The 109,335-nt window shown below is 67.8% G+C and carries 114 protein-coding genes, 2 tRNA genes and 1 pseudogene (2 of these 117 running past the window's edge); 32 read left to right on the top strand and 85 right to left on the bottom strand.

The genetic code is table 11. From position 1 onward, the window contains the following. A protein-coding gene (locus FB547_RS09770; RefSeq protein ID WP_145741683.1) for an N-acyl-D-amino-acid deacylase family protein crosses the window boundary here: on the top strand, positions 1–784 show its 3' portion. The gene continues 677 nt to the left of window position 1, outside the view; only the last 784 of its 1,461 coding nucleotides appear in the window; its start codon lies off the left edge, out of view; the stop codon is at positions 782–784. A 6-nt stretch (positions 785–790) separates the two neighbouring features. Here FB547_RS09770 and FB547_RS09765 read toward each other — a convergent pair whose 3' ends face one another. From FB547_RS09765 to FB547_RS09745, 5 genes are all read right to left on the bottom strand, one after another. Beyond that, positions 791–1,003: a hypothetical protein gene (locus FB547_RS09765; protein ID WP_145741681.1), complete on the bottom strand. Its 213-nt coding sequence runs from the start codon at positions 1,001–1,003 to the stop codon at positions 791–793. A gap of 139 nt (positions 1,004–1,142) precedes the next feature. After that, positions 1,143–2,021 (bottom strand): ZIP family metal transporter, encoded by an 879-nt coding sequence (locus FB547_RS09760; RefSeq protein WP_186454133.1) that lies wholly within the window; start codon positions 2,019–2,021, stop codon positions 1,143–1,145. Between the two features lie 105 nt (positions 2,022–2,126). Further along, positions 2,127–3,026, bottom strand: a complete 900-nt coding sequence (locus FB547_RS09755) for a dienelactone hydrolase family protein (protein WP_145741677.1) — start codon at positions 3,024–3,026, stop codon at positions 2,127–2,129. A gap of 109 nt (positions 3,027–3,135) precedes the next feature. Then, positions 3,136–3,873 carry an aspartate/glutamate racemase family protein gene (locus tag FB547_RS09750; RefSeq protein WP_145741675.1) on the bottom strand — a complete coding sequence of 246 codons (738 nt, stop codon included), beginning with the start codon at positions 3,871–3,873 and terminating at the stop codon, positions 3,136–3,138. A gap of 112 nt (positions 3,874–3,985) precedes the next feature. Further along, the gene (locus FB547_RS09745; RefSeq protein WP_145741672.1) at positions 3,986–4,873 is read right to left on the bottom strand and encodes a transporter substrate-binding domain-containing protein; all 888 of its coding nucleotides are present in this window, start codon (positions 4,871–4,873) and stop codon (positions 3,986–3,988) included. A gap of 251 nt (positions 4,874–5,124) precedes the next feature. Here FB547_RS09745 and FB547_RS09740 point away from each other — a divergent pair, with 251 nt between their 5' ends. Continuing rightward, the gene (locus FB547_RS09740) at positions 5,125–6,345 is read left to right on the top strand and encodes a D-amino acid dehydrogenase (protein WP_145741670.1); all 1,221 of its coding nucleotides are present in this window, start codon (positions 5,125–5,127) and stop codon (positions 6,343–6,345) included. Positions 6,346–6,363: 18 nt separating this feature from the next. On the opposite strand, the gene FB547_RS09735 is transcribed toward FB547_RS09740, so the two are convergent. Genes FB547_RS09735 through polA form a run of 3 tightly spaced genes read right to left on the bottom strand, consistent with a single transcriptional unit; the run spans position 6,364 to position 11,416 of the window. Next, entirely contained in the window at positions 6,364–7,266 is a 903-nt protein-coding gene (locus FB547_RS09735; RefSeq protein WP_145741668.1) for a LysR family transcriptional regulator, read from the bottom strand. Between the two features lie 7 nt (positions 7,267–7,273). Further along, positions 7,274–8,560, bottom strand: a complete 1,287-nt coding sequence (locus FB547_RS09730; protein ID WP_145741666.1) for a M20/M25/M40 family metallo-hydrolase — start codon at positions 8,558–8,560, stop codon at positions 7,274–7,276. A gap of 33 nt (positions 8,561–8,593) precedes the next feature. Next, positions 8,594–11,416, bottom strand: a complete 2,823-nt coding sequence (gene polA, locus FB547_RS09725; RefSeq protein ID WP_145741665.1) for a DNA polymerase I — start codon at positions 11,414–11,416, stop codon at positions 8,594–8,596. A 97-nt stretch (positions 11,417–11,513) separates the two neighbouring features. Between polA and FB547_RS09720 the strand changes: the two genes are divergently transcribed. The 3 genes from FB547_RS09720 to FB547_RS09710 are packed head-to-tail and all read left to right on the top strand — an operon-like array spanning position 11,514 to position 13,804. After that, positions 11,514–11,879, top strand: a complete 366-nt coding sequence (locus FB547_RS09720) for a hypothetical protein (protein ID WP_145741663.1) — start codon at positions 11,514–11,516, stop codon at positions 11,877–11,879. A 43-nt stretch (positions 11,880–11,922) separates the two neighbouring features. After that, on the top strand, positions 11,923–12,969 hold the full coding sequence (locus FB547_RS09715) for a homoserine kinase (RefSeq protein ID WP_145741661.1): 1,047 nt from the start codon (positions 11,923–11,925) through the stop codon (positions 12,967–12,969). A 10-nt stretch (positions 12,970–12,979) separates the two neighbouring features. Further along, positions 12,980–13,804, top strand: coding sequence for a BPSS1780 family membrane protein (locus FB547_RS09710; protein WP_145741659.1), 825 nt, complete (start codon positions 12,980–12,982; stop codon positions 13,802–13,804). Positions 13,805–13,827: 23 nt separating this feature from the next. Here FB547_RS09710 and FB547_RS09705 read toward each other — a convergent pair whose 3' ends face one another. Both FB547_RS09705 and azu read right to left on the bottom strand, forming a co-directional pair. Then, positions 13,828–16,257: a UvrD-helicase domain-containing protein gene (locus FB547_RS09705; RefSeq protein WP_145741657.1), complete on the bottom strand. Its 2,430-nt coding sequence runs from the start codon at positions 16,255–16,257 to the stop codon at positions 13,828–13,830. Between the two features lie 58 nt (positions 16,258–16,315). After that, positions 16,316–16,744, bottom strand: a complete 429-nt coding sequence (gene azu / locus FB547_RS09700; protein WP_186454144.1) for an azurin — start codon at positions 16,742–16,744, stop codon at positions 16,316–16,318. A 387-nt stretch (positions 16,745–17,131) separates the two neighbouring features. Here azu and FB547_RS09695 point away from each other — a divergent pair, with 387 nt between their 5' ends. Next, positions 17,132–18,109: a GMP reductase gene (locus FB547_RS09695; RefSeq protein ID WP_145741655.1), complete on the top strand. Its 978-nt coding sequence runs from the start codon at positions 17,132–17,134 to the stop codon at positions 18,107–18,109. 12 nt (positions 18,110–18,121) lie between these two features. Here FB547_RS09695 and FB547_RS09690 read toward each other — a convergent pair whose 3' ends face one another. Beyond that, positions 18,122–18,988: an alpha/beta hydrolase gene (locus FB547_RS09690; RefSeq protein WP_145741653.1), complete on the bottom strand. Its 867-nt coding sequence runs from the start codon at positions 18,986–18,988 to the stop codon at positions 18,122–18,124. Between the two features lie 94 nt (positions 18,989–19,082). On the opposite strand from FB547_RS09690, the gene FB547_RS09685 reads away from it, so the two are divergent. The 3 genes from FB547_RS09685 (at position 19,083) to FB547_RS09675 (ending at position 21,878) form a co-directional block, all read left to right on the top strand. Then, a tRNA-Ala gene (locus tag FB547_RS09685) sits at positions 19,083–19,158 on the top strand. A gap of 323 nt (positions 19,159–19,481) precedes the next feature. Then, positions 19,482–21,170: a sensor histidine kinase gene (locus tag FB547_RS09680; RefSeq protein ID WP_145741651.1), complete on the top strand. Its 1,689-nt coding sequence runs from the start codon at positions 19,482–19,484 to the stop codon at positions 21,168–21,170. Between the two features lie 18 nt (positions 21,171–21,188). Then, on the top strand, positions 21,189–21,878 hold the full coding sequence (locus FB547_RS09675; RefSeq protein ID WP_145741649.1) for a response regulator: 690 nt from the start codon (positions 21,189–21,191) through the stop codon (positions 21,876–21,878). A 30-nt stretch (positions 21,879–21,908) separates the two neighbouring features. On the opposite strand, the pseudogene FB547_RS09670 reads toward FB547_RS09675, so the two are convergent. From FB547_RS09670 to FB547_RS09590, 17 genes and pseudogenes are all read right to left on the bottom strand, one after another. Further along, positions 21,909–22,316: pseudogene (locus FB547_RS09670) on the bottom strand (type II secretion system F family protein); the annotation flags it as partial. A gap of 115 nt (positions 22,317–22,431) precedes the next feature. Continuing rightward, the gene (locus tag FB547_RS09660) at positions 22,432–23,340 is read right to left on the bottom strand and encodes a type II secretion system F family protein (protein WP_145741647.1); all 909 of its coding nucleotides are present in this window, start codon (positions 23,338–23,340) and stop codon (positions 22,432–22,434) included. A gap of 12 nt (positions 23,341–23,352) precedes the next feature. Beyond that, positions 23,353–24,345, bottom strand: a complete 993-nt coding sequence (locus FB547_RS09655) for a type II secretion system F family protein (RefSeq protein ID WP_145741645.1) — start codon at positions 24,343–24,345, stop codon at positions 23,353–23,355. Positions 24,346–24,354: 9 nt separating this feature from the next. Beyond that, on the bottom strand, positions 24,355–25,728 hold the full coding sequence (locus FB547_RS09650; RefSeq protein WP_145741643.1) for a CpaF family protein: 1,374 nt from the start codon (positions 25,726–25,728) through the stop codon (positions 24,355–24,357). A 54-nt stretch (positions 25,729–25,782) separates the two neighbouring features. Then, positions 25,783–26,934, bottom strand: coding sequence for a CpaE family protein (locus FB547_RS09645; RefSeq protein WP_145741641.1), 1,152 nt, complete (start codon positions 26,932–26,934; stop codon positions 25,783–25,785). Between the two features lie 19 nt (positions 26,935–26,953). Continuing rightward, positions 26,954–27,382, bottom strand: coding sequence for a TadE/TadG family type IV pilus assembly protein (locus tag FB547_RS09640; protein WP_145741639.1), 429 nt, complete (start codon positions 27,380–27,382; stop codon positions 26,954–26,956). Further along, on the bottom strand, positions 27,379–27,840 hold the full coding sequence (locus FB547_RS09635; RefSeq protein ID WP_145741637.1) for a TadE/TadG family type IV pilus assembly protein: 462 nt from the start codon (positions 27,838–27,840) through the stop codon (positions 27,379–27,381). The genes FB547_RS09640 and FB547_RS09635 overlap by 4 nt, the downstream gene beginning before the upstream one ends. A gap of 5 nt (positions 27,841–27,845) precedes the next feature. After that, positions 27,846–29,108 carry a TadE/TadG family type IV pilus assembly protein gene (locus FB547_RS09630; protein ID WP_145741635.1) on the bottom strand — a complete coding sequence of 421 codons (1,263 nt, stop codon included), beginning with the start codon at positions 29,106–29,108 and terminating at the stop codon, positions 27,846–27,848. Positions 29,109–29,154: 46 nt separating this feature from the next. Then, positions 29,155–29,331: a Flp family type IVb pilin gene (locus FB547_RS09625; protein ID WP_145741633.1), complete on the bottom strand. Its 177-nt coding sequence runs from the start codon at positions 29,329–29,331 to the stop codon at positions 29,155–29,157. Between the two features lie 90 nt (positions 29,332–29,421). Further along, complete coding sequence (locus tag FB547_RS09620; RefSeq protein ID WP_145741632.1) at positions 29,422–29,601, bottom strand: Flp family type IVb pilin; 180 nt, start codon at positions 29,599–29,601, stop codon at positions 29,422–29,424. A 79-nt stretch (positions 29,602–29,680) separates the two neighbouring features. Continuing rightward, positions 29,681–29,890: a Flp family type IVb pilin gene (locus FB547_RS09615; RefSeq protein ID WP_145741630.1), complete on the bottom strand. Its 210-nt coding sequence runs from the start codon at positions 29,888–29,890 to the stop codon at positions 29,681–29,683. Positions 29,891–30,020: 130 nt separating this feature from the next. Then, positions 30,021–30,302 (bottom strand): hypothetical protein, encoded by a 282-nt coding sequence (locus FB547_RS09610; protein WP_145741628.1) that lies wholly within the window; start codon positions 30,300–30,302, stop codon positions 30,021–30,023. Between the two features lie 20 nt (positions 30,303–30,322). Then, the gene (locus FB547_RS09605; RefSeq protein WP_145741626.1) at positions 30,323–31,828 is read right to left on the bottom strand and encodes a type II and III secretion system protein family protein; all 1,506 of its coding nucleotides are present in this window, start codon (positions 31,826–31,828) and stop codon (positions 30,323–30,325) included. 24 nt (positions 31,829–31,852) lie between these two features. Continuing rightward, a complete protein-coding gene (gene cpaB, locus FB547_RS09600; RefSeq protein WP_145741624.1) occupies positions 31,853–32,695 on the bottom strand; it encodes a Flp pilus assembly protein CpaB in 843 nt (280 codons plus the stop codon). A gap of 39 nt (positions 32,696–32,734) precedes the next feature. Beyond that, a complete protein-coding gene (locus FB547_RS09595; RefSeq protein ID WP_145741622.1) occupies positions 32,735–33,319 on the bottom strand; it encodes a prepilin peptidase in 585 nt (194 codons plus the stop codon). 13 nt (positions 33,320–33,332) lie between these two features. After that, positions 33,333–33,479 carry a hypothetical protein gene (locus FB547_RS33285; RefSeq protein WP_164547758.1) on the bottom strand — a complete coding sequence of 49 codons (147 nt, stop codon included), beginning with the start codon at positions 33,477–33,479 and terminating at the stop codon, positions 33,333–33,335. A 257-nt stretch (positions 33,480–33,736) separates the two neighbouring features. After that, the gene (locus FB547_RS09590; RefSeq protein WP_145741621.1) at positions 33,737–34,444 is read right to left on the bottom strand and encodes an SDR family NAD(P)-dependent oxidoreductase; all 708 of its coding nucleotides are present in this window, start codon (positions 34,442–34,444) and stop codon (positions 33,737–33,739) included. Between the two features lie 136 nt (positions 34,445–34,580). On the opposite strand from FB547_RS09590, the gene FB547_RS09585 reads away from it, so the two are divergent. Further along, a tRNA-Lys gene (locus tag FB547_RS09585) sits at positions 34,581–34,656 on the top strand. Positions 34,657–34,710: 54 nt separating this feature from the next. Here the strand turns inward: FB547_RS09585 and FB547_RS09580 are convergent. Together FB547_RS09580 and FB547_RS09575 are read right to left on the bottom strand one after the other, a co-directional pair. Then, positions 34,711–35,118 carry a hypothetical protein gene (locus FB547_RS09580; protein WP_145741620.1) on the bottom strand — a complete coding sequence of 136 codons (408 nt, stop codon included), beginning with the start codon at positions 35,116–35,118 and terminating at the stop codon, positions 34,711–34,713. 42 nt (positions 35,119–35,160) lie between these two features. Further along, complete coding sequence (locus tag FB547_RS09575) at positions 35,161–35,367, bottom strand: short-chain dehydrogenase (protein ID WP_145741618.1); 207 nt, start codon at positions 35,365–35,367, stop codon at positions 35,161–35,163. A gap of 495 nt (positions 35,368–35,862) precedes the next feature. Between FB547_RS09575 and FB547_RS09570 the strand changes: the two genes are divergently transcribed. Further along, positions 35,863–36,255, top strand: a complete 393-nt coding sequence (locus FB547_RS09570) for a hypothetical protein (protein WP_145741616.1) — start codon at positions 35,863–35,865, stop codon at positions 36,253–36,255. Between the two features lie 6 nt (positions 36,256–36,261). Here the strand turns inward: FB547_RS09570 and FB547_RS09565 are convergent, their stop codons facing one another. The 23 genes from FB547_RS09565 to FB547_RS09455 are packed head-to-tail and all read right to left on the bottom strand — an operon-like array spanning position 36,262 to position 61,619. After that, positions 36,262–36,720, bottom strand: a complete 459-nt coding sequence (locus tag FB547_RS09565) for an acyl-CoA thioesterase (RefSeq protein WP_145741614.1) — start codon at positions 36,718–36,720, stop codon at positions 36,262–36,264. Continuing rightward, the gene (locus tag FB547_RS09560; protein ID WP_145741612.1) at positions 36,720–37,247 is read right to left on the bottom strand and encodes a MarR family winged helix-turn-helix transcriptional regulator; all 528 of its coding nucleotides are present in this window, start codon (positions 37,245–37,247) and stop codon (positions 36,720–36,722) included. Before FB547_RS09560 ends, FB547_RS09565 begins: the two co-directional genes overlap by 1 nt. Then, positions 37,247–38,023 carry an SDR family NAD(P)-dependent oxidoreductase gene (locus FB547_RS09555; RefSeq protein ID WP_145741610.1) on the bottom strand — a complete coding sequence of 259 codons (777 nt, stop codon included), beginning with the start codon at positions 38,021–38,023 and terminating at the stop codon, positions 37,247–37,249. The genes FB547_RS09560 and FB547_RS09555 overlap by 1 nt, the downstream gene beginning before the upstream one ends. A 52-nt stretch (positions 38,024–38,075) precedes the next feature. After that, positions 38,076–38,837 (bottom strand): SDR family NAD(P)-dependent oxidoreductase, encoded by a 762-nt coding sequence (locus tag FB547_RS09550; protein ID WP_145741609.1) that lies wholly within the window; start codon positions 38,835–38,837, stop codon positions 38,076–38,078. After that, complete coding sequence (locus FB547_RS09545; RefSeq protein ID WP_145741607.1) at positions 38,834–40,438, bottom strand: ATP-dependent acyl-CoA ligase; 1,605 nt, start codon at positions 40,436–40,438, stop codon at positions 38,834–38,836. Before FB547_RS09545 ends, FB547_RS09550 begins: the two co-directional genes overlap by 4 nt. Continuing rightward, a complete protein-coding gene (locus FB547_RS09540) occupies positions 40,428–41,159 on the bottom strand; it encodes an ABC transporter ATP-binding protein (RefSeq protein ID WP_145741606.1) in 732 nt (243 codons plus the stop codon). Before FB547_RS09540 ends, FB547_RS09545 begins: the two co-directional genes overlap by 11 nt. Then, positions 41,156–42,943, bottom strand: coding sequence for an ABC transporter permease subunit (locus FB547_RS09535; protein ID WP_145741605.1), 1,788 nt, complete (start codon positions 42,941–42,943; stop codon positions 41,156–41,158). The genes FB547_RS09540 and FB547_RS09535 overlap by 4 nt, the downstream gene beginning before the upstream one ends. Beyond that, the gene (locus FB547_RS09530) at positions 42,940–43,995 is read right to left on the bottom strand and encodes a branched-chain amino acid ABC transporter permease (protein WP_145741603.1); all 1,056 of its coding nucleotides are present in this window, start codon (positions 43,993–43,995) and stop codon (positions 42,940–42,942) included. The genes FB547_RS09535 and FB547_RS09530 overlap by 4 nt, the downstream gene beginning before the upstream one ends. A 52-nt stretch (positions 43,996–44,047) precedes the next feature. Then, complete coding sequence (locus tag FB547_RS09525; RefSeq protein WP_145741601.1) at positions 44,048–45,211, bottom strand: ABC transporter substrate-binding protein; 1,164 nt, start codon at positions 45,209–45,211, stop codon at positions 44,048–44,050. Between the two features lie 51 nt (positions 45,212–45,262). Continuing rightward, positions 45,263–45,730 (bottom strand): aromatic-ring-hydroxylating dioxygenase subunit beta, encoded by a 468-nt coding sequence (locus tag FB547_RS09520; protein ID WP_145741599.1) that lies wholly within the window; start codon positions 45,728–45,730, stop codon positions 45,263–45,265. Then, positions 45,727–47,052, bottom strand: coding sequence for an aromatic ring-hydroxylating dioxygenase subunit alpha (locus FB547_RS09515; protein WP_145741597.1), 1,326 nt, complete (start codon positions 47,050–47,052; stop codon positions 45,727–45,729). Before FB547_RS09515 ends, FB547_RS09520 begins: the two co-directional genes overlap by 4 nt. 18 nt (positions 47,053–47,070) lie before the next feature. Continuing rightward, the gene (locus FB547_RS09510) at positions 47,071–48,216 is read right to left on the bottom strand and encodes an ABC transporter substrate-binding protein (RefSeq protein ID WP_145741595.1); all 1,146 of its coding nucleotides are present in this window, start codon (positions 48,214–48,216) and stop codon (positions 47,071–47,073) included. Between the two features lie 25 nt (positions 48,217–48,241). Next, a complete protein-coding gene (locus FB547_RS09505) occupies positions 48,242–49,408 on the bottom strand; it encodes an ABC transporter substrate-binding protein (protein ID WP_145741593.1) in 1,167 nt (388 codons plus the stop codon). A 52-nt stretch (positions 49,409–49,460) separates the two neighbouring features. After that, the gene (locus FB547_RS09500) at positions 49,461–50,192 is read right to left on the bottom strand and encodes an SDR family NAD(P)-dependent oxidoreductase (RefSeq protein WP_145741591.1); all 732 of its coding nucleotides are present in this window, start codon (positions 50,190–50,192) and stop codon (positions 49,461–49,463) included. Next, complete coding sequence (locus FB547_RS09495) at positions 50,189–51,001, bottom strand: cyclase family protein (RefSeq protein WP_145741589.1); 813 nt, start codon at positions 50,999–51,001, stop codon at positions 50,189–50,191. Before FB547_RS09495 ends, FB547_RS09500 begins: the two co-directional genes overlap by 4 nt. A 17-nt stretch (positions 51,002–51,018) precedes the next feature. Next, positions 51,019–52,272: an SDR family NAD(P)-dependent oxidoreductase gene (locus FB547_RS09490; RefSeq protein WP_145741588.1), complete on the bottom strand. Its 1,254-nt coding sequence runs from the start codon at positions 52,270–52,272 to the stop codon at positions 51,019–51,021. Next, on the bottom strand, positions 52,269–53,441 hold the full coding sequence (locus tag FB547_RS09485; protein WP_145741586.1) for a thiolase family protein: 1,173 nt from the start codon (positions 53,439–53,441) through the stop codon (positions 52,269–52,271). Before FB547_RS09485 ends, FB547_RS09490 begins: the two co-directional genes overlap by 4 nt. Next, positions 53,438–55,075, bottom strand: a complete 1,638-nt coding sequence (locus FB547_RS09480) for an AMP-binding protein (protein ID WP_145741585.1) — start codon at positions 55,073–55,075, stop codon at positions 53,438–53,440. Before FB547_RS09480 ends, FB547_RS09485 begins: the two co-directional genes overlap by 4 nt. 7 nt (positions 55,076–55,082) lie before the next feature. Beyond that, positions 55,083–55,571: an aromatic-ring-hydroxylating dioxygenase subunit beta gene (locus tag FB547_RS09475; RefSeq protein WP_145741583.1), complete on the bottom strand. Its 489-nt coding sequence runs from the start codon at positions 55,569–55,571 to the stop codon at positions 55,083–55,085. Then, complete coding sequence (locus tag FB547_RS09470; protein ID WP_145741582.1) at positions 55,571–56,884, bottom strand: aromatic ring-hydroxylating oxygenase subunit alpha; 1,314 nt, start codon at positions 56,882–56,884, stop codon at positions 55,571–55,573. Before FB547_RS09470 ends, FB547_RS09475 begins: the two co-directional genes overlap by 1 nt. Positions 56,885–56,900: 16 nt before the next feature. Beyond that, positions 56,901–57,893: a PDR/VanB family oxidoreductase gene (locus tag FB547_RS09465; protein ID WP_145741580.1), complete on the bottom strand. Its 993-nt coding sequence runs from the start codon at positions 57,891–57,893 to the stop codon at positions 56,901–56,903. A 20-nt stretch (positions 57,894–57,913) separates the two neighbouring features. Next, positions 57,914–59,422, bottom strand: coding sequence for an indolepyruvate oxidoreductase subunit beta family protein (locus FB547_RS09460; protein WP_145741578.1), 1,509 nt, complete (start codon positions 59,420–59,422; stop codon positions 57,914–57,916). Positions 59,423–59,426: 4 nt separating this feature from the next. Further along, on the bottom strand, positions 59,427–61,619 hold the full coding sequence (locus FB547_RS09455; protein WP_145741577.1) for an indolepyruvate ferredoxin oxidoreductase subunit alpha: 2,193 nt from the start codon (positions 61,617–61,619) through the stop codon (positions 59,427–59,429). Positions 61,620–61,778: 159 nt separating this feature from the next. On the opposite strand from FB547_RS09455, the gene FB547_RS09450 reads away from it, so the two are divergent. Beyond that, entirely contained in the window at positions 61,779–62,255 is a 477-nt protein-coding gene (locus FB547_RS09450; protein WP_025569755.1) for a MarR family winged helix-turn-helix transcriptional regulator, read from the top strand. On the opposite strand, the gene FB547_RS09445 is transcribed toward FB547_RS09450, so the two are convergent. The 6 genes from FB547_RS09445 to orn form a co-directional block, all read right to left on the bottom strand. Beyond that, positions 62,252–63,130 (bottom strand): zinc-binding alcohol dehydrogenase family protein, encoded by an 879-nt coding sequence (locus tag FB547_RS09445; RefSeq protein WP_145741575.1) that lies wholly within the window; start codon positions 63,128–63,130, stop codon positions 62,252–62,254. The genes FB547_RS09450 and FB547_RS09445 overlap by 4 nt on opposite strands. Further along, on the bottom strand, positions 63,127–63,930 hold the full coding sequence (locus FB547_RS09440) for an alpha/beta fold hydrolase (RefSeq protein ID WP_145741574.1): 804 nt from the start codon (positions 63,928–63,930) through the stop codon (positions 63,127–63,129). Before FB547_RS09440 ends, FB547_RS09445 begins: the two co-directional genes overlap by 4 nt. Beyond that, a complete protein-coding gene (locus FB547_RS09435; RefSeq protein ID WP_145741572.1) occupies positions 63,927–64,934 on the bottom strand; it encodes a 3-hydroxybutyryl-CoA dehydrogenase in 1,008 nt (335 codons plus the stop codon). Before FB547_RS09435 ends, FB547_RS09440 begins: the two co-directional genes overlap by 4 nt. Beyond that, positions 64,924–65,997, bottom strand: coding sequence for an NAD/NADP octopine/nopaline dehydrogenase family protein (locus tag FB547_RS09430; RefSeq protein WP_145741571.1), 1,074 nt, complete (start codon positions 65,995–65,997; stop codon positions 64,924–64,926). Before FB547_RS09430 ends, FB547_RS09435 begins: the two co-directional genes overlap by 11 nt. Before the next feature lie 214 nt (positions 65,998–66,211). Next, the gene (locus FB547_RS09425; RefSeq protein WP_186454132.1) at positions 66,212–68,125 is read right to left on the bottom strand and encodes a DEAD/DEAH box helicase; all 1,914 of its coding nucleotides are present in this window, start codon (positions 68,123–68,125) and stop codon (positions 66,212–66,214) included. Positions 68,126–68,358: 233 nt separating this feature from the next. Continuing rightward, on the bottom strand, positions 68,359–68,955 hold the full coding sequence (gene orn, locus FB547_RS09420) for an oligoribonuclease (RefSeq protein WP_012746626.1): 597 nt from the start codon (positions 68,953–68,955) through the stop codon (positions 68,359–68,361). 58 nt (positions 68,956–69,013) lie between these two features. Here orn and FB547_RS09415 point away from each other — a divergent pair, with 58 nt between their 5' ends. Genes FB547_RS09415 through rsgA form a run of 3 tightly spaced genes read left to right on the top strand, consistent with a single transcriptional unit; the run spans position 69,014 to position 71,630 of the window. Next, positions 69,014–70,279 (top strand): M48 family metallopeptidase, encoded by a 1,266-nt coding sequence (locus tag FB547_RS09415; RefSeq protein ID WP_145741567.1) that lies wholly within the window; start codon positions 69,014–69,016, stop codon positions 70,277–70,279. Positions 70,280–70,307: 28 nt separating this feature from the next. After that, positions 70,308–70,658, top strand: a complete 351-nt coding sequence (locus tag FB547_RS09410) for a 4a-hydroxytetrahydrobiopterin dehydratase (RefSeq protein ID WP_025569483.1) — start codon at positions 70,308–70,310, stop codon at positions 70,656–70,658. Positions 70,659–70,673: 15 nt separating this feature from the next. After that, positions 70,674–71,630: a ribosome small subunit-dependent GTPase A gene (gene rsgA, locus FB547_RS09405; protein WP_025569485.1), complete on the top strand. Its 957-nt coding sequence runs from the start codon at positions 70,674–70,676 to the stop codon at positions 71,628–71,630. Here rsgA and hisC read toward each other — a convergent pair. The 7 genes from hisC to rpsP form a co-directional block, all read right to left on the bottom strand. Further along, a complete protein-coding gene (hisC, locus tag FB547_RS09400; protein WP_145741565.1) occupies positions 71,624–72,712 on the bottom strand; it encodes a histidinol-phosphate transaminase in 1,089 nt (362 codons plus the stop codon). The two genes, rsgA and hisC, sit on opposite strands and share 7 nt — an antisense overlap. A gap of 20 nt (positions 72,713–72,732) precedes the next feature. Beyond that, a complete protein-coding gene (locus FB547_RS09395; protein ID WP_145741563.1) occupies positions 72,733–73,734 on the bottom strand; it encodes a CobD/CbiB family protein in 1,002 nt (333 codons plus the stop codon). A gap of 48 nt (positions 73,735–73,782) precedes the next feature. After that, on the bottom strand, positions 73,783–74,502 hold the full coding sequence (locus FB547_RS09390) for a CoA pyrophosphatase (RefSeq protein ID WP_145741562.1): 720 nt from the start codon (positions 74,500–74,502) through the stop codon (positions 73,783–73,785). 148 nt (positions 74,503–74,650) lie between these two features. Next, positions 74,651–75,034, bottom strand: coding sequence for a 50S ribosomal protein L19 (gene rplS / locus FB547_RS09385; protein WP_018903298.1), 384 nt, complete (start codon positions 75,032–75,034; stop codon positions 74,651–74,653). A 110-nt stretch (positions 75,035–75,144) separates the two neighbouring features. After that, a complete protein-coding gene (gene trmD / locus FB547_RS09380; RefSeq protein WP_145741561.1) occupies positions 75,145–75,891 on the bottom strand; it encodes a tRNA (guanosine(37)-N1)-methyltransferase TrmD in 747 nt (248 codons plus the stop codon). 16 nt (positions 75,892–75,907) lie between these two features. Next, positions 75,908–76,462 (bottom strand): ribosome maturation factor RimM, encoded by a 555-nt coding sequence (gene rimM, locus FB547_RS09375; RefSeq protein ID WP_145741560.1) that lies wholly within the window; start codon positions 76,460–76,462, stop codon positions 75,908–75,910. 16 nt (positions 76,463–76,478) lie between these two features. Continuing rightward, positions 76,479–76,742 (bottom strand): 30S ribosomal protein S16, encoded by a 264-nt coding sequence (gene rpsP / locus FB547_RS09370; RefSeq protein WP_007831311.1) that lies wholly within the window; start codon positions 76,740–76,742, stop codon positions 76,479–76,481. 183 nt (positions 76,743–76,925) lie between these two features. Here rpsP and FB547_RS09365 point away from each other — a divergent pair, with 183 nt between their 5' ends. Both FB547_RS09365 and FB547_RS09360 read left to right on the top strand, forming a co-directional pair. Beyond that, complete coding sequence (locus FB547_RS09365) at positions 76,926–77,450, top strand: GNAT family N-acetyltransferase (RefSeq protein WP_145741559.1); 525 nt, start codon at positions 76,926–76,928, stop codon at positions 77,448–77,450. Then, positions 77,447–77,893: an NINE protein gene (locus FB547_RS09360; RefSeq protein ID WP_145741557.1), complete on the top strand. Its 447-nt coding sequence runs from the start codon at positions 77,447–77,449 to the stop codon at positions 77,891–77,893. Before FB547_RS09365 ends, FB547_RS09360 begins: the two co-directional genes overlap by 4 nt. Positions 77,894–77,917: 24 nt before the next feature. On the opposite strand, the gene FB547_RS09355 is transcribed toward FB547_RS09360, so the two are convergent. The 5 genes from FB547_RS09355 to hda all read right to left on the bottom strand — a co-directional run bounded on the left by FB547_RS09355 (position 77,918) and on the right by hda (position 82,672). Continuing rightward, positions 77,918–78,928, bottom strand: a complete 1,011-nt coding sequence (locus FB547_RS09355) for an inorganic phosphate transporter (RefSeq protein ID WP_145741555.1) — start codon at positions 78,926–78,928, stop codon at positions 77,918–77,920. Between the two features lie 13 nt (positions 78,929–78,941). Further along, positions 78,942–79,586, bottom strand: coding sequence for a DUF47 domain-containing protein (locus FB547_RS09350; protein WP_021006205.1), 645 nt, complete (start codon positions 79,584–79,586; stop codon positions 78,942–78,944). A gap of 116 nt (positions 79,587–79,702) precedes the next feature. Next, positions 79,703–80,338 (bottom strand): 2-amino-4-hydroxy-6-hydroxymethyldihydropteridine diphosphokinase, encoded by a 636-nt coding sequence (gene folK / locus FB547_RS09345; protein ID WP_307697194.1) that lies wholly within the window; start codon positions 80,336–80,338, stop codon positions 79,703–79,705. After that, the gene (gene pcnB / locus FB547_RS09340; protein WP_145741553.1) at positions 80,335–81,966 is read right to left on the bottom strand and encodes a polynucleotide adenylyltransferase PcnB; all 1,632 of its coding nucleotides are present in this window, start codon (positions 81,964–81,966) and stop codon (positions 80,335–80,337) included. Before pcnB ends, folK begins: the two co-directional genes overlap by 4 nt. Positions 81,967–81,985: 19 nt before the next feature. Continuing rightward, a complete protein-coding gene (hda, locus tag FB547_RS09335) occupies positions 81,986–82,672 on the bottom strand; it encodes a DnaA regulatory inactivator Hda (protein ID WP_223262175.1) in 687 nt (228 codons plus the stop codon). A 119-nt stretch (positions 82,673–82,791) separates the two neighbouring features. On the opposite strand from hda, the gene purM reads away from it, so the two are divergent. From purM to FB547_RS09310, 5 genes are all read left to right on the top strand, one after another. Further along, positions 82,792–83,832: a phosphoribosylformylglycinamidine cyclo-ligase gene (purM, locus tag FB547_RS09330; RefSeq protein ID WP_145741550.1), complete on the top strand. Its 1,041-nt coding sequence runs from the start codon at positions 82,792–82,794 to the stop codon at positions 83,830–83,832. Between the two features lie 42 nt (positions 83,833–83,874). Continuing rightward, positions 83,875–84,939, top strand: coding sequence for an AI-2E family transporter (locus FB547_RS09325; RefSeq protein WP_145741549.1), 1,065 nt, complete (start codon positions 83,875–83,877; stop codon positions 84,937–84,939). A gap of 103 nt (positions 84,940–85,042) precedes the next feature. Next, on the top strand, positions 85,043–85,627 hold the full coding sequence (locus FB547_RS09320) for a cysteine hydrolase family protein (protein WP_145741547.1): 585 nt from the start codon (positions 85,043–85,045) through the stop codon (positions 85,625–85,627). After that, positions 85,624–86,247, top strand: coding sequence for a DJ-1/PfpI family protein (locus tag FB547_RS09315; protein WP_145741545.1), 624 nt, complete (start codon positions 85,624–85,626; stop codon positions 86,245–86,247). Before FB547_RS09320 ends, FB547_RS09315 begins: the two co-directional genes overlap by 4 nt. Continuing rightward, positions 86,214–87,206 carry a GlxA family transcriptional regulator gene (locus FB547_RS09310; RefSeq protein ID WP_145741543.1) on the top strand — a complete coding sequence of 331 codons (993 nt, stop codon included), beginning with the start codon at positions 86,214–86,216 and terminating at the stop codon, positions 87,204–87,206. The genes FB547_RS09315 and FB547_RS09310 overlap by 34 nt, the downstream gene beginning before the upstream one ends. A 24-nt stretch (positions 87,207–87,230) precedes the next feature. On the opposite strand, the gene FB547_RS09305 is transcribed toward FB547_RS09310, so the two are convergent. After that, on the bottom strand, positions 87,231–88,526 hold the full coding sequence (locus FB547_RS09305) for an RNA polymerase sigma factor (RefSeq protein ID WP_145741541.1): 1,296 nt from the start codon (positions 88,524–88,526) through the stop codon (positions 87,231–87,233). A gap of 44 nt (positions 88,527–88,570) precedes the next feature. Between FB547_RS09305 and FB547_RS09300 the strand changes: the two genes are divergently transcribed. Next, positions 88,571–89,545 carry a formylglycine-generating enzyme family protein gene (locus FB547_RS09300; protein WP_145741539.1) on the top strand — a complete coding sequence of 325 codons (975 nt, stop codon included), beginning with the start codon at positions 88,571–88,573 and terminating at the stop codon, positions 89,543–89,545. Positions 89,546–89,555: 10 nt separating this feature from the next. On the opposite strand, the gene FB547_RS09295 is transcribed toward FB547_RS09300, so the two are convergent. The 5 genes from FB547_RS09295 to murJ all read right to left on the bottom strand — a co-directional run bounded on the left by FB547_RS09295 (position 89,556) and on the right by murJ (position 93,485). Beyond that, positions 89,556–89,972 (bottom strand): YciI family protein, encoded by a 417-nt coding sequence (locus FB547_RS09295; RefSeq protein WP_145741538.1) that lies wholly within the window; start codon positions 89,970–89,972, stop codon positions 89,556–89,558. Between the two features lie 27 nt (positions 89,973–89,999). Then, a complete protein-coding gene (locus FB547_RS09290; RefSeq protein ID WP_145741536.1) occupies positions 90,000–90,422 on the bottom strand; it encodes a YciI family protein in 423 nt (140 codons plus the stop codon). 129 nt (positions 90,423–90,551) lie between these two features. Beyond that, positions 90,552–90,980, bottom strand: a complete 429-nt coding sequence (locus FB547_RS09285) for a bleomycin resistance protein (RefSeq protein WP_145741534.1) — start codon at positions 90,978–90,980, stop codon at positions 90,552–90,554. Then, the gene (locus tag FB547_RS09280; protein WP_124957143.1) at positions 90,980–91,831 is read right to left on the bottom strand and encodes a SirB1 family protein; all 852 of its coding nucleotides are present in this window, start codon (positions 91,829–91,831) and stop codon (positions 90,980–90,982) included. The genes FB547_RS09285 and FB547_RS09280 overlap by 1 nt, the downstream gene beginning before the upstream one ends. Before the next feature lie 100 nt (positions 91,832–91,931). Then, on the bottom strand, positions 91,932–93,485 hold the full coding sequence (gene murJ, locus FB547_RS09275; RefSeq protein WP_145741532.1) for a murein biosynthesis integral membrane protein MurJ: 1,554 nt from the start codon (positions 93,483–93,485) through the stop codon (positions 91,932–91,934). Positions 93,486–93,591: 106 nt separating this feature from the next. Between murJ and rpsT the strand changes: the two genes are divergently transcribed. Next, positions 93,592–93,906 carry a 30S ribosomal protein S20 gene (rpsT, locus tag FB547_RS09270; RefSeq protein WP_007831346.1) on the top strand — a complete coding sequence of 105 codons (315 nt, stop codon included), beginning with the start codon at positions 93,592–93,594 and terminating at the stop codon, positions 93,904–93,906. A 138-nt stretch (positions 93,907–94,044) separates the two neighbouring features. Here the strand turns inward: rpsT and FB547_RS09265 are convergent, their stop codons facing one another. Next, positions 94,045–94,365, bottom strand: coding sequence for a DUF3579 domain-containing protein (locus FB547_RS09265; protein ID WP_145741530.1), 321 nt, complete (start codon positions 94,363–94,365; stop codon positions 94,045–94,047). A gap of 160 nt (positions 94,366–94,525) precedes the next feature. Between FB547_RS09265 and FB547_RS09260 the strand changes: the two genes are divergently transcribed. The 7 genes from FB547_RS09260 to FB547_RS09230 all read left to right on the top strand — a co-directional run bounded on the left by FB547_RS09260 (position 94,526) and on the right by FB547_RS09230 (position 101,206). Then, complete coding sequence (locus tag FB547_RS09260) at positions 94,526–95,734, top strand: aspartate aminotransferase family protein (RefSeq protein WP_145741528.1); 1,209 nt, start codon at positions 94,526–94,528, stop codon at positions 95,732–95,734. Beyond that, on the top strand, positions 95,731–96,666 hold the full coding sequence (gene argF / locus FB547_RS09255; RefSeq protein WP_055799605.1) for an ornithine carbamoyltransferase: 936 nt from the start codon (positions 95,731–95,733) through the stop codon (positions 96,664–96,666). The genes FB547_RS09260 and argF overlap by 4 nt, the downstream gene beginning before the upstream one ends. A gap of 24 nt (positions 96,667–96,690) precedes the next feature. Continuing rightward, positions 96,691–96,999, top strand: a complete 309-nt coding sequence (locus FB547_RS09250) for a YkgJ family cysteine cluster protein (protein WP_145741526.1) — start codon at positions 96,691–96,693, stop codon at positions 96,997–96,999. 74 nt (positions 97,000–97,073) lie between these two features. Continuing rightward, positions 97,074–97,727 carry an arylformamidase gene (gene kynB, locus FB547_RS09245; RefSeq protein WP_145741524.1) on the top strand — a complete coding sequence of 218 codons (654 nt, stop codon included), beginning with the start codon at positions 97,074–97,076 and terminating at the stop codon, positions 97,725–97,727. Positions 97,728–97,738: 11 nt separating this feature from the next. Then, positions 97,739–99,025, top strand: coding sequence for a kynureninase (kynU, locus tag FB547_RS09240; RefSeq protein WP_145741522.1), 1,287 nt, complete (start codon positions 97,739–97,741; stop codon positions 99,023–99,025). After that, the gene (gene kynA / locus FB547_RS09235; RefSeq protein ID WP_145741520.1) at positions 99,022–99,882 is read left to right on the top strand and encodes a tryptophan 2,3-dioxygenase; all 861 of its coding nucleotides are present in this window, start codon (positions 99,022–99,024) and stop codon (positions 99,880–99,882) included. The genes kynU and kynA overlap by 4 nt, the downstream gene beginning before the upstream one ends. A 73-nt stretch (positions 99,883–99,955) precedes the next feature. Continuing rightward, a complete protein-coding gene (locus FB547_RS09230; RefSeq protein ID WP_145741518.1) occupies positions 99,956–101,206 on the top strand; it encodes an SMI1/KNR4 family protein in 1,251 nt (416 codons plus the stop codon). Positions 101,207–101,230: 24 nt separating this feature from the next. Here the strand turns inward: FB547_RS09230 and FB547_RS09225 are convergent, their stop codons facing one another. The 7 genes from FB547_RS09225 to FB547_RS09195 all read right to left on the bottom strand — a co-directional run bounded on the left by FB547_RS09225 (position 101,231) and on the right by FB547_RS09195 (position 109,003). Then, entirely contained in the window at positions 101,231–102,415 is a 1,185-nt protein-coding gene (locus FB547_RS09225) for an FAD-dependent monooxygenase (RefSeq protein ID WP_145741516.1), read from the bottom strand. A gap of 5 nt (positions 102,416–102,420) precedes the next feature. Then, positions 102,421–102,714, bottom strand: coding sequence for a DUF6587 family protein (locus FB547_RS09220; protein ID WP_145741514.1), 294 nt, complete (start codon positions 102,712–102,714; stop codon positions 102,421–102,423). Between the two features lie 63 nt (positions 102,715–102,777). Then, positions 102,778–104,673: a ferrous iron transporter B gene (locus FB547_RS09215; RefSeq protein ID WP_145741512.1), complete on the bottom strand. Its 1,896-nt coding sequence runs from the start codon at positions 104,671–104,673 to the stop codon at positions 102,778–102,780. Then, entirely contained in the window at positions 104,666–104,974 is a 309-nt protein-coding gene (locus tag FB547_RS09210; protein ID WP_026283843.1) for a ferrous iron transport protein A, read from the bottom strand. The genes FB547_RS09215 and FB547_RS09210 overlap by 8 nt, the downstream gene beginning before the upstream one ends. Positions 104,975–105,119: 145 nt before the next feature. Next, positions 105,120–105,572: a metallophosphoesterase family protein gene (locus FB547_RS09205; protein WP_145741511.1), complete on the bottom strand. Its 453-nt coding sequence runs from the start codon at positions 105,570–105,572 to the stop codon at positions 105,120–105,122. Next, a complete protein-coding gene (locus tag FB547_RS09200) occupies positions 105,569–108,436 on the bottom strand; it encodes an aconitate hydratase (RefSeq protein ID WP_145741510.1) in 2,868 nt (955 codons plus the stop codon). The genes FB547_RS09205 and FB547_RS09200 overlap by 4 nt, the downstream gene beginning before the upstream one ends. Before the next feature lie 153 nt (positions 108,437–108,589). Next, positions 108,590–109,003 (bottom strand): hypothetical protein, encoded by a 414-nt coding sequence (locus FB547_RS09195; protein WP_145741508.1) that lies wholly within the window; start codon positions 109,001–109,003, stop codon positions 108,590–108,592. Between the two features lie 132 nt (positions 109,004–109,135). Here FB547_RS09195 and FB547_RS09190 point away from each other — a divergent pair, with 132 nt between their 5' ends. Further along, a protein-coding gene (locus tag FB547_RS09190; RefSeq protein ID WP_145741506.1) for a helix-turn-helix domain-containing protein crosses the window boundary here: on the top strand, positions 109,136–109,335 show its beginning. 646 nt of this gene lie beyond the right edge of the window; only the first 200 of its 846 coding nucleotides appear in the window; its start codon is at positions 109,136–109,138; its stop codon lies off the right edge, out of view.

The following is a 109,335-nucleotide window of genomic DNA, read 5'->3' as shown; positions in this document are numbered from 1 at the left end:
GGACCGCGTGATGGAGTCGCTGGAGGAAACCTTCCACATCGGCCGCGCGCTCGGCATTCCGGTGGTGGTGTCGCACCACAAGGTGCAGAACGCGCAGAACTTCGGCAAGAGCAAGGTGACGCTGCCCTTCATCAAGGAAGCGATGCGCCACCAGTGCATTGGCCTCGACTGCTATCCCTACACCGCGGGTTCCACCATGATCCGCACCGACCGGGGCATGATGGACGGCCGGGTGCTGATCGCGTCGAGCGTGCCGCGCCCCGAGTGCGCGGGGCGCGACCTGAAGGACATCGCGGCCGAATGGGGCGTCTCCGGCGAAGAGGCGGCGAAGCGGCTGTCGCCCGGCAGCGCGATCTATTTCATGATGGACGAGGACGACGTGCAGCGCATCCTCGCCTTCGAGGACACCATGATCGGCTCCGACGGCATCCCGCTCGGCGAGAAGCCGCATCCGCGCCTCTGGGGCACCTTCCCGCGCGTGCTCGGCCACTACAGCCGCGACGTCGGCCTGTTTCCGCTGGAGACGGCGGTGTGGAAGATGACCGGGCTCACCGCGCGCAACTTCGGGCTGCACGAGCGCGGCACCTTGAAGCCGGGCCACCACGCCGACGTGGTGATCTTCAATGCGGCCACGGTACGCGACACCGCGAACTACGAGACGCCGACACGGGCGGCCGAAGGCATCGATGCAGTGATCGTGAATGGCGCCCTCACCTGGCAGCACGGCGCGCACAGCGGCGCGCGCAACGGGCAGGTGATCGTGCGGCGCGAAACGGCGGCCTGACGAGAATCAGTCGGGGGCGTTCATCACGCGGTCGAACTCCTCGTCGGCCGGAACGTTGTCGGCGTCGAGCTCGCTCGCATCCGTGAGATCGATGCCCGTTTCCTCCGACAGGTCGTCGGAGATTTCGCTGTCGGTTTCCTCGAAATCGTCGGCTGGCGTGTTGTCGTCGTCTTCGTCGGGCAACGAGGCGGAACGCGCGGTGGCGTCGACGTTGATCATGATCGGCTCCTCAGACTGAATACTGGACTGAACGAACCCCTATAGTGCGCCTGTTTCGGCCGTTCCGCTTCACCTGAGTCGCGGCGTCGGTGTCGGAAAGTTTCTCGCCCGGCGCCGCCTGACTTGCCGGGCCCCGCCTTCAGTCCTTGTGGACGTGGCCGTGTTCCCCATGGCCCTCGTCATGGCCGTGCTCGCCATGGCCATGCTCGCCGTGGGCCAGCCGGCTCACCAGCGAAACCAGCGCAATGCCCACCACCAGCCACACGATCTGCGCCGCGGTCTGCCGCGCGGGCAACCGCTTCTGCAGCTGGGGAATCAGGTCGGCCAGCGCCACGTAGACGAAGCTGCTGCTGGCCAGCACCAGGAAGTACGGCAGCCAGCCGTGCAACTGGTCGACCAGCCACCATCCCACGATGCCCCCGAGCATGGTCATGGTGCCGGCCAGCGACACCTTGACGAGCGCCGCGCGCTGGTTGGCCGAGCTCTGGCGCAGCACGACCAGGTCGCCGATGTGGTGCGGCACCTCGTGCGCGAGCACGGCCACGGCCGCCACCAGGCCCAGGCGGATGTCCGCGATGAAGGCCGACGCAATCAGGATGCCGTCGCCGAAGCAGTGCACACTGTCGCCGGTGAGCACCGCCCAGCCGCCGCCCATGCGGGGCGCGTGGGCATGCGCATGGCCGTGATCGTGGCCGTGATCGTGGGCATGGCCGTGATCGCCGTGATGGTGCTCGTGCCCGTGATGCCAGAGCTCGGCCTTGTCGAGCAGGAAGAAGAACACCAGGCCGAACAGCAGCACGCCGAACAGCAGCGCGGGCTCGATGCGGCTCTCGAAGGCTTCGGGCAACAGGTGCATGAATGCGGTGGCCAGCAGCGCGCCCGCGGCCAGGCTCAGCAGGTGCTGCGAATTCACGCCGCCCGAACCGTTGCGAACGCCCACGCGCAAGAGCAATGCGGCCAGCCACACGCTTCCGATGCCGGCAACCAGGGTCGCCACGATGATCACTATCAAATTCATAGCTGCTTGCGCAATGTCGATGGGCATTGATGCCCGATACCGTTCATAAAAAGAGAAAGGCCGTCACTCGGACGGCCTTCGGCGGTGGGTGGCTGCTGGCCGCCGTCAGGCGACGCCATTGGCTTTGAACCAGGCCGTGGCGCGCTGCCATCCGTCCTCGGCCGCGCTCTTCACGTAGCTCGGGCGGTAATCGGCATGGAACGCGTGGCCTGCTTCGGGATACACGACGAAGCTCGAAGCCTTGGCCGCCGGGGTTCCGGTGGCCAGGGCGGCTTTCATCTTATCAACCGTGTCAAGGGGGATGCCCTGGTCCTTGCCGCCGTAGAGGCCGAGCACCGGCGCCTGCAGGCTGGCCGCGATGTCGACCGGGTGCCTGGGCGTGAGTTCGCTCGGCTGGCCAACCAGCCGGCCGTACCAGGCCACGCCGGCCTTGACCTTGCCGGTGGCGGCGTAGAGCCACACGATGCGCCCGCCCCAGCAGAAGCCGGTGATGCCGGCCTTGGCCACGTTGCCGCCATTGGCCGATGCATACGAAAGTGCACCATCGAGGTCGGCCAGCACCTGCGCATCGGGCACCTTGCTCACGATGTCGGCCTGCAGTTTCGGGATGTCGGTATAGCCGCGCGGATTGCCCTGCCGCGCATAGAGTTCGGGCGCGATCGCCAGGTAGCCGAGCTGGGCGAAGCGGCGGCAGGTGTCGGCGATGTATTCGTGCACGCCGAAGATTTCCTGCACCACCAGGATCACGGGCAGGCCGGACTCGCCGGCCGGTGCGGCCGCATAGGCCGGCACCTCGAAGCCATTGACGGTGTACTTGACGGGGCCGGCCTTCAGGCCTTCGGCCGAGGTGCTGATGGCGGTCTGCGCCATGACCGGCATGACCGCGGCCGCGTAGCCCACGCCAATGGCGGCCTTGAGCGCGGTGCGCCGCGTGGCACCCTGCTCTGTGCTCTGGCCGGGGCGAAGCGAATCGAAATCGGAACGGCTGTCGTCGCGAAGGGACATGGGTAGGGCTCCAGTTGAATCGTCGGACAAGGAGGGCATGCGCGAAAAACGCACGCCGCAATGTAGGCGAAACCAGCCCGGCCCGTCTGCCGGCAGGGTTGCTGCCGGACTAGTCGCGGTAGGCGCGGCGCGCCAGTGCGGCGGCCAGCACCTGCGCCGGGTCGACCAGGTCCAGCCCGGCCACGGCGGCCGAGCCCTGGAGCCCGAGCGGCACCTCGGTGCAGCCCATGATGATGGTGACCGGCCCGTGGCGCTGCGCGAGCTGCAGCGCCACCTGCGAAAAGCAGGCCTCGGCGAGCTGCATGTTGCCGGCCTTGACCCCGTCGAAGATGCCGCGCGTGATGATGCGCCGCTCTTCGGCCAGCGGCACATGGCAGTCGAGCCCTGCCTCGGCCAGCGCCTGCTCGTAGAGCCGCACGCGGTAGGTGCCTTCGGTGGCCATCAGCGCCACGCTGCCCGTGCCCTGCGCGGCCAGATGCCGCGCCACCTCGCGCGCCATGTGCAGCAGCTCGATCTGCGGAAAGCGCTCCTGCAGGCGGTCATGCCAGGCATGCGCGGTGTTGCAGGCGATGGCCACGGCCTGGCTGCCCAGCGCGGCCAGGCGCCCGAGCGCCTGCAGCATCGGCTCGAGCGGCTGGTGTGCGCCGTTTTCGGCCGAGCCCAGCGCGTCGGTGCGGTCGGGCACCGGCACCTGCGCGAGCCAGTGTTCCGGAAAGGACTGGTCCCGCACCGGCTCCCCGCGCGCGCGCATCTGCTGCGCGCAGGCCTGCACGAACAGCCGGACGAAGTCGGCCCCCGCCGCGGGGCCCATGCCGCCCAGAATGCCAACTACGTTCGTGGAAGCCATGATCTTTCTCTGTTTCAGGAATACCGCGGAACCGGCTTTGCCGGGCCGCTGGTATTGCCCCCGGTAGGGGGTGGGCGAAGCGACACGAAGTGCGCGCAGCCTGGGGGCGAGCTCAAGTAGCTGGCTTGTCCGAAGGCGCCTTGATGTTGTCCTTGAGCTGCTGGCTCATGGGCAGGTTCAGCGGCACGTTCTTCGGCGGGATCGGCGACATGAACCACTTGGTGTAGAGCTTCTCGAACTCGCCGCTCTTCATCATGCCGATGAAGGTGTCGTCCACCAGCTTCTTGAAGGCCGGATCGTCCTTGGGCAGCATGCAGGCATAGGGCTCGACCTGCAGCGCCTCGCCCACCACCTCGTAGTCGGCCGGGTTCTTGGCGTTGGCGATCAGGCCGTACAGCAGGATGTCGTCCATGGCAAACGCCATGGCGCGGTCGCTTTCCACGAGCAGGAAGGCGTCGGCGTGGTCCTTGCCGAGCACGATGTCCATGTCGAGGTTCTTCTCGGTGTTGTACTTGCGCATGACCAGCGCATTGGTGGTGCCGGTGGTGCTGGCCACCGTCTTCTTGGCGAGGTCGGCGTAGTCCTTGATCTTCGAGGACTTTTTCACCAGCAGGCGCGTGCCCGTGTAGAAATGGTTGACGGCAAAGGCCACGTCCTTGCCGCGCGCGCTGTTGTTGGTGGTGGAGCCGCACTCCAGGTCGATGGTGCCGTTGGTGATGAGCGGAATGCGGTTCTGCGAGGTCACCGGCATCAGCTGCACCTGCAGGCTGGGCTTGTTGAGCTTCTTCTTCACCGCCTCGACCACGGCGTTGGAGAGTTCGACCGAGAAACCGATCGGCTTGTTGGGGCCGTCCAGGTAGCTGAAGGGCACCGACGACTCGCGGTAGGCGAGCGTGATCTTGCCGGTCTCGGCGATCTTGGCCAGCGTGTCGGCGGCCTGGACGCCGGTGGCGGTAAGCAGCACCACGGCAGCGGCGGCCATCAATGCGGAGAGTTTCATGCGAGCCTTCTTCAGGTTGGTTGAACAGAACGGCCAGTGTAAGAAGGAGTGACACAGCGCGACAATTCCAATTGAACCCTAGGCCATACCCAAAGGTTATGGGTAGGGCCTGTTAACGCCCCAGGAAAACGCAGTCGGCAAGGCATGCGCTTTGGCTATGGGCCACCACGCTTTTGGCATTTCCGGCCGGCGCGGCGTGCACCTACAGTCGATGCCGTCCCCTCTTCACTCCCTCCCGGAAAGTTGCCTTCATGCATGTGTGTGTGCTGGGCGCCGGCATCGTGGGCCTGGCCACCGCCTGGCAGCTCGAACGCCGGGGCCACCAAGTCACGGTCGTCGACCGCGCAGCCCCCGGTGCGGGCGCCAGCGGCGGCAACGGCGCGCAGCTCAGCTACTCGTACGTGCAGCCGCTGGCCGACCCGTCGATCTGGAAGCAGCTGCCCAAGCTGCTGCTCTCGCCCTCGTCGCCGCTCAAGCTGCGGCCCCAGCTCGATCCGCTGCAATGGCGCTGGGGGTTGGCGTTCATGGCTGCCTGCAATGCGCAGACCTCCCGCAGCACCACGGCCCAGCTGCTCGCGCTGGCCGCGCTGAGCCGCACCGGATTCGAGGCCATGCAGGCCGACGTGGCACCCGACTGCGACTTTTCCGCCACCGGCAAGCTGGTGCTGTACGCCAGCGCGGCCTCGCTCGACGGGGCGCGCGCGCAGCTCGAACTGCAGCGCACCATGGGCAGCGCGCAGCGCATCGTCTCGCCCGACGAGTGCGTGGCCATCGAGCCCGCACTCGCGGGCTACCGCGGCCAGATGGCGGGCGCGGTCTACACGCCGAGCGAATGCGCGGCCGACTGCCTCAAGGTCTGCGCCGAACTGCAGCGGGTGCTCGGCGCACGCGGCGTGCGCTTTCTGCTCGGCACCGACGTGCATGGATTCGCACGCAGCAAGGGCCGGGTGGCGGCAGTGAACACCAGTGCCGGCAGCATCGAGGCCGATGCCTTCGTCATGGCGCTGGGCTCGGCCTCTCACCGGCTCGGGCGCGCGCTGGGCGCCTACCTGCCGGTGTATCCGCTCAAGGGCTACAGCATCACGGTGGAGGTCGATCCTTCGCCGGGCGCCGCACCCACGGTGAACGTGACCGACAGCGCCCGCAAGGTGGTGTTCGCGCGCATCGGCTCGCGGCTGCGCGTGGCGGGCATGGCGGAACTGGTGGGGCACGATGCGAGCATTCCGGCCACGCGCATCGAGACGCTGGCCGCGGCCACGCGCGCCGTCTTCCCGCATGCAAGCCGGCTCGAGGAACTGCACCCGTGGACTGGCATGCGGCCGGCCACGCCCAAGGGGCTGCCGATCATCGGGCGGCTGGCGAGCGCGCCGGCCAACATGCTGTTCAACACCGGGCACGGCGCGCTGGGCTTCACGCTGGCCTTCGGCTCGGCGCAGCGGATTGCCGAGGCGCTGGAGTCCGCGGACTCCTGAGTTTCCCCGCTGCGGCCCTCAGGCCGCCTGTTCGATCGCCTCGCGCATGCAGCGCGTGATGCCACGCACCGCCACCGAATCGGGCTTGCCCGCAAAACGCAAGGCGCGCACCGGCACCGGGATGTGCGGCTCCAGCGCGAGCACGTCGACCTTGGCGGCGTCCGCCGAGCGCGCCGTGCAGCCGTCGACCAGCGCCACGCCGAGGCCGTGGTGCGCCATCGACAGCGCCGCGTGGTAGGTCTGCACCGTGACCACCGCCTGCTGGAAGCCGACGCCCGCCTGGCGGCAGGCCTGGCTCAGGCTGGTGCCCACCGGGTCACGGCTGTCCAGGCCGATCACCGGCCGGTCGACCAGGTCGTGCAGCGCCACCGAGCCGTTGCGCACCAGTGCGCGCGGCAGCATGCCCTTGGGCGCGATGCACACCATGCGCGTGTCGGCCAGCGTCTCCTGCGTGAGCGAGGGATGCACCGCGGGGCTGAAGACAAAGCCCACGTCGGCCTCCTGCAGCAGCAGCGCCGACATGATCTGCGGCGAATGCAGCGACTCGACGGTGATCGAATAGCCGGGGTGCTTCTCGCGGAAGGCCTTGAGCGCGCGCGGCAGCACCTCGTAGCTCAGCGCCAGCACGCTCAGGATGCGCAGCTCGCCGGTGTCGCTGCCCGCCCGCAGGTTGGCCGCGAGGCGCTGCACCTCGTCGAGCTGCGCGAACAGCCGCTCGATGTGCGGATAGAGCGTGAGCGCCTCGGTGGTCGGCGTGAGCCGGCCCTTGGCGCGCTGGAACAGCGGAAAGCCCAGTTGCAGCTCGGCATGCTGCAAGGTGCGGCTCACGGCCGGCTGCGTGATGTTGATGAGCCGCGCCGCCGCGCTCACGCTGCCCGTGAGCATGATCGCGTTGAAGACCTCGATGTGGCGCAGGCGCATGGCCGGCTCAGTTGCCTGCGACCTTGCTGCGCGAGAGGTCCATCACCATGCGGGTTGCAAGATAGAGCCTCGGCTCGATGGAGTCGACCAGCACGTACTCGGCATCGGCCGAATGCGCGCCGAAGCCCTGCAGGCCGAAGCGCTCGACCACCGGCGCCTTGGTCTTGAGCGCGGCAAAGGCGGCATCGGTGCCGCCGCCGGCCACCTTGTCGTCGGCGCCCAGCGGCCGGCCGAGCTCGTCCTTGTAGATCTGCTGCGCGTGCTTCGCAAGCGCCAGCGAGGCATCGGTGGCTTCGAGCGGCGGACGGCGGCGCTCGAACTTCATCACGACCTTGGCCTCCGGGATCAGCTGCTTCTTCACGCGCTCCTGCACCTGCTGCTCGATGCGGTCGTAGTCGCTCACCTTGAGCACGCGCACGTCGGCGCCCGCGGTGGCGCTGGCCGGAATCACGTTGCGGTTGCTGCCCGAGCGCGAGATGGTCCAGTTCATCTTGAGCCCGGTGGCGGGATCGGACAGGTCGCGCATCTGCAGGATCTGGTGCGACAGCTCGTAGAGCGCGTTCACGCCCAGCTCCGGCGCCGAACCCGCGTGCGAGGCCTTGCCCGTGACGTTCAGCGTGACCGAGGCGATGCCCGCGGTAGCCAGCGAGAGCTTGTCTTCCTTGACCGAGGCGCCCTCGAACGACAGCACCGCATCGTGCTCGCCGCCCAGCCGCGTGATGAGCGCGCGCGAACCCGGCGAGCTGATTTCCTCGTCGCCGTTGATCAGCACCGTGAGCGTGCCGTAGTCCTTGAACTTCAGCGCCTGCAGCATCGCCACCGTGTGCGTGATGACGGCCACGCCCTGCTTGTCGTCGGCAATGCCCAGGCCATAGGCCTTGTCGCCTTCGACGCGGAACGGCTGCTTGTCGAGCATGCCCACGGTGTAGACCGTGTCCATGTGCGCGATCAACATGAACTTCTTCTTGCCCGTGCCCTTGAAGGTGGCGCGCACCGCCCGGCCGATCTTCTCGGGCGTGTCTTCCATGCGGTAGGCCTCGGCGCTGGTGTCGACCAGCTCGACCTCGCCGCCCATGGCCTTGAACTTTGCGGCGATGAGCTCGGAGATCTTCTCGAGGCCTTCGAGGTCGCGGCTGCCGGATTCGATGGAGACCAGCTCCTTCAGCGTCTCGAGCAGCGCGGGCTTTTCCTTGGCGGCCAGCGAGGCGATGCGGGCATCGGGCGCGGCAAACGCGGTGCCAAGGCATGCGGCGCAAACGGCGGCGAGCAAGAATTTGCGGGGCTGGAATGTCATGTGCGTGCTTCTTCTTTCTTCAGTGGGTGGGGATCAGTGCGCCTTGTCCCAGTTGGGACCGATGCCGATCTCGGCCAGGAGCGGCACCTTGAGCTCGGCCACGCCGGCCATCAGGCGCGGGATTTCGGTGCGCACCCATTCGATCTCGGCTTCGGGCACCTCGAACACCAGTTCGTCGTGCACCTGCATGATCATGCGGGTGGCGCGCTTCTCCTCGTCAAGCACGTTCTGTACCTTGATCATGCTGAGCTTGATCAGGTCGGCCGCCGTGCCCTGCATCGGCGCGTTGATGGCGGCGCGCTCGGCACCGCCGCGGCGCGGGCCGTTGGGCGAATTGATCTCGGGCAGGTAGAGGCGCCGGCCGAACACGGTCTCCACATAGCCCTTCTCCTTGGCCAGCGCCTTGGTCTCGTCCATGTACGCCTTCACGCCCGGATAGCGCGCAAAGTAGCGGTCGATGTAGGAGGCCGCGGCCTTGGTCTCGATGCCCAGGTTGCGCGCCAGGCCGAAGCTGCTCATGCCGTAGATGAGCCCGAAGTTGATCACCTTGGCATAGCGGCGCTGCTCGCTCGACACCTGGTCGGGCGTGGCGCCGAACACCTCCGCCGCGGTGGCGCGGTGCACGTCGATGCCTTCCCTGAAGGCGCGCAGCAGCGACTCGTCGCCGCTGATGTGGGCCATGATGCGCAGCTCGATCTGCGAGTAGTCGGCGCTCGCGATCACGCTGCCGAGCGGCGCGATGAAGGCCTCGCGCACGCGGCGGCCTTCGGGCGTGCGGATCGGAATGTTCTGCAGGTTGGGATCGTTGCTCGACAGCCGCCCCGTGACCGCCACCGCCTGCGCATAGTGCGTGTGGACGCGGCCGGTGCGCGGGTTGGCGAGCTGGCCCAGCTTGTCGGTGTAGGTGCCCTTGAGCTTGGACAGGCCGCGGTGCTCGAGGATCTTGGCCGGCAGCGGATAGTCCTCGGCCAGCTTCTCGAGCACTTCCTCGTCGGTGCTGGGTGCGCCGCTCGGCGTCTTCTTGACCACCGGCAGGCCCAGCTTGGTGAAGAAGATCTCGCCGATCTGCTTGGGCGAGCCCAGGTTGAAGGGCTGGCCGGCGATCTCGTAAGCCTCCTGCTCGAGCGCCATGATGCGCGTGCCGAGTTCGTGGCTCTGCGCGGCCAGCGTGGGCGCATCGATCAGCACGCCGTTGCGTTCGACGCGGTAGAGCGCCTCGCTCGAATCCATCTCGAGCTGGTAGATGAAGCGCAGCTTCTCGTCGCGCTCGATCTGGGGCCACAGCGCCAGGTGCACGTCGAGCGTCTGGTCGCTGTCCTCGCACGAATATTCGGCGGCCTTGGCGATGTCAACCTGGCTGAACGGGATCTGGTGCGCGCCCTTGCCGCACAGGTCTTCGTACGAGATGCCGCTGCGGCCCAGGTGCCGTTCGGCCAGGCTCGCGAGCCCGTGCGGCCGGTGCGCCTCGAGCACGTAGCTCTGCAGCATGGTGTCGTGCGCATAGCCCTGCACCTCGATGCCGTGGTTGGCGAACACATGGCGGTCGTACTTGATGTGCTGGCCGAGCTTCTTCTTCGCGGGGTTTTCGAGCCAGGGCTTGAGCCTGGCGAGCACTTCGTCGATGGGCAGCTGCGCGGGCGCGTCGGGATAGTTGTGCGCGAGCGGAACGTAGGCCGCCGCGCCGGGCTCGATGCTGAAGCTCACGCCGACGATGCGCGCGACCATCTCGTCGAGCGAGGTGGTCTCGGTGTCGATGGCGGCCAGCTCGGCGGCCTCGAGCTTGGCGAGCCAGGCATCGAACTGCTCCCAGGTGGTGATCGTCTCGTACTTGAGGTTGCTCGCGGGCGCAGCGGCCTCCAGCGCGCCGAGCTCGGCCGATTCGTCGAACAGGCCGCCCTGGTCGGCGCTCGCGGCGGCGCCCCGGGCCAACTGCTTCTTGATGTTCTCTTCGATCAGCTCGGGCGGCACTTCCAGCGCCTCGAGGGACTTGACCAGGCTCTTGAAGCCGAACCTCTCGTAGAAGGGCTTGAGCTCCGCGGTCTGCGGTGCACCCACCGGCAGGCCTTCGAGCGAAGGCAGGCCGGCCACATGCGCGGCCAGGTCGCAATCGGTGCGGATGGTGACGAGCTGGCGGCTCAGCGGGAGCTTGTCCAGGGCCTTGCGCAGGTTTTCACCAGCCTGGCCTTTCACCTCGGCGGCGCGTTCGATCAGCGCGTCGAGCGAGCCGTATTCGAGCAGCCACTTGGCAGCAGTCTTGGGGCCGACCTTCTCGACGCCGGGCACATTGTCGACGGCATCGCCCACCAGCGTCTGGTAGTCGATCATCAAGGTGGGCGGCACGCCGAATTCGGCCGTGACCCCCGCCACGTCGCGCTTCTTGCCGTTCATCGTGTCGATGATCGTGATGTGCTCGTCCACCAGCTGGCTCAGGTCCTTGTCGCCGCTCGACACGATGACTTCGATGCCCTGCTGCGCCGCCGTCTTGGCGAGCGTGCCGATCACGTCGTCGGCCTCGATGTCGGGCACGCAGAGCACCGGCCAGCCCATCAGCTTGACCACCTGGTGGATAGGGTCGATCTGGCTGCGCAGGTCGTCGGGCATGGGAGAGCGGTTGGCCTTGTACTCGGGGTACAGGTCGTCGCGGAAAGTCTTGCCGGGCGCATCGAAGACGCAGGCCGCGTAGTCGGCGCGCACCTCGCGGCGCAGCGCCGTCATCATGTTGATCATTCCGCGGATGGCGCCGGTCGCCGGGCTCTTCGGGTCGCCGGGCACGGCCCGCAGGTCGGGCATGGCATGGAAGGCGCGGTAGAGATAGCTCGAGCCATCGACGAGCAGCAGCGTTTTCTTGTCGGTCATCGGGCCATTTTGCCGTGCCCGGACCGGCATCCCGAACCACGCCGGCAAGCGCCGCCGGCCGACACCCCGAAAGCGCCCCCGCGCCTACAATCCCTGCATGCCTAGCCCCACACTCCTGGTCGCCCGCCGCATCCTGCTGGCGCTGGCCTTTGCCGTCCCCGTTGCCGCCGTCCAGGCGCAGCCTGCGCCCGCCGCAACGCCTGCGCCGGCCGAGCCGCTACAAAATCAGGAGCAGGCCGACGGCCGCCGCAACCAGAAGGTCGAGCACATCCACACGGAAGACAGCGGCGCCTCGGTCGACGAGGTGCGCTACGGCGGCCGCACGCAGAGCATCAACGTGAAGCCCAAGGCCAACGTGCCGGGCTACGAGGTGCGGCCCAACGATCCAGGCGCCCGTGCGGGTTCGGGTGATGCCAACTCGAACGGCAACGGCGCCCGGGTCTGGAACGTGATGAAGTTCTGACCGTGCCGCGCCTTCCATCTGCAGCAAGACGCTGAGCATCGCCATGGCAGTTTTTACCGAAGTCGAGTTCGGCGAGGCGGACGCGCTCGTGCAGCGCCTGGGTCTCGGCCCGCTGCGCGAGCTGCGCGGCATCGAGGGCGGCATCGAGAACACCAACTACTTCGCGACCACCGAAAGCGGCGAGTTCGTGCTGACGCTGTTCGAGCGCCTCAGTGCCGAGCAGCTCCCCTACTACCTTTGTCTCATGAAGCACCTGGCGGGCCGCGGCCTGCCGGTGCCCGAGCCGGTGGCCGACCCGGCCATCCAGCCGCCGTCGGGCCATGCGCTCACCATTCCCGCGAACGCCCCGTGCGAACTGCTGCTCCAGGTGGCGGGCAAGCCGGCCGCGCTGGTGCAGCGGCTCTCGGGCCGCAGCGAACTGGCGCCGGGCACGGCCCATTGCGCCGAACTGGGCGCCCTGCTCGCGCGCATGCACCTGGCCGCGCGCGACTTTCCGCGCATCCAGCCGAACTTGCGCGGCCTCGCCTGGTGGAACGACACCGTGCCGGTGGTGCTGCCCTACGTCGACGAATCGCAGGCCGCGCTGCTGCGCGCCGAGCTCGCCTACCAGAACCACATCGCCGAATCCTCGGCCTATGCGGCGCTGCCGCGCGGCCCGGTGCATGCCGACATGTTCCGCGACAACGTGATGTTCGCCACCGGCGAGACGGCCGGCACGGCGCCGCGCCTCACCGGCGTGTTCGACTTCTATTTCGCGGGCACCGACACCTGGCTGTTCGACCTGGCCGTGTGCCTGAACGACTGGGCCGTCGATCTCCCGACCGGCCGGCACGACGCCGAACGCGCCGACGCGCTGCTTGCGGCCTACGAAAGCGTGCGCCCGCTGAATGCGGCAGAGCGCGCCCTGCTGCCCGCCATGCTGCGGGCCGCGGCGCTGCGCTTCTGGATTTCTCGGCTGTGGGACTTCCACCTGCCGCGCGAAGCCAGCATGCTCAAGCCGCACGACCCGGCGCACTTCGAGCGCGTGCTGCGCGAGCGCGCCAACCATCCGCATGCCATGGCGCAGTCGCTCGAGCCGCTGCCCGCCTGACCCTTCAAAAATGAAACTCCACATCGTGCCGGCGCGAACCGGCGCCGAATGGGTCCGCCTCGGGCTCAAGACCTTCTGGCGGCAGCCGCTCGCCTTCATCTCGCTGTTCTTCCTGCTGATGGCGCTGATTTCGACGGTGTCGCTGCTGCCGCTGGTGGGCAGCGTGCTGGCGCCGGTCCTGCTGCCCTTCATGACGCTGGGCCTGATGGTGGCCACTTCGGTGGCCTACACCGACAACGCAGAGGGCGTCGGCACCGCCGGCCACGCGCAGCGGCCCACCGGCTCCGCCATGTTCGTGGCGGTGGCCGGCGCCATGCGCACCGAGTGGCGCTCGCTGGTCAAGCTCGGCGTGATCTCGGCGGCGTATTTCGTGGTGGCCGTGCTGCTCACGAGCTTCATCGACGGCGGCCAGCTGGCACGCGCCTACCTGCTCGACGACATGCCGTCAGCCGAGACCATGGCCAGCAGCGACTTCCAGGTGGCGCGCATGTTCCTGATGTGCCTGAACCTGCCGCTCTCGCTGGCGATGTGGCACGCCCCGGCGCTCGTGCACTGGCACGGCGTGGAGCCGGTCAAGAGCATCTTCTTCAGCGTGGTGGCGCTGTTCCGCAACTTCGGCGCCTACGCCCTCTTCGTGCTGGCGTGGTTCGGCGTGTTCCTTCTCGCGGGCATCGGCATGGGGCTCATCGCCACCGTGCTGATCGGCGTGGGCGCGGCGGCCGGCGGCGCGGCCCTCATCGGCAACGTGCTGATCGTGGGATCGGCACTGGTGCTCGCGGCCATGTCGCTGAGCTCCACCTGGTTCACCTTCCGCGACAGCTTCGATCCGGGCTGATCGACCTCAGGGCCGGCGCCCGTTCACACCGGCGTGAGCTTGGCCACCGACAGCGCGAGCCACTTCACGCCGTGGCGCGCGAACTTGACCTGCGCGCGCGCGTCGTCGCCGGTGCCTTCGAGCGACAGCACCGTGCCTTCGCCGAACTTGTTGTGGAACACCTGCATACCCGAGCGCAGGCCGTGCGAGGGCGCGGCCTTCTGCGGCGGCACTGGCGGGCTCGCGAAAGTGTCCTTGCTGCCGCCGTAGCCGCCTCCGCTGCTGTAGCTGCCGCCGCCGCCGCGCGTGCTCGCATAGCCGCCGCCATAGCCGAAGGCCGAGGGCGTGAAGGCCTGGTTCTTCGGCGTGAGCCACTTGAGCGCGCCTTCGGGCAGCTCCTCGAAGAAGCGGCTCTTCACGTTGTAGCGCGTCTGGCCGTGCAGCATGCGCGTCTGCGAATGGCTCAGGTAGAGGCGCTTGCGCGCGCGCGTGATCGCCACGTACATCAGGCGGCGCTCTTCCTCGAGGCTCTCGAAATCGCTCATCGAGTTCTCGTGCGGGAACAGGCCCTCTTCCATGCCGGTGATGAACACGCAGTCGAACTCCAGGCCCTTGGCGGCGTGAACGGTCATGAGCTGCACCGCGTCCTGCCCGGCCTGCGCCTGGTTGTCGCCCGATTCGAGCGCCGCATGCGTGAGGAAGGCGGCCAGCGGGCTCAGCGTTTCGCCGGTTTCGGCATCGGGCGCGAGCGGCTCGTCGATGACGGGCCGGTTCGGATCGAGCCCCTGGCTCGCGGGCGACTGGCGCAGTTCGTCGATGGGCAGCGCCACCGCATCGCGGCCGAAGCCTTCCTGCGTGACGAAGCTCTCGGCCGCGTTCACCAGTTCTTCCAGGTTCTCGATGCGGTCGGCGCCTTCGCGGTCGGCCTTGTAGTGTTCGACGAGGCCGCTGTGGTCGAGCACCAGTTCGATGATCTCGCGCAGGCTGGCGCCCTGCGTCTGCTCGCGCAGCACGTCGATCTTGGCGACGAAGGCCGTGAGGTTCGAGCCCGCCTTGCCGCCGACGGCATGCACCGCGTCGTGCAGCGAGCGGCCCGCCGTGCGCGCCGCGTCCTGCAGCTGCTCGAGCGTGCGCGCGCCGATGCCGCGCGGCGGAAAGTTGACCACGCGCAGAAAGCTGGTGTCGTCGTCCTTGTTCTCGAGCAGGCGCAGGTAGGCGAGCGCGTGCTTGATTTCGGCGCGCTCGAAGAAGCGCAGGCCGCCGTACACGCGGTACGGCACCGAGGCGTTGAAGAGCGCCGTTTCGATCACCCGGCTCTGCGCATTGCTGCGGTAGAGCACGGCCATTTCCTTGCGGTCGAAGCCGTCGCGCACGAGCTGGCGCATTTCCTCGACCATCCACTGCGCCTCGGCCAGGTCGGTGGGCGACTCGTACACGCGTACCGGCTCGCCGGGCCCCTGGTCGGTGCGCAGGTTCTTGCCCAGGCGCTTCTTGTTGTGGCTGATGAGCTCGTTGGCCGAATCGAGGATGTTGCTGTAGCTGCGGTAGTTCTGCTCCAGCTTGATCTGGTGCTGCACGTCGAACTCGCGCACGAAGTCGGCCATGTTGCCCACGCGCGCGCCGCGGAAGGCGTAGATGCTCTGGTCGTCGTCGCCCACGGCGATCACGCTGTTGTTCTGGCCCGGCACGAACTGGCCTCCCGCCGCGGTGCTGCCCGAGATCATCTTGATCCACGCGTACTGCAGGCGGTTGGTGTCCTGGAACTCGTCGATCAGGATGTGGCGGAAGCGCCGCTGGTAGTGCTCGCGCACCGCGTCGTTGTCGCGCAGGAGTTCGTAGCTGCGCAGCATGAGTTCGCCGAAGTCGACCACGCCTTCGCGCTGGCACTGCTCTTCATAGAGCTGGTAGAGCTCGACCTTCTTGCGGTCGTCCTCGGTGCGGATCTCCACGTCCTTCGGGCGCAGGCCGTCTTCCTTGGCGCCGGCAATGAACCACTGGGTCTGCTTGGCCGGAAAGCGCTCGTCGTCGACGTTGAACTGCTTCATCAGCCGCTTGATGGCCGAGAGCTGGTCCTGCGTGTCGAGGATCTGGAAGGTGGAAGGGAGGTTGGCCAGCTTCCAGTGCGCGCGCAGGAAGCGGTTGCACAGGCCGTGGAAGGTGCCGATCCACATGCCGCGCACATTCACGGGCAGCATCGCCGTGAGCCGCGTCATCATTTCCTTGGCGGCCTTGTTGGTGAAGGTCACGGCCAGGATGCCGCCGGCGGAGACCTGGCCGGTCTGCAGCAGCCAGGCGATGCGGGTGGTCAGCACCCGCGTCTTGCCCGAGCCGGCGCCGGCAAGGATCAGGGCATTGCCCGCAGGCAGGGTGACCGCGGCGCGCTGCTCCGGGTTGAGGTTGGCGAGCAGGGGCGAATCGGCCGCTGGGGATGGGGGTGCGCCGGCAGTGGCGTCGTACGAGCCGAAAAGAGACATCCCGGCATTGTAGGAAGCCGGGGCGTCCCGACGCGGCGGCGGGGTTGCCCGCGCCCTCTTACTTCGCGAGTTTCAGCGTGCCCTTCATGATCGACGAATGGCCCGGAAAGGAGCAGAAGAAGGTGTAGCTGTCGGCCGCGCCCAGCTTGGCGACCGGAAAGCTCACGCTGTCGCTTTCGCCGCCGCCGATGATCTTGGTGTGCGCCACGACGCGCGCGTCGCCAGCCTTCACATAGTTCTGCGGCAGGCCGGCAGCGATGCCGTCGGCGGCGACCGCCTGCACGTCGGCCGTCCTGGCAAGCACCCAGTTGTGGCCCATGGCCTGCTTCGGCAGCTTGCCGACGTGCTTGAGCTTGACGGTGAATTCCTTGCAGCTCTTGCTCACCTCGATGGCAGGCTTGTTGAACTGCATCGCGTCGTTGCCTTCGATCTCCACGCTGCAGTCGGCAGCGAAGGCGGAGGAAGCGGCGAGAGAAGCGAGCGCCAGAACGGCGGTGGCGGCGAGGTGGCGGCGAGGTGGCGGCGAAGCATGGGAACGATCTCCAGAAGAAGAAATGAACGGGGCGCAGGACGTGCTGCGCCAGCGGCATTGTCGAGCGCGCCCGCCGCGCGGCACTGATCTGGATCAAATGGTACTGCCGCGGGCTGCGCATCGCCGCCGCGGCCCGGCCGGGCAGACCGGCCGGCGAATAAGGTCTATACGAAAGCGCGCAGGAAGGCGGAGCACCACCTCCCTATAATCAATCACCGGGCCCAAGTTTCTTGTCGCCCGGTTTTTTTGTGCCTGCATGGCGCCAATGACCGGGCCGGGACCAAGCGCCCACGCCGCCGAAATCGTTCGGCGGCGCACCCTTCACAGGAAGCTTGGTTTCTCATGCAAATCTTCGATTACGACAACATTCTTCTGCTGCCGCGCAAGTGCCGCGTGGAAAGCCGCTCGGAGTGCGACGCCAGCGTGACGCTCGGCGCACGCAGCTTCCGACTGCCGGTGGTGCCGGCCAACATGAAGACGGTGGTGGACGAGCCGATCTGCCTGTGGCTGGCGCAGAACGGCTACTTCTACGTGATGCACCGCTTCGACCTGGACAACGTGAAGTTCGTCAGGCAGATGCACGGCAAGGGCGTGTTCGCCTCGATCTCGCTGGGTGTGAAGAAGCCCGACTACGACACCGTCGACCAGTTGGCGGCCGAGGGCTTGGTGCCCGAATACGTCACCATCGACATCGCGCACGGCCATGCCGACAGCGTGAAGAACATGATCGGCTACCTCAAGCAGAAGCTGCCGGGCTCCTTCGTGATTGCCGGCAACATCGGCACGCCCGAAGCGGTGATCGACCTGGAGAACTGGGGCGCCGACGCCACCAAGGTCGGCATCGGCCCGGGCAAGGTCTGCATCACCAAGCTCAAGACCGGCTTCGGCACCGGCGGCTGGCAGCTCAGCGCGCTCAAGTGGTGCGCGCGCGTGGCCACCAAGCCGATCATCGCGGACGGCGGCATCCGCGACCACGGCGACATCGCCAAGAGCGTGCGCTTCGGCGCCTCGATGGTGATGATCGGCTCGCTGTTCGCGGGGCACGAGGAATCGCCGGGCCGCACCGTCGAGGTCGACGGCGCGCTCTTCAAGGAGTACTACGGCTCCGCCAGTGACTTCAACAAGGGCGAGTACAAGCACGTCGAGGGCAAGCGCATCCTCGAGCCCATCAAGGGCAAGCTGGCCGACACGCTGATCGAGATGGAGCAGGACGTGCAGAGCTCCATCAGCTACGCGGGCGGCCGCGCGCTGATGGACATCCGCAAGGTCAACTACGTCACGCTCGGCGGCGACAACGCAGGCGAGCACCTGCTGATGTAGGCCCTCGCCGGGTCAGGCCTCCAGCAGCTGCGCCGCGCCGCGATGCAGCCTGTGGGCCGGGTCCGCCAGCGCGTCGACGATGCTGAAGTGGTTCAGCCCCGGCAGCGATTCGCACACGGGCACGGCGTTGCGGCCCCACGCATCGCGGATCAGCGCGTTGTGGCGGATGAACTCCTCGCTTTCGTCGCCGCCCACCAGCGCGTGCAGCTGGCCGCGCGCTGGGGCCGGCCACAGCGCCGGGCTGGCGCGCAGGGCATCCGCATCGGAGAGCTTCAGGACGTTTTCCAGGAACGGCGTGCGCTGCAGCGGGCGAAGGTCGTAGAGGCCCGAGATCGACAGCGCATTGCGCACCAGCCGCACCGGCAGATCAGGCGAGACTGCCTTCCAATCGCAGGCCAGCAGCGCGGCCGCCATGTGGCCGCCGGCCGAGTGCCCGGCCACGGTGATGCGCGAGGGGTCGGCGCCGAAGCTCGCGGCATGGCGCCAGGTCCACTCGAGCGCGCGCACCATCTGCATGAGGATGCCCGGCACGGTCACGGGCGCTTCCGCCGTTCCGGGGCACAGCGCGTAGTTGGGCATCACCACGCACACGCCGCGGTCGTTGAACGCGGGCGCAATGAACGAATGGTCCCGCTTGTCCATCGCGCGCCAGTAGCCGCCGTGAATGAACACCAGCACCGGTGCGCCGGGCACGGGTGCCGGAAAGATGTCGAGCGTCTCGTTCACGCCCTGGCCGTAGGGCACGTCGATCCGGCCAGGCAGGGTTTCGCGCACGGCTTGCGAGTCGCGGCCCCAGCGGGCGAAGTACGCCGGGTGCTCCTTCACGCGCGCAAGATTGTTGTACATGCCTTCCAGCCAGGCGGGTTCGTACGAGGCCATGCGGGTTGTGCTTTCCTTCTTTTTTCGAAGCGCGCATCTTGGCATGCGGGCCATGCGTTCCCGGGCGGGTTCTGGTTAAAATCCGGCTTGCGTTGGGGGGGTAGCTCAGCTGGGAGAGCGCCGCGTTCGCAATGCGGAGGTCGGGAGTTCGATCCTCCTCCTCTCCACCATCCCATCAGAAGGGCTCGGATCTTTCCGAGCCCTTTTTCTTTGCCCGGCCGATGGGCACTCCCTTGGGCACCGATACATCTGCTGGCCGGTGGCCGCAATTTGCATCATTCGGTAACAAAAGTACACATTGCAAACGGGGTTAACCGAAAAGTATTGCTTTCGACTACAAAAGTAGTAATGTGAAATCCTCGCAGATATTAATTTTGGCGCAAAAGTGAACCAAGGTGTTACGTCACAGAGCTTCCTTCCCAGGGGCATGGGCGTTTTGTCGTGGTTGGCTGGCAGGGCATGAGCCGCTCTATGCACTTGAAAAAAAAGCGCCATGCAAGCCCATTCCATCGACCCCGATTACGGGACCGACTCCAGCCTCACCGCCGATGCGCTCATGGTGTCGCGGATGCGGCTGGTGCTGTCGGTGTCGGCGCTGCTGGCGGTTGCGGTTGACCTTCGCGATCCGCAACTGCGCGTAGGCAGCGCCGTCTGGCTCACGTTCTCCTGCTACGCGCTCTACAGCCTCGGCGTGTACATCTGCACGCGAAAGGGCCAGCCCTACTTCCAGGGCAAGGCCATCCATTGGTTCGACGTGCTGTGGTTCACGCTCATCGTCTTCGCGAGCGGCGGCAGTGGCAGCCTGTATTTCCTCTTCTATTTCTTTGCCATCCTCACCTCGTCCTTCAGGTGGGGATACGAGGAAGGCGCCCGGGTCACCATGGCCTCGGTCGCCTCTTTTGCCGTCTGCGGCCTGGGAACGAACCTCGCGAACGACACGCCGCAGCTGCTGATGCGCACCACCTTCCTGCTGGCGCTGGGCCACATGATCGGGCACTGGGGCGGCTCGAAGGTCGAACTGCGGCGGCGCCTGTCCCTCCTGAGCCAGGTGAGCCGGCTGTCGAACCCCCGCTTCGGCGTGGCCCGCACCATCGCCAGTACCCTGGAGAAGACGCTGGCCTTCTACAAGGCAAGCCACTGCGTGCTCCTGACGCGCGACACGGCCAATGGCTGCTGGGTCATGCGTACGCTCAGGCAAAGCCACGCGGGCGAGGCGGTCGACGTCGAGACCATCGACCAGGCTTTCGAATTGCCGCTGATGGCGCTGAACCCCGGCCACATCGTGCTGCGCAACCGCCTGCCGTGGCCGCTGAGCCGGCTGTGCGTGCAGGGCCATGCCTTCGACCTGCGCCTGCGCCGCTGGTACCCGCAAGACGAGCCGGGCCTTCGGCGCAGCGCTGCGGTTGCCGCCATGCTGGAGGCGCGCTCCTTCATCAGCGCACCGCTGCCGATGCGCCAGGGAGAGGGACGCATCTACGTGTCGACGAACGAAGGGCTGTTCCGCAAGTCCGATGCGCTGTTCCTTTCGCACATGATGAGCCAGGTCTTTCCGGTGATCGAGACGATCGGGGTGCTCGACCGGATGGCCTCGGAGGCCGCCTCGAAGGAGCGCCTGAAGATCTCGCTGGACCTGCACGACACGGCGATCCAGCCCTACATCGGCCTGAAGCTGGGACTGAGCGCGCTGCGCAAGAAGGCGGGCGCCGACAACCCGCTGGTCGAAGACCTGGACAAGCTCGCCAGCATGGCCGAGGGCGTGGTGGCCGACCTGCGCCACTATGCGGGCATCGTCAAGCATGGCGGAGAAAGCCACTGCGAGTTCATTCTTCCTCACCTGCACCGCCAGGCCGCGCGCATCAAGACGCTCTACGGCATCGACATGGAGATCCTGGTCGATGGCGACGTCCACCTGGACGACCGGATGACGGCCGAAGTGCTGCAGCTGGTGCGCGAAGGGCTGAACAACATCTGCAAGCACACCCACGCGCACCGCGGCTGCATCCGCATCGGCTGCACGGACGGCAAGCTGCAGATCAGGATCGAAAACGAGTCCTGCGGCATGGACTTCTCGGACTTCCGCCCACGTTCCATCAGCGAACGCGCAGCCGCCCTCGGCGGGCATGCGCAAGTCGGCCAAGGCGCGGGCGGCGCCACGGCCGTACTGATCGAAATACCCATCTAGGAAGGCGAAGGTGTCAACATGCAAGCCACAACAACGCACCCCATCGGCGTCATGCTCGTGGACGACCACCAGACCATGCTGTGGGGCCTGTCGAAGCTGATCGACGGCGAGCAGCCGCGCATGAAGGTTGTCGCCACCGCCAACTGCTTCGAGCAGGCGCTGGAACAGACCGAGCACGTGGTGCCCGACGTCATCCTGCTCGATCTGGACCTGGGGGGCCGATGCTCCCTCGACATTCTCCCCAAGCTGCTGTCGAACGACGTCTCGCGCGCGCTCATCCTCACGGCCGAGCGCAAGCAGCAGACGCTGGACCTTGCCGTGCTGCGCGGCGCCAGGGGCGTGCTGTGCAAGGACGCTTCGGCCGAAGAGGTGCTCGATGCGATCGCGCGCGTGCACAACGGCGAGCTGTGCATCGACGCGCAGGCCATGGGCCGCGTGTTCTCCGAACTGACCGCACCGAAGAAGCCGGTGAAGGCCGACCCCGAAGCGGCCAGGATCGCGAGCTTGACGCAGAAGGAGCGGCAGATCATCCGCGCCGTGGTGGAAGGCAGCGGCGCCGCGAACAAGACGCTCGCCTCGCGGCTGTTCGTGACCGAGCACACCTTCCGCAACCACCTCACGTCGATCTACCAGAAGCTCGACGTGGCGAACCGGCTGGAGCTCTACATCTACGCGGTCAAGCACCAGCTCGACGCCACGCCCCATTGAATGCGTCGAATGCGGGCGGCGCTCCAGGGCTCACAGCCCGCCGCTGAGCATCGGCGCGATGATGCGGATCACGCGGATGGCCGCCGGCGTCAGGATGACCATCGAGATGCATGGAAAGATGCACAGCACCAGCGGCAGCAGCATCTTGGTCGGCACCTTGGCGGCCAGTTCTTCCGCGCGAACCTGGCGCTTGTGGCGCAAGTCCTCAGAAAAAACGCGCAGCGATTCGCCGATGCTGGTGCCGAACCGGTCGGCCTGGGTCAGCATGGTGGCGAAGGTGCCGAGTTCCTCCACGCCGGTGCGCAGCGCAAGGTTGCGCAGCGACTTCTCGCGCGTGCCGCCTGCGCGCATCTCCAGATTGGTCCAGTGCAGCTCCAGCGCCAGGGCCTCGCTCTTGACGCGGATCTCTTCGGTGACCTTGACCAAGGCGGCATCGAGCATCACCTCACGTCGGTCTACCAGAAGCTCGACGTGGCGAACCGGCTCGAGTTGTATATCTACGCCATCAAGCACCAGCTCGACGCCGCGCTCAACTGAGCGCGGGCTCCCGGGCTCACTGCCCGCCGCCGAGCATCGGCCCGATGATGCGGACCATGCGGATGGCCGCCGGCGTGAGGATGACCATCGAGATACACGGAAAGATGCACAGCACCAGCGGCAGCAGCATCTTGGTCGGCACCTTGGCGGCAAGCTCTTCCGCGCGAACCTGGCGCTTGTGGCGCAGGTCGTCCGAAAACACGCGCAGCGATTCGCCGATGCTGGTGCCAAACCGGTCGGCCTGGGCCAGCATGGTGGCGAAGGTCCCGATTTCCTCCACGCCGGTGCGCAGCGCAAGGTTGTGCAGCGACTTCTCGCGTGTGCCGCCCGCGCGCATTTCGAGGTTGGTCCAATGCAGTTCCTGCGCCAGGGCCGTGCTCTTGACGCGGATTTCCTCGGTCACCTTGACCAGGGCGGCATCGAGCCCGAGGCCCGCCTCGACGCACACCAGCATCAGGTCGGCGGCATCGGGAAAATTCTCGAAGATCTCGCGTTGGCGCCCCTTGATCATCACGCGCAGCACGATGTTGGGCAGGTAGCAGCCGAACAACGCAGCCACCGCCAGCCAGAGCAGGGTCGTGAGCCCCTCGCCGGCCCCTGCCGCGCGTATGGTCACAAAGACCAGGCCGGCAAGGCCGAGGGGCAGCAGCGTCTTCAGGCCGAAGTAGAACAGGCTCGCATCCGGGTGGCGGATGCCCGCGTTCAGGAACCGCAGGCGCAGCGGCGAGGTCTCGCCTTCGCCCGTGGGCGAGGACAGCTGGGCGAAGGGGCCAACGACCTTGACGGCGGTTTCGGTCCAGGCCGACTTGCCCGATGAAGGCGCCACCGCCCGCAGGCGCTGCTCGGTGCGCGTGGGCAGCATCCAGACCGCGAATCCGCCAATGGCGAGGGACACGGTAACGAACACGAGGATGGGAAACAGCATGGCATTTCTCCTTCAGACACGAATCTTCACGATCTTGCGCAGGATCAGCACGCCGACCACCATCAGGCCCAGCATGTACTTGATGGCCGTGATGCCGATCGGATCGGTCCACAGCGGCGACATGAACTCTGGATTGAAGGCGTTCATGAGCGCCACCAGCGCAAAGGGCATCAGGCCGAGGATCCAGGCCGACAGGCGCCCTTCCGCCGACAGCACCCTTACCCGCGCCAGCAGCTTGAGCCGGTCGCGGATGAGCCGGCTCAAGTTGCCGAGCACCTCGGTCAGGTTGCCGCCGGAGTCGCGCTGGATCAGCACCGACACCACGAAGTAGCGCAGGTCGGTGAGCGGCACGCGTTCGCTCATGTTCGTGAGCGCCTGCTGCAGCGAGACCCCGAAGCCGACCTCGTCAGCCACCATGCGGAACTCGCCCGCAATGGGCTCGGACATCTCGTCGCCGATCATCTGCACGCTGCTGGCGAACGAATGGCCTGCGCGCAGTGCGCGTGTCACCAGGTCCAGCGCGTCCGGCAGTTGCCTTTCGAGATGGGCCAGGCGGCGGCTGCGCCGGTAATTCAGGTAGAGCAATGGCACCGCCGCGCCAGCGGCGCCCGCGAGCATGGCAATCCACGCGGGCTGGTTCGCAAGCGACACCATCGCGAAGAAAACAAGCATGCCGGACAGCGCGCAGGCGAGCAGCACGTGGGACACCGTCCACTCCAGCCCGGCCTGAAGAATGAAGCGATCCAGGCCGTGGGCTCGCGGAAGCTTCAGCAGAACGCGCTGCAGCCACGGCGCATCGCTGAGCACGCGGTCCTTCACGAGCCGTGCCTGCGCGATGCGGTCGGTGGCGGCCGACAGCGCCTGCAGGCGCTTGCCGATCTTCTGCGCCTCGGGGCCCCTGTAAGAACGCCACAGCATGTACAGCCCCTCGATCACCATCAGCACTGTCACGAAGACCAGCACGGACAGTGTGATGAGCGTGTCGCCAACCAGGTTGTCGAGCATGATGGCCTCCTATTCGTAGTGCTTGTCGGGATCGAACATGGCGTCGGGCAGCACAACGCCGAAAGAGTGCAGGCGCTCGACGAATTTCGGCCGCACGCCCGTGGCCTGGAAATACCCGCGCACCAGGCCGTCGGGGCCCATGCCGGTCTGGCGGAACGCGAAGATCTCCTGCATCGTGACCACCTCGCCTTCCATGCCGGTGATCTCCTGGATGCTGGTGACCTTGCGCCGGCCGTCGACCAGGCGCAGGACCTGGATCACGACGGTGATGGCCGACGCGATCTGCTGGCGCACGGAGTGATGCGGAAGGTTCAGGTTGGCCATGCTGATCATGTTCTCCAGCCGCGCCAGCGCGTCGCGCGGGGTGTTGGCGTGGATGGTCGTCAGCGAGCCTTCATGGCCGGTGTTCATCGCCTGCAGCATGTCGACCGCCTCGGCGCCACGCACCTCGCCGATCACGATGCGGTCGGGCCGCATGCGCAGCGCGTTGCGCACCAGCGCGCGCTGCGTGATCTCGCCCTTGCCCTCGATGTTCATCGGCCGGGTTTCCATCCGCGCGACGTGCGGCTGCTGGAGCTGGAGCTCGGCCGCATCCTCGATGGTGATGATGCGTTCGGTGGCGGGAATAAAGCCGGAGAGAATGTTCAGCAGCGTCGTCTTGCCGGCGCCGGTGCCGCCGGAGATGAGCATGTTGATCTTTGCGCCGGCCAGGCCTTCGAGCATCAGCGCCATCTGGGGCGTCAGCGTCTTCAGGTCATTCACCAGGTTTTCCATCCTCAGCGGGATCTTCGCGAAGCGGCGAATCGACATCATCGGGCCATCCAGCGCCACCGGCGCGATCACCGCATTGACGCGCGACCCGTCCGGCAGGCGGGCATCGACCATGGGGCTCGATTCGTCGATGCGCCGCCCCACCAGCGAGACGATCTTGTCGATGATGCGCAGCAGGTGCTTCTCGTCGGTGAAACTGACATCCGTCAGCTCCAGGCGGCCCTTGCGCTCCACATAGATCTGGTCATGCGAGTTGACCAGGATGTCGGACACCGTCGGGTCCGCCATGAGCAGCTCGATCGGCCCGAAGCCGAGCATTTCGTGCTGGATGTCGCGGATCAGCGTGCGCCGCTCGATGTCGTTCAGCGCCTCGGGCTCTTCCTGCAGCAGCCGCGTGACCATCGTGGAGATCTCGTGGCGCAGCACCTCGGGCTTCAGGGTTTCGAGCACCGCCAGGTCGAAGCGGTCCAGCAGTTTCAGGTGCATCCGCTCCTTCAGGAGCTTGTAGGTGTCCGAAGCGAAGGATGAAAGCGGCGCATCGGCCAGGGGCAGCGCCGGCGAGCGCACGACCGGCTCGGCTTCGATCGCATTGAGCTGTTCTCTGAATGACATGTGGACCTGCCTTGATGTTGGAAGAAGAAGATTCGTAAGAGTGCAACGCGGGAATCAGGCGCGGCGAAAGAGCCGGCCGATGAAGCCTGGTGCTTCCTTCGGGCGTGGACTGAGCGTGTGGGAGATCTCCTCGAGCCGCTTGCAGAGCGCGCTGCCCCGCGACATCTCCGCCAGGGGCACGCCGCGGTTGATCGAGGCGTCCACATCCTTGCCGCCGTCGGGCACGCTGACCAGCGTGGCCCCGCCCAGCGAGCGGCGCATGTCGGACAACCCGATCTCCCCGCCACCCGCACTGCGGTTGACCAGCAGTTCGACCTTGCCGGCCGCATAGCCCAGCGACTTGAACATCTGCATGAGGCGCGTCACGTTGCGGATGTGCGGCAGGCTCGGCTGGAGCACCGGGAAAATGCGGTCCGCGCGGTCCAGCACGCGGATGGTGAGCGGATCGATGCGCAGGCCCAGGTCGAACAGCACGAAGTCGTACTGGGCCGCGGCCACTTGAAGGATCGCATCGACGTGCTCGGCCTTGACCTCCAAGGCGCGTGTGAGATCCTCCGGTGCGGCAAGAATGCTGAATCCCGGCGCCACCTTCACCACGCTGGCAGCGAGCAGCGAGGCATCGAGCCGGCCGATGTCGCGGGCCACGTCCGCCACCGTGGAGGTGGGCCGCAGGTCGCTCACATAGGAAAGGGCGTCGCCGAACTGCAGATTCAGGTCGATCAGCAGCACCGAGCGCCGCATGGAGAGCTGATGTCCGATGTTGGTGGCGAGAAAGGTGGCGCCGCTGCCGCCCTTGCAGGGCATGAACGCGACTACCTGCCCCGGCTCGCGCGCCTGCGTGCCGGCCATCTTGAGCGCGATGCGCTCCACGGCCGCCTCGAGCGCCGCCGGCTCGGGCGGCGAAGGCAACACTTCGCGCACGCCCGAACGCATGGCGAGAATCAGGAACTCGGGCGTCTGCATTGCGCACATCAGCACCACGGCGATTGCCGGATGGCGCATCGTGAGCTGCTCCACCATCGCCAGTTCCTGAGTATCGCAGCACATGCCGTCCACCAGCAGCAGTTCGGGCGCCGACCGTTCGACGACCCATTGCATGCGGCTCTTGCCTCCTTCGAACAGCGAGACCACGTGGGAGCGGGCCTCCAGCACCTTGCGCATGTCCTGCAGGTGGCCGGGATTGGGGGAGATGATGGAGATCTTCATGGCGGGTTCCGTTTCGTCTCTACAAGCAGATGGTTGGGCTGTGGGGGTCCTTCCGCATGACTTCGCGCGGCAGGAAGGTGGAAAAACTCGGCATCGGGATCAGCGGCGCCGTTGCCTCGACGATGGGCGAGATCCATTGGTAGTTGAGACCGGTGATGCCGACCGTGACGCCCTCGCAGGTGGCAGCCGTGCAGCCCGACGGCGTCCAGGCCACGCTCACCGCCGTGATCTGCGGCAGCAATGCCTGCATGCGGGCCAGCACCAGCGCCTGCTGTCCCGTGTCGTCGCATACCACCGCGTAACGCGCGCCGGCGCGCGTTGCCTCGCTGGCCATGCTCCACGTGAACAGCATGCGCGCGAAGTCCAGGATGCCCAGCAGCAGCATGAGGAAGATGAGCAGGCCCAGCGCAAATTCCACGGTGGTCGCCCCGGATGTGCGGTGTCTCATGACGGAGCCCTCATGGTGGCGGTGATGTCGCTGAAGACGATGTTGCCGTTCGCATCGGCAAACACGACGCCCGTCACCGACGGAAAGAGCGAATGGAAGGTGTAGCTGCTGATGCGCACCGTCACGGTCGTGATGAGCGGGTTCGCCCCCGCCGTCTGCCAGGTGCAGCAGCTGCCCACAGGCACATTCGCGAGGCTCAGGCCACGCGCGAGCGGCGTGCCCGTGCCGGTGGTGTTGCCGTACACCATGAGGTTGCGCGCCTCGGCGATGTGCGTGCCCGGCGTCTGGACCGACAGGTAGCGAACCGCATCGCGCGTCGACTTGACGACCAGGTTGTATTCGTACATGGCGCGGCCGAACTCGGTCGTGATGAATGTGAGCAGCAGCAGGAGCGGCGTGACGAGTGCCAGTTCGACCAGCGCCGCGCCGCGCTGCCTGTGGTTCGATGTTCTTTTCATTTGCATCACCTCACCAGGACCGGAACCAGTGGGCCTGCCGCGCCGCCAGCGAGCCCGCTCGTGGTGCACGGGCTAAGGGGATCGCCCGCATTGCCGCGGAATTCCAGCCACGTATCGGTCATCGGAATGCTCAGCGGCTGCAGCATCAGCAGGCAGGCGTAGTCGATCACATGCCCGGCGCCGTCGATGATCGGCGCCGTGACGATGCGACGATCGAGCCCATATTGCTTGTGGCCGCCTGCGACGTTCCCGGGCGCTGCCAGCTTCTGAAAGCTGTTGAGCGAAAGCCCGGTGATCGACTCGCAGCTGTTCGCGCCGTTCACTTTCGTGCCGGTGTCGGCGCAGGACGCATAAGCCGCCCGCTTGATCAGGAAGTTCTGGGCGCTACCGCCACCGGGGCTGCCGTCGTAGGCATTGAACTGCGCGGGCCAATTGAGCGCGGTGTAGGCATAGCCGGTGTAGTCGGGCCGCTGGGTGCTCGGATCGCCGGTGTTCTTATAGATGCCGAAGCGCTGGTTCCAGACGTCGACGATGGAGGTTTGTACGCCGGGCGTACCGAGCGTGTCGCCCACCTTCGTTCCGCAGTGATTGTTCATCTCGGACTCGGTTTCCGAGGCGCTGTTGCTGCCATCGAGATTGGCCCAGCCGATTTCGCCACCGGCGGCCCCGCTCTGCGCCTGGATCAGCTTCACCCATTCGCCGACGGCGAAGCCATAGTTTGGCGCCCCGTTACCCGGCTTGGGTTTCATGCCGACCGGAATGGGGCACGTCGTTTGCGCGCTGGCGCGGGTTGCCACTGCGCTGGCCGCAACGCTGCCCGTCGCAGGATAGTCGGCCGCATTTCCGGAGAAGGCACCCATGGCCTTCATGAGCCAGATGACGATGTTGGGCTGGGTGTGCACGCACTGTGCATAGGTGGCCACGAGGGGATCGGTCGTGGGGGCATAGGAAGCATCGCGAAAAGTGATGTCGGCAAAGACCAGCTGGCCCTGCCCGCTCCAGGTGGCCGACTGCATATTGACGCTGTTCGCGTTGCCAGCCGTTTGACCAGCGCTGCGAGCTCGATCTATCGCCGTGCCCTGCTTGTCGAGTTCGCGCGCTGCACCCAGTGCGCAACTGTCCACGGCGGTCTGCAGCTCTGTCCTGACAACGAACAGGTGGCCGAAGTCCAGCGCGATGCCCATGAATCCGAGGAGGAACAGCAGCACTAGCGCGGCGGTGATGATCATCGCGCCGCGCTGACGGCGGCCGGGAGTGTGGACTTGCATGATCGGCTTCCTGTGCAGTGGTGGCGGTTCGAAAAAGCCTTGCGCTTCAGCCGCAGTCCACGCCGTCGAGGCAGGTGCGGACCAGATCGACGAGATCGCTGAGGCCGGTGTCCGTTACCAGTGGCCGCAGCGTGATGATCAGCAGGATCGAGACCACGGCAATGACCAGCGCGTACTCCACCACCTGAGCAGCGCTTTCATCCCGCAGGAATGAACTGAACATGATGAGTACCTCGCTTTTGTGCTGGGTGGCGTTTGGACGGCGGAGGGCGGGGAATGGACAAGCCGTCCCCGCGCCGAGCCCTCGAGCTTCTTACGGGCAGGCCCCTCCCGTGAGGCACCTGCCCACGGTAGCGATGAAGGTCGAGAAGCTGCCGCCGTTATCGGTGAGCGCTCTCAGCGCAACAACCAGCGCGATCGAGACGACGGCGATGATCAGCGCGTACTCGATGACCTGAGCGCCGCTCTCGTCCTGCAGAAATGACTTGAACATGGTGACTACCTCGTTTCTGTGTTGAAAAGGACAGCGGGGGGAAGCGGACAACGCCCTGCCCGCCCCGCCCTCGAGCTGCTTACGGGCAAGCCCCTCCCGTGAGGCACCTGGTCACGGTTGCGATGAAGGTCGAGAAGCCGCCACCGTTGGCAGTAAGCGCCTTCAGCGCAACGACCAGCGCGATCGAGACGACCGCGATGATCAGCGCGTACTCGATGACCTGGGCGCCATCGTCGTCGCGGAGGAAACCACGGGTGAATTGGCCGATGGCCTGGAAGAAGTTGTTCATGAGTCTTTCCTTTCAAGGTTCAAATAAACGAATGGATTTCGTGGTTCATCAAACAGGTTGGAGAAATCGGGTTGTTGCAGATCGTGGTGTTCTCCTTTCCGAACAGGGGGGTTGGGAATGCAGGCCGCGTTCACTTGGTGCCACCACCAATCGCTCCGCCGATGTTGATGACGTTCACTGCGGGCGGCGGCGTCTTGTAGGACTCGTGGTACTGCAGCATCGACTCGCGCGCCGAGCGGCCGTCCATGCCGACAACCGGGTCCCCGTCCTTGCCGGCATCCGGATTGATCGTCATCTTCCTTTTCGCGTCGCGCACCGCATCGCCAAAGCGCGCGTCGTAGTTGGGCGTGACGTGGGAGCAGCCGGTGGCCAGCAGCAGCGTCAGCGCGAGAGTGGTCGACTTGATGAACATGGTGGTGCTCCTCGCGGGTGTCATTGGGTTTGGCCGGCCGGTGCAACCGGTGCCGGGGTGGCGCTTTCGAGGCTGCCGTTCAGGTACACCTCCGCGCGGCTGGGAACGACGTGGTTGTCGGTCGGAACGCGCGGTGCCTCGGCCAGCGGACGAACCAGGCGCGGCGTGATCACGAACATCAGCTCGGTCTGGTCGTTCTGGAACTCGGTGCTGCGGAACAGCGCCCCCATCACCGGCACTTCGCCCAACCCGGGGTAGCGCTTGATGGATTCCGTGACATTGCTCTTGATGAGCCCCGCGATGACGAAGCTCTGGCCGTCGTTGAGCTGCACGGTGGTGTCTGCGCGGCGCACCGTGAGCGAGGGCAGCACGGCGGTCACACCAGTCACGGTGGTAAAGGGCGAGCCGGTCTGCGACAGGTCCGACACCTCCGAGACCATCTTGAGGTTGACGCGTCCGCCGTTGAGCACGGTCGGGGTGAACTTGACCCCGATGCCGAACTCCTTCTCTTCCAGCGTGATGTTCGTTCCCCCGCCGCCGGCGGCGCTCTGCGCGACCGGGATGAAGATCTTTCCGCCCGACAGGAAGCTTGCCTGCTGGCCGCTGATGGCCATGATGTTGGGCTCCGCGAGGATGCGCACCAGGCCGTCGTCCTTCTGGCCGTCGATGCCGATCGAGGTGCGGCCGATCCTTATCGCCTCGAGCAGGCCGCCGCCTCCGCTCAGGAAACTGGAGATCAGCGAGTAGCTGTCGCGGCCGCCGTTACCCGAGCGGCTCAGGCCGACGCGCGCACCGAGCCGGTCCAGCAGCGTCTTGCTGACCTCTGCGATCTTCACTTCGAGCATCACCTGCTGCGGCGCCGTCACGCGCAGCAGGTTCACCACCTTCTTGCCGTCGGCGCCATAGGCCATGGCCAGGCTCATCACGTCGTCGAGCTTGAGCGCATCGCTGATCTCGCCGGTGAGCACGATCGATTTTTCGGCGCTGCGTACGCGGATGTGGTTTTCCTCCGGCATCAGCTCGGCGAGCTTGGACTGCAGCGCGCCCGGATCGATGGTGACGATCACGTCCTTGATGTAGCAGGTGCCGTCGACGCTTTGCAGTACGACGTTCATCGAGCCCGCCTGGCGGCCGCGGAAGAACAGGTCGGTCGGGCTCAGCAGCGTGACGTCGACGTCGGCGATGCCGTCGCCCGCGTTCGCCGCCGTGGCGGCGGCCGGTGCCGGCTGCCCCGCGGCTGCGGGTGCGGCGGCCGGCGCGCGGCTCGGCGGCTGGCCGCTGACCACGATGCGCGCAACGCGTGCCTTCAGCGGAATGACCACCGACTTGCCCAGCACGGCGTAGGTCGGCTGGTCGTCCGGAATGATCGCGGTGCAGCGCCGGGTGGCGGGCGCTGCCGGTGCTGCAGCCGGGGTTGCAGCCACAGCAGCAGCCGCCGGGACCGCGTCCGCGGCCATCGCGGGTGCCGCCAGCGTCATGAGTGCCGCCAAGAGCCAGGCGGGTGAAGAAGAAGAGAGATGTTGCACTTGTGGTTCCTCCTGCGGGGGTGATCAGAAGCAGTTGAGCGTGCGGGCTGCGTGCTGGATCACTTCCACGCACTCCGATTGCCGCTGCGCCATGGGGGCGGTGCGCGGCACGCGCGCGGGGGCCGGCCGCGCTGCCACGGTGGTGGAGATCGGCAGGATTTCCTTCTCGCCGAACAACTGGCCCTTGGTGATGCCTGCGGTGGCGACCGTGGTCTTGTCCATCTGGTTGCGCAGCACCAGCGAGAGGGTTCCCACGCTGCGTGCCAGATCAAGCTTTTCGGAGTCCTCGAGCGAAAGCTCAAGCGTCACGGCGCTCACGACCTTCGGCTTGGTGTCGTCGCGGTTGGCTTCCTGCGCCACCGCCAGCACCAGCACTTTCTCGAGCACGGTCTTGCTGATCTGGCGGTTCTCCTCGCCACGGTTCTTGTCCTGCTGCGCGTTGACCATCACGTCGACGTAGTTGCCCGGCAGCGCGAAGCCCGCCACGCCGACCACGTCGTTGACCCGCACGGTCATGGCGCGCTTGCCGCTGGCAATGACCGCCGAGAGCCCGCCCTGGGTGCCGACGGGCGCGAGCTTGCCTTCCAGGATGGCCTCGCCGCGCAGCACGCCGACCTTGACCACGCGGTCCTCCAGCGACTTGGCGTCCTTGAAGGAACCGGGCGGCAGCGAGCCGCTCGGCCAGTCGACCAGCGACAGCATCTGGGGGTTGACCCGGCTGCCGAGCTCGATGTCGACGGCGGCCACCACCACCTTGTTGGATGCGATGCCGCCCTGTCGGGAGACCCAGCCCGCTGCGTAGACCGCGGCCGCCAGGCCGGTCAGGAGGGCCAGCAGAAGCAGCCCGAGCGCCTTGATGTTTTTCATGCGAATCTCCGCCGTGGATGAAATGAAGAACGGGACGGGCTAGACGAAGCCCAACTGATGCGCCAGGACCTGTGCGATCGTCCCCACGCAAATGCAGATGCCGTAAGGCAGCTTTCCAATGGATTGCCGCGTGTCGATCGTTCCGCTCGGCCGTATGCCCGCAATGCCCGAGACGACGATGCCCTGCGCAGCACCCTTGACGTTGGCCAGCATGTGGCCCAGGCGGCGGCGGTGGATGGCCACCGTCACGGCCGCAAAGCCGCCGACGATGCAGGTGAACAGGATGGCCTGCAGCGTCTGGTAGGGGCCGATGAAGGCGCCGACCATCGCCATCAGCTTGACGTCGCCCGCTCCCATGATCCCCAGCACATAGAACGGCAGCATGATCGCGAGGCCGGTGCCCAGGCCGCCCAGGGCGTTCTGCACCCCGGTCATCGGCGTGCGCGCCGCGAAGGTGCCGTAGATGATCGCGAACACCATGCCGCCGAAGGTCAGCCAGTTGGGAATGCGGTAGAAGCGCACGTCGCTCACCGCGGCCATCACCAGCAGCACGAAGAGCCCGCCCATGCGGAAGTCCGAGGCCAGCATGGCCAGCAGATCGAGGACAGCGTTGAATTCCTGCATGCTGCGGCCCCCTTCAGGCGCTGCGCCGTACGGCAAGCAGCAGGAGCAGGCACACAACCACCACCAGCGAACCGATGAGCGCGGCTTCCATGAACGACATGCCCGCGTCCTCGCGCAGCAGGGTCATGAAGCTTCTTGGCAGCAGGTTGAGCGTTTCCATGCGTGTTCCCCAGTGATGGTTGTCGACTGGCACCGCTTCATTCCCCTTGCCGGGCCGAAGCGTCTTGCCGTGGAGTCACTGTAGAAATCGCGCCGCCTGCGCACATGAGCAGTGCGCCCCTTTTCCAGGGAGACAAGTGCCCCGCCCTCTTGGCCCGCAACCATGACAAACCGCCTGCCTGGAAGCGGCGCGCGGCGGAACGAAAAAAAGGGCCCTGGCGTTGCCGCCAGGGCCCTTGCTGTTGCTCTTGCCTCAGCTCAGGTGTCGAGCGTCAGGTGCTGGCCATGCAGCGCCGCGGCCGCGGGCGACGCAAGAAAGCCGATGGTCTGCGCCGCGACGGCGGTCGACACCCAGTCGGAGGGATTGGTGTCCGGCATGGCCTGCCGATTGGCCGGCGTGTCGAGCACGCTGGGCGCCACGCTGTTGACGGCCACGCCATGCGGGGCGGCCTCGGCGGCCATGGCTTCGACCAGGCGCTGCAGCGCGCTCTTCGACGCGATGTATGCCGCCATGGCCGGCAGGCCGCGCGCCGCCACCTTGGCGGTCACCGCCACGATGCGGCCGGCGCCGTGTTCGATCATCGAAGGCAGCACCGCCTGCGTCACTGCCACGAAGGACCAGGCGTTGAGGTTCATCATCCGGTCCCAGCTTGCCCGCGTGAGCGCATGCGTGGCCTCGCCCATCTCGAAGCCGCCGGCAATATGGACCAGCGCGTCGATGCGGCCGAAGGCCTTGAGCGCCTGGCCCGCAAGCTCCGACATGTCGGCTGCCGAGGTCACGTCGCCCGCCAGCAGCAGGTGCTGCGAATTGTCCAGGCCCGGAAAGACCTCGGCCAGGCGGTCCGCTCGGTGGTCGACCAGCGCCAGGCGCGCGCCCTGCTCGAGAAAATGCTGGACTACCGCGCGGCCCAGCGCACCCGCGGCCCCGGTGATCACAACATGGGACATGGTGGTCGTGTCTGTCATGGAATATCTCCTGCTGGAGGGCCGCGGCCCGTCGATGATGACGAATGCTAACCCCGCCGCGCACAAAATCGTTGAGCCCCGGAATTTTTACGCTATACTTGCGGTCTTGCCAAAAAACGCAAAACGTTTTGTGCAAGGGCTCTTAGCTCAGTTGGTAGAGCAGCGGACTCTTAATCCGTAGGTCGAGTGTTCGAGTCACTCAGGGCCCACCAACCAACATCGCGGAAACGCTGAAAAGCCTGCTACTTCATCGGTAGCAGGCTTTTTTATTGGCTGTCCAGCCAGGCCTCCACAAACCGCGACAGCACTTCCCGCTTTTCCCTGAACTCTGCAAGCAGGTATTGGCGCGCATGCTCCTGTGCCAGTTCGTTCGACAAGAACCAGGCCTCGCGCGTCGGGTCTCCATGCGGGGGCGGCGCGCCCCATGCTGCGGCGCCGTTGCCTAGAAAAGCTTCCGTCACGGGCAGGCGCCCATCGGTGCGGCCCAGTTCCGACAGCGGATTGCGCGGGCCGCCGAGTTCGATGCGGGCGTGCACGATGTCCTCGTCCACCGCGATGGACGCCCCCAGGCCGCCTCGCTGCTGCACCTGCCAGAGCTGCGCGGCACCGGCATGGCGCACCCAGCTTTCCAATGCCCGCGCAAGGCTTTCGATGATGGCTTGCTTGTTGTCCATGCGGCACTCACTCCTTCATGTTCATGTCGACGCCTTGCAGCACTACCACTCGCCGACCTCGCGCACGCGCTGGTCGAGGTCGGGATATTCAAGGCTGCGGTCCGTCGGCGCAAGCGAAGGCGCCGGTGCGCCCCGCCCGGCCGCCATGCCGATGCCCAGGCGCTGCGCAAGCGCCCACGCCATGCGGCGGCGCGGCTGCGCCGGACGGACTGCGATCATGCGGATGGGGGTGTTGCTGCGCTTGCGCATGGGGGCTCCTTGGGTTGATGGCGCGGGTTTTTTCTCCATTTCGGTTGTGTCCTCGCGCGACGGGCAGCACCCTGGGGTGCTGCCCCGTACGACGTCGCCGCACAGGAACGGTCCACTTTCCTGCACATCCCGCCAGGCCGTCCACGCGGCTGGAAACTGGCGGTGTGGCGAAGGCACACCCGAAATGGCAAAACAAAAAGGCCCGGAACCTTGCGGTGTCCGGGCCTCTGGTGAAGAGAGCTTGGGAAGTGCGCTTTAAGCGCAACCTCCGCCCGGGGGCATCTGACCTTTGAGCGCTGCAACGCGCACGAGCGATCGGCCCGAAGCGGGTCGAATGCTGGTGAGGTTCAGTGCGGCGGAGGTCACGATGATTCCTGGTGAAGTTTTTTCTTTGTGCGGCCGGAACCGCGAATGAGCCGAACTGTAAATAGTGTTTACGGCAGCGTCAACAACCGGGACAATCTTTCGTTGTCTCGTTGTTGTTGTTTTCAAACAGTGCCCAATATCACCGTCGCGCGCCGCCGCAATGTTCTTGCGCTGCACCGCCGCTTTCTCGAAGGGGCCATTGCCGCCGGCCTGCCTGCCAAGGGACTGGACCAGGCCTTTGCCAGGAAGATCGAAATCTCGCCCAGCATGTGGAGCCAGATCAAGAGCTCCCGCCCCATCGGCGACAACCTGGCACGGCAGATCGAGCAGCATTGCGAGGTGGAGGCGGGCTGGCTCGACAAGGAAGACCGCCCCTCCGAAGTGCCCGATGCGGCCGAAGAGCGCTTCATCGCGGTCGCGCGCGAAGCTTGGCGGCACGCCAATGCCAAGGGAAAGAGGGAACTCAGCGGCTGGCTCAAGCAGCGCGCGGCGCGCGCGCCCGGCGACGAGCCGCCGCCCTGATGCGCTTCAGGCGAGCGAGGGCGCGCCACGCAGGATGGCCGTGCGCAGGTCTTGCGGAATTTCCACGGCGCGATGGCTCTCGAGCGATGTGGTCACGAGCACCTGCCTGAGCTGCATGCGCAGCTCGCCGCTGGCGGGGTCGAAGCAGCGCAGCGCGAGCGCCATGGAGCGCGAGCCCAGCCGCTCCACCGCCAGGCCCAGCATGACTTGATCGCCCATCCGGCTCACGGCACGGAAGTCGGCCTCGAGCCGCACCGTCGGCAGGCCGATGCGCCGCTCGCTGATGAGCGCGTGGTAGTCGACGCCGAGCCCTTCGCTCACCCAGTCTTCCACCAGGCCGTTGAGCATGACGAAGTACTGCGGATAGAAGACGATGCCCGCCGGGTCGCAATCGGAAAAGCGGATCATCCGCGCGCGCTGGAACTCTGCCTGGGGCGCCTCGGTTCCGCCTGTGCTCATCGCCATCAGCCCTCCTCGCCCGCAGGCTCGCTGCGCATCACGTGCACGCGCAGCTGGCCGAGCTGGGCATGCATCTGCCTGACGGTCTTCATGTCGAGGCCCGAGAACATCTCGAGGATCCATTGCTCGTGCTCCTTGGCCATGGTCTCGAAGCTCGCGCGGCCCTTGGGCGTGAGGCTCACGATCCACGAGCGGCGGTCGTCGGGGCTGTGGGCGCGCGCCACCAGGCCATCGCGCTCCAGCTCGTCGGTCAGGCCCGTGACGTTGCCGCCGGTCACCATCAGGTAGCGCGACAGCACGCGCATCTTGAGGCCATCTTCATAGCGGTAGAGCTGGGCCATGTAGTCGAAGCGCGCCAGCGAGATGCCGAAGCGCTCGCGCAGCCGGCGCCGGATCTCGGCCTCGATCTGCGTGGTGCTGGCGAGCATGCGCAGCCACAGCCTGAGCATGGCGTGGTCTTCGCGGCCGGCACGGGCTTCGTGGCCGAGCTCTTCGGCATCGCTGAGCGCGGCGTGCGAGGCATCGTTGCGCATCACATCACCTCTCCGCCCGACACCGAAACCGACTGCCCGGTGACGGATGCAGCGCCGCTGCCGCAGAGCCAGCGCACCGCGTCGGCCACCTCGGCGGGCTGCACGATGCGGCGCTGCGGATTGACGCTGGAGAACTCGGCCAGCGCATCGGCTTCGCTGCGCCCGGTCTTGCCCACCACGTTGGCAACGCTCGCGCGCAGGATGTCCGTGTCGGTGTAGCCGGGGCACACCGCGTTCACCGTGACGCCCTTGCGCGCCACTTCGAGCGCAAGCGAGCGCGTGAGCCCGACCACGCCATGCTTGGCGGCCGCATAGGCCGCGACGTAGGCATAGCCCTTCTGGCCCGCGGTGCTGGCGATGTTGACGATGCGGCCCCAGCCGGCTTCGAGCATGTCGGGCAGCGCGGCCTGAGTGCACAGGAAGGTGCCGGTGAGGTTCACCGACAGCATGCGCTGCCAGAGTTCGGCCGAGGTCTTGAGAAAAGGCGCGCTCTCGGCCGCGCCCGCGTTGTTGACGAGGATGGCGAGCGGCCCGCGCTCGGCGCGCGCCAGCGCGAAGGCCGATTGCACCGCCTGCGCGTCGGCCACGTCGGCCGCGGCAACGCCGTGGCCCTGGCCCGCGAGCGACGCGGCCACACGCTGGAGCGCATCAAGGTCGCGCCCGAGCAGCGTGAGCGTTGCGCCCTCGGCAGCCAGGGTGCGGGCGATCTCGGCCCCGATGCCGCGTGCGGCTCCGGTGACGAGGGCATGGCGGCCGTTCAAGGAATTTGCGTACATACCTGAATTGTTTAGTTCTGAACCATTTTACCGTGTGCGGCGCATCGCCTGTTCAGCGCATGAAGCGGCCGCCGTTGAGGTCCAGCGTGGCGCCCGTCATGAAGGCTGCCGCGGGCGACGCGAGGTAGACCACGGCGGCCGCCACCTCTTCGGGCCGGCCGAAGCGGGCCAGCGGAATCTGCGCCTTGAGCGCCTGCCGCCGAGCCGGGTCCAGTGCATCAATCGCGGGGCTGCGAACTGCCGCCGGCGCCAGTGCATTCACCGTGACGCCATGCGGTGCGAGTTCCTGCGCAAAGCTGCGTGTCAAGGCCAGCAGCGCCGCCTTGCTGGCTGCATAGTGCACGCCGGTTGCGGCGCTGGGCTGCTGGCCCGCCAACGACGCCAGGTTGACGATGCGGCCGGCTCCGCGCTCGCGCATGTGCCGCCCGGCAATGCGGCAGCCGAAGAAGCTGCCGCGCAGGTTGACGGCCAGCACGTCGTCCCACTCTTCGGGCGTGATGTCCCAGGGCGAGGTGAGCGGCGTGCGCGCGGCGTTGTTGACCAGCACGTCGACGGCGCCGAAATGGGCCACTGCCGCTTCGAAGCAGCGGGAGAACGCCGCCTCGCTGCGCACGTCGAGCTCCATCGCGATGCAGTCGGCACCCGCGGCGCGCAAGCCCGCGGCTGCGGATTCAGCGCCGTGGGCATCGATGTCCGCCAGCACCACGCGCGCACCCGCTTCGGCCAATCCGCGCACAATGGCGGCACCCAGGCCCTGCCCCGCGCCGGTCACGAACGCGGCCCGGCCAGCAAGCGGTGGCGGCGCGGAACTCATGCCGTCTTTGCAGGGGGACGCAGGCCGGGCCGCCCGTCCCAGGTCTGTTCGCTGACGCCGCGCTCGCGCAGCTTGAACTTCTGCACCTTGCCGTTCTCGGTGCGCGGCAGGTCCGGCAGCACGTCAATGTAGCGCGGCACCGCGAAGTACGGCAGGCGGCTCTCGCAGAAGCGCGCCAGTTCGGCCGGGTCGATGCGCTGGCCCTCGCGCGGCACCAGCGCGGCCATCACCTCGTCCTCGGCCAGTTCGGATTGCACCGGGTACACGGCGCAGGAGGCCACGCCAGGGTGGCTCAGCAGCACCTGCTCGACCTCGAACGACGAGATGTTCTCGCCGCGCCTGCGGATGGCGTCCTTGATGCGGTCGACAAAACGAAAGGCACCATCGGCATCCCGCACCACGCGGTCGCCGGTATGGAACCAGAGGTTGCGCCAGGCCTCGACCGTCTTCTCGGGCATGTTGAAGTAGCCGCTCGCAAAGGCATGAGGCTCGTCCGCGCGCAGCAGCAGTTCGCCGGCCTCGCCTGCCGGCAGTTCCGCATCGCCTTCATCGGCCACGCGCGCCTGGAAGCCGGGGCGCAGCCAGCCCATGACGCCGCCGCGCGGCGAATCCGGCGCGGTGGCGATCGCGAAGTTGGTCTCGGTCGATCCATAGCCCTCGAGCAGCGGCACGCCGGTTCGCGCCCTGAAGGCCTGCCCGGCCGCCGACGGCACGCCCGGCCCGAGCCCGATGCGCACGCGGTGATCGCGCTCGCCGTCGCCCTCGGGCTGGGCCAGCAGGATGGGCACCATCGCGCCCAGCAGGTAGACCACGGTCGCTCCGTTGGCGCGCATCGACGGCCAGAAGCCCGAGGCCGAGAAGCGCGATTCGAACACCACCTCGGCCCCGGTCAGCGCGGCCTGCGCGAAGGTGTTGAGCGCATTGATATGGAACAGCGGCAGCGTGGTGCACAGCACGTCGTCGCGGCCGACGCCGAGCACCTCGGCGCTGTTCACGCCCCACCAGAAATACTGCGCATGCGGGCAGACCACGCCCTTGGCCGGGCCGGTGGTACCGGAGGTGTAGAGGATGGCGAGCGGCTCGCCGGGCTGCACCGCGGCTGGCGCAATGGCTGGCCCGCCTTCGGGATAGCTCGAGACGCGAATGCCTGCAGGCGGCACCCATGAAGCAGCCGCCTCGCCGACGACCCAGAGCTCGCGCAGCGCCGTTCGGCCGAGCTCGGCGGTCTTCAGCCGCTCGAGAAAACCCGCCTCGATCACCAGCAGCTTCGCCTCGCTGTTGGCGAGGAAGTATTCGATCTGCGGCCCCATCGACGCGGTGTTGACCGGCACCACCGACGCGCCGAGCCAGCCCGCGCCGAGAAAGGTTTCGAGAAACTCGATGCGGTTGCCGCACATCACGGCGATGCGGTCGCCGCGCGCCACGCCGGCCTGCGCCAGCGCGCCGGCACGCACCGCAGCCGCCCCGGCCGCGTCGCCATGCGTCCATTGCCGCGCCGCCATTCGAAGCAGCGGGCGCCCGGCGAAGCGTTCCGACTGCCGCTGCAGTATCGCGGGCAGCGTGCGTTGGGACGGCGGCAGCGCGCGCGCCTCACTCGTCATCGTGCGTGCCTCCGCCGAGGTAGGTGGCCTGCACCCGCGGATCGCTCGCGAGTTCGCCCGATGCGCCTGACAGCGCAATCTCGCCGGTTTCCAGCACGTAGCCATGGTCCGAGCTTTCGAGCGCGGCACGCGCGTTCTGCTCCACCAGCAGGATCGAGACGCCGTCCTCGCGCAGCTTGCGCACGATGGAAAGAATGTCGCGCACGATCAGCGGCGCGAGGCCGAGGCTGGGCTCGTCGAGCATCAGCAGGCGCGGTGCGGACATCAGGGCGCGGCCCACCGCAAGCATCTGCCGCTCGCCGCCCGAGAGCGTGTCGGCGCGCTGCGAACGGCGCTCGGCGAGGCGCGGGAAGCGGTCGTACACCGACTGCAGCCGCTTCTTCATGGCGTCGCCGCGCAGCCGCTTGGCATAGGCGCCGAGCTGCAGGTTGTCGAGCACGGTGAGCTCGCCGAACAGCTCGCGCTTTTCGGGCACCAGGCACAGGCCGCGCTCCACGCGCGCCTCCACGTCGAGGCCCTGCAGGTCTTCGCCCTCGAAGCGCAGCGTGCCCTTGCAGGGCAGCAGTCCCATGGCGGCCGCCAGCAGCGTGGTCTTGCCCGCGCCATTGGGGCCGATCACCGAGATGATCTGCCCCGGCTGCAGGTTCAGCGACACGCCGCGCACCGCCTCGACCTGCCCATACGACACGTGCAGGTCGCCAATCTCCAGCATCGCCGTCATACGACACTCCCCAGGTAAGCCGCCTGCACGCGCTCGTCGGCGCGCACCGCCGACGGTACGCCCTCCACGAGCTTGGAGCCGAAGTTCATCACCACCAGACGGTCCACCAGTTTCATCACGAAGTCCATGTCGTGCTCGACGATGAGGATGGTCACGCCCTCCTCGCGCAGCTTGCGCAGCAGGTCGCCGAGCGCCATCTTTTCCTTGCGGCGCAGGCCCGCCGCGGGCTCGTCGAGCACCAGCAGCACCGGGTCGGCGGCCAGCGCACGTGCAATCTCCAGGATGCGCTGCGTGCCCAGCGGCAGGCTGCCCGCGAGTTCGTGCGCGCGGTCCCCCAGGCCGATGCGGTCGAGCTGGCGCTGCGCCTCCTGCAGGATCTGCATCTCTTCCCTGCGGTCGAGCCGCAGGCCTGCCTTCAGGATGCCCGAGCGGGTGCGCGAATGCGCGCCCAGCGCCACGTTGTCGAGCAGGCTCATGTGCGGCCTGAGCTTCACATGCTGGAAGGTGCGCGCCAGCCCCAGCCGCGCCACCTGCCGCTGCGGCATGCCGGCGATATCGCGGTCGAGAAAGCGCACCTGGCCCGAGGTCATCGGCAGCGTGCAGGTCAGCAGGTTGAACATGGTCGACTTGCCCGCGCCATTGGGCCCGATGAGCCCGACGATCTCGCCCGCATTCACCTCGAAGCTCACGTCGTTGACCGCCACCAGCCCGCCGAAGCGCTTGACCGCGCCGTTCACCGACAGCACCTGCGTGCCGCGCGCGGGCAGCTGCCGGTGCGGCAGCGGATCGACCGCGGGCGCTTCGTGGCGCGAGGCAGCTTGCGTGCCGGCGCGGCGGCGCGTCCAGCGCCGCAGCAGGCCCATGAGGCCGCCGCGCGCAAAGTGCAGCAGCAGGATGAAGAGCGTCGCAAAGGCAACGGCCTCCAGCTGGCCGGCGCGCTGCGTGAGCATCGGCAACACGTCCTGCAGGCCGTTCTTGAGCACCAGCACCAGCGCGGCACCCACCAGCGCGCCCGCCAGCTGCCCGAGCCCGCCGGCCACCGCCATCAGCAGGTATTCGATGCTGGCGCGCACGTCGAAGGGCGACGGGCTCACGAAGCGGTTCATGTGCGCATAGAGCCAGCCCGCCAGCCCTGCGAAGAGAGCCGCCGTGACGAACAGCGTGAGCCGCACGCGGTAGGCATCCGCCCCTACGCTCGCGAGCAGCGTGGCGCCGCCGCGCAGGCCGCGGATCGCGCGCCCCGGCCGCGACTGCAGCAGGTTCTGGCTGAACAGGCAGGCCAGCCCGACCACCACCCAGATCAGGTAGTACATGGAACGCGGATCGGCCAGCGACCAGCCCGCGATGCGCAGCGCCGGAATGTTCGACAGGCCCGTGTGGCGCCCGAGCGCATCGACGTTGCCGAACAGCATCGCGATCGACAGGCCCCATGCGATGGTGCTGAGCGGCAGGAAGTGCCCGCCCAGCCGCAGCGTGAGCATGCCGATGGCCAGTGCCGAGAGGCCCGTGAGCAGCAGCGCGAACAAGAGGCCGATCCATGGCGACATGCCTTGCGTGGTGGTGAGCCAGGCCGTGGCATAGGCCGCGATGCCTACGAAGGCCGCCTGCCCGAACGAGGTCGCTCCACCCACGCCGGTGAGCAGCACCAGCCCAAGCGCCACCAGCGCGCCGATGCCGATGTCGTTGAGCAGCGAGACCGTGAAGCTGCCCGCCACTGCCGGCACCAGGGCCAGCACGGCGACCACCGCGGCGATCCCCACCATGCGTTTGCGGTTGCCGTTCATTGCTCCACCTCGTCTTCTTCCTCTTCGGAGTGCGCGGCCATGAAGGACCGCAGCATGAGCACCGGTATCAGCAGGCTGAACACGATCACGTCCTTCAGCGCCCCGCTCCAGAACGAGGCGAAGCTTTCCACCACGCCGACCGCGAGCGCGCCCACGGCCGTCATCGGATAGCTCACGAGCCCGCCGATGATCGCGGCCACGAAGGCCTTCAGGCCGATGATGAAGCCCGAGTCGTAGTACATGGTGGTCACCGGCGCGATCAGCACGCCGATGAGCCCGGCCAGCAGCGAAGCGCAGCCATAGGCCAGCAGCGCGGTGCGCACCGGCCGGATGCCGACCAGCCGCGCGCCCACGCGGTTGACGGCCGTGGCGCGCAGCGCCTTGCCCGCCACCGTGCGCTCGAACACCAGAAAGAACAATCCGCTCAGCACGATGGCCGCACCCACCATCAGCACCACCTGGCCGCTGACCGTGAAGCCGTCGCCCAGCGTGAACACGGCACTCGTGAGCGGCGTGGTGCGCGAGCCTTCAGGCCCGAAGAACAGAAGGCCCAGGCCCGAGAGCAGGAAGTGCAGCGCCAGCGAGACGATCAGCAGCACCAGCACCGAGGCATCCGCGATCGGCTGGAACACCACCCGCGCGAGCAGCGGCGCAATGGGCACCACCAGCAGCACGGCCACGGCAATGTGCACCGCCACCGGCACGCCGGGCCGCGCGGCCAGCCACGCCAGCAGGCAGGGAATGGCGGGCAGCACGCCCCACATCAACACGGCTTTCGGAATGCGTGCGGCCTCCCTGCGCCGCAGCAGGCTGCCGATCTCCGTCGCCAGGGCGAGCGCCGCGAGCACGGCGACCATGCCGATGGTCGGCGGCACGCGGCCGGTTTCGAAGGCCGCGAGCGACAGCGCCGCGAAGGCCGCGATGTCGCCGAACGGCACGAACACCACCCGCGTGACGGAAAAGATCAATACCAGCCCGAGTCCGGCCAGCAGATAGACGGCACCGTTGGCCAAGCCATCGGTGACGAGGATCAGCGCCACGTCCCATGTCATGGAAAAGCCCTTGGCAATATCGTTGTCGTTGTTGTTGCTTGCATGGGGTGGTTCAAGGTGCGAGCTTCCACTGGCCGTTGTCGAGCTTGACGATCACGCGGGCGCGTTCGTCCACACCGTAGAGGCTGCCGGGCTTGAAGGTGTAGACGCCGTGCGTGCCCACCACTTCCCTGGTGCTGAAGATGGCATCGCGCAATGCCACGCGGAATTCGGCCGTGCCCGGCTCCGCCTTCTTCATGGCACGCGAAGCGGCATCGGCAAACACCAGCCAGCCGTCGAAGGAATAGGCCGAGAACGCGTCGCTGGTGGGCGCGTTGTTGACCTTCTGGAACACGGCGCGGAAATCGGTCGCGATCTTCTTGGTCGGATGGCTGTCGGGCAACTGCTCGGCCACGATCACCGGGCCGGTGGGCATCAGTGCGTTCTGCCCCGCGGCACCGACCACGCGCACGAAGTCGGGGTTGATCAGCCCGTGCTGGCCGTACACGCCGCCCTTGTAGCCGCGCTCCTGCAGCGCAAGGAAGGGCAGCGCGCCCGGCGTGCCGGCACCGCCCGTCATCACGGCATCGGGCCGCAGCGCCACGATCTTCAGCACCTGACCGGTCACCGAAGCGTCAGCGCGCGCATAGCGCTCGTTGCTCACCACCTTGATGCCGGCTTCGGGCGCGGCCTTCATCAGTGCGTTGTAGACCAGGTCGCCCCAGGCATCGGTGAAGCCGATGTAGCCCACGGTCTTGACGTTGTTGCGCTTCATGCGCTCGACCACCGCATCGATCATCAGCTGCGTGGGCTGCGCCACCGTCATGACCCAGGGGTTCTCGGCCGGGTCGAGCAGGATGGGCGTGAGGCCGATCATCGGCACCTTGGCTTCCTTGCCGACCTGCGCCATGGCAATGGCGGCAGGCACGCCCGAGGTGCCCATCAGCACATCGACCTTGTCCTCCTCGATCAGCTTGCGGGCATTGCGCCCGGCCGTGGTCGGGTCGGAGCCGTCGTCCAGCACGATGAGCTGCACCTTGCGGCCGTTGACTTCCGGCTTGTAGGCCAGCGCGGCCTGCATGCCCTTGGCATAGGGCACGCCCAGCGAGGAGTTGGGCCCCGACAGCGACACGCTCAGGCCGACCTTGAGGTCGGCCGCGAATGCGCTCGCAACACCACAGGCGGTCAGCGCCGCGGCGAGGGCACCGCGCGTCAAAGTCTGCATCAGGCTCTTCATGTCGTAGCTCCGGTGAGGATGGATGGGTGGATGGAAATGGACGGGGAAAACTCAGATGAACAACTGGATCGCCGGCAATGGGCGCGCGGCGTTGAGCAGGTCGATGCGCTTCTCGCGGATGGCCCATCCCTCGGGCGTGCGCACGAGGCGGTGGCGGGCGGTGCCGGTCAGCAGGATCTGCGATTCGCCGCGCGCTTCGATATAGAGGAACGGCGTGCGCAGGCGCACTGCATCGCTCGTCTCTTCCTCGATGCGCGAAGACTGCAGCACATGCTGGCTGTGGCTCGCGGGATGCTGCGAATGGGCACGCGGGTTCTTCAGGCGATCCACGCGCAGCTGCAGCAGCAGCCGGTCCTCATACGCCAGCGAGTTGTGCGAGAACGGATCGGCCTGCGCGGCGCCGAGCAGCGGAATCCAGTAATGGCCGTCTTCGGTGAAGAGCGCCAGCCAGTCGTCGAAGCGCCGCTCGTCGAGCAGTGCGGCCTCATGGGCAACGAAATCGCGCGGGTCGCCATTCATGCCGCGGCCTCCATGCCCGCCACCATCGACCTTGCCCAGGCGCGGAACTGGTTGCGCATGAGCAGCTCGTTCGTGCCATTGGTGGTGAGGGTCGGCTGCGCGAGTTCGGCCGCGTCGTAGTTGCGGTGCAGGCTCACCCATTCGTTGCCGCCGGCGCGCAGGCCCTGCTGGATGCTCTCGAACAGGTGCACGTCGTCGTGCGCAACCACCGACATCGGCGAGAACACGAGCCGGTTGTAGCTCATGGCCCGTTCGAAGAGCAGATCCGGCGCACCGGCTGCGCGGAAGCTCCAGGCCTCGACGAGCGTGCGGTCGGCGGCCAGCGGGCGGATCACGCGGATGGCCTGCGGCGAGCCCTTGACCGACAGACTCGGATAGAAGACCGAGTTCTGCGGCGAGCGCTGCAGGATCTCGGCCGCGCGCTCCTCGCCATGCGCGGCGCGCATCGCAGCCTCGTACTCGGGCAGCTGCGCATAGTTGGAATGGATGCTGAAGTTCACGCCCAGCACGCTGTGGCCATTGGCGAACACCCGCCCGCCCATCCTGTCGAAGAATTCGTAGCCCGAGCCGAAGGGCAGGATCTGCTCCATCGCCATCGGCTTGGGGGCGGTGGGCGCATGGCCTTCCCACAGCGCCTCGGCCGCCTTGGTGGCCGACTCGTGCGTCGACATCGGATGCACCGTGTCGTTGATGTTCTCGAGGTACATCTTCCAGTTGCAGTGGACGATGTTGCGCAGCACGCCGCCGCCGACCGTGAGCCGGCCCTCGGGCGAGCGGTCGACCATGTTGTCGATGGCGCCGAGCACCTCGCCGAAGTAGTCCTCGAACGAGGGGCCGGTGTCCGCGAGCCGCACGAAGACGAAGTCGCGGTAGACCTTCACGTGCTTCACCACCGAAAGCCCCCGACCCGACTCGCAGGCCTTGAGCTGCGTGCCTTCGTAGCCGTTCTTCAGCGGCACACCGAGCGGTGCGCCGTCGAGCTTGTAGGTCCAGGCGTGGTAAGGGCAGCGGAAGAAGCGGCCGGTGTTGCCGCATTCGTCGGTCACCAGCTGCGTGCCCTTGTGGGCGCAGCGGTTGTACATGACGTGCACCGCGCCGTCGGGCTGGCGCACCATGAGCAGCGGCCGGCCCGCAATGTCCTGCGCCACGAAGTCTCCCGGCTCCGGCACCTGGCTCGCGTGGCCGAGATAGACCCAGGTGTTCGCGAACAGGCGTTCCTGCTCGAGCGCGAAGATCTCCTCGCTCAGGTACAGGTCGCGGTGCACGCGGTCGTCCTGCACGAGCGCGGCGATGCGGTCCGGATGATGGCGGTAGCTGGTCATCGGCGGGCGCTCAGCTTCTCAGGGAACGAGCTTCCACTGGCCCTTGTTCATCTGCACGATCACCACGCCGCGCTGGTCGGAGCCGTAGCGGTCGTCCGGCTTGAAGGTGTAGATGCCGTGCGTGCCCACCAATTCCTTGGTGCTGGCGATGGCGTCGCGCAGCGCGCTGCGGTACTGCGGCGTGCCGGGCTCGCCCTTGGTGCGCGAGGCCGCATCGGCCAGCAGCAGGTAGGCGTCGTAGGTGTAGGACGAGAAGGCATCGGTCGGCACCGCGCCGTTCACCTTCTGGTAGGCGTTGCGAAAGCCCATCGACACCTTCTTGATCGGGTTGCTGTCGGGCAGCTGGTCGGCCACCAGCACGGGGCCGCTGGGCACCTGCAGGCCTTCGATGGCGGCACCACCCACGCGCACGAAGTCGGCGTTGATGAGGCCGTGCGTGCCGTAGATCTTTCCCTTGTAGCCGCGCTCGGCGAGCGCGAGGTAGGGCAGCGCGCCGGGCGTGCCCGAGTTGCCGGCAAACACGGCATCGGGCCGCTGCGCGACGATCTTGAGCACCTGCCCGGCCACCGAGGAATCGCTGCGCGCATAGCGCTCGTTCGCGACCACCTTGATGCCGGCCTTGTCGGCGCTCTTCACGAGCGAGTCGTAGGCCAGGTCGCCGAGTGCATCGGAAAAGCCGATGAAGGCCACCGTCTTCACGCCGGACTTCTGCATGCGCTCGACCACGCCCGCGACCATGAGCTGGAACGGCTGCGACACGGTCACGGTCCATGCGCCTTCGGGGCCGGGGATGGTGACGGGCGTGGGCGAGATCAGCGGGGTGTTGAGTTCGCGCGCCACCGACGCGATGGCCATCGCGCCCGGCACGCCCGAGGTGCCGATCAGCACGTCGACCTTGTCTTCCACCACGAGCTTGCGCGCGTTGCGCCCGGCGGTGGTGGGGTCGGACGCATCGTCGAGCACGATCAGCTGGACCTTGCGGCCGCCGATTTCCGGGTGTTCGGCAATGGCGGCGCGAATGCCCTTCTCGTACGGCACGCCCAAGGCAGCGACCGGGCCCGAGAGCGAGCTGATGAAGCCGATCTTGAGGTCGGCCGCCATGGCTGGTGCGGCCGCCAGTGCCACGGCGGTGAGGCCGAGGATCCGGGCCAGGTTCTTTTTCATTGAGGTTGCTCCAGCGTGTGTTGTTTCAGGGAACCAGCTTCCACTGGCCTTTTTCCAGCTTCACGACAACGCGCGACCGTTCGTCCGATCCATAGCGGTCCGTCGGCTTGAAGTTGTAGACCGAGTGCGTGCCCACCAGCTCCTTGGTACTCACGATGGCGTCGCGCAGCGCAAGGCGGAACTGCGGCGTGCCGGGCTCGGCCTTGGTGGCGAGCGCGCGCTGGGCCGCGTCGAGGTACAGCAGCCAGGCATCGAAGGTGTAGGCCGAGAAGGCATCGGTCGGCGGCGCGCCGTTGGCCTTCTGGTAGGCCGCGCGGAAATCCATCGACACCTTGCGGATCGGGTTTTCGCTCGGCAACTGCTCGGCCACGATCACCGGGCCGGTGGGTGCCAGCAGGCCTTCGACCGAAGCGCCGCCCACGCGCACGAAGTCCGGGTTGATCAGCGCATGCATGCCGTAGATCTGGCCCTTGTAGCCACGCTCTGCAAGTGCCAGGTAGGGCAGCGCGCCCGGCGTGCCCGAGGTGCCGGTGATCACCGCATCGGGACGCAGCGCCACGATCTTCAGCACCTGTCCGGTCACCGACGAATCGGCGCGCGCATAGCGCTCGTTCGACACGATCTTGATGCCGGCCGGCTCCGCGCTCTTTTGCAGCGCGTCGTACACCAGGTCGCCCCAGGCGTCGGAAAAACCGATGTAGCCGACCGTCTTCACGCCCGACTTCTTCATGCGCTCGACCACCGCGCTCACCATCAGCGGCGCAGGCTGCGGCAGCGTGACCATCCATGCGCCCTCTTCGCCCGGCAGGTTGGCGTTGGCGATCGAGATCAGCGGCGTCTTCGTTTCGCGCGCCACGCCGGCAATGGCCAGCGCGCCGGGCGAACCTGCGGTGCCGATGATGACGTCGACCTTGTCCTCGTCGATCATCTTGCGGGCATTGCGCGCAGCCGTGGATGGATCGGAGGCGTCGTCGAGCTGCACCAGCTGGATCTTGCGGCCGCCGATGTCGGCCTTGTAGGCGATCGCGGCCTTCATGCCCTTCTCATAGGGAATGCCGAGCGACGACACCGGACCCGACAGCGACGTGATGAAGCCGACCTTGAGATCGGCCGCCCAAGCGCCCGCGGCGCTCAGGGCGCCGAAGGCCGCGGCAATGCCCGCGATGGCACGGAATCGGTTCAGGACTTTCATGGCGATGCTCCAGGGTGATGTTTTTGAATGGAACGGATGAACGCGGAAAAAACTAGAGGGCGAGGCTGCCGACGCTGGTGCCGCCGCAGACGTAAAGCACCTGCCCGGTGACGAAGCTGCTGTCGGGGTCCGCAAAGAAACGCACGGCGCGTGCCACGTCGGCCGCTTCGCCGAGCCGCTTGACAGGCACGGAGGCGGCGAGCGCGCGTTCCTTCTCGCTGCCGGCCTCGACCACGTCGTAGAACATGTCGGTGCGGATCGGGCCGGGCGCCACGACATTCACCGTGATGCCGTCCGCGGCCAGCTCGAGCGCCCAGGTGCGCGCCATGCCCAGCATGCCGGCCTTGGTGGCCGAATAGCTGGTGCGTGTGGCCAGGCCCAGCGCGGCGCGCGACGACAGCAGCACCACGCGGCCGAAGCGCTGCGCGCGCATCGCGGGCAATGCGCCCTGCACCAGCTGGATGGCACAGCCCAGGTGCAGGTCGACCAGCGCATCGAGATCGACGAGCTTCACGTCAGGCAGCAGGGCCGCGCGGATGACGCCAGCGTTGTGCACGATGGTGGTCGGCGAAAAGCGCTCGACCAGTTCGCGCACCGCTTCGCCCGTGGCGGCGCGGTCGCTCAGGTCGACCTCGATGCTGTGCAGCTTCGGGTGGCCGATCCCGGCCTTGCGGCGCGCGAGCGACACCACCTCGTAGCCCTGCGCGAGCAGGTCTTCGCAAATCGCCTTGCCGATGCCGGCGCTGCCGCCGGTGACGGCCGCGACCTTGGGCGCCGTGCTCATGTTGAAGCTCCCACCAGCGCGAGCACCCGCAACGGACTGCCGCTGCCCTTCTCGATCTTGAGCGGCGGGCAGATCAGCACCGCGCCCGAGGGTGGCAGCAGGTCGAGGTTGCTCAGGCATTGCAGCCCGTAGCGCCCCGCGCCGTGCATGTAGTAGTGGCACGGATACGGCGGCCGCAGGTGGTAGCCCTGCCCCGCGTCGGTGCCGATGGCCTCCGAGCCGAAGCCCAGCACCTCGCGCTGCTCGACCAGGAAGCGCACGGCCTCGGTGCTCGGGCCGGGCGTGTGCTGTCCGGTCTCGTCGAAGTTCTGGTAGGCCTCGGGGTCGCTGCGCTTGGACCAGTCGGTGCGCATCAGGACCCATGCGCCCTTCGGGATGCGGCCGTGTGCCGCTTCGTAGCGCTCGATGTCGGCCACGCTCAGCAGGTAGTCGTCGTTCGCCTGCACGTCGGCCGAGCAGTCGATCACGCAGGCCGGCGCCACGAAGTGCTGCACGGGAATGGTGTCGACCGAGTTGTTCGGCAGGTCGCGGCCCGAGATCCAGTGGATGGGCGCGTCGAAGTGCGTTCCGGTGTGCTCGCCGCAGGAAAAATTGTTCCAGTACCAGCCCGGGCCGCGCTCGTCGTACTTCGACACTTCCTCGATGCGGAAGGGCCAGCACTGCCCCATCTCGGGCGGCAGCGCGATCTGCGGGAACTCGGGCGTGAGCGTCTGCGTAAGGTCGATCACGCGGATGCGGCCGCTGGCCATCGCGGTCACGAGGCCGCCGAGGATTTCTGCGGCGGACATCAGTTCGGTCGTCGTGGTCATTCGTTTTGGCTCCTGTCTCAGCCGCCCGCCGCGAGTTCGCGTTCGAGCACCTTCGGGTTGTCTCGCCAGCGTTCCAGCCATTCCTGCGCCACGTCGCCGGGATACACGTCCTCGACGCCGTCGCGCAGCGCCTTCACGATGGCATTGGCCAGCGCAGATGGAGCCAGCTTGGGCGGCGGTGTGTGCTGGTTCCATTCGTCGTCGATGGGACCCGGGAACACATTGATCACGCGGATGCCGGCCGGCCGCATCTCGGCGCGCAGGCACTGCGCGAGCGAGTGCGCCGCCGCCTTCGAGGCGCTGAAGGTGCCGTGCGGCGGGAAGTTGCTGAGCGCGTAGATCGACAGCAGGTTGACCCAGGCCGTGGCACCCGTCGCGCCGTCGGCCGAGCGGCCCTTCAGCGCGGGGCCGAACTCCTGCGCGAGGCGCAGCAGACCGAAGTAGTTGATGTCCATCTCGGCCTTGGCCACGTCGGTGCCGCGGCGCGCGCCGATGCCGAAAGTGCGGTGCACCTCCGCGTTGTTGATCACGATGTCGACCTTGCCGCCGATGGAGCCTGCGAGCTCGGTCACCTGCCGGCCGTTGGTGAGGTCCAGCGGCACCAGCGTGACTTGCGGCAGCGCCGAAATGTCGTCAAGCCCGTCGCCCATCTTCTTCCACGGCTCGGCATGGCCGACCCAGACGATGTCTGCGCCGGCCTTGATCAGCGCACGCACGATGGCCTGGCCGGTCTCGGTCTTCCCGTCGGTCACCAGCACCTTGCGGAACTTCGGGTCGCTGGTCATTTCACGCAGCATCTTGTCGTCGGCCATGTGGGGACTCCCTTCAATCGGAAAACCAATGAGAACGGCCTGGCCCGCGCGGTCGAGCCGGGCGCCGACACGCACACGCTCGGGCGCATCACCGACCTCGCCGTGCAGGTGGACCATGAGCGTCGGGCCGGCATCGAGGTGCACCAGGCCCAGCCGCCAGGGCAGCCGTTCGCGGAAGAACAGGTCGTTGCTGTGGTGCAGCGTGGTGCTGCCGAGCAGCTCGCCCTCGCCGCTTTGCTGCCGCCAGCGCAGTGCGGCCGAAAGGCACTTGCGGCAGACCTCGCGCGGCGGGTACTGCACCGTGCCGCAGTCTTCGCAGGTCTGCAGTTCGAAGCGGCCTTCGGCGGCGGCGGCCGTGAGGCCGAGCGCCACGCGGCCGCGCGCGCCGGGCGGCAGGTTCATCTGCCGGGTGCGCAGCACCGGGTTCTTGCGCGGGGGGCGCATCAGGGGCATCGTCATGCCGATCTCCCGAGAATGACGGCGCCTGTGCACAGGCAGCGGTCGTAAGTGACCATGCCGAAGCCGGCGACGAGGCCCAGTCGGGCGTTCGGCACTGCGCGTTGTCCGGCTTGGTCCGTGAGCTGCCGGATCGCCTCGACCATGCCGAGGAAGCCGCCCGCCGCACCGGCCTGCCCGGCCGAGAGCTGCCCCCCGCTCGTGTTGTTCGGAAAGCTGCCGTCGAAGGTCAGGGTGTGCGATTGCACGAAGGCCGGGCCCTCGCCCTTCTCGCAGAAGCCCAGGTCCTCGAACTGCATCATCACGATGACGGGGTAGTCGTCGTAGGTCTGCACGAAGTCGAGTTCCGCGGGCTGGATGCCGGCCTGCGCGTAGAGGTCGTCGCGGTCCATGCGCCAGCCGCCCTGCACCATCACCGGGTCTTCGGCATAGGCGTTGTGGCGTTCGATGGCGCCGCGGATCACCACGTGCGCAAGACCGAGGTCTCGCGCGCGCTCCTCGCTCATCACGAGGAAGGCGTCGGCACCCGCGCAGGGCATCACGCAGTCGAAAAGATGGATCGGGTCCGAGATCGGCCGCGCGGCCATGTACTCGTCGAGCGTGAGGCCCTTCTTGAACATCGCGTTCGGGTTGCCGAGCGCATTGGTCCGCTGGTCGACGCAGATGCGGCCGAAGTCCTCGCGCTTCGCGCCGTAGGTGCGCATGTAGTTGGCCGTGATGAAGGCGAAGATCGAGTTGGGCCCGCCCGAACCGTAGGGATAGCTCGCATCGCGCGCGAAGTTGCTGAAGCTGCCCAGCGTCTGGCGGAAGGAGTCGACATGATTGGTGTCGGCCCCCACGCAGGCCACGATGTCGGCATCACCCGCCTGCACGGCGCGCGCGGCGCGGCGCAGGCACATCACGCCCGAGGCGCCACCGGTCGGCACATGGTCGAGCCAGCGCGGCGACAGGCCCAGGTGCTGCGTGACGCCCACGGCGGTGTCGGGCGCAAGCGAGAAGCTGCTGAGGCAGAGGCCATCGATCTGCTCCTTGGCCACGCCGCTGGCTTCGACCAGCGCCTCGATGGCCTGCCCGATGAACCAGTGCGCGGTGCGCGTGGAGTAGCGCACATAAGGCACCGTGACCGGCACGGCCACCGCGACGCCTTCGTAGGAGAGCCGCTGCTTCGTCATGCCTGCCTCTTTTTCATCGCGCGCGTGTCGATGCAATGGCTCTGCCCCGGCAGCGACTGCGCCATCTCGCGCAGCTGCCCGCGCTGGATCTTCTGCGACGGCGTGAGCGGCAGCGCATCGACGAAGGCCACGTAGCCCGGCGCCTTGTAGTAGGCCAGCTGCGCGAGCGCATGCTCGACGATGCTGGCGGCGAGCTGCTCGCGCTGCGATGCATCGGCGCCTTCGCGCACCACGATGCAGGCCAGCACCTCGTCTCCGCGCACCGCGTCGGGCGTGGCGGCCACGGCCGAAGCCTTCACCGCCGGGTGCTGGTTGAGCACGCTCTCCACTTCGACGGCCGAGATGTTCTCGCCGCTGCGGCGGATCACGTTCTTCTTGCGGTCGACGAAGAAGAAGTTGCCTTCGGCATCGCGGCGCACCAGGTCGCCGGTGTGGAACCAGCCGCCGGCCCAGGCTTCGCGCGTGGCGTCGTCGTCCTTCAGATAGCCCGAGAAGAAATAGCGCTTCGGGTCGCTGCCGGCCGAACGCACCAGCAACTCGCCGGGCGCATCGACGCCGACTTCATCGCCGTCTTCACCCACCAGGCGGATCTCGACAAAGTCCTCCTGCCGGCCGAAGCAGCTGGTGCCCACGAGCCGCGGCTCGCGATTGGCCATGATGCAGGCGGCCGCGCCGGTCTCGGTCATGGCCCAGGCCTCGACCAACGGGAAGCCGAAGCGTTCTTCGAAGGGCGCGTGGTTCTTGCGGTCGACGCCGGCACCGAAGCCCCAGCGGATCGCATGGTCGCGGTCGGCCGCCGATGCCGGAGCGGAAAGCAGCATCGCGGGCATCACGCCCAGGTAGTGCGCAATGGTCGCGCCGCTTTCGCGTGCGCTCGCGAGCCAGGTCTTCGGATGGAAGCGGTCGAGCTGCACCAGGCAGCCGCCCGCGACCAGCACCACCATCGTGGAGAAGGCCATCGCGTTCATGTGGTTGAGCGGCAGCGGCGTGATGACGCGCTCGGCATCGCTCCGGATGCTGCAGACGCCGTCGAGCGCCGCATACCACTCGCCGGCGCGCAGGAAGTAGGCGTTGCTCAGGATGCAGCCCTTGGGGCGGCCGGTGGTGCCCGAGGTGTAGAGCAGGCCGCATTCGGTGTCGGCGCCGATGGGCTCGCGGGCGCGCGGCGCGCTGGTCCTCGCACGCGGCACCTCGTCGTCGGGGCCCATCGTCTCGAAGGCCACGCCGGCCTGTGCAGCCGCCGCGCGCAGGTCTCCGGCGCGCTCCGGCAGCGTCACTGCCAGGCCGATTTCGCTGTGGCCGATCAGGTAGACCAGTTCGGCCGAGCGCATCTCCGCGTTGATCGGCACCACGCTCGCACCCAGTGCGTTGAGTGCGAACCAGTGGAAAAGGAATGCGGGCCGGTTCTCCAGCAACAGGCCGACGCGGTGGCCATGGCCGTAGCCCGCTTGCGCGTAGGCCGCGCGAAGGCGCTCGACCTCGGCGGCAGCCTCGCCCCAGCGAATGGCGCCTGCCGTAATGCCGTAGGCGGCTGCGGTCACCGATTCGGTGAACAGGAACTCGGCCTGTGGCGCGCGGGCCGCGGTGGCTGCGAAGACCTGGTGGACGGTGGCCCGGACTGTGGCGTCTTGCATTGCGTCCCTAGATGAAGAGCTGCACGGCCGGCAGCGCCGCGTCGCAGTTGAGCAGGTTGACGCGCTTGAGCGTCATGCGCAGCGCGCCGTCCTGCACCGTGAGGTGATGGAAGAAGGTGCCGACGTAGAACTGCAGTTCGTCGCCCTGCGATTCGGTGTAGTGGAATTCGGTGCGCACCACGAAGCGGTTGGCTTCGGCATCGAACTGCTCGACCACCGGCATCTGCAGCAGATGGTGGCAGCGGCTCGGCGGCTGCTGCGAAAAGGCACGCGGACTCTTGAGACGCTCGATGCGCAGGTCGCGCAGCAGCTTGTCCTCGTAGAGATGCGAGGTGTGGTTGAGGCCGTCTTCCTGGTCGGGAACCAGCGGCACCCAGTAGAAGGCATCGTCGGTAAAGAGCGCGTTCCACTCCTCGTAGCGGCGCGTGTCGAGCAGGTGCGCTTCGTTCACGACGAAATCGATCAGGACCTGGCGGGTGACTTCGATGCCGGCCATCACATGGTCTCCGTCATGCGCTGGACCCATGCGCGGTACTGGTTGCGCATCGGCAGCTCGTTGGTGCCGCCCGTGGTGATCTCTCCGCCCTTCAGCTCCGACGGGTCATAGTTGCGATGCAGGCTCACCCACTCGTTGCCGCTCGCGTGCAGGCCGGCCTGCATGCCGCGGTAGGCCTGCAGGTCGTCATGCCCCACCACCGAGAACGGCGAGTTGATGAGCCGGTTGTACATGGTGGTGCGCTGCAGCAGCTCGGGCGGCGCGCCCTTGAGGCGGAAGGTCCAGCTCTCGATCAGGGTCCTGTCGGCCGAGATCGGCTTGACCACGCGGATCGCCTGAATCGCGCCCTTGATCGTGAGGTTCGGGTAGTACACCGTGTTGTGGCGCGCCATGCCGAGGATCTGCGCGGTTTTTTCCTCGCCGTAGCGCGCCTTCATGGCGTCGTCATAGGCCGGGATGGCCTTGTACTTGCTGTGGATGCTGAAGTGCACGCCCGTGAAGCTGTGGCCGTTGTCGTAGGTGCGGATGCCCATGTCCTCGAAGAACTTGTAGTCGGACATGAAGGGCACGAACTGCTCGACCGCCATGGGCTTGGGCTCGTCGACGGGCTTGTCGGCCCACATGCGCTTGGCAGTGCCGGCCGAGGACTCGTGCGCCACCATGGGGTGCATGGTGTCGTTGAGGTTCTCGACGAACATCTTCCAGTTGCACTGGTGCATGAAGCGCAGGCAGCCGCCCGCGATCTCGAGTTCGCCCTCGGGCGAACGGTCGGCCATGTTGTCGATGGAGCTCAGCGAATCGCCGAAGTAGTCGTCGAAGTCCGGCCCCGCATCATTGATCTTCACGAAGATGAAGCCGCGGTGGCTGCGCACATGGCTGAGCGTGGTCAGTCCCTTGGCCGATTCGCACGCGTGCAGCTCGGTGTTCTCGTAGCCGGTCTTCAGCGGAATGGCGAGCAGCGCACCGTCGGTTTTGAAGGTCCAGGCGTGGTACGGGCAGCGGAAGAACTTGCCGGTGTTGCCGCAAGGTCCGTTCACCAGCCGCGACCCCTTGTGCGCGCAGCGGTTCATCATCGCGCGCACGCTGCCGTCGGCGTGGCGAACGACGATCAGCGGACGACCGGCGATCTCGTTGCTGATCCAGTCGCCGGGCTTCGGCAGCTGGCTCTCGTGGCCGACGTAGTTCCAGGTGTTGGCAAAGAAGTGCTCCTGCTCCAGCTCGAACAGTTCCTGGCTGGTGTACAGGTCGCGATGCACGCGGTCGTTCTGCACCAGCGCGCGGATGGCATCGGGGTTGTCTCTGTACGAGGTCATGGTTCTCGTGGCTCCTTCAGATATCGAGCACCAGGCGCGCACCTTTGGCACGCGAGATGCAGATCTGCATGACAGTGCCCTCCGCCTTTTCGCGGGCGGTCAGCACGTAGTCGCGGTGGTCGATCTCGCCTTCGAGCACGGGCGTGGCGCACACGCCGCATTCGCCGCGCTTGCAGTCGAACATCGGGTCGCAGCCGTGCTCGATCAGGCAGTCGAGGATGCTCTGGTCGGCCCGCACGGTGAAGCGCTGGCCCGATTGCGCGAGTTCCACCTCGAAGGGCTGGTCGCCCTCTTCCGCGACCGGCTCGGTGAAGAGCTCGAAGTGCACGCGGTCGTGCTCCCAGCCGCGCGCCTGGGTGCGGGCCAGCATGGCGTCGAGCATGAGCTTGGGACCGCAGACGTAGAGGCGGTCGCCGGCGGGCACGCCGTCGAGCAACGCGTCGATGTCCAGCGGTGCGCCGGCTTCGGCATCGGCATGCACGCGCAGGTCGTCGCCGAGCAGCGCCTGCAGTTCAGGCAAAAAGGCCATCAACTCGCGGCTGCGGCCGGCATAGTGCATGCGCACCGGGGCGCCCTCGGCGCGGCGGCGCGCGGCCATGGTGGCGAGCGGCGTGACGCCGATGCCACCCGCCACCAGCACCGAGCCGCCGGGGCCGGTGTGCAGCGGAAAGTCGTTCTTCGGCGCCTCGATGGCGAGGGTGTCGCCCTCTTTCAGCTGCTCGTGCATGAAGCGCGAGCCGCCACGGCCCTCGGCCTCCTTGCGCACGGCGATCACGTATTCCGTCGGCGCGTTGGTGGCGTTGCGCGCCGTTGCAAAGTTGATCAGCGAATAGTGGCGCCAGTCGGTCTTGCCGTCGGGCAACGAGACCTGCACGCGGATGTGGGCGCCCGCCGCAAAGCCAGGCAGCGCGCGGCCATCCTCGGCGTGCAGCCGCAGCATGCGGATCAGCGGATTGAGCTGGCGCGCTTCGGCAACGCGAAGCTGGAGCGTGGCGGTGGGAGCGGTCATCGTGCGTCCGTTGTGTCTCTTCAGGCCAATGCGTGCTGCGCCAGCGCAGCCTGCAGCTTGTGGCCGTGTTCGTCGGCCAGCGCCGCATCGCGCAGCTCGCGCAGCGTGGCCGGGGCCAGCGCCGCACCGGCGCGCTCGACCGCGCGCATCACGGTGTCGTAGTTGCGGATGCCGCGTTCGTGCGTGTCGCTGTAGCCCTTGACCAGGCGCTGGCACTGCGCGAGCTCGACGGCCAGTTCGGGGTTGCACTGCGCGGTGGCGGCAATGCGCTGCAGCCATTCCTCGATGCGGCGGTTCTCCTCCGCATAGCGCATGGTCGAGCGGCGCCAGCGCTTCATGGCGGCCACGGTGCGCAGCATCAGGTAGCCGCGCAGCGAGCTGGTCTGGATCACGCGGCCGCGCTGCGTGAAGCGCTCGACGATCTTCTTCGGCAGCGTGGAATTCATGAGCCAGCGGCCCAGGCCGCCCGGCAGTGTCTCGCAGATTTCCTGCAGGCGCGGATGCATGTACTCGTTGATGGCGAGCACCTGGCCGGGCTGCACTCGCGCCTCGCCGCGCACGCGCTCGAAGCGGGTGGCGCGGGTCTTGAGCGCGGCCACACGGGCCGTGTCTTCGTACGACATCCAGAGCGCGAGATGGCGCGCGGTTTCGCGCAGCAGCCGATGCTCGCCATGGCCCGGCAGCGCTGCGACGGCGGCCATGCGGTCGAGATACAGGCTGGCGTAGGCCGTGTCCTGGTAGTCGATCAGGCGGCGCACGCCTTCGAGCAGCAAGTCGTGGGCTGCACCGGGAAACTCGCGCTGCACGCGCTCGACCAATGCGCGCACGGCCGGATGGCGCGGCTGCGGCGTTGGCACGGCAGCCACCGGTTCCGGCGGCGCCTCGCCGTCGTCGCCGCCCTGCGCACGCGCAAACGCCGCACCAAAGGCCTTGAGGCTGGGCTTCACGCCCACACCACCGCGCTCGATGGTGGCCTCGAACTGCGCGCGGCTGAACGGCAGCACGCCCGAGCCGGCCAGCGCGCCGAACAGCACGGCGCTGATCACGCTGCCCGCAGCTTCGGCGGCTTGCGCCATGTCGAAGCGGATGAAGCGCTTGGCGGCCCGCGCGGTGTGCGCGAGCAGCTGCGCGCTGTCGACGCGGCCGTCGCCGAGCGCGCTCTTCTCGGCGATCGAGAACACGCGGTGCGTGGAGGCGATCAACGTGGTGCGGTCGCTCGTGACGAGTCCGCGCTGCACCGCACGCCCCGCCTCCATGAGCTCCGAGGCCAGCACCACGTCGACGTCGCCCGGCAGCGGCATCAGCGCGAGCACGGGACGGCCGCCATCCGCCTCGGCCTGCGCATTGGGATACAGCTCGACGTAGTAGATGGTCGCGCCGGTGCGCTGCGCGACGCCGGGCACCGAGGTGGTCTGCGCGACGTAGCCATTGGCCTCGCCCATGTCGACGATCCAGTCGGCCAGCACGCCGCCTCCTTCCCCGCCCATGGCAAGGATCGCGATTTTTATCGGTTGCGCCTTGTTCGTCATCGCGTCAGAGGGCATAGGTTTCGCGGCGGCGCGCTTCGCCGCGCTGCAGCCAGCCGATGATCGTGGCGCGCAGGCGCTCGCGCAGCAGGTCCCAGCGGCTCGGGTTGCTCACGATCTGCGCCTTGTAGAACGAGGGGCACAGCACCGCGGCATGCGAGACCTCGCCGCAGACGCCGCAGCCCACGCAGCTGTCGAGCACCGTGGCCACCGGATCGGTGCGCAGCGGATCGGGGTTGGGCTTGATCGACAGCGAGGGGCAGCCCGACAGGCGGATGCACGAGTGGTCGCCAGTGCAGGTGTCTGAATCGACGCCGAACTTCTCGCGCACCATGCGCTTGCCGTCGGCGATGGCCTTGCGCACCAGCGGCTTCTCGCGGCGCTGCTTGTTGAGCATGCATTCCGATTGCGCGATCAGGACCTTGGGGCCCTTCTTCGTCGTGGTCAGCGCTTCTTTCAGCGCGTCGCGCATGCCGGCGACGTCGTAGGTGCGGCGCATCGTCTTCACCCACTCGACGCCCACGCCGCGCACGGCGCGCTCGATCTCGTGGCCGGTGCTGCGCGTCCTGTTGACGGCGTTCGACGAGAGGATGTCCTGGCCGCCCGTGGCCGAGGTGTAGTTGTTGTCGACGACGATGGTGAGGTTGTCGCTCTTGTTGAAGACGGAATTCGCCACGCCGCTGGTCAGGCCGTTGTGCCAGAAGCCGCCGTCGCCCATCATCGAGATCGCGCGCTTGCCTGCCGGCGCATTGAGCGCCGAGGCGCCGGCGCCGCCGAGCCCGTAGCCCATGGTCGTGTTGCCGATGTTGAAGGGCGGCAGGATCGAGAACAGATGGCAGCCGATGTCGGCGCTCACGTGGTGCGCACCGAGCTCGCGCTCGACCAGCTTCATCGCGCTGAAGATCGGCCGCTCGGGGCAGCCGGTGCAAAAGCCCGGCGGGCGCGCATGCACGACCTCGGCAAGCGAGGAGGACGGCATGGCCGGCTCAGGTGCGGCATCGACGCCGATGGCGGCCACCTCCTTCAGCGGGATCACCTTGCGCACCGGCACGGGCACCGGCAGCGGCGCCAGGCGTTCGTAGCGCTCGCAGAAGCTGCGCGCGCCCTTCAGCAGTTCGGATGCGGTGTACTCGCCGGCCACGGGCAGCATGTCCTTGCCATGCAGCGCGGTGGTGGAGCCGGCCTGGCGCAGGATGGTCGCGAGGTTCTGCTCGACGAAGTTGGGCTGGCCCTCTTCCACGACCAGCACCGCACGCTTGCCTTCGCAGAAGCGGATCACCTCGCTCTCGATGACGGGGTAGGCCACGTTCATCACGTAGAGCGGCACCTGGGTGTTGCCGTACACGTCGGCCAGGCCGAGCCGCTCGAGTGCGCGCAGCAGCGTGTTGTAGCTGCCGCCCTGCACGATGATGCCGATGTCGTCGGCGTCCTCGGAGAAGAATTCGTTGAGCTTGCGCTCCTCGATGAAGCGCACGGCCGCGGGCCAGCGGTCCCGCACCTTCTCCTGCTCGTGCACGAAGCTCGCGGGCGGCAGCACGATGCGGCCGACGTCGCGCCGCGGATTCTCGAGCGCGTCCTTGAGCGTGAACTTCGCGCGCTTGTTGTCGCCGGCAATGAAGTGGCCGTGCACGTGGCAGGCGCGGATGCGCAGCTGCAGCATCACGGGCGTATGGCTCGCTTCCGAAAGGTCGAAGCCCTGCTTCACCGCATCGACGATGCTCGGCAGGTTGGGCCGCGGATCGAGCAGCCAGATCTGCGACTTCATCGCGAAGGCATGGCTGCGCTCCTGCATGATCGAGGAGCCCTCGCCGTAGTCCTCGCCCACGATGATCAGCGCGCCGCCGGTCACGCCGCCCGAGGCCAGGTTGGCCAGCGCGTCCGAGGCCACGTTGGTACCCACGGTAGCCTTGAAGGTGACGGCGCCGCGCAATGGATAGTTGACGGAAGCGGCCAGCGTGGCGGCCGCGGTGGCCTCGCTCGCGCTGTTCTCGAAGCGGATGCCCTGCTCGGCCAGGATGTCCTGCGCATCGGCCAGCACGTCCATCAGGTGCGAGATGGGTGCCCCCTGGTACCCCGCCACATAGGAAACTCCCGATTCGAGCAAGGCCTTGGTGACCGCCAGAATGCCTTCACCGCGAAACACATCTCCGCCAGAAAGCCGCAGCTTCTTGACTTCTTCGACGAACGAACGCTCAGCCATGTCGGTCCTTGTTCTCTCTCGTGGGACGGTGCGTGCAAGCTGCCGCACCGTGCTTTCTATAATGTTGACAAATGAATGTATCCACAATCATGAATTACCCTAGACATGCAAACAGCGTGCCCGCGGCCGGTTTGAGGCGCTTGGCCGTGAGGTGCCTTCATGGCCGAGCCCTCTCCTGAAACGCATCGCTTCGTCGACGACTACCTGCCGGCACTGCTGGCGCAGGCCAGCCAGCTGATCTCCTCGGAGTTCCACGAGGTGGCGCGGCAGCAGGGCTTCTCCGTGTCCGAGTGGCGCGTGATGGCCTCGCTCGCGGGCAGCGAGCCGATCAGCATCGGCCAGCTCGCGCAGGTGACGGTGACCAAGCAGCCGACCGTCACGCGGCTGCTCGACCGCATGGAGGCACGCGGACAGGTCGAGCGGCTGCCCCATGAAAGTGATCGCCGCATCACGCTGGTGCGCATCACGCGCAAGGGCTTGAAGGCGGTGGAGCACCTGATGGAACTCGCGCGCGACCACGAGCGGCGCGTGCTCGAACCCTTCGGCCTGCGACGCGCCGAAGAACTGAAGCAGACCCTGCGGCAGATGATCGACCTGCACGTGCATGTGCCGGTCGAGGAGCCGGAGGAAGACTAGGGCACCAGCACTGCGCGGCCGCGATGGCCGCGCTGCGCGATCCATTCGAGCGCCATGGCGGCATCGGCCAGGGCGAAGCTGCGCACCTCCAGGTGCAGGCGGCCGTCGGCCAGCCGCGCGAGCAGCTCGGGCGCCGCGGCTCGGCCGGCGGCTTCGCGCCTGAACATGTTGAGCGGCAGCAGCGACACGTCGCGCTGCAGGAAGTGCGCAATGTCCAGCTGCAGCGTGGGGCCTGCGGTGTAGCCGATGAGCACGGCACGCCCGCCAGGCCGCACGGCAGGCAAGGCCGCCGAAAGAACGCTGCCACCGACCGTGTCGATCAACAGGTCCGCACTCGCGGGCGGCGGGGCTTCGGCGTCCGGATCGACCGCCCTCACGGTGCAGCCAAGCTCGCGCACCAGCTGCACGGCGAGCGAGCCCACCGCACCGCTCGCCCCCGTGACCAGCACCTGCTCGCCGCCCTGCAGCTTCGCGACTTCATGCAGCGCCACCCAGGCCGACGTGGTGGGCGAGAAGAACGCGGCGCCGACCGTCATCGGCAGTGCGTCGGGCAGCAGGCCGAGCGCTTCGTCGGGTGCATCGATCTGCTCGCACCAGGTGCCGTCGAACAGCGTGCCCAGGCCGCTGCCGCGCAGCCACACGCGCTGCCCGGCGGCAAAACGCCCGCTGGCGATGACGACGCCTGCGGCTTCCACGCCGGGCGTGTAGGGCAGCGGCGGATGGCGCAGGAAGCTGCCGCGCCACACGGTGCGGTCGATATGGCCGACGGTGGCGGCCTGCATGCGCACGATGGTGCGGCCGGGCCGCGGCGCCGGGTCGGGCAGATCTTCGAGCACGGGCACCGCGTCGAAGCCGTGGATGCGGATGGCTTTCATGAGGGCAGCGTCGAAAGAAAGTCGAGCACCGCCTGCGCGAAGGCTTCAGGCATCTGGTCCGGCAAGGGGACCATGCCGCCTTCGATGTCGACGATGCGTGCCTGCGGCAGGTGGTGGAGCAGCTCCTCTGCATGCGGGGCGGCAAACGGATCGGCGGTGGCGCGGACGATGAGCACGGGCTGCGTCACGCGGCCGATGCGCTCTTCCATACGGTAGGACGCGACGGCGCGGTGCCCCTGCTCCACGCGATGGCCGACCTTCAATGCATCGCGCACGAAGGCCTCGAGCAGGTCGGGGCGCCCTTCGGGATAAAAGCCCTGGCGCTTTTGCCAGAGTGCGGCGAGATGGCTTCCGTCTTCGCTTGGGGCGACCTCGTCGATAGGCGGCCTCTCGGCCCTTGCGATGCGAAAGGCTTCGCCGGTGTACGGCGTGGACGACAGCACGAGGCTGCGCACGCGGTCCGGAAACGCCGCCGCGAGTTCGACCGCGATGACGCCGCCCGTGTGGTGCCCCACCACGTCGGCCCGCGCAATGCCGAGTGAATCGAGCAGCTCGCAGGCCACGCGCGCCCACTGCGCGATGCCCGCGGGCACGCCGCCGTCCGCCGAATCGCCGAAGCCCGCGGTGTCCATGGCAATGGCGCGGTACCGCGCGCCGAGCAGCGGAAGCACCGCGCGGTATTCGGCCCAGCTGCGCGGCGACTGGTGCAGCAGCAGCACGGCCGTCGCACTCGCATCGCCGCATGCCGCGTAGTGCACCTGCCCCACCGACAGGTCGGCAAAGGCGCGGCGGATGGTCACGGCAGCGTCTCGCTGGCCGGCGCGCGCCACAGGCCCGCGTGCTTCAACTCGCCGAGCGTGCGCGACAGCACGTCGCGCCGGTAGGCCGCGATGTCGCGGCCCTGGTAGTCGTAGAAGCCGCTGCCGCTCTTCAGGCCGAGCCGCCCTTCCTCGACCATGCGATCAACGATGGCCGGCGCGGTGTAGCGGCCCTTGTCGATCGAGGCCGACATCTCGCGGCTCGCGTGGTGCAGGATGTCGCAGCCGCCGAAGTCGATGAACTCGACCACACCGAGCGCGGCAAAGCGCAGGCCGAGGCCGTAGCGCGTGGCCTTGTCGATTTCCTCGGCGGTGGCGGCGCCCTCCTCGATCATGCGGGCCGCCTCGTTCATCACCAGCGCCTGCAGGCGCGGCACGATGTACCCGGGCGACGCGCCGCAGACCACGGGCAGCTTGCCGATGGCTTCCATCAGCGCCTTGGTGCGCGCGAGCACGGCGGCATCGGTGCCCGGGTGGCAGCTGAGCTCCACCACCGGAATCACATAGGCCGGATTGAGCCAGTGCATGTTCAGGAAGCGCCCGGGCAGCCGCACCAGCGCCGCCAGCTGCGTCACGAGGATGCTGCTGGTGGTGGAGGTGAGGATGGCGTCGTCGCGGCAGTGGCGGTTGAGCTGCTCGAAGGCCTCGCGCTTGGCCTCCATGGTTTCGGGCACGCCCTCGAACACCAGCTCGGCGGCGGCCAGTGCCTGCGGCGCTTCGGCGGCGCTGACGAAGTCCACGCGCGCGGCGATCGACCGCACCTGTGCCGCGTCGATTACGCCGAGCTGCGCCAGGCCTGCGAGGCTGGCTTCGATCTCGGCCTGCGCTTCGTCCTGCAACCGCTGCCAGGCTGCATCGCTGCGCTGGCGCAGGTCGACCAGCGAGATGCGGTGGCCCGCGTAGGCGAAGGCGATCGCGATGCCGCGCCCCATGCGGCCCGCGCCAACCGCCGCGAAGCGGGGCAACGACATGCGCTCATTCACCATCGTGCAGCCTCTGCGCGAGCTGCGCCGCGCTCAGGTCGGCCAGGCCCAGGCTCTCGAAAGTGCGCGGACCGTAGCGCAGGTCGCGGCCGAGAAAGCCGCCGACGATCGCCAGCAGGCCGTGCGCGATGGGCGCGTCCACCCCCGCATGGCGCGCGGCCGAGGCCAGGAAGGCGAGGCCGAGCTCGGTGTCCTCGGTGATGTAGCGGTGCGTGTGCAGGTCGATGTTCTCGCGCCAGTCGCCCGACTTGACGAGCTGCTTGTGCGCGTCGCCGTACATCCACTGGTCGTTGTTGTAGTGGTCGGCCAGCGGATAGTGCGGCGCGCGCTGCCCGAAGGCTTCGCGCACGGCCATGCGCTCCTGGTCGAGCCGGTCGGTCACGTCGCGCACGGCGCGCTGCGTGCCTTCGTTGTGGATGTCCCAGCGCTCGAAGTGCTGCAGCGGCGCGGCGTTCATCACCATCAGCGGCGGGTGGATGACGGGGCCGGCGTTCATGAGCGCGCCCGAGAGCGCATTGCCGCAGCCATGCACCGCCGGGTAGGCGCGGCGGATCAGCTCGATGGCCTCGGCCTCCTTGCGCGCCGGGTAGACGCCGGTCGGCAGGCGGATGGCGCGGATCGTGACGTTCACCTCGCGCTCGCCGTGCTTGCGCGCGAGGTACGGCAGGGTGCCGGTCTCGGCCCAGGCCACGTCGGCGCGGCTGCCGGCCTGCTTCACTGTCCTTGCCATCACATAGCTGCCGAAGGTGCCCGGCGGCAGGAAAACGACCTGGCCGTCGGCCAGGTGCGGCGCCATGGCCAGCGCGATGTCGTGCTGGGCGATGGCGGGCGTGGGAATGACGATCAGCTCGGCGCCCTGGAGCGCCGCGGCGATGTCGGCAGTGGCCAGCGCCAGCGGCACCTCGCGCGCGCCGCCGGCGTCTTTCAGCGTGATGGCGCCGGCCTGCACCACCGGCTGGAGCGCGGCCGCATCGCGGCGCCACAGGCGCACCTCATGGCCGGCTTCGGACAGGTCCGCAGCGGCCGCATAGGCGCCGTGGCCACCACCAAGAATCGCAATTTTCATGTTCGAACTTTGAAAGGCAGACGTCGATGAACCGGCAGCCGCGGTGCGGAGCGGGGAAGCAATGCCTCAATACATTACTTTTCATCGATTCATGTGTCAATCAAGTTTCGCGCCCATATTCCCCGCGGAAACCCGCAATGAAAAAAGCCCGCGCTTCTTGCGAAGCGCGGGCTTTCCTTTGGGGCGAGCGGCCGGCTGGCCGCCCTGCAATGGATCAGCGCGTGGGCTTGAACGCACGCTTTTGGGCGTCGCGCGGCACGAACACCTTGCCCGGGCCGCCATGGCCTGCGCCATTGCCGCGCGGTGCGAAACCTTCGCGCGGAGCAAAGCCTTCACGGGGCGCGAAGCCGCCGTCGCCGCGGCCACCGCCGTGGTGACCCTGGCCGTGGCCGCCGCGCGGGGCGCTGTCGCCCCAGCCCGGCTTGCGGCCGTAGCCACCGCCATTGCCGCCATCGTCACGGCCGCCGCCGAAGCCGGCGTTGTTGCCGCCCTGGAAGCCGCGCGGACCCGGTGCGGCCGGACCGCGTGCGTTGCGGTCGTTGAAGCCGCTGGCACCGGCGTAGCCGCCGCTGTTGCCGCCGCGGTAACCACCGCCGCCGCCATTGCCGAACTTGCGGTCGCGCGACTGGTTGTCGCCGCGGCCGCCGCGGTACTCGCCCATCGGCGGACGCGATTGCGGCATGCGCTGCTGCGGCTCGAGGCCGGCCACCACTTCGGCCTTGAACTGCTGGCGGCTGTATTGCTCGATGTCCATGATCTTGCGGCGATCGCGGAACTCGGCAAAGGTGATGGCCAGGCCGTCGCGGCCTGCACGGCCGGTGCGGCCGATGCGGTGGGTGTAGTCCTCGGCCTTCATCGGCAGGCCGAAGTTGAAGACGTGGGTGATGGTGGGCACGTCGATGCCGCGGGCGGCCACGTCGGTGGCCACCAGGATCTGCACCTGGCCCTGGCGCAGCGCCATCAGGCGGCGGTTGCGCAGGCCCTGGCTCAGGGCGCCGTGCAGCGCGACGGCACTGAAGCCTTCTTGCTGCAGGTCATTGGCGAGACCGTCGCACTCGACCTGCGTGCTCGCGAACACGATGGCCTGGTTGATGCTGGTGTCGCGCAGCCAGTGGTCGAGCAGCTTGCGCTTGTGCTGGCTGTTGTCGGCCCAGTACAGCGACTGCTTGATGTTGGCGTGCTTCTCCTGCGGGCTGTCGATGGTGATGCGCTGCGGCTCGCGCATCACGCGCTGGGCCAGCTGCTGGATGCGCGGCGCGAAGGTGGCGCTGAACATCATGGTCTGCTGGCGCTCGATGGTGAGCTGGTTGACTTCGGCCAGGTCGTCGGCAAAGCCGAGGTCGAGCATGCGGTCAGCCTCGTCGACCACCAGGAACTTGACCTGGTCGAGCTTGAGTTGCTGCGAGCGCTGCAGGTCGAGCAGGCGGCCGGGCGTCGCCACCACGAGGTCGGCGTTCTGCAGCTTGGCGATCTGCAGCTGGTAGGGCATGCCGCCCACCACGTTGGCCACGCGCAGGCCGCGGCAATGGCGAACCAGCTCGATGGCATCGTGCGCCACCTGCTGCGCGAGTTCGCGCGTCGGGCAGAGGATCAGGGCGCCGGGTGTGGCGGCCTTGAAATGGCGCGCGTTGGTCGGGTCCTTGCGCTTGGGCTTCTTCGGCACGGCTTCGCCGCGGGCAGCGGCTTCGGCCGCCAGGCGCTGGAATTCGGCCTTGGCTTCGGCTTCCGCCTCGGCCTGGCGCTTGAGCAGCGTGTGCAGCACGGGCAGCAGGAAGGCGGCGGTCTTGCCCGAGCCGGTCTGGCTCGAGACCATCAGGTCGACGAAGCGGGCCTTGCCGTCCTGGCCGGCTTCAGCGCCCATCGCGAGCGGGATCACCTTGTCCTGCACGGTGGTGGGCTGGGTGAAGCCAAGGTCGGCCACGGCGGCGATCAGTTCGGGTGCGAGGCCGAGCTTGATGAAGCCATTGGGCACGCGGGCTTCTTCGGCCACGGCTGCTTCAGGCGCTGCGGCGTCGAGCGCCTCGAGGATCGGCGCTTCGGACACGGTGTCCGGGGCGGCGATGAATTCGTTGTTGTTGGTGGATTGCACAGGCGCGAACTCGCCCTGCGCTTCAAAAGCGTCGGTCATGTAGATATCAATCTCAAACGCGAGCGCTGCCGTGGGCGGCGCCCCGTTGGTGGTTAAAAACATCAACCATCCAACGACATTCAACTTCTGGCTTCCGCCGGAGGCTGCGGCCCTTTTTGATCAGCGGATGCGATCGGGCGCGGTGTGCAAGATAGGGAGATGCAAGAGACGCTGACCGGAAAATCCCCCAGATCAGCGAAGCCGTCGATTATGGCACGACTCGGGGTTTTTACCTAATCCGTCAATTTCAAAAAGGTTTCCCTGTAGTGCGCGAGCTCCTCGATGGACTCGTGCACGTCGGCCAGCGCGGTGTGCGCCTGCTGCTTCTTGAAGGCACTGTAGGCGGAGGGCTTCCAGCGCTTGGCCAGCTCCTTCAAGGTGCTGACATCGAGGTTGCGGTAGTGGAAGTACGCCTCCAGCTTGGGCATGAACTTGACCAGGAAGCGCCGGTCCTGCCCGATGGTGTTGCCGCACATGGGCGAGCCGCTCCTGGGAACATAGCGGGCCACGAATTCCAGCAGCTGCTGCTCGGCGGCGGCTTCGTCCAGCGTGGAGGCCTTCACCTTGTCGATCAGGCCGCTGCGCCCGTGCGTGCCCTTGTTCCAGGCGTCCATGGCGTCGAGCACCGCGTCGCTCTGGTGGATGACCAGCACGGGGCCGTCGATGCGGGGGGTGAGGTCGGGGCCGGTGACGACCACGGCGATCTCGAGCAGGCGCTCTTTTTCGGGGTCGAGGCCGCTCATTTCGCAGTCGAGCCAGACCAGGTTCTGGTCGCTTTTCTTGAGGACAGGGAGGGTTGCGACGGTCGTGGGGTCAAGGGATTCGGACATGGCTGGATTGTCGTCGAAGGCCTGCGCCGGCCGGACCCGAGGGCTAAACTCGCCAGTCATGTCCTATTCGCTCATCTTCACCACTGCCTTCGCCGTTGCACTGGTCGCGGGCCTGCTCGTGAAGTTCTGGCTCGCCTCGCGGCAGGTGCGCCACGTGGCGCGGCACCGCGGCGCGGTGCCGGCGGCTTTCGAACACACCATCAGCCTTGCCGCCCACCAGAAGGCGGCCGACTACACCATTGCCAAGGCGCGCTTCGGCCTCGTCGAAATGGCGTGGAGCACCGCGCTGCTGCTGGGCTGGACGCTGCTGGGCGGGCTCGACGCGCTCAACCGGCTGCTGCTGGCCTGGCTCGGCGGCGGCATGGTGCAGCAGTTGGCGCTGCTGGCAGCCTTTGCGGCCATCGGCGGCCTGCTCGAACTGCCCTTCACGCTCTGGCAGACCTTCAGGCTCGAGGAGCGCTTCGGCTTCAACAAGATGACATTGCGCCTCTGGCTGGCCGACACGCTCAAGTCGACGGCGCTCGGCGCCGCGATCGGGCTGCCGATTGCGGCGCTGATCCTGTGGCTCATGGGCGCGGCCGGCACCACCTGGTGGCTCTGGGCCTGGGCCGTGTGGATGGGCTTCAACCTGCTGGGGATGCTGGTGTATCCCACCTTCATTGCGCCGCTGTTCAACAAGTTCAAGCCGCTCGACGACCCCACGCTCAAGGAACGCGTGACGGCGCTCATGAAGCGCTGCGGCTTTGCCGCCAAGGGCCTGTTCGTGATGGACGGCAGCACCCGCAGTGCCCACGCCAATGCGTACTTCACCGGCTTTGGGGCCAGCAAGCGCGTGGTGTTCTACGACACGCTGCTGCGCCAGCTCGACGCGGCCGAAGTCGAGGCCGTGCTCGCGCACGAACTCGGCCACTTCAAGCACCGCCACATCGTGAAGCGCCTCGTTGCGATGTTCGCGCTGAGCCTGGCGGGCTTCGCACTGCTGGGCTGGGTGTCGACCCAGGCCTGGTTCTACACGGGGCTCGGCGTGCAGCCCAACATGGCGGCAACGGCGCCCAACGATGCACTCGCGCTGCTGCTCTTCATGCTCGCGGTGCCGGTGTTCGGCTTCTTCGTCGCGCCGCTGCCCGCACGCCTGTCGCGCAAGCACGAGTTCGAGGCCGATGCCTATGCGGTGGCGCAAACCAGCGGTGCCGATCTGTCGGCCGCCTTGCTCAAGCTCTACCAGGACAACGCGTCGACGCTCACGCCCGACCCGGTGTTCGTCAAGTTCTACTATTCCCACCCCCCGGCCTCCGAGCGCCTCGCGCGCATGACGGCGGCCTGAAGAAGACATTTGCCGGAAAGCCCAGACCATGAGCAGCATGTTCAAGCCCAAAGACTGGAAAAACATCCCCCGCAAGGCACTGAGCGCCACCGAGATCGTCTCCGGCCTCGCCAAGCTCGATGGCTGGAAGCTCGACGGCGACGGTGCCAATGTGGCAATCGAGAAGACCTTCAGCTTCGCCGACTACTTCGAGACCATCGCGTTCGTGAACGCGCTGGCCTTCATTGCCCACACGCAGGACCATCATCCGGACCTGTCGGTGCACTACAACCGCTGCGTGGTGCGCTTCAACACGCACGACGTGGGCGGGCTTTCGAGCACCGACTTCGAATGCGCGCGCCAGGCCAATGCGCTGGTCGCTGCCAGTCCGGCACCGTGATGAGGAAACCCGCCGTTGGCTAAGCCGGGCCGCACTCCCGCCAAGGGGGCCGGCACCTCCGCGCGCATTCTTCACGACGGCCTGGTGATCGCGAGCCACGGCCGCCATTGCCTCGTCGAAACGCCCGCAGGCGAGCGGCTGATCTGCCATCCGCGTGGCAAGAAGAGCCAGGCCGTGGTCGGCGACCGCGTGCGCTGGCAGGCCAGCGAAGACGAAGGCACCATCGAGGAAGTCGTGCCGAGGCGCAACCTCTTCTATCGGCAGGACGAAATCCGCACCAAGTCGTTCGCGGCCAATCTCGACCATGTGCTGATCCTGATCGCGGCGGAGCCGGAGTTCTCGGAGCATCAACTCGCGCGCGCGCTCATTGCCGCCGAGGCCGAACGCATCACGCCGATCATCGCGCTCAACAAGAGCGACCTGGCCGAGCCCTTCGAGCGCGCATGGAACAAGCTCGCGCCCTACCGCCGCATGCACCATGGCGTGCTGCCGCTCTCGCTCAAGGCGTCGGGCGAGGCCGACTACGCATCGCTCATGAAGCTGCTCGCGGGCAAGAGTACGCTGGTGCTGGGGCCCTCGGGCGCCGGCAAGAGCACGCTCATCAACCTGCTGGTGCCCGGTGCCACTGCGTTGACCGGTGAAATCTCGCAGGCGCTGAATTCGGGCAAGCACACCACCACCAGCACCACCTGGTACTGGGTGGACGAGGCGCGCACCACCAGCCTGATCGATTCGCCGGGCTTCCAGGAATTCGGCCTCAATCACATCGCGCCGATGCAGCTCGCGGGCCTGATGCCCGACATTGCCGCGCATGCGAACGACTGCAAGTTCTACAACTGCACCCACCTGCACGAGCCGGGCTGCGGCGTGATCGCGAACGTGGACGCACCCGGCAAGCCGGGGCCGATCAGCGCCACGCGCTACAAAATCTATGGCGAACTCTTCGCCGAGCTCAGTCAGTCGCGCTACTGAACGCCCAGGATCGATTCGAGCGCCTGCACCAGTGCCCCGCACTGCTCCCGCGTGCCGATGCTGATGCGCAGGTACTGCGCGATGCGCGGCTGCCTGAAGTGCCGCACCAGCACCGCGCGCTCGCGCAGCAGCGCCGCCAGCTCGGCGGCGTCGCGCTCCGGATGGCGCGCGAACACGAAGTTGGCTTGCGAAGGCAGCACTTCGAAGCCCAGGTCTTCGAGCTGCAGGCTGAGGCCTTCGCGGGTATCGACGACCTTGTCGCGCGTGGTCTGGAACCAGGCCTCGTCTTCGAGCGCGGCCACCGCACCGGCCGTGGCAAGCCGGTCGAGCGGATAGGAGTTGAAGCTGTCCTTGACGCGCACCAGTGCCTCGATCAAGTGCGCCTGCCCGCAGGCAAAACCGACCCGCAGGCCGGCCAGCGAGCGCGACTTGGACAAGGTCTGCACCACCAGCAGGTTCGGATATTTGCCGACGAGCGGCAGCGCGCTCTCGCCGCCGAAATCGACGTACGCCTCGTCGACCAGCACCACGCGCTCGGGGCAGGCCGCGAGCAGCTGCTCGATGCGCGCGAGCGGCAGCCCGATGCCCGTGGGCGCATTCGGGTTGGCGATCACCAGGCCTGCGCAGCCGCTGCGGGCGCGGGCTGCCATGGCATCGACGTCGATGCGCAGGCCTTCGTCGACCGGCAGCAGCTCGCAGCCGATGCCGTAGAGCTGCGCATAGACCCGGTAGAAGCTGTAGCTCACATCGGGCATCAGCAGCGGCCCGGCCTGCTGGAAGAAGGCGAAGAAGGCGTGCGCCAGCACCTCGTCCGAGCCGTTGCCCGCAAAGACCTGGCCATCCAGCAGGCCGGCCTGCCGCGCCACCGCTTCGCGCAGCGCGAGCGAGGCGGGGTCCGGATAGCGCTCCAGGCCATTCGCTGCGGCCTGCTGGATGGCGTCGATGGCCCGCGGCGACGGCGGGTACGGGTTCTCGTTGGTGTTGAGCTTGACGAGGTTGGCGATGCGCGGCTGCTCGCCGGGCACATAGGGTTCGAGCGCGGCGATGCGCGGGCTCCAGAAGGCCGGTGCGGGGGTGGTCATGATTTCTGGGGGACCGCCGCTCAGCCGAGCAGGCGGGCCAGCGTGAGCAGGGCCAGCAGCACCATCCACATCACCACCGAGCGCCACACCAGGCCCACCACGCTGCGCAGGTGGCCGGGCTCGGGCTCGCGGCCCGGCGTGCTGCCGCTGTCGAGGCGGCGGCCATCGGCCATCGAATCGCCGGCCTGCGCGCGCGGCAGCGGATCGGTGACCGGGATCGGACTCAGCGCGCCGCCGCCCAGGCGCACATTGACGGCGCCAGAGGTCGCCGCGAGGATTACGCCGTCGTTCTCGCTCGGAAAGCGCCGCGCGTCGTTGCGCCAGCAGTCGATCGCCTCTTCGAAGCTGCCGACCACGGCAAAGCCCAGTGCGGTGATGCGCGCGGGCAGCCAGTCGATCGCGTGCCACGCGCGCTCCGCGGCCCGCTGCACCGAGACGCTCGAGGGCTGCACCGCCGCGCCATTCTTGTGGAGCCAGTAGCGCGAGACGAATTCACTCATGCGATAGAACACCGCACCGGCCGGCCCCAAGCCGAGCGCGGCCAGCACCGAGAACCAGGCCAGCACGCCGAATACATGGCGGTGCGCCGCAATCACCGAATGCTCGATCACGTGGCGCACGATTTCGCTGCGCGGCAGCTCGGCCGCATCGACGCCCTGCCAGTGCGCCAGCAGCGAGCGCGCGAGCGGCTCGTCGCCTTCGTCGAGCGCATCGCGGATGTCCGTGAAATGGTGGCTGAACTGCCGGAAGCCGAGCGTGACGTAGAGCACCGCAATGCTCCAGAGCACCGCGAACGGCAACCCCAGCGTGAACACCAGCAGCAGGTGGATGCCCAGCGTCATCAGCGTGGGCATGAGCACCGCAAGGCCCCATGCAACCCATCCGTGGTGCGGCTTGCCTGCGTCGAAATTGCGGCTGGTCCAGCGCGTCCAGGCCAGCACGCCGCCGTACACCGGGTTGTGGGAGGCGAGCGGCCTCACCTGCTCGATCAGCAACGCACACAGGATGGCAAAGAAGCTCATCCTTCGATGATAGCGAGGGCGCCTGCCGCGACTCGCCCCGGGGCGAAGTCAGGCGCTGAGGAAGCGATAGAGATTGCGCAGCATGCCCGCGGTGGCGCCCCAGACGAAGCGCTCTTCGGTGCCGTCCTGGTAGGGCATCGAATACCACTCGCGGCGGGTGCCGTCGGGCGCGGGCACGGTATGGCGGCGATGGTTGGCCGGGTCCATGAGCCAGGCCAGCGGCACCTCGAAGGCCAGCGCCACTTCGTAGGGGTTGATGGTGAGCTCGAATTCGGGCTTCACCAGCGCGACCACGGGCGTCACGATGAACGAGGTGATGGTGGTGTAGGTCGGAAGGCTGCCAAGCACTTCGATGTACTGGGCCGAGAGTCCCACTTCTTCCCAGGCCTCGCGCAGTGCGGCCGCCGCGATGTTGGCGTCCTCGGGGTCGACGCGCCCGCCCGGAAACGCCACCTGCCCCGAATGATTGGACAAATGCGCCGTGCGTTCGGTCAGCAGCACGGTAGCGCCTTGCGGGCGCTGCACGATGGGCACCAGCACGGCCGCCTGCGCCGGGACACGGTCGGTCAGGCGCGGCTCGCGCCGCAATTCGGGCGTCCACTCGGGCGGCGCGGCAAAGCGCCTGCGCAGGGCCTCGGTGGTCAACTGCGCGGTGGCCACGGCCGGCAGGCCGTCGGGGCCGTCGACCACAGGCGCCTCGCGCGGGTCGAACGGCAGCAGCGTGGGCGGCACCACGGCATTGACGGGTTCGACGGGAGCGAATTGCATGGGGGCGGTGGAGTGGGTCAAGTGAGAGAGTTTCAGTGAAAGAGTAGAGCGTAAAAGGGCCGCGCTGTCTTTTTGCAAGAAGCGTGCACGGCGCACAACGCAAAAAGCCGCCAGAGCGGCGGCTTTTTGCACGGCAGGAAAAGGCAGCTTACTTGGCGGCCGATGCTGCTTGCGACTTGCCCGGCAGCTTTTCCTTGATGCGTGCCGAACGGCCGCTGCGCTCGCGCAGGTAGTACAGCTTGGCGCGGCGGACATCGCCGCGGCGCTTGACTTCGATGCCGGCGATCAGCGGGCTGTAGGTCTGGAACGTACGCTCCACGCCTTCGCCGCTGGAGATCTTGCGCACCGTGAAGCCGCTGTTGAGGCCGCGATTGCGCTTGGCGATCACGACGCCTTCGTAGGCCTGCACGCGCTTGCGGGTGCCTTCGACGACGCTCACGCTGACGATGACCGTGTCACCGGGCATGAAATCGGGGATCTTCTTGCCGAGGCGGGCGATTTCTTCCTGCTCGAGGGTTTCGATGAGGTTCATGATTTCCTGATATTCGATCGTGCTCGCGCTACACAAAAGGCGCCTTCGGATCTATTGCTGAACGCAATAAAAGCCAGGCGCGGCCGGGCAGAGGATCGGGGAACCGAAGATTATAGCTTTTTTTTCAGGACCGCCTCATCGGCCTTGCTCAGGCGACCGGCGGCGCGTGCGGCGGCAATCAGGTCGGGCCGCCGGGCGGCGGTGATGGCCAGGCGCTGGTCGCGGCGCCAGCGCTCGATCTGCACGTGGTGCCCCGACAGCAGCGGGGCCGGCACGCCCTGCCCGTTCCATTGCTCCGGCCGGGTGTAGTGCGGGCAGTCGAGCAGGCCGTCGAGCGAAGGATTGAAGCTGTCCTGCACGTGGCTGGCCTCGTCGCCCAGCACGCCGGGCTGCAACCGCGCCACGGCATCGAGCAGGGCCATGGCCGCGATCTCGCCGCCCGAGAGAACGAAGTCGCCGAGGCTGATCTGGTGCGTCACGCGCGTGTCGATGAAGCGCTGGTCGATGCCTTCGTAGCGGCCGCAGACCAGCACCGCGCCTTCGCTGGCCGACCAGCGCTCGACCGCTTCGTGGCGCAAGGTTTGGCCGATCGGGGAGAACAGCACGACCGGCGCCTGGGAACCGCGCGCGGCCAGCGCCGCGTCAAGGCAGGCCGACAGCGGCTCAGCCATCATCACCATGCCGGGGCCACCGCCAAAGGGCCGGTCATCGACGCGCTTGTAGTTGCCCTGCGCGAAGTCGCGCGGGTTCCAGAGCACGACCTCGACCTGCTTCGACTCGTAGGCGCGGCGCGTCACGCCACTGGCCATGAAGGGCGCGAACAGCTCGGGAAACAGCGTGAGGACGTCGAAGCGCATGCGCGCAAGCCCCAGATCAGAAATCGGGTTGCCAGTCGACCGTGATAAGGCGGCCGGCCAGGTCGACCTTGTCGACGAAGACCGAGACGAAGGGCACCATGCGTTCGATGGCCTTGCCGTCTTCCTCGGCCGCGAGCACCAGCGTGGTCTGCGGACCGGTGGCGAGCAGTTCGCGCACCGTGCCGAGCGCCACGCCTTCGCGGTTGACCACCGACAGGCCGATCAGGTCGACCCAGTAGTACTCGTCGTCGCCGGCCGTCGGAAAGCTCGAGCGCGGCACGAACACGCGCGCGCCGCGAAGCGCCTCGGCCGCATTGCGGTCGGGCACGTCCTCGGACGAGGCGACGATGCAGTCGGAATGTTCCTTGGCTTCGCGGATCGCGAGCCGGAAAGCTGCGGTTGCCGAGGCTCCGGGAGCCTGCAGGAACCAGCGCTTGGAAGAAAAAAGCGCCTCGGGCTGGGCGCTGTGGGGCAGGACCTTGAACCAGCCCTTGATGCCCCATGCATCGGCGATGCGCCCTACCTCGACCGCATCCGCCGGCAATTCGGCGGCTTCGAGTGCGGGCAGCATTGGCGTGCCGGACGGCTTAAGCCGCCGCCTTGGGAGCCGCTGCAGCGGCTTGCTTGATCAGGCGCAGGACCGTGGGCGAAGCTTGTGCGCCGACGCTCTTCCAGTAGGCCAGGCGGTCCTGGGCAATACGGATGCTTTCTTCGTTTTCCTTGGCGGTCGGGTTGTAGAAACCCAGGCGCTCGATGAAACGGCCATCGCGGCGAACGCGCTTGTCCGACACGACGATGTTGAAGAACGGACGGCCTTTGGAGCCGCCGCGGGAAAGTCGAATGACGACCATGATTTATCCTTGGGTGGTGCAGCAAGCCCGTTTTTTGACAAGAGGCCCGCTCACAGTGTTCTTTCAACGTCGAGACACGCGACATGGCCACCCGGCCAGCGACACGCTGAAAAGCCTGCGATTATAGCCCGACCTGCGTTTTCTCCGAATTTCCGCGCTTGCCGCATCCCGTTTGCCACCTGCATGACCCTCACCATCCGCTCCAGCCGCGACGAAGACATCGCGGCCGTCACGGCCATCTACGCCCACCACGTGCTCAACGGCACCGGCACCTTCGAGACCGAGCCTCCCTCGGCCGAGGACATGGCCGCGCGGCGTGCCGACGTTCTTGGCAAGAGCCTGCCCTACCTCGTGGCCGAAGAAAACGGCGAGGTGTTGGGTTTTGCCTACTGCAACTGGTTCAAGCCCCGCCCGGCCTACCGCTTTTCGGCCGAAGACTCGATCTACATCTCCGAAGCCGCACGCGGCAAGGGCCTGGGCGCCCGGCTGCTGGCCGCCCTCTCGCAGGCCGCCGAAGCGGCGGGCGTGCGCAAGCTGATCGCCGTCATCGGCGATTCGGCCAATGCCGGCTCGGTCGGCGTGCACCGCAGCCAGGGCTTCACGCACGTGGGCGTGCTCAAGGACTGCGGCTGGAAGTTCGGCCAATGGCGCGACGTGGTCCTGATGGAAAAAGTGCTGGGCGAAGGCAGCACCACCCAACCCGAATGAAAAACAAGACCATTGCCGCCTGGCTCTCCTTCCTGGGCGGCCCGCTGGGCCTGCACCGCTTCTACCTTCGCGGCATGGGCGACTGGCTCGGCTGGCTGCTGCCCATTCCCACGGCGCTGGGCCTGTACGGCATCGAGCGCGCGCGCATGTACGGCCTGGACGACGGCTGGAGCTGGGTGCTGATTCCGCTGCTGGGCTTCACCATCGCGGGATGCGCGCTGACGGCCATCGTCTACGGCCTCATGACGCCCGAGAAGTGGAATGCCCGATTCAACGGCAGCGCGCCTTCGGACGCCGCGCCGGGCCGCACGAACTGGGCCACGATCGGCGCCGTGGTGCTGGCGCTCCTGTTCGGCACCACGGTGCTGATGGCCAGCATCGTGTTCAGCTTCCAGCGCTACTTCGAACACCAGGTCGAGGAAGGCCGGAAGATTTCGCAGTAGCTGGCCGCTGCGCGCGCCGGAAGCTCAGAAAAGCTGCAGGCTGAGCCAGTAGGCGATGGCGGCCACGAAAGCCGACGCCGGGATCGTGAAGATCCAGGCCCAGACGATGTTGCCCGCCACGCCCCAGCGCACCGCGCTTGCGCGCTGCGCCGAGCCCACGCCGACGATGGCACCGGTGATGGTGTGAGTGGTCGACACGGGAATGCCCAGCGCGGTGGCCAGGAACAGCGTGAGCGCACCGCCGGTCTCGGCGCAGAAGCCGCCCACAGGCTTGAGCTTGGTGATCTTCTGGCCCATGGTCTTCACGATGCGCCAGCCGCCGAACATGGTGCCCAGCGCAATCGCGGCGTAGCAGCTCACGATGGTCCAGGTCGGCGGGCTCGAGTCCGTGGCCGAGGCATAGCCGGTGGCGATCAGCAGCATCCAGATGATGCCGATGGTCTTCTGCGCGTCGTTGCCGCCATGGCCCAGGCTGTAGGCGCCGGCGGACACCAGCTGCAGCCGCCGGAACCAGCGGTCGATGCGCGACGGCGTGGCGCGCCGGAAGCCCCAGGCCACCAGCACCATCATCATCGAGCCCAGCACGAAACCGAGGAAGGGCGAAACGAAGATGAAGGCCACGGTCTTCCAGATGCCCGACGCCACGAGGCCGCCGGTGCCGGTCTTGGCGATCACGGCGCCCACGATGCCGCCGATCAGCGCGTGCGACGAACTGCTCGGGATGCCGTAGTACCAGGTCACGAGGTTCCAGCTGATGGCACCCACGAGCGCACCGAAGACCACGTGCACATCGACCACGCCCGGCTGGGCAATGCCCTTGCCGACCGTCGCCGCCACGCTCAGGTGGAAGATGAAGATCGCGATCAGGTTGAAGAAAGCCGCGAACAGCACGGCATGGCCCGGCTTGAGCACGCCGGTGGACACCACGGTGGCGATAGAGTTCGCCGCATCGTGGAAGCCGTTCATGAAGTCGAACAGGATCGCGAGCGCGACCAGCACCATCACCACCCAGAGGGCGACCTGAACCGTTGCCATCGATGGTTACCGCTCAGGAATTCTCGAGGACGATGCCCTCGATGACGTTGGCCACGTCCTCGCACTTGTCGGTGATCGTCTCGAGCAATTCGTAGATTGCCTTGAGCTTGATCACCTCGCGCACGTCGGGCTCCTCGCGGAACAGCTTGCTCATGGCGCTGCGCATCACGCGGTCGGCATCCGACTCGAGGCGGTCGATCTCCTCGCAGGTCTTGAGCGTGGCCTCGGCCACCGCCGGATCGGCGATCTTGCCGAGGAACTTGACGGCGTCCTTCAGGCGGTCGCAGCACTTCACGCTCAGGGCGGTGAGGCGCACGATCTCGTCGGTCATGTGGCGCACGTCGTACAGCGCCATGGTCTCGGCCGAGTCCTGGATCAGGTCGGCCACGTCGTCCATGGTGTTGATGAGCTTGTGGATCTGCTCGCGGTCGATCGGCGTGATGAAGGTCTTGTGGATCAGCCGGTTGACGTCGTGCGTGACGCGGTCGGCCGCACGCTCGGCATTGTCGACGTCGCGGTTGTACTGCTCGCGCAGATGCACGTCGTTGTAGTTGGCCACGAGTTGCTCGAACGCCCGCGCCGCTTCGACGATGCGCTCGGCGTGCTGGTTGAACATCTCGAAAAAATTCCCCTCGCGGGGCAGCAGCTTGCCGAACATGGCGCTCTCCTGGGTTCGCGGCTGCCACAAATGCGTGACAACGTCATGAAAAACCGCGCAAGTGTAATGGGCGCAGCAAAGCCGGCCGAGCAACAGGGGTCACCGCCCCCGGCCGCTCAGTCGCGAATCCGCTCGATCACCTGCGAGGAAACGCGGGCAAGCGCCGCGCGCGGCACCTTGTCGGGCGCGATCTCGGCGAGCGGCTTCAGCACGAAGGCGCGGTCGCGCATGCGCGGGTGCGGCAAGGCCAGCGCAGGCGTGTCCTTGATCGCGTTGCCGTGCATCAGCAGGTCGAGGTCGAGCGTGCGCGGGGCATTGGGAAAGGGCCGTTCGCGGCCGGCCTGCGCCTCGAGCAGGTGCAGCTCGGCCAGGAAAGCCTCGGCCGTGAGCCCGGTCCGCACAGCCACCACGGCATTGATGAAATCGGGCCCGGCCGCATCGACCGGCGCGCTGCGGTAGAGCGACGAGCGCGCCGTCACCACGGTGCGCTCGATGGTGCCGATGGCGTCCATGGCCGCCTTCACGGCAGCCTGGGCGTCGCCCAGGTTGGCGCCGATGGCGACGAAGGCCTGCACGGTCGGATAGTCCTCGCGCGTGCGGCGGGCGGGCGCACCGGCAGGCCCGGCCCTGCCCGCGCGCCGCGCGGGCGCCGGCCCGCTGCTCTTCGGCTTCGGCGAAGGGCCGCCACGCGATGGCGGCCGGCCCTGGCCGCCGCCGCTCTTGCCGTCCTTCGGCCGGTTCGGTGCGCTCATTCGGCTGCGGCGCTCCCGCCGCCCTCGCCGCCACCACCTCCGGTGCGCGGCTTGCGGCGACGGCGGCGCTTGCGCGGCGCGGCCGGCTCGCCGTCGGGCGGCACGGCGCCGGCTTCGACTTCGACTTCCTCGGCCTCGTCGCCCTGACGCGTGTCGGCATCGGGCTGGCGCTGGCGCGGCGCCGGTTCGCCGCGGGAGGGCTTGGGAGCGACCGGGTCGCGCGTTCGCACGCGCTGGCGGGTCTTCTGCTCGTCGCGCACCTGCTCCAGCAGGTCTTGCTGGCGCACGTCGTCGGCGATGCTGAACTCCTGCCACCACTCGGCAATGGCCTCGCTGACCTCGCCCACGTCGGCGCGCAGCCGCATGAAGTCGAAGGCGGCGCGGAAGCGCGCCTGGTCGACCAGGCTGTAGGGGGTGGAGCCGGTGCGCTTGTCGAAGCGCGGCTGCATCATCCAGATCTCGCGCATGTCGGCAGCGAGCTTGCCGCGGCCCGAGACATCGCCGATGCGGGCGTTGAACACGTCGTCGATCGCGTCCTGGAGCGCCGGGAACGGCGGCTGCGGGCGCTGGCCATGCCGGCCCTCGACACGCTGCGCCCAGCCGTCGCGCACGTCGGCCCACAGCACGCAGGCCAGCAAGAAGCTCGGCGCCACGGGCTTGCCTTCGCCGACGCGGCGGTCGGTGTCCTGCAGCGCCGCCTTCACGAAGGGCTGGTCGGCCCGCTCCACCACCACGTCGAGCAGCGGATAGATGCCCTTGGCGAGCCCCAGCTTGCGCAGCTGCTCGACGGTGGCAATGGCATGGCCGGTCTGCAGCAGCTTGAGCATTTCGTCGAACAGGCGGCTTTGGGGCACGTCGGCCAGCAGCTTGCTCGATTCGACCAGCGGCGCGGCCGTCTTGGCTTCCATCTTGAAGCCGAGCGCCGCGAGCTTGGCCGAGAAGCGGATCGCGCGGATGATGCGCACCGGGTCCTCGCGGTAGCGCGTGGCCGGGTCGCCGATCATGCGCAGCGTGAGCTTCTGGGCATCGCGGATGCCGTTGTGGTAGTCGACCACGACCTGGTTGGCCGGGTCGTAGTACATGGCGTTCACGGTGAAGTCGCGGCGCGCCGCGTCTTCTTCCTGCGGGCCCCAGACGTTGTCGCGCAGCACGCGGCCGCTGGCGTCCACCGCATGCTTCATGCTCGCGAGTTCGCCCTTGCTGGTGCGCTCGTTGCCGGCTACCTGCTCGGCGGCGGCGTTGTCCATGTAGGCGCGGAAGGTCGAGACCTCGATCACTTCGTGCTCGCGGCCGCGGCCGTACACCACGTGCACGATGCGAAAGCGCCGCCCGATGATGAAGGCGCGCCGGAAGAGCGACTTGACCTGCTCGGGCGTGGCGTTGGTGGCCACGTCGAAGTCCTTGGGGCGCAGCCCCAGCAGCAGGTCGCGCACTGCGCCGCCCACCACGTAGGCCTCGTAGCCCGCCTGCTGGAGCGTGGTGACGACGTTCCTGGCACGTTCGTCGACCAGGGCTGGATCGATCTTGTGAACCTCTGCCGGCACCTCCTGGCGCTTGCCGAAGCGGCTCTTGCCCTGTGCGCCGCCGGCCGATTTGCCGAGCAGCTTGTCGATGAATTTCTTGATCATTGTTGGTTGAAGCTCTTCTCTATTCGTTTTCGAGCATGGATCGGATCAGCGGGATCGTGATCGCGCGCTGTGTCTGAAGGGCGTAGCCGTCGAGCTGCGTGAGCAGCTCCATCAGGCTGCCCAAGTCGCGGCTGAAGCGGTGCAGCATGTAGTCGAGCACCTCGTCCGACAGCATGACGCCGCGCGTGTCGGCGGCCTGGCGCAGCACCGCGCGGCGTTCGCTTTCGCTCAGCACCTGCAGGTGGAACACATGGCCCCAGCCCAGCCGGGTGCGGAGGTCTTCGCGCAGCGGCAGGTCGGCCGGCGGCAGCGCGCCCGCGGCCACCACGCCGCGCTGCAGGGTCTGCGCATTGACGAACCAGTTGAAGGCCGCGTGCTGCTGCACGGCGGTGTAGAGGTGCACGTCGTCGAGCAGCACGGCACCCCAGCGCTCGTCGAATTCGGGCGGCTCCAGCAGGCCGGCATGCAGCCAGCCCACGCTCGCGCCCTGCTCGCGCAGCGCGACACGCACCGATTCGAGCAGATGGGTCTTGCCGCTGCCGCCTTCGCCCCAAAGATAGGTGGGCACGGGAGAGTGGGGCACGGCGCTGCCGGCGCCGCCCACCCACAGTTGCAGGTGCCGCAGCGCCGCCTCGTTCGGGCCGGCAAAAAAAGCGTCGAAGCTGGGGCCCGTCGCAATGCCGATATCGAGCGCGAGCTGTTTCATCCCGGGAAGGTTCATGGAGGGGGCCCGGAGGGCCCTTAAAATCGTGAGGAATTCTATCGGCCCGGCCGCTTCGGTCGCCGGCGCCTCCACCTTCCCGCCCTTCTCGACACCGTCCGACCATGACTTCCCCCACGCCCACCCCGCTCAGCTACAAGGATGCAGGTGTCGATATCGATGCCGGCGACGCACTGGTCGACCGCATCAAGCCGCTGGCCAAGAAGACCCTGCGCGAAGGCGTGCTGGCCGGCATCGGCGGCTTCGGCGCGCTGTTCGAGGTGCCCAAGCGCTACAAGGAGCCGGTGCTGGTGAGCGGCACCGACGGCGTGGGCACCAAGCTCAAGCTGGCCTTCGAATGGAACATGCACGACACGGTCGGCATCGACCTGGTGGCCATGAGCGTCAACGACGTGCTGGTGCAGGGCGCCGAGCCCCTGTTCTTCCTCGACTATTTCGCCTGCGGCAAGCTCGACGTGGACACGGCCGCGGCCGTGATCGGCGGCATCGCCCGCGGCTGCGAGATCTCCGGCTGCGCGCTGATCGGCGGCGAAACCGCCGAAATGCCCGGCATGTACCCGGCCGGCGAGTACGACCTGGCGGGCTTCGCGGTCGGCGCGGTCGAAAAGTCGAAGATCCTCACGGGCCAGAACGTGAAGCCCGGCGACGTGGTGCTGGGCCTGGCCTCGGCCGGCGTGCATTCCAACGGCTTCAGCCTGGTGCGCAAGGTGATCGAACGCGCGGGCGCCGATCTGCCCGCCACGCTCGACGGCAAGCCGTTCCGCGAAGCCGTGATGGAGCCCACCCACCTTTACGTGAAGCCGGTGCTCGAGGCGCTGGCCAGGCACCCGATCAAGGCGCTGGCCCACATCACGGGCGGCGGCCTGCTCGAGAACATTCCGCGCGTGCTGCCCGAAGGCACGGCCGCCCACCTCAGGAAGGGCAGCTGGCCGCAGACCGAGCTCTTCGCCTGGCTGCAGAAGGTGGCCGGCATCGACGACCTCGAGATGAACCGCACCTTCAACAACGGCATCGGCATGGTGGTGGTGATCGATGCGGCCGAAGCGGCCGCCTGCGCCGCCACGCTGCGCGCGGCCGGCGAGTCGGTGTTCGAGATCGGCACCATCGCCGAACGCGGCGCGGGCGCCGCCGTCGTGGTTGGCTGATCTCCCCGCTGCCAGGCTCGCAAGCGCAGCACCCGGAACCTGATGGCCAAACCCTCCCTCGCCACCTTCGAGACCAAGCCCCAGGCCGCCTCGCGCAACGTGGTGCTGGCCAGCTACCTGCTGATGCCGGCCGCCCTGCTGCTGGTGATGTGGCAGCACCTGCTGCCCGGCCTGCTGTGCGTGTGCATCGGCTTCCTGGCCACCCGCTGGTTCGCGCGGCTGATCGGCGCCGGCCTGGCGCGGCTGAAGCTGCCGTCCGGGCGTGCCGACGTGCTGGCCCGGGTGCTGGCGGTCACGCTGGTGCTGCTGGCGCCCATTGCGCTGATCTCGCTGGGCCTGTCGCAGGCGCGCGAGTACATCCTCGACGCGCCCGACCAGTACCGCGAACTGCTCGACTACACGGCGCGCACGGTGCTCGAACTGCGGCTCAAGCTCCCGCCCGAGATTGCGGTCTACCTGCCCGAAGGCGCGGCCGAGGTGCAGCGCGTGGTCGCCAACTACCTGCGTGCCCAGGCCGGATCGCTGGCGCTGGCCGGACGGGCGTGGCTCGGCGGCCTGCTGTTTGCCTACGTGGGGCTCATCGTCGGCGGGCTGGCGGCCATCGCACCCTCGCCGCTGCAGCGCCGGCCGCTCGCCGCGCAGCTGCACCGCCGCATCGCCATCTTCGGCGAGGCCTTCGGCCAGATCGTGGCCGCGCAGTTCTGGATCGCCGCCTTCAACACGCTGCTGACCGCCATCTTCCTGCTGTTCCTGATGCCGCTCTGGGGCCGCCACCTGCCCTACACGCCGGCGCTGATCACGCTGACCTTCGTGGCGGGCCTGGTGCCCATCGTCGGCAACCTGGTCTGCAACTCGGTGATCACGCTGGTGGCGCTGTCGGTGTCGCCCGTGACGGCGCTGGCTTGCCTGGCGTTCCTGATCATCATCCACAAGGCCGAATACGTGATCAACGCCAAGGTGGTCGGCAGCCGCACGCAGATGCGGGTGTGGGAGCTGCTGGCGGTGATGTTCGTGGCCGAGGCGGTGTTCGGCCCGGCTGGACTGGTGGCGGCGCCGCTCTTCTACGCGTACCTCAAGAAAGAGCTGCAGGCCGCGGGGCTTGTCTAGATGTCCTGATTTGATCGGTTCTGGTCCGCTTCGGCGCGGACCGTGCCCTGGCGGCGCAGAAGAATAGGCGGCATCATCCACTTCGCCGTTTCGAGCCAACGCCATGAAATCCTGTCTGATTGTGATCGACGCGCAGGAATCGTTTCGCCAGCGCGCGTACTGGTCCGAGCGCGTTGCGCAGCCCTATTTCGCTGCCCAGAACGCGCTGATCGAGGGCTGCCTGGCCGCCGGTCTTCCGATCGTGCGCGTCTTCCACGTCGACGGTCCCGCTGCCGCAAGCCATCCCTTCGCGGTCGAGTCGGGCTTCGTGCGGCCGATCGACGGCCTGGCGCCATTTGAGGCAGCGGCCACCTTCACCAAGAACCGCCACAGCGCGCTGGTCAACAGCGGGCTCGACATCTGGCTCACGCAGCAGGGCATCGGCCGGCTGATCGTGAGCGGCATCCGCACCGAGCAATGCTGCGAAACCACGGCGCGCCACGGCTCGGACCTGGGCTGGGAGGTCGACTACGTGACCGAGGCCACGCTGACCTTCGACATGCCGCAACCCGACGGCCGGCCGCTTGCCGCCGCCGATATCAAGGCGCGCACGGCGGCTGTGCTGGATGGCCGGTTCGCCACGGTCTGCAGCGTGGCGCAGGCGCTCGAGCGCGCCGGCGCCCACGCCACGGAAAGCCTGGCCGCATGAGCCTTCGCGTACTGATCCTCGCCTACGACGGCGTCGAGGCGCTCGACTTCGCGGGGCCGTTCGAGGTGTTCACCACCGCGAGCCGCGTGAGCCAGCGCATGGATCCCGGTACGCCGGCGCCTTTCGAGGTGGCTTCGGTGGCGGCGAGCGCCAGCCAGCCCGTGCAGGCACGCGCCGGCCTGCGCCTGCTGGCCGACCACGACCTGGACGCGGATCCGAAGGCCGACCTGCTGATCGTGCCCGGCGGCGTGGTCGATGCGCCCATGGCAAGCGCCGCCACCCTGCGCTGGATCGCCGGTTGCGCGGCCGGCGCGCAGCTCGTCGCCTCGGTCTGTACCGGCGTCTTCCTGCTCGCCAAGAGCGGCGTGGCCACGCGCGAAGCCGTCACCACGCACTGGGAAGACATTGCAGACTTGCGCGAGCAGTTCCCCTCGCTCGACGTGCGCGAAAACGAGCGCTGGGTCGACAGCGGCCGCATCGTCAGTTCCGCGGGCATCAGCGCGGGCATCGACATGAGCCTCTACCTGGTCGAACGGCTGGCCGGCCGCACGCTGGCCGAACGCACGGCGCGCCAGATGGACTACGCATGGACCTCCAACAGCAGCAGCCCATCCGCGTAGTGTTCGTGCTGCTGCCGGGCAGCCTGGTGCTCGACTGGGCCGGCCCGGCCGAGGCGCTGCGCATCGCGAACCAGCGGCTGCACGCGGCCGGCCAGCCCGAGCGCTTCGAGATCGAATTCGCGGGCCCGCGTCCCACCTCGATCGGATCCGTGGGCGTTGCGCTCGCCAACATCGCGCCCTTGCCGACGCAATGGCCGAGCCCGGCCTGGCTCGTGCTGGTCGGGCTGCCCGGAGACGCCATCCCGATCGACAACGCCGAGACGCAGGAGCTGCTGCACTGGCTGCGCGGCCAGCGCTTCGAACCCGGCCGGCTCGAGCTGGTCACCGTCTGCGCCGGCGCGCTGCTGGCCGCGCACGCCGGTGCGCTCTCCGGCCGGCGCGCCACCACGCACCACCATCACCTCGACGAACTGCGCGCGGTGGAGCCGCGCTGCGAGGTGGTGGCCAACCGCGTGTTCGTGATCGATCCGCCGGTGTACAGCAGCGCGGGCGTCACCACCGGCATCGACCTGGTGCTGCACCGCATCGCCGATGTGTGCGGCGAAGCACTGGCCGCCCAGGTGGCGCAGACGATGGTGGTGGCGCAGCGGCGCGGTCCGCACGATCCGGAGCTGTCGCCCTTCCTGGCCTACCGCAACCACCTGCACGCCGCACTGCACCGCGTGCAGGACGCCGTCAGCGAGCAGCCGCAGGCCGACTGGAGCGTGCCGCGGATGGCGGAAGTGGCCCACACCTCGGCACGGCACCTGACGCGGCTGTTCGTCGAGCATGCGGGCGTGGCGCCGCTGGCCTACCTGCGGCGGCTGCGGCTGGCGGCCGCGCAGCTTGCGCTGGCCTCGGGCGCGAGCGTGACGCGGGCGGCGGAAATCTCGGGCTTCGGCTCGGACACGCAGCTGCGGCGCGCCTGGCACCAGTTCGGATTGCCCGGTTCGCCTTCGGCCTCGGCGTTGAAGGCGTAGCGGCCGCCGGCTTCTTGAGGAACCTCAGCCCTGCGCAGCCGCACAGGCCCGCGCACGCGCCAGCAGCAGGGTCCGCTCGCGCGTGTTGCGCGTGAGCGAGGCGGCGCGGTCGAATTCCTTCTGCGCCTCGTCGCGGCGCCCGAGCTTCAGCAACAGGTCGCCGCGCACCGCCGGCAGCAGGTGGTAGGCCCGCAGCGCCGGCTCGCCCACGAGCGCATCCACCACCTCGAGCCCCGCGGCCGGCCCGAAAGCCATCGACAGCGCCACCGCGCGGTTCAATTCGACGATGGGCGATGGCGACAGCTCGGCCAGCGCGTCGTACAGCGCAGCGATGCGCGGCCAGTCGGTGTCTTCTGCCGTGCGCGCGCGGCCATGGCAGGCGGCAATGGCCGCCTGCAGCGCATACGGGCCGAAGGCGCCGCCAAGCGCCTCGGCACGCGCCAGTGCCGCCAGGCCGCGCCGGATCAGCATGTGGTCCCAGCGCGCGCGGTTCTGCTCGAGCAGCAGCACCGGCTCGCCCGAGGCGCCCACGCGCGCGGCGGTGCGCGAGGCCTGGATTTCCATCAGCGCCACCAGGCCATGCACTTCCGAGGCATCGGGCATCAGCTCGGCCACGATGCGGCCCAGGCGCATGGCTTCCTCGCACAGCGCGGGGCGCATCCAGTCGTCGCCGGCCGTGGCCGAGTAGCCTTCGTTGAAGATCAGGTAGAGCACCTCGAGCACCGAGGCGAGCCGCGCTTCGAGTTCATGCCGGCGCGGCACCTCGAAGGGCACGCGCGCTTCGAGCAGCGTGCGCTTGGCGCGCACGATGCGCTGCGCCACGGTGGCTTCGGGCACGAGAAAGGCCCGGGCGATCTCGTCGGTGCCGAGGCCACCCATCAGGCGCAGCGTGAGCGCCACGCGCGCCTCGGTCGAAAGCACGGGATGGCAGGCGGTGAAGACCAGCCGCAGCAGGTCGTCGCCGATGTCGTCGTCGAGCGCGGCATCGACAGCCTCGGCGAAGTCGGCCTGGGCCATCTCGTGCTGCGCGTCGAGCTCGCGGCCGATCTCGGGCGCCTTGTGCTCGGCCAGCTGCCGGTGGCGCAGCCGGTCGAGCGCGCGGCGCTTGGCCACGGCGGTGAGCCAGGCGGCGGGGTTGTCGGGCACGCCTTTTTCGGGCCATTGCTCGAGGGCCGACACCAGCGCGTCCTGCGCCAGTTCCTCGGCCAGGCCCACGTCGCGCACCATGCGCGCGACGGTGGCGATGATCCTGGCGGATTCGATGCGCCATACCGCCTCGATGGTGCGGCCGACCGCTTCCTGGTTCCTGCCATTGCTCATGCGTGCGCTTCCTCATTGTCCAGGAGGTGCAATAGCATCCGCACATGAAGCAGTGCTGCCTCCTGATCCTGGCCATGGTCCTCGGCGGTGCCCAAGCCGCCGAGGTCGAACGCAACAGCCTCGGCATGGCTTTCGTCAGGCTGCCGGCCGGCGAGTTCCTGATGGGCAGCGACGAACCGCCCGAATCGTTGGCCGCCGCCTATGGGCAGCTGCCGAGAGAGCGATTCGCGCAGCTGGGCGACGAGGGGCCGGTTCACCGGGTGCGCATCACCCACTCCTTCTGGATGGGCCGGCACGAGGTGACGGTCGGCCAGTTCCGGCGCTTCGTCGAAGCCTCGGGCTACGTGCCCGAGTCGGTGGCCGACGGAACCGGCGGCTACGGCTGGCGCGCCGACTACGACCCGGCCACCACGAAGCGCGGCGACGCCTTCGAGGGCCGCGACCCGCGCTACTCCTGGCGCAACCCCGGCTTCGCGCAAGGCGACGACCATCCGGTCGTCAACGTGACCTGGAACGACGCCCAGGCGCTGGCGGCCTGGCTGAGCAAGACCGAGGGCCGCCGCTACCGGCTGCCGACCGAGGCCGAATGGGAATACGCCTGCCGCGCCGGCACGCGCAGCCGCTACAGCTCGGGCGACGAGCCGCACTCGCTGCTGGGCGCGGCCAACGTGTTCGATGCGAACAGCGCCCGGTACTGGCCGCGCTGGCAGCCGATGGCGCTGGACGGCGACGATGGCTACGCGTTCACCGCGCCGGTCGGCAGCTTTGCGCCGAACGCCTGGGGCCTTTACGACATGCACGGTAATGCGTGGGAATGGGTGGCCGACTGGCATGGCGAGAAATACTACGCGCAGTCGCCGCTCGACGACCCGCAGGGCCCCGCCCAAGGCGGAGTGCGGGTACGCCGCGGCGGCTCCTGGCACACCTGGGCCTTCTATGCCCGGGCGGCCTATCGCAACTGGAACGCGCCGGACACGCGCTACACGCTGGTGGGCATCCGGCTGGTGCGAGAGGACTGACCAGCGGATCCTATTTCTTGACGGCCTGCATCGACGCGAATTCGGTCGTCAGCGCCTGCACCTCGGGCGGGAAGTCGGCAATTTCCTGGATCTGCCGGACCTCGATGACCTCGTTCTCGCTGCCGGGGCAGCGCGTGGCCCATTCGATGGCATCGGCGCGCGAGGGCACGTCGATGATCCAGTAGCCGCCGAGCACTTCCTTGGCCTCGGCGAAGGGGCCGTCGACCACCTTGGGCTTGCGGCCCGGAAAGCTCACGCGCGCACCCATCGAGGGCGGATGCAGGCCGTCGCAGCTGATCAGCACGCCGGCCTTCTGCATCGACTCGTTGTAGGCCATCATGGCCGCCACCGCATCGACGTCGTCGGGAATGGTGCCGGGCGCGGCGGTTTCGTAGCCGTGGGGAATCATCAGCAGCATGAATCGCATGGCGGTCTCCTTCTCTTCAAGGTCTTGTCAGCTGCCGGCCTTAGCCAAGGCCTCTGCGCGCAGGCGCTCTTCCTGCGCCAGCAGTTCGGGCGTCATCGAGTCGCCGAAATCGGAGGCTTCGAACACCTGGCGGATCTCGATCTCGCCCTCCTGGAACGGGCTGCGCTTGATCCACTCGATGGCTTCCTCCTTAGATTTGACCTGAAGCAGCCAGAAACCCGCGAGCAGTTCCTTCGTTTCGGCAAAAGGACCGTCGATGACGGTGCGCTTGAGGCCTTCGCAGCGCACGCGCGCACCCCTGGAAGACGGATGCAGCCCTTCGCCCGCCAGCAGCACGCCGGCCTTGACCAGTTCCTCGTTGAACTTGCCCATGGCGGTGAGCACCTCGGTACTCGGCATCACGCCGGCTTCGGAATCCTTGTTGGCCTTGACCAGAACCATGAATCGCATGTCGTTTCTCCTGAAGGTTGATGAAATCGGGAGGTGCTGGAATTTGCGCGCTCCTGTTCACACGTCGCGCGAGCGCAAGCCTGATCGACACGCCGCCTCGATCTATTTGTAATTTTATGTATCAGAAATTCAGGGCAGATAGCCGCAGAAACGCAGCACATGCCCGTCGGGCTCGCGGATGGCGAATTCGCGCAGGCCCCAGGGCTGCGAGACGGGCGGCTCGATCACCGTGACGCCGCGCTTCGCATAGGCCGCGTACAGGCCGTCGATGTCCTTGCCCACGTGGATCACGATCTCGCCGCGCCAGGGCGGCGCCCCGCGGGTGTTGCACTGCCACAGCCGCAGGTAGACCGGGTCGCCGTAGCTGCGGTCGCCCTTCTTGACCCGCGCGTAGCTCGGTGGCTCGCCGGCGATGAAGTCGATCTCGAAGCCCAGCACGTCGCGGAACCAGCGCGCGGCGCGCGCGGCGTCGGACACCGGCAGCACGGGCTGCACGCCGTGGAATTCATGCAGGGTGCCGAGATCGGGCGCGTCGGCCACGCCGGTGCTGGTGGCCATCAGTCGGATTCGCGCCGCAGCGCCGCGACGCGCTCCGCAATGACGTCGACGTCGAGCGCGTCTTCCGCATGCTCGAGGTAGGTTTCCAGGTCGCGCACGGCGGCCGCCGTGTTGCCCTGCTCGGCATGCGCGATGCCGCGGTCGCGGTACTCGCCCCAGGCGTTGGGCAGCAGCGCGATGAGGCGGTCCTGCACGGCGATGGCGCGCTGCCAGTCTTCCTGCGCGCGGTGCACTTCCTTCAGGTTGCGCAGCATGCGCCCGATGATCTCGCGCGAGCTGGCGGGCTGCAGGTACAGGCCCAGCGGCACGTCGAAATCGCCGACCAGCCCGTTGCTGCGCTTGTAGGGTTCGAGCCGCTCGCCGAGCTCTTCGCGCGAGAGCGACTTGCCGGTGAAGGGGTCGATCACCACCTGCCCCTTGGGCAGCGTGACCTTGAGCATGAAGTGGCCCGGAAAGCCGATGCCGCGCGCCTGCAGGCCCAGCCCCTGCGCGAGCTCCATCCACAGCACCGCCAGCGAAATGGGAATGCCGCGGCGCGTGCGCAGCACGGCGTTCAGGTAGCTGTTGTCGGGGTCGTAGTAGTCGTTGACGTTGCCGCCGAAGTTCAAGTCGTTGAAGAAGAACTGGTTGAGCGCGCGCAGCCGGGCCAGCGGCGCGGCATCGGCCGGCAGCCGGCGCTTCAGGCGCGCGAGCAACTGGTCGACGTCGCCCAGCACCTGCTGCACGTCGAGGTCGGGGTATTCGTCCTGCGCGAGGCTGGCGGCAGCCTCCAGCAGCGGAAAGTGCTCGTCGCTCTGCACCAGCGATTCGAAATACGCCAGGGCCGTGGGAACCTGAAAGCTGAACGTCATGTGTCTTTGTAGAGGAGCATTCGGGGAGCGTCAAGGCGGTGTTTTCAGCTTGCGCAGTTCGAAAACGGCTGCGTTGCGGAAAGCCGCAACGCAAGGCCTCTTACCGGCGCATGAAACTGCGAAGCCGCACGCCCACGGCCGCGAGCACCGCGAAATACAGCAGCGCCGCGCCGGCGATCAGCGCGGCCAGCAGGCCGATGCGCAGGAAGCGCTGCTCGCGCAGGCCGATCCAGTCGAAGTGGCGCGAACCCCATGCCAGCAGGGCCGCGAGCACCAGCATTCCCGCCAGTACCTGCAGCGCGAACTTGCCCCAGCCGGGTTCGGGCTTGTAGCTGCCGCGGCGGATCAGCCCGACCAGCAGCCAGACCGCATTGACCAGCGCGCCGATGGCAATGGTCAGCGTGAGCGCCGCATGCTGCAGCACCGGCACCAGGAAGAAATTGAGGACCTGGGTCAGCACCAGCACGCCCACGGCGATCAGCATGGGCGTGCGCGTGTCCTGCCTGGCGTAGTAGCCGGGCGCGAGCACCTTGATGGCCACCAGGCCGATCAGCCCGACGCCATAGCCCATCAGCGCCACGGTGGTGCGCTGCACGTCCTCGCCCTGGTAGGCGCCGTTGTGGAACAGCACGGCCACCAGCGGCTGGGCAAAGAGCAGCAGCGCGACGGCGCACGGCGCCGACAGCAGCACCACCAGCCGCAGGCCCAGGTCGAGCAGCGACGAGTAGCGCGCGTCGTCCTTGGCCGCGCGGGCGCCGGCCAGCTGCGGCATCAGCACCACGCCGAGCGCCACGCCGAGCATCGCGGTCGGAAACTCCATGAGGCGGTCGGCATTGCCGATCCAGGTCACGCTGCCGACCGCAAGATGCGAGGCGATCTGCGTGTTGATGAGCAGCGAGATCTGCGCCACGCTCACGCCCAGCAGGGCGGGCAGCATCAGCTTCAGCACCTGGCGCGTGGCGGGGTCGCGCCAGGCGTCGCCCAGGGCCTTGAAGCTCGCACCGATGCGCGGCAGGAGGCCCAGCGCACGCAACGCCGGAATCTGGATGGCCAGCTGCAGCACGCCGCCGACCAGCACGCCCACGCATTGGGCATAGATCGGCTCGATGCCGTAGCGGCGGAACAACGGCGCCCCGACGACGATTGCCAGGATCAGCGCGATGTTGAGCAGCACCGGCGAGGCGGCCGGCACCGCGAACTTGCGCCAGGTGTTCAGGATGCCGCCCGCCAGCGCCACGAGCGACATGAAGCCGATGTAGGGGAACATCCAGCGCGTCATGACCACGGCGGCGTCGAAGCCCGCCAGCCCGCTGGCCATGGCCCACACCAGGAGCGGCGCGCCGGCCACGCCGGCCACGCAGACCACCACCAGCGCCCAGGTCAGCAGCGTGGCGACATGGTCGATCAGCGCCTTGGCGCCCTCCTGGCCGGCTTCGGTCTTGCGCGCCGCGAGCACCGGCACGAAGGCCTGGCTGAAGGCGCCTTCGCCGAAAACCCGCCGGAACAGGTTGGGAATGCGGAAGGCGACGTTGAACGCGTCGGTCAGCGCGCTGACGCCGAACACCGAGGCAAAAAGCACGTCGCGCACGAGGCCCGTGATCCGCGAAGCGAGGGTCAGCAGGGATACGGTGGAAGCGGATTTGAACAGGGACACGGGGGCGAGTGTAGGGCCCGGCAAGCCCCGATTCGGCGAAAAAGGCAACCCGGCCTATAATGGAGGGCTTTGCTGCATCATCCTCAGACACCTAAGGAACCAAACCATGGCATCCGCCAAGCCCAAGAAAAAGAACCCGCGCCTCGCCTCCGGCCGTAAGCGCGTCCGCCAGGACACCAAGCTCAACGCTGCGAACACCTCGCTGCGCTCCAAATACCGCACCGCCGTGAAGAATGTCGAAAAGGCCGTCCTGGCCGGCGACAAGACCAAGGCAAGCGAACTCTTCGCGAAGGCCCAGAGCATCGTCGACACCGTCGCCGACAAGGGCATCTTCCACAAGAACAAGGCTGCTCGCGACAAGAGCCGCCTGTCGGCGAAGGTCAAGGCCCTCGCCCTCGCGCCTGAAAAGGCCGCCGCCTGACACCTGTCAGGCAAGCCCGGACCGGAATTCTCCGGTCCGCCGTTTGATCGGGGTGCGCTGCAGCAAAGTGTAAAAAACCGCCTTCGGGCGGTTTTTTCATGTCCGATCGCTTCTGTCCTGCCGGAGGAGGCCGCCCGCTCAGGCCTTGGGCGGCACGTCGGGCACCAGGCAGGCCTCGGCCACCTGCAGGTCGTTGTCGCGCGCGAAATTCACACAGAAGTCCCAGGCCATGGGTTCGGCGTCGCGCAGGGCGCGGTTCACCACCACGCACTTGACCCCGTTGATGGTGGTTGGAATGCACCAGGGCGAATAGCTCAGGTGGCTGCCCGGATAGGCGCCGCCGGGGCGGAAGGAGCACATCACGCCGGCCAGCCGCTCGGCCCAGTCGCTGGGGCGGAAAGTCCGGCCATCGCGGGTGATGCCCTGGATGAAGATTTCTTTGGCAGTGGGGGAAATCATCGTTGAATGAGGCGCCCGCAGCAGGTGCTGCGGTGCAACAAGCGATTCTATCCGGGCGCCTTTCGCCTCCCGGGCAGCGGGCATTGCTGTAATGCGGAATCCTCAACGAAGCCGTCAAGGCGCACGCCTAGAATCCGCGGTTCCCTATCTGGAGAACCGAATGAGCGCTACCGCCCAGCCCACCTCGCCCCACGTCATGAACACCTACGGTCGCCTGCCGATCGCGCTGTCGCACGGCCAGGGCTGCCGAGTCTGGGACACCGCGGGCAAGGCCTACCTCGACGGCCTCGGCGGCATTGCCGTGAACACGCTGGGCCACAACCACCCCCAGCTGGTGCCCGCGCTGCAGGACCAGCTCAGCAAGCTGATCCACAGCTCCAACTACTACCACGTGCCCGGCCAGGAACAGCTGGCCGCCAAGCTGACCGAGCTCTCGGGCCTGACCAATGCCTTCTTCTGCTGCACCGGGCTGGAGGCCAACGAGGCCGCCCTGAAGCTCGCGCGCAAGTTCGGCCATGACAAGGGCATCGAGCGGCCCGAGATCGTGGTGTACGAAGCCGCTTTCCACGGCCGCAGCATCGCCACCCTGTCGGCCACCGGCAACCCGAAGGTGCAGGCCGGTTTCGGCCCGCTGGTCGAGGGCTTCATCCGCGTGCCGCTGAACGACATCGAGGCGCTGAAAAAGGCCACCGAAGGCAACCCCAACGTGGTCGCCGTGTTCTTCGAGACCATCCAGGGCGAAGGCGGCATCAACCCGATGCGCTGGGAGTACCTCAGGCAGGTGCGCGCCCTGTGCGACCAGCGCGACTGGCTCATGATGATCGACGAAGTGCAATGCGGCATGGGCCGCACCGGCAAGTGGTTCGCGCACCAGTGGGCCGGCATCAAGCCCGACGTCATGCCGCTGGCCAAGGGCCTGGGCTCGGGCGTGCCGATCGGCGCCGTGGTGGCTGGCCCCAAGGCCGCCCACATCTTCGGCCCGGGCAACCACGGCACCACCTTCGGCGGCAACCCGCTCGCGATGCGCGCCGGCATCGAAACCATCCGCATCATGGAAGAGCACAAGCTGCTCGAGAACGCCGCCGCCGTGGGCGAGCACCTGAAGGCCGCGCTCGAACGCGAAATCGGCGGCCTGGCGGGCGTGAAGGAAATCCGCGGCCAGGGCCTGATGCTCGGCATCGAGCTCGACCGGCCCTGCGGCGTCATTTTGAACCGCGCCTGCGACGCCGGCCTGCTGCTGAGCGTGACGGCCGACAAGGTGATCCGCCTGGTGCCGCCGCTCATCCTGAGCATTGCCGAAGCCGACGAGATCGTCGCGATCCTCGCGCCCATCGTCAAAACATTCCTGTCGGAGCCTGCAGCGCAATGACGACCGCCACCACGCCCAACGCCATCCGCCACTACCTGCAGTTCTCGGACTTCACGGCCGACGAATACGCCTACCTCTTCGATCGCATGGCGATCATCAAGAAGAAGTTCAAGACCTACGAGAAGCACCAGCCCCTGACCGACCGCACGCTGGCCATGATCTTCGAGAAGGCCAGCACGCGCACCCGCGTGAGCTTCGAGGCGGGCATGTACCAGCTCGGCGGCAGCGTGGTGCACCTGACCACCGGCGACAGCCAGCTCGGCCGCGCCGAGCCCATCGAGGACAGTGCCAAGGTCATCAGCCGCATGGTCGACCTCGTGATGATCCGCACCTACGAGCAGACCAAGATCGACACCTTCGCCGCGCACTCGCGCGTGCCCGTCATCAACGGCCTGACCAACGAGTTCCACCCCTGCCAGATCCTCGCGGACATCTTCACCTACATCGAGCACCGCGGATCCATCCAGGGCAAGACCGTGGCCTGGGTGGGCGACGGCAACAACATGGCCAACACCTGGCTGCAGGCCAGCGAGATCCTGGGCTTCAAGGTGCACGTGAGCACGCCCAGCGGCTACGAGGTCGACCAGTCGGTGGCGGGCCTGCGCTCGGCCGACAGCTACCAGGTTTTCAAGGACCCGATGGAAGCCTGCCGCGGCGCCGACCTGGTGACCACCGACGTCTGGACCAGCATGGGCTACGAGTCCGAGAACGAGGCCCGCCGCAAGGCCTTTGCCGACTGGTGCGTCGACGAGGACATGATGCGCATCGCCCAGCCCGACGCCCTCTTCATGCACTGCCTGCCCGCGCACCGCGGCGAGGAAGTGCAGGCCGAGGTCATCGACGGCCCGCAGTCGGTGGTGTGGGACGAGGCCGAGAACCGGCTCCATGCGCAGAAGGCGCTGATGGAGTTCCTGCTGCTGGGGCGGCTGTAGGCATCTGACCGAAGGCGCGGCCACGTGTCCCATTGCCAGCAATGCGGCGCCTGCTGCGCCAGCTACCGCGTCGACTTCAGCATCCACGAACTCGACGAGAACGGCGGCAGGGTGCCGGCGGGCCTCGCGGTCGAAGTGAACGGCGCCCTCTGCCGCATGCGCGGCACCGACCACACGCCGCCGCGCTGCGCGGCGCTCACCGGCAAGATCGGCCAGGCCGTGGCCTGTGGCATCTACGAATGGCGCCCCAACCCCTGCCATGAGCTGCAGGCCGGCAGCGACGCCTGCGAGCGGGCCCGTGCGCGGCACGGGCTGCCTGGCCTGTCTTCCTGAGACCATCATCTGGTCACGCGATGTGTTGGAAATAACCGACACCACGACCTCTCGCCCGGCGCTAACTTCGCGCCATGCGTTCCCTGCAACCCCAACCCCGCCTCTGGGACATCTCGCCGCCCGTGCATGAAGGCACGCCGGTGTTCCCCGGCGACACGCCCTACCAGCAGCGCTGGGCAGCCACCATTTCGCCGGATTGCCCGGTCAACGTCAGCGAGATCAAGCTCTCGCCCCACGTCGGCGCGCATGCCGACGCGCCGCTGCACTACGACCCCGAAGGCCAGGCCATCGGCCTCGTGGACCTCGCACCCTTCCTCGGCCCCTGCCGGGTGATCCATGCCATCGCCAAGGGGCCGCTGATCGAGTGGGAGCACATCGCCCACGCCATCGACAGCACCCTGCCCGCGCGCGTGCTGGTGCGTACCTACACCGCCATGCCCGTCGCCCACTGGGACCCGCAGCTCGCGGCCTACGCGCCCGCCACCGTCGAAAGGCTCGCGGCCATGGGCGTGAAGTTGATCGGCATCGACACCGCCAGCATCGACCCGGCCGACAGCAAGACGCTGGAAAGCCACCAGCGCATCCGCCGCCTCGACCTGCGCGTGCTCGAGAACCTCGTGCTCGACGAGGTGCCCGAGGGCGACTACGAACTCATCGCGCTGCCGCTCAGGCTGGTCAGCGCCGATGCCTCCCCGGTTCGCGCCGTGCTGCGCGAGCTTCCCCGCTGAAAACCTCCATCATGACGACCCTCGAAGACTGCCGCGCGCTCGACGCGCAAGACCCGCTGCGCGCCCTGCGCGACCAATTCACCATTCCCGAGGGCGTGCTCTACCTCGACGGCAACTCGCTCGGCGTGCTGCCGAAGGCCGCGCCGGCACGCATTGCCGAAGTGGTGGCCAAGGAATGGGGCGAAGGCCTGATCCGCTCGTGGAACACCGCCAGCTGGTTCGACCTGCCGCAGCGCCTGGGCGACAAAGTGGCTCGCCTGATCGGCGCCGCGCCCGGCGAAGTCGTGTGCACCGACAGCACTTCGGTCAACCTTTACAAGGTGCTGTTCGCGGCGCTCTCGCAGCAGAAGGACAGCGGGCGCAGGCTGGTGGTCAGCGAGCGCAGCAACTTCCCGACCGACCTCTACATCGCCGAGTCGCTGTGCCGCGAACGCGGCTTCACGCTCAAGCTGATCGATGCGAGCGAACTGCAAGGCCCGGATTCGGTGCTGACCGACGAAGTGGCCGTGCTGATGCTCACGCACGTGAACTACCGCACCGGCGCCATGCACGACATGAAGGCCATCACCGCCGCCGCGCACGCCGCCGGCGCGCTCACGGTGTGGGACCTGGCGCACAGCGCGGGCGCGGTGCCGGTCGCGCTGAACGACAGCAATGCCGACTACGCCATCGGCTGCGGCTACAAGTACCTGAACGGCGGCCCCGGCGCGCCGGCCTTTGCCTGGGTGCATACGCGGCATGCGGGCAAGTTCGAGCAGCCGCTGTCGGGCTGGTGGGGCCATGCGGCGCCCTTCGAATTCACGCCGCACTACCGCCCCGCGCCGGGGGTGGGCCGCTATCTCTGCGGCACGCAGCCGGTCATCGCGCTGGCGGGGCTCGAATGCGGGCTCGACACCGTGCTCGCGGCCGAAGTCTTCAACGGTTCAAACGGCGCGATGGCCGCGCTGCGCGCCAAGTCGCTCGCGCTCACCGACCTGTTCATCGCGCTGGTGGAAGAACGCTGCGCGGGCCAGGGCCTCGCGCTCGTCACGCCGCGCGAACACGCACGCCGCGGCTCGCAGGTGTGCCTGAGCCGCGACGAAGGCGCCTACGCCATCGTGCAGGCGCTGATCGCGCGCGGCGTGATCGGCGACTACCGCGCCGGCGATTCGCAGATGCCCGACATCCTTCGCTTCGGCTTCACGCCGCTGTACCTTGGCTTCGAGGATGTGTGGAACTCGGTCGAGCATCTGGTGCAGGTGCTCCGGACGGGCGAGTGGCAACGCGCCGAATTCAACCGCAAGAACGCAGTGACATGAGCACCGAAAAGAGCACGGGCCAGAGCCCCGAGAAGATCGTCCACGAGGAAAAGGCGCAGCTGGATTTCAGCGCGTCGATGAGCTACGGCGACTACCTGCACCTCGACGAGATCCTCAACGCCCAGCATCCGCTTTCGCCCGCGCACGACGAGATGCTGTTCATCGTGCAGCACCAGACCAGCGAGCTCTGGATGAAGCTGATGCTGCACGAGCTGCGCGCCGCCACCACCTGCATCGCCGAGGAGAAGCTGGCCGACGCCTTCAAGATGCTCGCGCGCGTGAGCCGCATCATGGAGCAGCTGGTGAGCGCATGGACCGTGCTCTCGACCATGACGCCGCCCGAGTACACGGCGATGCGACCCTACCTTGCCAACTCCAGCGGCTTCCAGAGCGCGCAGTACCGCTGCATCGAGTTTGCGCTCGGCAACAAGAACGCCGCCATGCTCAAGCCGCATGCGCACCGGCCCGATCTGCTCGCGCAGGTGGACGCGGCCTACCGCTCGCCTTCGCTCTACGACGAGTCGCTGAAGCTGCTCGCACGCCATGGCCTGCCGGTGCCCGCCGATCACCTGGAGCGCGACTGGACCCTGCCCTATGAAGCCAGCGACGGCGTGGAAGCGGCCTGGCTCACGGTGTACCGCAACCCGCACGACCATTGGGACCTGTACCAGCTCGGCGAAAAACTCACCGACCTCGAAGACGCCTTCCGCCTCTGGCGTTTTCGCCACGTGACCACGGTGGAGCGCGTGATCGGCTTCAAGCGCGGCACGGGCGGCACCGGCGGCGTGAGCTACTTGCGCAAGATGCTCGATGTGGTGCTGTTCCCCGAAATCTGGAAGCTGCGTACCGACCTGTGAGCTATCGCTTGCCCCGCTTGCCCCATCTGCCTGAAGCGCTACATTGGTTGGCAACAACAACGGAGGCCCCGCCATGAACGATGTCCAGTTCTCGCCCGACGAGCTCGCAACCCTGCGCGAGCATGGTGTGGTCCTGTTCGCGGACCGCGTGATCTTCGAGGCCCAGCCGCCCATGCCGGCGCAGCGGATCGCCGCCATCGAGGCGCTGTGCGCCGGCCCGCTGCCCGAGGCGCTGGCCGCGCTGTGGCGGCAGACGGCGGGCGGGCGGCTCGATTACGACCTGTCGCTGCCGATGGGCGGCAACGTGGAATCGATCAGCTGGTCGGAGCTGTTCTGGGACGGCAGCGACGGCTACCGCGACCTGCAGGGCTGGATCGAACATGAACAGGAGCTGGCCGAAGAGGCCGCCAAGGAGGAAGGCCGCGCCTGGAGCGGCAAGCTCACGCACCTGCCCTTCGGCGGCTTCGAATACTGCGACCGCGTCTATGCGGTGGTCGAGCCCGGCCCCGAGCATGGCTGCATCGTCGCGTGGAAACATGGGCTGCCGCCCGCCTGGACGCATGCGCTGCACGAAGACAGCGTGAGCACCATCGCGCCCGACCTGCGCGGCGCCTTCGCGGCGCTGCACCTGGACGAGGATCCGCTGGCGCCCACGGGGGACTATTTCTCGGGCCAGGATCTACTGCAATACCTCGACGACCGGCACCAGGACCACGGACTGGACCTCGACCTGATGGACAAGCTGGTGGCCTTCTATTGCCGCGCCGTGGTCGACTGGCGCACGCCGCTGGCAGACGGCACGCTGCGCCGGCTGCCGGCCATCGCGCGTGCCGCGCTGCACCACGCCATCGGCACCGACGACGCGGAGCTGGTGGCCGAACTCGCGGCCGCGGGCGTGAGCTTCGACGGCCCACAGCAGGGCAGCGCGCTGGCCACCGACGTGGCCATCGGCCAGGGCGCCTTCGCCGCGGCCATGGCGCTGGTGCGCGCGGGCGCGCCGGTGGCGCGCGATGCGCTGGGCAATGTCGACGGGCAGATCTCGCCGGAGCTCACGAGCGCGCTGCTCGCCAACGGGGCCGAACCCAGCGTGGCGGCCATCGTCAAGTGCGCGGCCTGCGGTGCGCCCGCCAGCGCGCACCTGATCGCCGACGCATGCGCCGAGGCGGGCATCGACGTGCCGCCCGCCTTTGTCATCGACCGCGATGCGACGCTGGCCGAACTCGAAGCCACACTGCTCGAGGTCCGGGAAGGCACGCATGGCCACTACCTGGGTGCCGAGGGCCTGGCCGAACGCATCGAGCACCTGCAGACATTCAGGCTCTGAACCGCCCCTGTGGCGCGGCCGCTCTCAGCCGCCATACAGCCAGGGCTGGTCCAGCAGCCGTGCGCCGAGCGTGCGCATCGCCAGGTCGCGGCCGATGCGCACCGCGCCGGCCGCATGGAAGATCTGGCCGTTGCGCCGGGCCTTGGCCTGCACGAGCGCATTGCGCTGCCAGCGCGCCTCGGCGTAGCGGGCGAAGGCGGCCGGCACGTCGGCGGCATCGCCTTGGCCCAGCGCCTCGGCCAGGGCCACCGAATCCTCGATGGCCATGCCTGCGCCCTGCGCCAGGTAGGGGACCATCGGATGCGCGGCATCGCCCACCAACGCCACGCGCTCGTGGGCCATCTCGGCCGCGGAAGCCAGCGGCGGCCGGTCGCTGAGCGTCCAGGCGCGCCAGCCGGGCATGGCTTCGAGCAGTGCCTGCAAGGCGCCTCCACTGCGGCCCGTGGCCTTCTGCAACGCGGCGAGGCTGCTGGCCTGGTCCCAGTCGCGTGCATCGCCGGCCGGTGCCGATTCCGCGATCACCACCACGTTGAGCCAGGCGCCGCCGCGCACCGGGTACGCCACCGCATGCAGCTGCGGGCCGAGCCACACGTCGATCCGGCCGCGGCGCAGGGCCTGCGGCAGCGCGGCCTGCTCGGCCATCGCGCGCCAGGCCGTGTGGCCGGTGGCGCGCGGCGGCTCGGCTGCGGACGGCACATCGAGGCGTTGCCGCGCCAGGCTCCAGAGGCCGTCGGCGCCAATCAGTGCCTCGCCCTCCCAGGCCCGCGCGCCGCTGCTCGAGATGCACACGAGATCGTCGCTGGTCTCGACCTGCGCGATGCGCGCATCGGTCACCAGGGTGCCCCGGCCGCGAGCGCGCACCGCTTCGAGCAGCAGCGCATGCAGGTCGGCGCGGTGCACGCAGAGATAGGGAGCGCCGTAGCGCTCGCGCATCGCGTCGCCCAGTGGCAGGCGGGCCAGCTCGGCGCCGCTGCCCGCGCTCTGCACCACCAGCGCATCAGGCCGCGCGGCGATGGCCGCCAGGCCTTCGGCCAGACCCAGTTGCGCGAGACGCCGCGTGACGTTGGGCCCCATCTGGATGCCGGCGCCGATCTCGGCGAACACGGGCGCCTGCTCGAAGACATCGACGCGGTGGCCGCCGCGGGACAGCGCCAGCGCAGCAGAAAGCCCCCCGATGCCGCCGCCGACGACGAGGACGTGCGTGGGCATCGGCCTCAGCGGCTGTGCGTGGACAGCGGGCTGTGGCCGGCTTTTTCGGATTCGGATGGTTTGTTGGCGGGCGTCTTCGGACCGCAGCTGCCGCAGCTGTCGCAGGAGCCGCAGCCCGAGGTCTTGGCAAGCGAAGCCGCCAGCTGCTCGGCGCGCTGCTGGTCGACCAGCCCGGCGCGGTACGTGCCGGCCGCGAGCTTGTGCGCGGCACTGCGCCGCCAGCCCGCGGGCATCCAGCGCCAGACCGCATAGAACGCGGCGGCCGCGACGATCAATCCGACGATCAATTGCTGTGTCATGTCCGTTTACTCCAAGGCGCGTTCGAGACTAACCCAGAAACATCGCGCAAACCTTGCGGCAGGTCATCCGGCGCCCAGCGCCAGCGCCACGTGGTAGGTGATGAAGCATGCCAGGTAGGCCAGCGCGAACAGGTAGCCGGCCATGATCCAGACGTACTTCCATGAGCCGGTTTCGCGCTTGACCGCCGCCAAGGTCGAGATGCACTGCGGCGCAAACACGTACCAGACCAGCAGCGACAGCGCCGTGGCGAGCGACCAGCTGCCCGCGATCAGCGGCTCGAGCTGGCCGGCCACGTCGTCGCCGCTGGCCGAGAGCGCATACACCGTGCCGAGCGCACCCACCGCCACTTCGCGCGCCGCCATGCCCGGCACCAGCGCGATGGAGATCTGCCAGTTGAAGCCGATGGGCGCGAAGATGTGCTCCAGGCCGCGGCCGATTATGCCCGCCAGGCTGTACTGGATGGCCGGCCCCGTGGCGCCTTCGGGCGGCGACGGGAAGGTCGACAGGAACCACAGCAGGATCGTGAGCGTGAGGATGATCGTGCCCACGCGCTGGATGAAGATCCACGCCCGCTCGTAGAGCCCCAGCGCCAGGTTGCGCACATTGGGCCAGCGGTAGGCCGGCAGCTCCATCATCAGCGGCGAGTGCTGCTTGTTGTCGCGGAAGCGCTTCATCACCCACGCCACCGCCATGGCCGACACGATGCCGAAGACATAGAGCGCGAACAGCACCACGCCCTGCAGGTTGAACACGCCGCCCACGGTGCGCGCCGGAATGAAGGCCGCGATCAGCAGCGCATAGACCGGCAGGCGCGCCGAGCAGGTCATGAGCGGCGCGATCATGATGGTGGTGATGCGGTCGCGCCAGTTGCTGATGGTGCGCGTAGCCATCACGCCCGGAATGGCGCAGGCGAAGCTCGACAGCAGCGGAATGAAGGAGCGGCCCGACAGGCCCACCGTACCCATCACGCGGTCCAGCAGGAAGGCCGCGCGCGGCAGGTAGCCCGAGTCTTCCAGCGCCAGGATGAACAGGAACAGGATCAGGATCTGCGGCAGGAACACGATCACGCCGCCCACGCCGGCAATCACGCCGTCGACCAGCAGGCTCTGCAGCATGCCTTCGGGCATGTGGGCCTTCAGCAGGTTGCCCAGGCCCTCGGTCGCGGCCTTGATGGCGTCCATGGGCACGTTGGCCCAGCTGAACACGGCCTGGAACATCAGGAACATCGTGACCGCGAGCACCAGCAGGCCCCACACCGGGTGCATCACCACGCGGTCGATGCGGTCGCTGGTGGCCAGGCTGCCGACCGGCTCGCGCACGGCCAGCGCCAGGATGCGGCGCACTTCGCGCTGCGTGGCCAGCACGTCGTCCAGCCCCGGCGCCTGCCAGGGCAGCGGCGCCGCGGCGGCCACCGGCGCATCGAGGGCTTCGAGCAGGCCCTGCGCGCCGCCCGACTGCACGCCCACGGTCTCGATGACCGGCACGCCCAGTTCGCGCGACAGCACGGCCGTATCGACCGCGATGCCCTGCTTCCTGGCCATGTCGGTCATGTTGAGCGCCACCACCATCGGCAGGCCCAGGCGCTTGGCTTCGAGCACGAGCCGCAGGTTGAGCCGCAGGTTGGTGGCGTCGGTCACGCACACCAGCAGGTCGGGCAGGGGCTCGCTGCTCTTGCCCGTGACCACGTCGCGCGTCACGGCCTCGTCCACGCTGAGCGCGTTGAGGCTGTAGGCGCCCGGCAGGTCGAGCACGAACACGCGCCGGCCCGACGCGGTGCGAAGCGAGCCTTCCTTGCGCTCGACCGTCACGCCGGCATAGTTGGCCACCTTCTGGCGGCTGCCGGTGAGCAGGTTGAACAGCGCCGTCTTGCCGCAGTTCGGATTGCCCAGCAGCGCGATGCGCGCCGGCTGCGCCGTGGCCGCAAGGCGCCCCGGTCCCTGGATGACGGCCTCAACCATGGCTTGCGCCCTCCGCCAGACCCGGCGCCACGTGGATCAATGCGGCCTCATGGCGCCGCAATGCAAAGGTGGTGTGGCCCAGCCGCACCGCCAGCGGTTCACGCCCCGGCAGGCCGCGGGCAACGATGCGCACGGCCTCGCCCGGCACGAAGCCGATCTCGGTCAGTCGCAGCACGAGCTCGCGGTCGTCCGCCCCCTCGGGCCGTGCCACGTCGAGCACGGTGGCCCACTGGTTGTCGGGAAGCTGGTCGAGCCGCAGGCCGGAAGATGCCGGCGCGGCCCCGAAATGGTTGGTTTGCACGGTAAGAAAGTGCGCCGGATTCCAGGCGCGCCAATGGAGCAAAAGCTAGATGCTATCAATTCTCAATCGCAGAAACCTGACGAAGCCCCTTTGACCTCGCGGACCGGGTTCTTTTTTGGCCGGATTCCGGCTGCTCACGACGCATTCAGCCCAGTTCAATGATGCGCGCCGACACGGCATCGCCATCGACAATGAGCTCAGCCATTGCAATTGGCAATTTAAATCGGCGCGGCCCGGCGCTGCCCGGGTTGACGTAGAGCACGCCACCGCGCTCCTCGATCTTCGGCTTGTGGGAGTGGCCGGAGACCACCACGCGAACCCCGGCGGAGGCGGCGGCGAGCCGGGACAGGTCGTGTATCGCATGCACGAGCACGCCGCCGGCGTTCAGCAGGGCCGTTTCCGGAATGCGCTCGGCCCAGGGCTCGCGGTCGTTGTTGCCCCGCACCACCGTCAAGGGCGCGATGGCGGCCAGCGCCTCGAGGATGCCGGCATCGCCGATGTCCCCGCCATGCACGATGAAGTCGCTGCCCTGCAGCGCCGCCACGGCCTCCGGGCGCAGCAGGCCGTGGGTGTCGGAGATGAGGCCGACGCGGGTCAAGCCGCGAGCAGCTGCCTGAGCACGAACGGCAGGATGCCGCCGTGCTTGTAGTAGTCGACCTCGATAGGCGTGTCGATGCGCAGGCGCACCGTCACTTCCTGGTGGCTGCCGTCGGCGCGGTGCACCACGAGCTTCACGTCCATCTGCGGCTTGAGCTCGCCGCCGATCACCACGTCGATCTTCTCGTCGCCCACGAGGCCCAGCGCCTGCCATGAATCGGCGCCGCGGAACTGCAGCGGCAGCACGCCCATGCCGACCAGGTTGGCGCGGTGGATGCGCTCGAAGCTGCGCGCCACCACGGCCTTGATGCCCAGCAACTGGGTGCCCTTGGCGGCCCAGTCGCGCGACGAGCCGGTGCCGTATTCCTCGCCGCCGAAGACCACCGTCGGCACGCCCTGCTCCATGTACTTCATGGCGGCGTCATAGATGAACATCTTCTGGTTGCCGGGCTGGAACAGCGTGACGCCGCCCTCTTCCTGCGTGCCGTTGACGTCGGGCGGGATCATCAGGTTCTTGATGCGCACGTTGGCGAAGGTGCCGCGCATCATCACGTCGTGGTTGCCGCGCCGCGAGCCGTAGCTGTTGAAGTCGGCCTTGGCCACGCCGTGCGCCTTGAGCCAGATCCCCGCGGGCGAGCTTTCCTTGATGGAGCCGGCCGGCGAGATGTGGTCGGTGGTGATCGAGTCGCCGAACAGCGCCATGATCCGCGCGCCCTTGAAGCCTGCGTCCGAGGCGTGCGGCTCCATCTTGAAGCCCTCGAAGAACGGCGGCTCGGCGATGTAGGTCGACTTGGGCCAGTCGTAGACCTGCCCCGTCGTGCCCTTGATGCTGCTCCAGAACTTGCCCGGGTCGGTCTTGACCTTGTCGTAGTTGGCGCGGAACGACTTGGCGTTCATCGCATGGCGCAGGTTCTGGTCGATCTCCTTCGGGCTGGGCCAGATGTCGCCCAGGTACACGTCCTTGCCGTTCCGGCCCTTGCCCACGGGCTCGGTCATCAGGTCGACCATCACGTTGCCCGCGATCGCGAAAGCCACCACCAGCGGCGGAGAAGCCAGGAAGTTGGCCTTCAGGTTCGGATGGATGCGCGCCTCGAAGTTGCGGTTGCCCGAGAGCACGGCCGCGCCGACGAGGTCGTTCTTGACGATGGCGTCGTTGATCTCGGGCGTGAGGTCGCCCGCGTTGCCGATGCAGGTGGTGCAGCCGTAGCCGGCCAGGTAGAAGCCCAGCTTCTCGAGGTACGGCAGCAGGCCCGCCTTCTCGAGGTATTCGGTGACGATGCGCGAACCCGGTGCGAGCGAGGTCTTGACGTGCGGCTTGACCGTGAGGCCCGCCTCCACCGCCTTCTTGGCCAGCAGGCCGGCCGCGAGCATCACGCTCGGGTTGGAGGTGTTGGTGCACGAGGTGATCGCCGCGATCAGCACGTCGCCGTTGCCGATGGTCACGCCGTTCTTGGGCGACGATGGCGCCGTGGCGCTCACATGGGCGGCCGCCTTGGTCGAGCGGTTGGCCACCATCTCGACCACGTCGCGCGGCGCGCCCGGCGGCGGCGGCGCGGCCTCCTCGTCGTCGCCCTGGCCGTTCACGGCGAGCGGATAACGCAGCTTCAGGCGCTCGGCCGGCTGGTTGAAGCCGTTGGCGTCGTTGGGCTTGCTGAAGAGTTCGGCGAACTTGGTCGACAGATGGCCCAGGTCGATGCGGTCCTGCGGCCGCTTCGGGCCCGCCAGGCTCGGCGACACCGTGCCCAGGTCGAGCTTGACGATCTTGGTGTAGTCGATGTCGCCGGGCGCCGGCATGCCGAACAGGCCCTGCGCCTTGTAGTAGGCCTCGAAGCGCTCGACCTCCTCCCTGGTGCGGCCCGTGCCCTCGAAGTAGGCCACTGTCATTTCATCGACCGGGAAGAAGCCCATGGTGGCGCCGTACTCGGGCGCCATGTTGCCGATGGTGGCGCGGTCGGGCACCGCGATGGAGGCGGCGCCGGGACCGAAGAATTCGACGAACTTGCCCACCACTTTTTCGGCCCGCAGGATGGCCGTGACGTACAGCACCAGGTCGGTGGCCGTGACGCCTTCGCGCAGCTTGCCGGTGAGCTCGAAGCCCACCACGTCGGGCGTCAGCATGTACACCGGCTGGCCCAGCATGGCGGCCTCGGCCTCGATGCCGCCCACGCCCCATCCGACCACGCCCACGCCGTTGATCATGGTGGTGTGGCTGTCGGTGCCCACCAGCGAGTCGGGGTAGTACACCGGCACCTCGGCGTTGTCGCTCGAGCTCTTGTAGACGCCGCGCGCAAAGTATTCGAGGTTGACCTGGTGCACGATGCCGAAGCCCGGCGGCACCACGCCGAAGGTGTCGAAGGCCTGCATGCCCCACTTCATGAACTGGTAGCGCTCGTTGTTGCGCTGGAATTCCAGCTTCATGTTGAGGTCGAGCGCCTTGGGCGTGCCGTAGTAGTCGACCATCACGGAGTGGTCGACCACCAGGTCGACCGGCACCAGCGGCTCGATGGTCTTGGGCGACTTGCCGAGCTTGGCGGCCACGCTGCGCATGGCGGCCAGGTCGGCCAGCAGCGGCACGCCGGTGAAGTCCTGCAGCACCACGCGGGTGACGACGAACGGGATCTCGTCGATGCGGTCGGCATTGGGCGCCCAGCGGGCCAGCTCTTCGACATGCTTGGCCGAGACCTTCTTGCCGTCGCAGTTGCGCAGCACCGACTCGAGCACGATGCGGATCGACACCGGCAGCCGTTCGACGCTGGGATATTGCTTGGCCAGCTCCTTCAGCGACCAGTATTTGCCGGACTTGCCTGATGCGGTCTTGAAGGTCTTGAGGGTGGACGCAAAGGCGTGCGCCGGTGCTTTGGCCATTGAGGAACTCCTGATTGTTCGTGGAAGCTCTTCAAGGATAGCGGGGAACGATGTCAGTTGCTGTAATCGGTCTTCCATCGCACGCCTTCGACACGCGACGTTCCTCATCGCGAAAAATGCCGGATGAATGGGCGTTGCCGGCATCCCGCGCACTCAGGCCAAGGCCATGCCCGCACCGCCGCGCGTGCGGCGCAGGCCGGTCCATTGCAGCTCGGCCAGCACCACCACGCACAGCGCCTGCGCCAGCACCCAGGCCGTGCCCAGCGCCGTGACCGCGAAGGCGCCGCTCACCAGCAGCGCGATGCAGGCCACGGCCCAGCCGAAGTTGCCGGCCACCACAAGGCCGATCAGCGTGCGCGGTGGCGTGCGGCGGCTGGCCATCCAGGCCGCAGCGGCGGCATAGGCCAGCAGGAACACACCGGTTCCCATGAGCAGCGGCGCCGGCAGGCCGGTCAGCCCGGCAAGCGCGCCGGTGAACCCGACCTGCAGCGCACCGGTCGCGGCGCAGGACGCGGCGTCGGCCCACATCACGTTGGGCAGGAAGCGGGGGGATGCAAAGACGGACATGAGAATCTCCTTCGGGTGGTACGCCGCAAGCCAGTCCTGCCGCGTTGGAGCCGATGATTCCGCGCCGCCTGCGTCGCGTCGATGACCTCGGAGGTCATGGCGCGGCATCGGCACCGCGCCAGAATGCCGTCCATGAACACCACCCGCACCCACTCCACCCCGGCCGGCCAGCCCGGCGCGCGCGATCCGGTCGGCGCCCACCTGCGGCACTGGCGCACCCGCCGCCGGCTCAGCCAGCTCGACCTGGCGCAGGAAGCCGAGGTCTCGACCCGCCACCTGAGCTATGTGGAGACCGGCCGCGCCGCGCCCAGCCGCGAGATGGTGCTGCGCCT

It is taken from the genome of Variovorax beijingensis (assembly GCF_007828835.1).
Taxonomy (GTDB): domain Bacteria; phylum Pseudomonadota; class Gammaproteobacteria; order Burkholderiales; family Burkholderiaceae_C; genus Variovorax; species Variovorax beijingensis_A.
This window is presented reverse-complemented; position numbering and strand designations above follow the sequence as displayed.

Excerpts from the sequence above, each read along its gene's own strand:
- FB547_RS09765 (WP_145741681.1), bottom strand. The coding sequence starts at position 1,003 with ATGATCAACGTCGACGCCACCGCGCGTTCCGCCTCGTTGCCCGACGAA.
- FB547_RS09760 (WP_186454133.1), bottom strand. The coding sequence starts at position 2,021 with ATGAATTTGATAGTGATCATCGTGGCGACCCTGGTTGCCGGCATCGGA.
- FB547_RS09755 (WP_145741677.1), bottom strand. The coding sequence starts at position 3,026 with ATGTCCCTTCGCGACGACAGCCGTTCCGATTTCGATTCGCTTCGCCCC.
- FB547_RS09750 (WP_145741675.1), bottom strand. The coding sequence starts at position 3,873 with ATGGCTTCCACGAACGTAGTTGGCATTCTGGGCGGCATGGGCCCCGCG.
- FB547_RS09745 (WP_145741672.1), bottom strand. The coding sequence starts at position 4,873 with ATGAAACTCTCCGCATTGATGGCCGCCGCTGCCGTGGTGCTGCTTACC.
- FB547_RS09740 (WP_145741670.1), top strand. The coding sequence starts at position 5,125 with ATGCATGTGTGTGTGCTGGGCGCCGGCATCGTGGGCCTGGCCACCGCC.
- FB547_RS09735 (WP_145741668.1), bottom strand. The coding sequence starts at position 7,266 with ATGCGCCTGCGCCACATCGAGGTCTTCAACGCGATCATGCTCACGGGC.
- FB547_RS09730 (WP_145741666.1), bottom strand. The coding sequence starts at position 8,560 with ATGACATTCCAGCCCCGCAAATTCTTGCTCGCCGCCGTTTGCGCCGCA.
- polA (WP_145741665.1), bottom strand. The coding sequence starts at position 11,416 with ATGACCGACAAGAAAACGCTGCTGCTCGTCGATGGCTCGAGCTATCTC.
- FB547_RS09720 (WP_145741663.1), top strand. The coding sequence starts at position 11,514 with ATGCCTAGCCCCACACTCCTGGTCGCCCGCCGCATCCTGCTGGCGCTG.
- FB547_RS09715 (WP_145741661.1), top strand. The coding sequence starts at position 11,923 with ATGGCAGTTTTTACCGAAGTCGAGTTCGGCGAGGCGGACGCGCTCGTG.
- FB547_RS09710 (WP_145741659.1), top strand. The coding sequence starts at position 12,980 with ATGAAACTCCACATCGTGCCGGCGCGAACCGGCGCCGAATGGGTCCGC.
- FB547_RS09705 (WP_145741657.1), bottom strand. The coding sequence starts at position 16,257 with ATGTCTCTTTTCGGCTCGTACGACGCCACTGCCGGCGCACCCCCATCC.
- FB547_RS09695 (WP_145741655.1), top strand. The coding sequence starts at position 17,132 with ATGCAAATCTTCGATTACGACAACATTCTTCTGCTGCCGCGCAAGTGC.
- FB547_RS09690 (WP_145741653.1), bottom strand. The coding sequence starts at position 18,988 with ATGGCCTCGTACGAACCCGCCTGGCTGGAAGGCATGTACAACAATCTT.
- FB547_RS09680 (WP_145741651.1), top strand. The coding sequence starts at position 19,482 with ATGCAAGCCCATTCCATCGACCCCGATTACGGGACCGACTCCAGCCTC.
- FB547_RS09675 (WP_145741649.1), top strand. The coding sequence starts at position 21,189 with ATGCAAGCCACAACAACGCACCCCATCGGCGTCATGCTCGTGGACGAC.
- FB547_RS09660 (WP_145741647.1), bottom strand. The coding sequence starts at position 23,340 with ATGCTGTTTCCCATCCTCGTGTTCGTTACCGTGTCCCTCGCCATTGGC.
- FB547_RS09655 (WP_145741645.1), bottom strand. The coding sequence starts at position 24,345 with ATGCTCGACAACCTGGTTGGCGACACGCTCATCACACTGTCCGTGCTG.
- FB547_RS09650 (WP_145741643.1), bottom strand. The coding sequence starts at position 25,728 with ATGTCATTCAGAGAACAGCTCAATGCGATCGAAGCCGAGCCGGTCGTG.
- FB547_RS09645 (WP_145741641.1), bottom strand. The coding sequence starts at position 26,934 with ATGAAGATCTCCATCATCTCCCCCAATCCCGGCCACCTGCAGGACATG.
- FB547_RS09640 (WP_145741639.1), bottom strand. The coding sequence starts at position 27,382 with ATGAGACACCGCACATCCGGGGCGACCACCGTGGAATTTGCGCTGGGC.
- FB547_RS09635 (WP_145741637.1), bottom strand. The coding sequence starts at position 27,840 with ATGAAAAGAACATCGAACCACAGGCAGCGCGGCGCGGCGCTGGTCGAA.
- FB547_RS09630 (WP_145741635.1), bottom strand. The coding sequence starts at position 29,108 with ATGCAAGTCCACACTCCCGGCCGCCGTCAGCGCGGCGCGATGATCATC.
- FB547_RS09625 (WP_145741633.1), bottom strand. The coding sequence starts at position 29,331 with ATGTTCAGTTCATTCCTGCGGGATGAAAGCGCTGCTCAGGTGGTGGAG.
- FB547_RS09620 (WP_145741632.1), bottom strand. The coding sequence starts at position 29,601 with ATGTTCAAGTCATTTCTGCAGGACGAGAGCGGCGCTCAGGTCATCGAG.
- FB547_RS09615 (WP_145741630.1), bottom strand. The coding sequence starts at position 29,890 with ATGAACAACTTCTTCCAGGCCATCGGCCAATTCACCCGTGGTTTCCTC.
- FB547_RS09610 (WP_145741628.1), bottom strand. The coding sequence starts at position 30,302 with ATGTTCATCAAGTCGACCACTCTCGCGCTGACGCTGCTGCTGGCCACC.
- cpaB (WP_145741624.1), bottom strand. The coding sequence starts at position 32,695 with ATGAAAAACATCAAGGCGCTCGGGCTGCTTCTGCTGGCCCTCCTGACC.
- FB547_RS09595 (WP_145741622.1), bottom strand. The coding sequence starts at position 33,319 with ATGCAGGAATTCAACGCTGTCCTCGATCTGCTGGCCATGCTGGCCTCG.
- FB547_RS33285 (WP_164547758.1), bottom strand. The coding sequence starts at position 33,479 with ATGGAAACGCTCAACCTGCTGCCAAGAAGCTTCATGACCCTGCTGCGC.
- FB547_RS09590 (WP_145741621.1), bottom strand. The coding sequence starts at position 34,444 with ATGACAGACACGACCACCATGTCCCATGTTGTGATCACCGGGGCCGCG.
- FB547_RS09580 (WP_145741620.1), bottom strand. The coding sequence starts at position 35,118 with ATGGACAACAAGCAAGCCATCATCGAAAGCCTTGCGCGGGCATTGGAA.
- FB547_RS09575 (WP_145741618.1), bottom strand. The coding sequence starts at position 35,367 with ATGCGCAAGCGCAGCAACACCCCCATCCGCATGATCGCAGTCCGTCCG.
- FB547_RS09565 (WP_145741614.1), bottom strand. The coding sequence starts at position 36,720 with ATGGCGATGAGCACAGGCGGAACCGAGGCGCCCCAGGCAGAGTTCCAG.
- FB547_RS09560 (WP_145741612.1), bottom strand. The coding sequence starts at position 37,247 with ATGCGCAACGATGCCTCGCACGCCGCGCTCAGCGATGCCGAAGAGCTC.
- FB547_RS09555 (WP_145741610.1), bottom strand. The coding sequence starts at position 38,023 with ATGTACGCAAATTCCTTGAACGGCCGCCATGCCCTCGTCACCGGAGCC.
- FB547_RS09550 (WP_145741609.1), bottom strand. The coding sequence starts at position 38,837 with ATGAGTTCCGCGCCGCCACCGCTTGCTGGCCGGGCCGCGTTCGTGACC.
- FB547_RS09545 (WP_145741607.1), bottom strand. The coding sequence starts at position 40,438 with ATGACGAGTGAGGCGCGCGCGCTGCCGCCGTCCCAACGCACGCTGCCC.
- FB547_RS09540 (WP_145741606.1), bottom strand. The coding sequence starts at position 41,159 with ATGACGGCGATGCTGGAGATTGGCGACCTGCACGTGTCGTATGGGCAG.
- FB547_RS09535 (WP_145741605.1), bottom strand. The coding sequence starts at position 42,943 with ATGAACGGCAACCGCAAACGCATGGTGGGGATCGCCGCGGTGGTCGCC.
- FB547_RS09530 (WP_145741603.1), bottom strand. The coding sequence starts at position 43,995 with ATGACATGGGACGTGGCGCTGATCCTCGTCACCGATGGCTTGGCCAAC.
- FB547_RS09525 (WP_145741601.1), bottom strand. The coding sequence starts at position 45,211 with ATGAAGAGCCTGATGCAGACTTTGACGCGCGGTGCCCTCGCCGCGGCG.
- FB547_RS09520 (WP_145741599.1), bottom strand. The coding sequence starts at position 45,730 with ATGAATGGCGACCCGCGCGATTTCGTTGCCCATGAGGCCGCACTGCTC.
- FB547_RS09515 (WP_145741597.1), bottom strand. The coding sequence starts at position 47,052 with ATGACCAGCTACCGCCATCATCCGGACCGCATCGCCGCGCTCGTGCAG.
- FB547_RS09510 (WP_145741595.1), bottom strand. The coding sequence starts at position 48,216 with ATGAAAAAGAACCTGGCCCGGATCCTCGGCCTCACCGCCGTGGCACTG.
- FB547_RS09505 (WP_145741593.1), bottom strand. The coding sequence starts at position 49,408 with ATGAAAGTCCTGAACCGATTCCGTGCCATCGCGGGCATTGCCGCGGCC.
- FB547_RS09500 (WP_145741591.1), bottom strand. The coding sequence starts at position 50,192 with ATGAGCACGGCGCCCAAGGTCGCGGCCGTCACCGGCGGCAGCGCCGGC.
- FB547_RS09495 (WP_145741589.1), bottom strand. The coding sequence starts at position 51,001 with ATGACCACGACGACCGAACTGATGTCCGCCGCAGAAATCCTCGGCGGC.
- FB547_RS09490 (WP_145741588.1), bottom strand. The coding sequence starts at position 52,272 with ATGACGATGCCCCTGATGCGCCCCCCGCGCAAGAACCCGGTGCTGCGC.
- FB547_RS09485 (WP_145741586.1), bottom strand. The coding sequence starts at position 53,441 with ATGACGAAGCAGCGGCTCTCCTACGAAGGCGTCGCGGTGGCCGTGCCG.
- FB547_RS09480 (WP_145741585.1), bottom strand. The coding sequence starts at position 55,075 with ATGCAAGACGCCACAGTCCGGGCCACCGTCCACCAGGTCTTCGCAGCC.
- FB547_RS09475 (WP_145741583.1), bottom strand. The coding sequence starts at position 55,571 with ATGGCCGGCATCGAAGTCACCCGCCAGGTCCTGATCGATTTCGTCGTG.
- FB547_RS09470 (WP_145741582.1), bottom strand. The coding sequence starts at position 56,884 with ATGACCTCGTACAGAGACAACCCCGATGCCATCCGCGCGCTGGTGCAG.
- FB547_RS09465 (WP_145741580.1), bottom strand. The coding sequence starts at position 57,893 with ATGACCGCTCCCACCGCCACGCTCCAGCTTCGCGTTGCCGAAGCGCGC.
- FB547_RS09460 (WP_145741578.1), bottom strand. The coding sequence starts at position 59,422 with ATGACGAACAAGGCGCAACCGATAAAAATCGCGATCCTTGCCATGGGC.
- FB547_RS09455 (WP_145741577.1), bottom strand. The coding sequence starts at position 61,619 with ATGGCTGAGCGTTCGTTCGTCGAAGAAGTCAAGAAGCTGCGGCTTTCT.
- FB547_RS09450 (WP_025569755.1), top strand. The coding sequence starts at position 61,779 with ATGGCCGAGCCCTCTCCTGAAACGCATCGCTTCGTCGACGACTACCTG.
- FB547_RS09445 (WP_145741575.1), bottom strand. The coding sequence starts at position 63,130 with ATGAAAGCCATCCGCATCCACGGCTTCGACGCGGTGCCCGTGCTCGAA.
- FB547_RS09435 (WP_145741572.1), bottom strand. The coding sequence starts at position 64,934 with ATGGTGAATGAGCGCATGTCGTTGCCCCGCTTCGCGGCGGTTGGCGCG.
- FB547_RS09430 (WP_145741571.1), bottom strand. The coding sequence starts at position 65,997 with ATGAAAATTGCGATTCTTGGTGGTGGCCACGGCGCCTATGCGGCCGCT.
- FB547_RS09425 (WP_186454132.1), bottom strand. The coding sequence starts at position 68,125 with ATGACCGACGCTTTTGAAGCGCAGGGCGAGTTCGCGCCTGTGCAATCC.
- orn (WP_012746626.1), bottom strand. The coding sequence starts at position 68,955 with ATGTCCGAATCCCTTGACCCCACGACCGTCGCAACCCTCCCTGTCCTC.
- FB547_RS09415 (WP_145741567.1), top strand. The coding sequence starts at position 69,014 with ATGTCCTATTCGCTCATCTTCACCACTGCCTTCGCCGTTGCACTGGTC.
- FB547_RS09410 (WP_025569483.1), top strand. The coding sequence starts at position 70,308 with ATGAGCAGCATGTTCAAGCCCAAAGACTGGAAAAACATCCCCCGCAAG.
- hisC (WP_145741565.1), bottom strand. The coding sequence starts at position 72,712 with ATGACCACCCCCGCACCGGCCTTCTGGAGCCCGCGCATCGCCGCGCTC.
- FB547_RS09395 (WP_145741563.1), bottom strand. The coding sequence starts at position 73,734 with ATGAGCTTCTTTGCCATCCTGTGTGCGTTGCTGATCGAGCAGGTGAGG.
- FB547_RS09390 (WP_145741562.1), bottom strand. The coding sequence starts at position 74,502 with ATGCAATTCGCTCCCGTCGAACCCGTCAATGCCGTGGTGCCGCCCACG.
- rplS (WP_018903298.1), bottom strand. The coding sequence starts at position 75,034 with ATGAACCTCATCGAAACCCTCGAGCAGGAAGAAATCGCCCGCCTCGGC.
- trmD (WP_145741561.1), bottom strand. The coding sequence starts at position 75,891 with ATGCGCTTCGACGTCCTCACGCTGTTTCCCGAGCTGTTCGCGCCCTTC.
- rimM (WP_145741560.1), bottom strand. The coding sequence starts at position 76,462 with ATGCTGCCCGCACTCGAAGCCGCCGAATTGCCGGCGGATGCGGTCGAG.
- rpsP (WP_007831311.1), bottom strand. The coding sequence starts at position 76,742 with ATGGTCGTCATTCGACTTTCCCGCGGCGGCTCCAAAGGCCGTCCGTTC.
- FB547_RS09365 (WP_145741559.1), top strand. The coding sequence starts at position 76,926 with ATGACCCTCACCATCCGCTCCAGCCGCGACGAAGACATCGCGGCCGTC.
- FB547_RS09360 (WP_145741557.1), top strand. The coding sequence starts at position 77,447 with ATGAAAAACAAGACCATTGCCGCCTGGCTCTCCTTCCTGGGCGGCCCG.
- FB547_RS09355 (WP_145741555.1), bottom strand. The coding sequence starts at position 78,928 with ATGGCAACGGTTCAGGTCGCCCTCTGGGTGGTGATGGTGCTGGTCGCG.
- FB547_RS09350 (WP_021006205.1), bottom strand. The coding sequence starts at position 79,586 with ATGTTCGGCAAGCTGCTGCCCCGCGAGGGGAATTTTTTCGAGATGTTC.
- folK (WP_307697194.1), bottom strand. The coding sequence starts at position 80,338 with ATGAGCGCACCGAACCGGCCGAAGGACGGCAAGAGCGGCGGCGGCCAG.
- pcnB (WP_145741553.1), bottom strand. The coding sequence starts at position 81,966 with ATGATCAAGAAATTCATCGACAAGCTGCTCGGCAAATCGGCCGGCGGC.
- hda (WP_223262175.1), bottom strand. The coding sequence starts at position 82,672 with ATGAAACAGCTCGCGCTCGATATCGGCATTGCGACGGGCCCCAGCTTC.
- purM (WP_145741550.1), top strand. The coding sequence starts at position 82,792 with ATGACTTCCCCCACGCCCACCCCGCTCAGCTACAAGGATGCAGGTGTC.
- FB547_RS09325 (WP_145741549.1), top strand. The coding sequence starts at position 83,875 with ATGGCCAAACCCTCCCTCGCCACCTTCGAGACCAAGCCCCAGGCCGCC.
- FB547_RS09320 (WP_145741547.1), top strand. The coding sequence starts at position 85,043 with ATGAAATCCTGTCTGATTGTGATCGACGCGCAGGAATCGTTTCGCCAG.
- FB547_RS09315 (WP_145741545.1), top strand. The coding sequence starts at position 85,624 with ATGAGCCTTCGCGTACTGATCCTCGCCTACGACGGCGTCGAGGCGCTC.
- FB547_RS09310 (WP_145741543.1), top strand. The coding sequence starts at position 86,214 with ATGGACCTCCAACAGCAGCAGCCCATCCGCGTAGTGTTCGTGCTGCTG.
- FB547_RS09305 (WP_145741541.1), bottom strand. The coding sequence starts at position 88,526 with ATGAGCAATGGCAGGAACCAGGAAGCGGTCGGCCGCACCATCGAGGCG.
- FB547_RS09300 (WP_145741539.1), top strand. The coding sequence starts at position 88,571 with ATGAAGCAGTGCTGCCTCCTGATCCTGGCCATGGTCCTCGGCGGTGCC.
- FB547_RS09295 (WP_145741538.1), bottom strand. The coding sequence starts at position 89,972 with ATGCGATTCATGCTGCTGATGATTCCCCACGGCTACGAAACCGCCGCG.
- FB547_RS09290 (WP_145741536.1), bottom strand. The coding sequence starts at position 90,422 with ATGCGATTCATGGTTCTGGTCAAGGCCAACAAGGATTCCGAAGCCGGC.
- FB547_RS09285 (WP_145741534.1), bottom strand. The coding sequence starts at position 90,980 with ATGGCCACCAGCACCGGCGTGGCCGACGCGCCCGATCTCGGCACCCTG.
- FB547_RS09280 (WP_124957143.1), bottom strand. The coding sequence starts at position 91,831 with ATGACGTTCAGCTTTCAGGTTCCCACGGCCCTGGCGTATTTCGAATCG.
- rpsT (WP_007831346.1), top strand. The coding sequence starts at position 93,592 with ATGGCATCCGCCAAGCCCAAGAAAAAGAACCCGCGCCTCGCCTCCGGC.
- FB547_RS09265 (WP_145741530.1), bottom strand. The coding sequence starts at position 94,365 with ATGATTTCCCCCACTGCCAAAGAAATCTTCATCCAGGGCATCACCCGC.
- FB547_RS09260 (WP_145741528.1), top strand. The coding sequence starts at position 94,526 with ATGAGCGCTACCGCCCAGCCCACCTCGCCCCACGTCATGAACACCTAC.
- argF (WP_055799605.1), top strand. The coding sequence starts at position 95,731 with ATGACGACCGCCACCACGCCCAACGCCATCCGCCACTACCTGCAGTTC.
- kynB (WP_145741524.1), top strand. The coding sequence starts at position 97,074 with ATGCGTTCCCTGCAACCCCAACCCCGCCTCTGGGACATCTCGCCGCCC.
- kynU (WP_145741522.1), top strand. The coding sequence starts at position 97,739 with ATGACGACCCTCGAAGACTGCCGCGCGCTCGACGCGCAAGACCCGCTG.
- kynA (WP_145741520.1), top strand. The coding sequence starts at position 99,022 with ATGAGCACCGAAAAGAGCACGGGCCAGAGCCCCGAGAAGATCGTCCAC.
- FB547_RS09230 (WP_145741518.1), top strand. The coding sequence starts at position 99,956 with ATGAACGATGTCCAGTTCTCGCCCGACGAGCTCGCAACCCTGCGCGAG.
- FB547_RS09225 (WP_145741516.1), bottom strand. The coding sequence starts at position 102,415 with ATGCCCACGCACGTCCTCGTCGTCGGCGGCGGCATCGGGGGGCTTTCT.
- FB547_RS09220 (WP_145741514.1), bottom strand. The coding sequence starts at position 102,714 with ATGACACAGCAATTGATCGTCGGATTGATCGTCGCGGCCGCCGCGTTC.
- FB547_RS09215 (WP_145741512.1), bottom strand. The coding sequence starts at position 104,673 with ATGGTTGAGGCCGTCATCCAGGGACCGGGGCGCCTTGCGGCCACGGCG.
- FB547_RS09200 (WP_145741510.1), bottom strand. The coding sequence starts at position 108,436 with ATGGCCAAAGCACCGGCGCACGCCTTTGCGTCCACCCTCAAGACCTTC.
- FB547_RS09195 (WP_145741508.1), bottom strand. The coding sequence starts at position 109,003 with ATGTCCGTCTTTGCATCCCCCCGCTTCCTGCCCAACGTGATGTGGGCC.